Origin of the sequence: Alloyangia pacifica, assembly GCF_900116195.1 — a bacterium.
Classification (GTDB): domain Bacteria; phylum Pseudomonadota; class Alphaproteobacteria; order Rhodobacterales; family Rhodobacteraceae; genus Salipiger; species Salipiger pacificus.
Map to the genome: position 1 here is coordinate 449928 of NZ_FOZW01000002.1, position 111652 is coordinate 561579.

The following is a 111652-nucleotide window of genomic DNA, read 5'->3' on the forward strand; positions in this document are numbered from 1 at the left end:
GGGTGAAGTCCTCATCGACGATGAAGTTCGAGTAGAGGATATAGGCGACGATGGCATAGACCTCGTCCGGCTCCAGCGACTGCGCGTTGCCGAAGGGCATCGAGCGGTGCACGTAGTCCCATGCGGTCGACAGGTGCGGCCAGTAGCTTCCCACGGTCTTCACCGGGTCCTTGTTGGCCAGCGTGTCCTCGCCACCCGCCAGCTTCGGCCAGTTGCCCGACCCTTCGGCGAACTCGCCATGGCAAGAGGCGCAGTTTTCCGAGAACAGCATCTCGCCATCTTCTACCGAGCCGCTGCCGGGCGGCAGGCCGGTGCCGTCGGGGGAGACGTCGAGGTTCCAGGCGGCGACTTCCTCGGGCAGCGCCTCGCGACCGATGCCGAGCGGCCCGTCCTTGGGCGCCTCGTCGGCATGGGCCGCGGCGACAAGGCCGCCGGACGGCGCGGGCGTCGCCGCGACTTCGAGCGGGGTCAGGCTGCGCAGCCCCTCGGGCGCCTCGGCCACGAAGCGGTCGGCCATGTTGATCGCGAAGGTCAGGGTGACCGCGATCCCGCCGAAGACGCTGCCGTAGAGTTTAAGAGACTTCGACATTTTCTGCCTCCCCGTTCGGTTTCACCCACCAGGTCTGGATGCAGTTGTTGTGGTAGACCGAGTTCTCGCCGCGCACGTCGCGCAGCTGCGTCTTGGTGGGCTGCACGTAGCCGGTCTCGTCCATGGCTCGGGACTGCAGGAACATCTCCTCGCCGGTCCACTCGGTGTCGAGATAGAAGCGGGTAAGCGCCTTGTTCTCGCCCTCGCGGGCAAGCCGCGCGGTCTGCCAGGTCTTGCCACCGTCGGTGGAGACGTCGACACGGGTGATCTTGCCGTGACCGGACCATGCGAGGCCGGTGATCACCAGCGGGCCGTGGCCATGTTTGATCGGCGATTGCGGGCTGGGCGAGGTGACGACGGATTTCGCGTCCATCACCCAGGTCCACTTGCGCGATGTGCCGTCGGCCAGCGTGTCGGTGTACTTGGAGGTCTCCTCGCGGCTCTCCACGGGGCCGTCCATCACCTCGATGCGGCGCAGCCATTTCACCCACATGTTGCCTTCCCAGCCGGGCACCACGAGGCGCACCGGGTAGCCGTGCTCCTTGCGCAGCGCCTCGCCGTTGGCCTTGAAGGCGACAAGCACGTCGTCGAGCGCCTTTTCCATCGGGATCGAGCGGCCGTTGGACGACGCATCTGCGCCTTCGACGTAGACCCACTTGTCGGTGGTGGCGGGCAGGCCCGCCTCGCGCAGCAGGGTCCGCAGCGGCACGCCGGTGTATTCCATGTTGTGGATCATGCCATGGGTGAACTGCGCTCCGTTGAGCTGCGCGCCGGCCCATTCCATGCCGGTGTTCGCGGCGCATTCGCAGAAGTAGACATGGTTTTCGCGCGGGAAGCGTTCGAGATCCTCGTAGGTGAAGACCAGCGGCCTATCGACCAGCCCGTTGATCATCAGCCGGTAGTCGCTCTTGCTGAGCTCGATCGCGCCCGAGTGGTGCCGCTCGAAGGCGCAGCCCTGCGGGGTGATCGTGCCGTCGAGCGCGTGGATCGGCGTGAAGTTGATCGAGCTGATCGGATCGGCGGTCAGCCACGGCACGTTGCGGCGCACCACATCGTCTTCGAAGCGGATCGGCAGCCCATAGGGGGTGGCATCGACGCCGTCGCCGAGGCCCTGCGCCCAGGGCTGCACTTCGGTGATCAGCGGATCGGGCTCTGCGGCACGCGCAGCCCCTGCGGTCACCGCCACCGTGGCGGCCCCCTGCAGGAAGGCGCGGCGCGAAGTCTTCGGCTCGCTCATTGTGTCCTCCTTGAATTTCTTGGGGTCCTGCGTCATGCGCCGACGACCTCGACCGAGGTGTTCTCGCCCAGCTGCACGCGGCCGAGGCTGCGGATATGGCTTTCGACCACGTCCCAGATCGGCGGACCCTCGGTGCCCTCGTTGACGCTGGCCCAGCCGGCGACGGTGTAGCTCTTGGCGGGGTCAATCGCCTCGCCGGTCTTCAGCAGCACCATGTCCGAGACCCGCTGACCCGCCGGGGCGGTGACGTCGATGCGATAGCCGAGGCCGCCGACGCGGACCATGTCGCCGCCCTGCTGATAGTAGGGATCGGGGTTGAAGATGTTGTCGGCCACGTCTTCGAGCACGATCTTCAGGAACTCGCCGGTCATCTCGGACCGATAGGCCTCGGGGTAGCTCATCGAGGTGACGTTCCACAGATCCTCGCGGGTGATCGGATCCCCCTCGAGCAGCGACGGCCCCCAGCGCACGCCGGGCGACAGGGCGATCTGCGCGTCGCGCTGGGTGAGTAGCGCGTCGCAGATCAGGTCATCCCAGGTGCCGTTGAAATTGCCGCGACGGTAGAGCGTGGTGTCGGTGTGGCCGATCACCTCGGCGAGCTGGTCGGCATAGGGCGCGCGCTCGGCGTCGATCAGCGCGGTCATCTCGGGGTCTGGGGCGATCACGTCCGAGAATATGGGGATCAGCTTGTGGCGGAAGCCCATCATCCGGCCGTCACGCACATCCAGATCGACGCGGGAGACGAACTTGCCGTTGGAGCCCGAGGCGATGATGATCGTCTCGCCCACCAGCACCGGCTCGGGCAGCGCGTCATGGGTATGTCCCGAGAGCAGCACGTCGATGCCGGTGACCTTCTCGGCCATCTTCTTGTCGACATCGAAGCCGTTGTGGCTGAGCACCACCACCAGCTCGGCCCCCTCGGCGCGCACCTCGTCGACCATCTCCTGCATGCGCTCGTCGCGGATGCCGAAGGAGTATTCCGGGAACATCCACGAGGGGTTGGCGATCGGCATGTAGGGGAAGGCCTGGCCGATGACCGCGATCTTCACGCCGCCGCGCTCGAAGAACTTGTAGGGCTGGAACAGCTCGGCGGGTTCGTCCCACTCGGCGTCAAAGATATTCTGGCCGAGCGCGGCGAAGGGCAGCCCCTCGACGATTTCGCGCACCCGCTCCGAGCCCAGGGTGAACTCCCAGTGGAAGGTCATCGCGTCGGGCTTCAGCAGGTTCATCACGTTCACGCAGTCCTGCCCGGCGGTCTGGTAGCAGGTGTAGCTGCCATGCCAGGTGTCGCCGCCGTCGAGCAGCAGCGCGTCGGGGCGCTCGGAGCGGATCTGCTTCACCACGGTCGCCACCCGGTCCATGCCGCCGACACGGCCGTAGCCGCGGGCGAGGGCGGTGAAATCGCCCGAGGAGAGGGCGTAGTGGGAGGGAGAGCCGTCCTCGATGCCGTACATCTTGCGGAATTCCGCGCCGGTGAGGTGGGGAACCTCGCCGCGATTTCCGCCGACGCCGATGTTGACCGATGGCTCGCGGAAGTAGATCGGTTTCAGCTGCGCGTGGATGTCGGTGATGTGGATCAGCGAGACGTTCCCGAAGGCCGGCATGGCCAGCAGGTCGTCCTGCGTCAGGCGCTGCTGCGCCGCGAGCCGCGCCCAGTCGCCGAAGCCAGAGCCGCCATAGGCCGCCGCGGCAGCCATCGAAACCTGGAGGAAATCACGTCGGGAGATCATCGGGGTATCCTCATACGCATTCAAATGCGTGAATTCGTTTGGGAAGAGAAACCCCGCGCGAGCAGCTCGCGCGGGGCAGGGATCAGTTGCGGACGGAGGGGCCTTCGACCGACAGGCCGTTGCCGCGCGAGGCGACGTAGAGTTCCAGCGCGATGAACTCGGGGCTGCCCGGGGCGTAGGTCTCGGCGCGGGTGTCGCGCACGCAGCCCTTGAAGCGCGAGTGCACCCCGTTGAGCGCCGCGTTCTTCAGCCGGTACGCGGGGAAGGCGTTGATCTGCCCCTGGCTGAGGTGATCGGCGCGGATGTAGTTGCCGTAGTTCTGCTCGTGGCAGTTGGCACAGCTGAGCTCGAGCTGCCCCGTGCGGGTGTAGTAGAGCTCCTTGCCCTGTTCCCAGGCCGCCTGCACCGGGCCGTCGATGGCGACGTTCACCGGCATCCCGCGCGACACCGAGGCCAGCAGTGCCTCCATGTTGATCGCGTCGGCGCTGTCGTATTTCCAGGCCTCGGCGCCCATGCGCTCGGTGCGGCAGCCGTTGACCTGCATCTGCAGGGTGCGGACTTCCTCGGCCTCGTCGTTCCACTTGGGATAGCTGGCCTTCACGCCGGCCATCTCCTCGGGCGCGCCGTGGCAGGAGGCGCAGCTCTCGCCCTCGGTGCCCTCGACCATCTCCCACTGATCCCGCGCCTGGTCGACGAAGATCATGCCGGGGTTGTCGAAGTCGTCGAGCTCCAGTGCCTGGGTCTCGTCCGAGCGGAAGTGCCAGCCCGACATCACCTCGTCCATCACGTCCGAAAGGAATGCGGGTGCCGGGGCTTTGGTGGTGATCTCGATCTCGCCGTTGATGATCAGCTCGTCATCATCGGGCCCGCCGGCCTGCACCACCAGCGGTGCGGCCAGCAGGGCGAGCGCGGTGAGCGCAATCGCCTTGCGTGTCATGTGTCTCCTCCCTCAAGTTGGCCCGGCCGTGCGAGAGCTCGGGCGAGACGGTTCTGGGCGGCCCGGCTCCTCTCCGGGCTGCCCGCCGTGTGTCAGACGATCTCGATCGGCTTGGTGTCGGTGTAGGTCGAGCCGTCGTCGTCGTACCAGGTGAAGGTGAATTCTCCGGCCTCGGGCACGAGTGCCTCGAACTCGAAGTAGGGGTTGGTCGAGATCGCCGGCTCCATCTTCACGTCGATGACGTTCTGGCCGTTGAAGTCGCAAGTGAAGCGATTGATGATCGAGCGCGGGATGACGTTGCCGTCCTTGTCCTTGCGCTGGCCGCTTTCCATCGGGTGGCTGATCAGCGTCTTGAGGGTGACCACCTCGCCCGCGGACGCGGACTTGGGGACCTTGACGCGGGGTTTGACTCCGGATGCCATCTGTCTTGTCTCCTCTTAGCCGCCGCAGCCGCCGATGGTGACCTTCACGGTCTTGGCGGTGCGCGCGAATGTGCCGTCCTCAAGTTTCGCCACCGCGATCACCTCCTGCGTGCCGGCGAGCCGGATTCGGGTGGAGGCCATGCGCGAGCCCGCGAGCGGGCCGAAGGCGAAGGTGGCAACCGCCGGGGTCGGGTTTCCGGCGGCGAGCACCAGGATTTCCGACGCGCCGGGCGCGTCCACGCTGATCGGCACGGTGTTGCCGTTCTCGGCGATTTCAGGCGCGGTCAGATCGACGCCGCTGTCGCCGATGTCCGCGCCGCCGGTGAACTCGGCGATCATGTCATCGACCGAAGCGTTGGCGCGGAAGGGCAGGACCGTCAGCGCCAAGGCGCCGAGGGCAAGCCCGAAGGTATCTCGTCTGGTCAGGCTCATGCCGTCTCCTCTCTCAGCTGTCCTGAAGGGTCATCAGGAAGGCCACCACGTCCTCCACCTCCTGGGCGGAAAGGATCGGCGGCAGGTCTCCGTTCGCGGCCTTGCCGGTGTAGCCGTCGCCGGGCCGGATGAAGCCGCTGGTCTTGTAGAAGGCGGGCATCACCGTGCCGTCGAACATCTTCTTGGCGTTGGCGACGATGCCGCGCAGCTCCGCCTCGGAGCGATAGCCGCCGACGCCGTCGAGCATCGGGCCGACCTCGCCGTGGAACGGCGCATCGCTCAGGGCAGTGACCGCGTGGCAGGCCACGCAGTTGCCCTTCGACCTCGTGGTCATGATCTCGGCGCCCCGCTCAGGATCTCCCGGGGTGCCGGTCAGCGAGGCCTCGACCTCGCCGTATTCGGTGAAGCTGACGTCATCCGGGATGGTGGTGTCGGCCAGTACGGCGGACGCAACAATCCCGATGACGGACGCAAGTGCGACCGTGGTTTTCATGTCTCCTCCCCTTCCATGAATTGAATGCTACGGCACACATCAAGGTTTTTGCAACAACAAATTCATAGCCGTGAATTTAAAGATATGTCGGAAGGCTGACAGCGGCCCTGTGCGGGGCCGCCAATCCGAAACCCTAGCTTGCCGCGACTTGAGAAATTCTTCTTTCGTTCAGTTCTTTGCGCGGTCTTCTTCGAGTTTCCGCGCGTGGTATTTCTGGAACGGCTCGTCGCTCTGGTAGCCCTTCTCGAGCACCCATTGCAGCATGTGCCGGGTGGTGCCTTTCTCGAAGGCACCGGGCATCACCGCGACCGCGTCCTGTGGCGCGGGAAGGTCTCCTGCCTCTTCCGGAAGGAAGATCATCGTCGGCGTGAAAAGCATCCCCCAGCGCCGCACCATGTCCTTTTCGGGCAGGGCGGTTCCGTCAAAGTCGGTCACTTCCACATCACCGAACATGTTGATCTGGATAACGAAGTAATCCTCGGTGAGCAGCTTCTCGATCTCCGGCTGCGGGAAGACCTCCTCGTGCATCTTGGTGCAATAGATGCAGCCGCGCTGTTCGATGAGAATCAGCAGACGCTGCCCGGCGGCATTTGCCTCCGCCAGATCCTCGCGCAGGTCCTTGAAGGTGTCGTGCATCCAGGGCGCCTTGTGCAGCCCGTCGTCGCCGAGCTGAGCGGCGGGCGCGGGCAGGGCGGCGGCGCAGGCCAGCAGCGCGGCCGTCGCAAGCGCTGGGAAGAATCGTGTCATCGGTCTCCTCCTTCCGATGGGGGTGGGTCAGCCGATGCGACTGAACCAGGGGATGGTGTCGATCAGCCAGGCGGCGATCAGGTTGACGCTGTTGGTGGCGATCAGCAGGCCGAACAGGACGAGCAGCAGGCCCATGGCCTTTTCGACGCGGCCAAGGTGACGGCGGAAACGGGCCATGAAGCGCAGGAACGGGCCGATGAAGGCGGCGGCGAGCACGAAGGGCAGTGTCATGCCCATGCCGTAGGTCAGCAGCAGCAGCGCGCCGTGCTGCGCGGTGTCCTGCCCGGCGGCGGTGAACAGGATGGCCGCCAGGACCGGCCCGACGCAGGGGGTCCAGCCGAAGGCGAAGGCCAGCCCGATCACATAGGCACCAATGAGGCCGCTGGCGTTTCGAGCCTCGGAACGGACCTGCCGGTAGAGCAGGGGAATGCGCAACACGCCCAGGAAATGCAGTCCCATCAGGATGATGATCGCAGCGGCGACCCAGCGCAGCACGCCGAACCACTCCCGCACCATCTGGCCGAAGACTGTCGCCGTGGCTCCCAGCCCGATGAAGACGGTGATCACCCCGAGGGCAAAGAGCACCGCGCCGGTCACGGCGCGTCTGCGCAGCCCGGGCGGCACCACGCCGGTTTCGGCCACCACATGCACGCCCTGTCCGGCAAGGTAGGACAGGTAGAAAGGCACGATCGGCAGGATGCAGGGTGACAGGAATGACAGCAGCCCGGCAAGAAAAGCGCCCAGAAATGTGACATCGAACATGCGGTGACGCTCCTCCCGTAATACATATTCGCATATTACGTTACGTATGTGATATGCTCGTGGTCAATCCACCTTGGAAAGCCCTGTTCGGAAAGTTCCCATGCGCCTCCTGCTCTGCCTGCTCCTGCTCGTCCCCCTGCCGCTCCGGGCAGAGACCCTGCTGCTCATGGCCGAGCAGGCCGGCTGTGCCTATTGCGAGGCCTGGGACGCCCAGATCGCGCCGATTTACCCCAAGACCGCCGAAGGGCAGGCCGCGCCGCTGCGCCGCGCCGACATCCGCGATCTGCCCGAGGGCATCACCCTCGCGCGGCCAGTCGCCTTCACCCCGACCTTCGTTCTGGTGAACGACGGGATGGAAACCGGGCGAATCGAAGGCTATCCTGGGGAAGACTTTTTCTGGGCACTGCTTGCCCGGCTGATCGAGGACCTCCCATCCTCCCCGAGACTAGACGGATGACGCCGATGTCGAATGCCGCCCACCTCCCCGTCTTCGACGCGGGCATGAGCGAGCCGGAAATGGACCGGTTCATGTTGAAGGCCGAAGAGGCCTCGAACCTGCTCAAGGCGATGAGCCACGGCGGGCGAATGATGATCCTGTGCCACCTCGCTTCTGGCGAGAAGTCGGTGACCGAGCTCGAGGACCTGCTCTCCGCGCGGCAATCGGCGGTCTCGCAACAGCTCTCGCGCCTGCGGCTCGAAGGGCTGGTCACGCCCCGGCGCGATGGCAAGACGATCTACTACTCCTTGACGGATGACAGGCCGAAGAAGATCATGGAGGTCATATACGACCTGTACTGTCGGGAGGAGTGACCGCAGGCGACAGCCCGCGGTCGGAAGGGAGCGACGGTCGGCATGTTCGACTTTGGAGACGGCGCCGCGCTTGCGGCGCTCGTGGGATTGCTCGGGGGCATGGTTCTTGGCCTTGCCGCCCGGATCGGGCGTTTCTGCACGCTCGGCGCGATCGAGGACGCGCTCTATTCCTCTGACACGCGGCGGCTGCGGATGTGGGGGCTGGCGATCGGCGTTGCCGTGATCGCCACGCATGCGGCCATCTCTGCAGGCTGGCTCGATCCGTCGCAGACCTTCTATGTCGCGCGACAATGGTCGCTGCCGGGCACGGTGCTTGGCGGGCTGATCTTCGGCTACGGCATGGCGCTCTCGGGCAACTGCGGCTACGGCGCGCTGGCTCGGCTTGGCGGCGGTGACCTGCGCTCGCTGGTGATCGTCGTGGTGATGGGGCTGACCGCCTATATCACCATCTCCGGGCCGCTCGCGCTGGCGCGGGTGGCCGTGTTCCCCGACCTACCAGCCGCCGCGCCGCAGGCACTGTCTCAGATCACCGGGGCACCGCTGCTGACCGGGCTCGTCGTCGGGGGGCTGTTGATCCTCGTCGCGCTCTCGGGGGGCGGCATGATGCGCTCGCCGCGGCACGTGGTCTGGGGCGGCGTTGTCGGACTTGCGGTGACCTCGGCCTGGATCGGCACGCAGGTCGCCGCGACCCGGAGCTTCGGTGCCATCATGGTCGAGGGGCATTCCTTTGCCCGCCCGCTGGGCGAGAGCCTGCTGTGGCTGATGACCGCCTCGGCGGCGGCACCGGGCTTTGCCGTGGGCTCGGTCACCGGTGTGCTGCTCGGCGCCTTCCTCGGCTCGCTGAGCAAGGGGCACTTCCGCTGGGAGGCCTGTGAGGACCCGCGCGAGCTGAAGCGGCAGATCCTCGGCGCGGCGCTCATGGGGCCGGGCGCGGTGCTGGCCGCGGGCTGCAGCGTCGGGCAGGGGCTCAGCGCCTTTTCCCTGCTGACCTTCAGCGCGCCCGTCGCGCTGCTGTCGATCTTCGCAGGGGCCGCCATCGGCCTGCGACAGCTGATCGTCGGATTCGCGCCCGCCGAATAGCGATGCAGTCTGGTCTTCCCGTCACGCGATTTGCATCATAGAATGCGAATGTGTGAATGGGAGGAGAGACCATGCCACTGACTCGCAGGCACCTGCTGCAATCCGCGGCGGCCGCCGGCCTTGCGCCGCTGATGCCCCGCCGCCTCGTCGCCGAGACCACCATTGGCTCGGGGCGACTGATCACCGTGAGCGACGGCAACCTCGTGCTGCCGGGGGATTTCATCTTCGCCGGAATGCCCGAGGCAGATCTGTCCGACATCCTCGCCGCGCAGGGCATCGACCGTCAGCGCCTGACCCCCGAATGCAACGTGACGCTCTGGCAGGACGGCGAGCAGACGGTGCTCTTCGATGTCGGTGCGGGGAGCACCTTCATGGACAGCGCGGGGGAGCTGCTCGGCAACCTCGAGGCCGCCGGGGTCTCGCCCGAGCAGGTGACGGTGGTGGTCTTCACCCATGCCCACCCCGATCACATCTGGGGCCTGCTCGACGATTTCGACGATCTGGTCTTCCCCGAGGCGCGCTATCTCATGGGACGCGCCGAATGGGACTACTGGTGGGATCCAGAGACCGCCGAAACCATTGGCACCGAGCGGCAGGCCTTTGCGGTCGGGGCGAGACGGCGGATGGAGGTGATCGAGGACCGGATCGAGCGTTTCGAGGACGGTGCCGAGATCCTGCCCGGTCTCGCAGCGATTCTCACGCCGGGCCACACGCCGGGCCACATGGCCTTCGAATTGCGGCAGGGAAACGAGGCGACGTTGATCGTCGGGGATGCCATCGGCAATGACCACGTGGCCTTTGCCCGTCCCGGCTGGGAGGCGAACTCGGATCAGGATCCGGAGCTTGCGGCGCGCACCCGTGTTGCGCTGATGGACCGGCTGGCGCAGGAGCAAATGCCGGTGATCGGTTTCCACCTCTCGGAAGGTGGCATGGGCCATGTAGAGCGCACCGGAGACGCATACCGCTACGTGCCGCTGTGAGGCGGGGGGCGGCGGGGCCGCCCCAGCCAAATTCAATGCGCGATCATCACGTGGCGCGCCACGGTGTAATCCTCGAGCGCGAACATCGACAGGTCCTTGCCGTAGCCCGACTGCTTGAGCCCGCCGTGCGGCATCTCGTTGACCAGCATGAAGTGCGTGTTCACCCAGGTGCAGCCGTATTGCAGCCGCGCCGACATATCGAGCGCCCGGCCGATGTTCTCGGTCCAGACCGACGAGGCGAGCCCGTACTGGCTGTCGTTGGCCCAGGCCACGGCGGTGTCGGCATCGTCGAAGCGGGTGACCGAGACCACCGGGCCGAAGACCTCGCGCTGGACGATCTCGTCCTCCTGCAGGGCACCGGCGATGACGGTGGGGCGGTAGTAGAAGCCCGAGCCTTCGTGCAGGGTGCCGCCGGTGGTCACCTCGATGTGCTTCAGCTCCGAAGCGCGCTGCACGAAGCTCGCCACCCGGTCGCGCTGGCGCGTGGAAATCAGCGGCGGGATCTCGTTCTTGCTGTCGTCGGCATCGTCGAAGACGATGGAGGACACGGCAGAGGAGAGATCCGCCACCAGATTGTCGTAGATCTTCGGCCCGGCGTAGATCCGGCAGGCGGCGGTGCAGTCCTGCCCGGCGTTGTAATAGCCGAAGGCGCGCAGCCCCTCGACCACGCGGCCAAGGTCGGCATCGTCCATGACTATCACCGGGGCCTTGCCACCCAGCTCCAGATGCGTGCGCTTGACCGACTTCGAGGCCGCCTGCATCACTTTGCGCCCGGTTGCCACGTCGCCGGTGATCGACACCATGTCGACCTCCGGGTGGTTGATCATCGCGTTGCCGACCGTAGCGCCTTGACCGACGATCACATTGACCACGCCTGCGGGGAAGATGCCGGCGATGATCTCCGCCATCAGAAGCGCGGTGAGCGGTGTCTGCTCCGAAGGTTTCATCACCACCGTGTTGCCGCCCGCCAGGGCCGGGGCCAGTTTCCAGGCCATCATCATCATCGGGTAGTTCCAGGGCGCAATCGAGGCGACGACGCCGATCGGATCGCGGCGGATCATCGAGGTGTGCCCCTCCATGTACTCGCCCGCCACCGGCCCGTGCATGTTGCGCACCGCACCCGCGAAGAAACGGAAACAGTCGGCCACCGCCGGCACCTCGTCATTGCGCACACATTCGATCGGCTTGCCGCAGTTGAGCGACTCCAGCTTCACGAACTCTTCGGCCCGCGCCTCGATGGCATCGGCCAGCGCCAGCAGGAGGCTTGAGCGGTGCGCGGCGGTGGTGCGCGCCCAGCCGGGGAAGGCGGCACGCGCGGCCGCCACGGCGCGGTTCACCTGATCCATGTCCGCCTCGGGCATCTTCACGATCAGCTCGCCGGTGCGCGGGTTGAGCACCGCCTCTTCGGTCTCTCTCCCGGCTTCCTGTGCGCCGCCGATCAGCATCTTGGTCTGCATGATGTCCTCCGTTACTTTCCGTTCTTTATTTGCCCTGCCCCGCGACCGCTTCGGTCCCGCGGGTGAGATAATAGGCGCCCAGGATGGGCAGCAGGGTGACCAGCACCACAACCATGGCGACCACGTTGGTCACCGGGCGTTCGCGCGGGCGCACCAGTTCCTCGAGCATCCAGATCGGCAGCGTCTGCTGCTGTCCGGCGGTGAAGGTGGTGACGATGACCTCGTCGAAGCTGAGCGCGAAGGCGAGCATGCCGCCGACCACCAGCGCGGTGGCGATATTCGGCAGGATCACATACCGCAGCGTTTGAAAGAGGTTGGCGCCGAGATCCATCGAGGCCTCGATGAGGCTGCCGCTGGTGCGGCGGAAGCGGGCGACGGCGTTGTTGTAGACGATCACCACGCAGAAGGTCGCGTGGCCGAGCACGATGGTCCAGGTGCTGAACGGCACCTCGGCGATCGAGAAGGCCGAGCGCAGGGCGATCCCCGTCACCACGCCGGGCAGGGCGATGGGCAGGATCACCAGCAGCGAGATGCTCTCGCGGCCGAAGAACTTCGTGCGGCTCACCGCGGCGGCGCAGAGCGTGCCGAGGATCATGGCGAGCAGCGTCGATATCGCCGCGACCTTCAGGCTGAGCCCCATGGCCTCCCAGACGTCGGGCCGGTCCCAAGTGGCCGCGAACCATTTCAGCGTGTAGCCGGGCGGCGGCCACTGGAAGGATTTCTCTTCCGTGGTGAAGGCGTAGACGAAGATGAGCAGGATCGGCAGGTGCAGGAACAGCAGCCCCGCGGCGGCGGCGATCTTCAGCTTCAGCGAGGCGCGGTCAGAGTGCATCGAAGGCCCCCATGCGCTTGGCGGTCCAGAGGTAGACCCCCATGATGACGATGGGCACCACGGCGAAGGCGGCGGCCAGCGGGATGTTCCCGGCGATTCCCTGGTGCTGGTAGACGGCCTGCCCAATGAAGAGCCGCGAAGTGCCGATGATCTGCGGGATGATGTAATCGCCTAGCGTCAGCGAGAAGGTGAAGATCGAGCCCGCGATCACCCCCGGCAGCGCCAGCGGCAGCAACACGTGGCGGAAGGTCTGTGCGGGTTTCGCACCGAGATCGCCGCTGGCCTCCAGCATGGATGTGGGCACGCGCTCCAGCGCGGCCTGAATGGGCAGCACCATGTAGGGCAGCCAGACGTAGACGAAGACGAGGAAGGTGCCCGTGGGGCTGACCGAGAGCGAGTTGCCCCCGATGACCGGCAGCGCCAGATAGGCGTCGAGCAGCCACGTGAGGTGCAGCCCCTCGAAGATCCAGGTGAGAATGCCTTCTTTGGCGAGGATCAGTTTCCAGGCGTAGACCTTCACCAGGTAGCTCGACCACAGCGGCATCATGATCCCGAGGTAGAACAGCGCGCGCCACGCCCCTTTTGCGTAGCGCGCCGCGTAATAGGCGATGGGAAAGGCGATGACCGCCGAGGCCACGGTGACCAGCGCCGCCATGCCCACCGTGCGGCGGATGATGTCGAAGTTGGCCGGGGTGAAGAGCTCGGCGTAGGTCGCCAGCGTGAACTCGTGGTTGATCAGCCCGGTGAAGTGGTCGATCGAAAAGAAGCTCTGTAGCAGCAGCGCGAAGAGCGAGCCGAGGTAGATGATCCCCAGCCAGAGCGCCGGCGGCGTCAGCAGGATCAGCAAGAGCAACGTCGGACGCCGCCAGAGCGTGTCGGAGATCCGCGTCAGCACCCCTTCGGAAGGAGCTGCCTGCGCGGATGGAGTCGTTTGCACCATCGTCATGCCCCGGCTCGCTGGCCTGCCCGCATCAGGTGCAGATCCTCGGCCGCCCAGCTCAGCGCCACCTCGTCGCCCTCGCGCGGGCGCGCGACGTCCTGCGGCAGCAGCGCGGTCAGCCGTGTGCCCTCGGCCTCGAAGCTGACGCGCGTGCTGAGGCCGAGAAAGCTGAGCCCGGTCACCCGCGCCTTCAGCGGCCCTTCGGAGGCCAGCCGCAGCCGCTCGGGGCGGATCGCGGCGGGGCAGGTCTCGCCGGTCAAACGCGCCACCAGCGCCTCTGGCAGCACGTTGGACGAGCCGACGAAATCGGCGACGAAGGGCACCTCGGGGCGGAAGTAGATGTCCTCGGGGCTGCCGACCTGGATGATCTTGCCCTCGTTGAACACCGCGACGCGGTCGGCCATCGACAGCGCCTCGCCCTGGTCGTGGGTGACAAAGACGAAGGTGATGCCGAGCTGGCGCTGCAGGGTCTTCAGCTCTTCCTGCATCTGCTCGCGCAGCTTGAGGTCGAGCGCACCCAGCGGCTCGTCGAGCAGCAGCACGCGCGGCTTGTTGACCAGCGCCCGTGCCAGCGCGACGCGTTGGCGCTGACCGCCCGACAACTCGGACGGTTTGCGGCTGCCGTAGCCGCCGAGCCGCACCATCTCGAGCGCCGCCTCGGCCTCGGCGTGGCGCTCACGCTTGCCGCGTCCGGCGATCATCAGCCCGTAGGCGACGTTGTCGCGGACGTTGAGATGCGGGAAGAGCGCGTAGTCCTGGAACACCGTGTTCACCTGCCGCTTGTAGGGTGGCAGATCGGCGACGGGCTCGCCGAAGATACGGATGTCGCCGCCCGTGGGCCGCTCGAAGCCGGCGATCAGCCGCAGGCAGGTGGTCTTGCCCGAACCCGAGGGCCCCAGCATGGCGAAGAACTCGCCTTCGGCAATGTCGAGGATGACGTCATCCACCGCCTTCACCGCCCCGAAATGGCGGGAGACGTGGTCGAAGCTCACGGCTGGCATGGGAGTATTCCGGTTCTTGTGCCCGCGCCGCAAGGCGGCGGCGCGGGGAAGGTCAGGGAAAGGCGATCAGCGGCCGCCGATCACGCCGATGTAGTCGGAGACCCAACGGTAGTAGGGCACGCATTCGTCCTGGCTCTCGCAGTTGGCGACCGGGGTCTTCCAGAACTTGATCTTGTCGAACTGGGCGAGGCCGTTGGCGTCGCAGCCTTCCTGGGTCTGCATGCCGGAGCCATCCGAACAGGCGGCGGGCACCGAGGGCACCGCGCCGAACCAGACCGAGAGGTCGGACTGCAGGTTCGACGAGAGCGTGTGCTCCATCCACATGTAGGCGCAGTTCGGGTGCTCGGCCTCGGCGTGCAGCATGGTTGTGTCGGCCCAGCCGGTGGCGCCTTCCTCGGGGATCACCGAGGCGACGGGCACGCCGTCGGCCTGCAGCAGGTTGACCTGGAACGGCCAGGAGCCGGAGGCGACCATGCCCTCGTTCTTGAAGTCGTCGATCTGGATGAAGGCGTCGTGCCAGTAGCGGCTGACCAGCTCGCGCTGCCCGCGCAGCAGGTCGAGCGCGGCGGCATACTGCTCGGCGGTCAGCTCGTAGGGATCGGTGATGCCCAGCTCGGGCTGATGCGCCATCAGGTAGTTGGCGGCATCGGCGATGTGGATCGGCCCGTCATAGGCCTGCACCCGGCCCTTGTTGCTCGACCCGTCGGCGAGGGTGGTCTCCTCGAAGACCACGTTCCACGAGGTCGGCGCCTCGGGGAAGGCCTCGGTGTTGTACATCAGCACGTTCGGCCCCCACATGTAGGGCGTGCCGTAGTGTTCGCCGTTGACGTAGTGCCAGGGCGCTTCCTTGAGGCGGTCGTCGACCGTGCTCCACGACGGGATGAGGCCCACGTTTATCGGCTGCACGCGCTTGCCGGCGATCATCCGCAGCGAGGCGTCGCCGGAGGCGGTCACGAGGTCGAAACCTCCCTCGTTCATCAGCGCCACCATCTCGTCCGAAGTATTGGCGGTCTTGACGGAGACCTTGCAGGAGGTCGCTTCCTCGAACTTGGTCACCCAGTCAAAGGCGGCGTCGGTCTCGCCGCGCTCGATGTAGCCGGCCCAGGCGACGATCGACAGCGCGCCCTCGCCCTCGCCGATCTCGGTCATCTGCGCCACGGCGCTCGTCGCAAGCGAGGCGGCGGTGATCGCGCTCACTGCAGCGGTGATGAAACGGTTGGTCATTGCACTCTCCCTGCGGGCAGGCCGCAGGAGGCCGCTGGCCGTGCGGGGCACGTCCGGAGGCGCGGGCGGCAGCCCGAAAATCATTGTTGGTTGTCGTGTCCGCAGCGGCTGGCGTCGCGGCGCGGTGGGAGTCTTTCAGGCAGTTCCGGCCCCGCCCCCTTTGGTCCGCATCAGAACCATGTGACGGCTTTTCTGCATTCGCAAATTCATTAATCAGAAATGACCATTCGGAAAAACCGATAGCTCGGGCTTTCAGAAACGCGCCGGTCGTTCGGCCTGTCCCATCCGTGCGAGCGAGAGGAAGTCCTGTACCGCCTCCGACAGCGGCAGGCCCTTGCGCCAGACCATGCCCACCTGCACGATCGGAAGGCTTCCCGAGATATCACGGCTCTCGATCCGGTCTCCGTCGAGCGACCATGGCCGGTAGACGAGGTCGGGCAGCAGTGCCACGCCAGCACCGGTGGCGACAAGGCTGCGCACCGCCTCCACCGAGCGCGTGCGAAAGGCGATCTGCGGCTTGCGCCCGAAGGCCGAGAGCAGCTTCACCGCCTCTTCCTCCATCTCGTCGACGTTGAGCATGATGAGCTGTTCGCGGGCCACGTCGTCGAGCCCGATGCTCTCGCGCGCGGTGAGCTTGTGCCCGAGCGGCAGCCAGAGCCGGAAGGACGAGACGTCGAGGATCTCGGATTGCAGCGCCATGCGGTCGCGCAGGTTCGAGATCACCATGACCGCCACGTCGAGCTCGCCGCCAACCAGCAGGTGCTCGAGGTATTCGCCCTGGTCCTCCAGCGCCGAGACCTCCACCGCCGGGTTCATTCGCCGGTAGCGCGACAGCAGGTCGGACATGACGTAGCCTGCCATCAACGACGTGACCCCGATGTTGAGCCGCCCCTGCGTCGTGCCCGGTGCGCGCTGAAACGCCCGCCGCGCGCCCGAGACGTCTGAGAGGATTTTCGTCGCGTGGCGCAGGAACTGATGGCCGCTGTGGGTGATGTCGAGCCCCCGCGCGTGCCGCTCGAAGAGCGTGACGCCGAGATCCGCCTCGAGGTTCTTCAGCGCCTCGGTCACCGCTGATTGCGAGATCGACAACGTCTGAGCCGCGCCGATCACCGAGCCCTTCTCGGCGACGGCGACGAAATAGCGGAGTTGTTTCAATGTGAAGGACATGGCGCTCTCCTGCGGTCCCGCGCATTGAAGGGCGATTTCATGGTGCCGCACAAGCCTGATCGCAGGGGAAACCTCCGGGTGGGGTTCTGGTCGCCGAGAGTCGCTGTGGGCAGGAAGCTGAATGCGCATTGCGGGGTTAATGGGGTGATCTGTGCTCAATATGAGAGAAAGTGTAGCATCAGATTGCGAACTTCTGGGGTGGGGCGCGTCGAATTTGGAACCTGCTGTCCCATGGGGTTTGCTAGCCTGCGCTCAAAGCCGCAGCAGGACTGCGCAGCCAGATCAGAAAAGCAAAGAGGCCCCCATGACGTCCCCCGATCCCGCCAGCCTTCTGTCCTCCTTCCGCGCCGCGCTTCCGCCTGTCGCCGAGATGGGCGCGGACCTCGTTGGCAAGGGCACGGTGATCGACGGCCCCTTCGGGCCGAAACCGCTGGTCTACGCAGATTACGTCGCCTCGGGCCGGGCGCTGAAGACGCTCGAGATGTTCCTGCTCGAGCGGGTGCTGCCCTATTACGCCAACAGCCACACCGAAGCCTCCTTCTGCGGCGGGTTCATGACCCGGCTGCGGGGTGCCGCCCGGGCCACCATCGCCGCACATTGCGGCGCGACCGCCGAGCATGCGGTGATCTTCGCGGGCAGCGGCGCGACGGCCGGTCTCAACCGGTTGGTGCATCTGCTCGGCGCGGATCGGGGCCGGGTCAAAGTCATCATCGGTCCCTATGAGCATCACTCCAACATCCTGCCTTGGCGCGAAAGTGGTGCCGAGGTGATCGAGCTGCCCGAGGCGCCGGAGGGCGGGCCGGATCTGGCCGCGCTGGACGCGGCGCTGGCGGATGCCGCGCAGTATGACCGGGTGATCTGCGCCTTCTCGGCGGCCTCCAACGTGTCTGGCATCATCGCGGATGTCGCGGGCCTCACCCGCCGGGTGAAGGACGCCGGCGCGCTGATGGTCTGGGACTACGCCGGGGGCGGGCCCTACCTGCCCATGGCGATGGACCAGCAGGGTGCGGGCATCGATGCGTTGGTCTTCTCGCCGCACAAGTTCATCGGCGGGCCGGGGGCGTCGGGCGTCATGGTGCTGCGCCGCGACGCGGTGGTCTCGGAGCGTCCCACGTGGGTCGGCGGTGGCACAGTGCGCTTCGTCTCGTCCGAGGGGCATGACTATTCCGGCGCGCTTGAGGCACGTGAGGAGGCGGGCACACCCAACGTTGTCGGCGACATCCGCGCCGCGCTGGCGGTGATCGTGAAGGAAGAGATTGGTGCGGCCTACATGGCGCAGCGCAACGCCGAGCTTTCGGCCCGCGCCATCGCGGCCTGGCGAGACGCGCCGGGCATCGAGCTTCTCGGCAATACCGAGGCCGCGCGCATTCCCGTGCTCTCCTTCCGCCTGCGTGATCCGCGCGGCGGCTACATTCACCAGCAACTGGCGACCAAGATGCTCAGCGACCGCTTCGGCATCCAGGCGCGCGGTGGCTGCGCCTGTGCCGGTCCCTACGTGCTGCGCCTTCTGGGCTATGACGCCGAGACGGCGGCAGAGACCCGCGCGGCGATCCTCTCGGGGCAGGAACTGGAAAAGCCGGGCTTCGTGCGGCTCAACCTGTCGGTGCTGATGAGCGAGGCCGAGGTGGATTTCATCCTGCAGAGCGTCGCAACGCTGTCGCGCGACGCGGTGGCCTACGTGGATGGCTACGAGGTCGACGACGCGCGGGCGATCTTCTCTGCCAGCGCGGCTTGAATTCCGGGATGCCCGCGGGCTGGCCCGCGTCCCGCGGGCCTGACACTCAGGCGTAATCCAGCGGCAGCTCGGTGCTCGACTTGATGGTCTCCATGGCGAACATCGACGAGACGTCTTGGATCTCGACCTTCTGAATCAGCCGCTGGTAGACCCGGTCGAAGGTGGCGATGTCCGGCACCACCACCCGCAGCATGTAGTCGATCTCGCCCGCCAACCGGAAGATGTCGACGATCTCGGGGATTTCCTCGGCCGCCTTGACGAAAGCGCGGGCCCATTCGCGGCTGTGCTGGTTGGTGCGGATCGCCATGAAGACAGAGACCCCGACGTTCAGCTTCTCCTCGTCGAGCAGCGCCACGCGCCGCTTGAAGTAGCCGCGTTCCTCGAGCTTGCGGATGCGCCGCCAGCAGGGCGTGCTGGTCAATCCGATCTCGGCGGCGATCTCCGCGACCGGCATCTCGGCATTGCGCTGGAGCAGCGAGAGGATCTTGCGATCGTAGGAGTCGAGCATGATATGTTCCATTTTTCACCTCAGGTGAAATTCTATACTCACCATGGTCGCATGTGTAGTGGTGTAGACGCCTGTCCTCTCCAGCGGCTCGTTCCTCCTGACGCCGAGGTCCGTCCACGCTATAGAGCAAGGAGAAACACCGCCTCTGCAGTGCGATAGGGGCGCAAGTGCAGGGCGTGACATGCTGTTTATCACCATCTGGCCGTTGTTCGGCCTGATCTGTCTGGGCTTCGGTCTTTCCCGCAAGGGCTTCCCGGATTCCGGGTTCTGGCCCGCAGCGGAGCGGCTGAACTACTTCCTGCTCTTCCCGGCGCTGCTCGTCTCGAGCCTGCTCGACGCACCGCTGGATGATCCGCAGATCCTGCGGCTTGGCGGTGCGGCAATCTCGACAATCTGTCTGGTGTCCCTTGGGCTGGCGACCCTGCGAAGACTGCGGCCGATGCCCGCGGCGCGCTTCGGTCCGGCGCTGCAGGGGGCGGTGCGCTTCAACACCTATCTGGGGCTGGCGATCACCGCGAGCCTCGCAGGGGCCGAGGGCATGACCCGGGCGGCGGTCTACCTTGCGATCGCGGTGCCGTTGGTCAACGTTCTGTCGATCATCGCGCTGAGCGAGGCCGATGTGCTGCGGCGACCGGGGCGGCTGTTGCGAACCATGCTGCGCAATCCGCTGATCCTCGCCTGCCTTCTGGGCATCGCGCTGGCGCTGTTGGGGGTCGGTTTGCCTTATGGCGGCGAAAGGTTCCTTGAGCTCCTCGCGCGCGGCAGCCTGCCGCTCGGCCTGCTTTGCGTAGGGGCCGCATTGCGCCCCGAGACCTTGCGCGGAGACCTGCCTGCGCTGACGGGCAATTCCGTGCTGCGGTTGCTGCTGGTGCCGGGGATCGCGGCGCTGGTCGCGGCGCTTTTCGAGCTCGGGCCGGTGGAGGCGCTGGTGCTGGTGGTCTTCTCGGCCATTCCGACCGCGCCGACGGCCTATGTTCTCACCCGGCAGATGGGAGGCGACGGGACGCTCATGGCCGGGCTGGTCACGGCGCAGACCCTTGTCGCGATCGTGACGATCCCGCTGGTGCTGCTGGTTCTCGGGCTGGGATAGACACATGGCCAGCCGTGGCTGTGCGACTTTTTCGTCCGCAATGTCACGGTTGATGCGGTCAGGTAGGCCCGCGCAATCGTGGGATAGCCGGCAGAATTTGTCGCGAAAACCGTTCTCAAAATGAGTACGGTTATTTCATGTGCAAGAATCTCGGAATTTCTCCACTGCGTTCCGTAGCGGAGGGTATTTTAAGCTATTAAAAAGTCGTGATTTAATTTTATGCACGCGAAATGGGATATTCGGGGGTCAAGGTTTGTTCAAAAATTGGGCAATCATGAAACTCATAGATTGCCGTTGCCTGGATCGATTTTCGCGTTCCATAAATGAGGGCACGAGTAGAAGCGGTCTGGACCCGATCCTGGACATTGCTCGCCAGTAGTTCCGACTCTGACGAGGCCAGAAATGACCAGTAACCAACTGCTCAGTAACGATAAAACCAAGAATCCAGATCTCATGGCGCACGAGTGCCGGACCTGCCTGATGTGCGCAGATCCGGAACGGCGGCGCTGTGCCCGCGACCGGATGCTTTCGGAGGGCTTCCGCAAGGTCGAGATTGACCACCTGCAACTGTCCAACAAAACCGCACACTAGGGAGAGGCTCCACATGATGTCCAAATGCACCACGCTCACGGCGCTCGGGTTCGCGCTCACGGCGACCACTGCACTGGCCGGCGATCCGGTCACCTACCAGCTCGACTGGCTGCCCGGCGGCGACAAGGCCCCCATCTACGTCTGCGTCGATCAGGGCTTCTGCGCCGACGCGGGCCTCGACGTGACCATCGCCTCGGGGCGCGGCTCGTCGGACGCGATCTCGCGCCTCGCTGCCGGCTCGTCGGACATTGGCTCGGCCGACGTCGGCGCGCTGATGGCCGCCAAGGCACAGGAAGGCGTCGCGGTCACCGCGGTGATGTCGGTGTTCAACAAGGGACCGCACGCCTTCTACACGGTCAAGGACAGCGGTTTCGACAGCGTGGCCGACGTGAAGGGCAAGAAGGTCGCCACCTCGCCTTTCACCTCGTCGAACGTCTACCTGCCGTTGGTGCTGGAGGACGTGGGGCTGACCGAGGCCGACTTCGAGCTGACCAAGGCCGATGCCGGTGCGCTCGGGCCGATGCTGATGACGGGGCAGGTCGACGGCATCGTTGCCTGGATGACCGACCTCTCGCGCTACGTCGGGCAGGGCAAGGACGCGGGCAAGGAGATCATCGCGCTGCCATGGTCGGCGGCCGGGCTTGAACTCTACTCCGCCTCGCTGGTTGCCAATGACGCCTTCCTGGCCGAGCGCCCGGACGTGGCCAAGCGCTTCGTCGCCGCCTTCAAGAAGTCCGTCGAGTTCTGCCGGACCAACCCCGAGGAGGCGGCGCAATCGGTGGTCAACATTGTGCCCGAGCTTGAGCACGGCGACGTGCTGGGCTCGCTGGGTGACACGCTGGGTCTGATCTTCAACGAGGTGACTGAGGAAGATGGCCTCGGCGTCTTCGAGCCGGGCCGTCTTGCCGCCACCTGGACCCGCGTGTCGCAGGCGCAGGGCCTCGACGAGAGCGCGCAGAACCCCGAGGTCTTCGTCACCCGCGCCTTCCAGCCCGGCGGGGAAGGCTGATGGAGACCCCCGCCGCCATTCGCTTCGACCGGCTCGGCCAGGTCTTCGAGACCGGCTCAGGCCGGGTGGAGGCCCTGCGCAATGTCAGCTTCGAGGTCGCCCGGCACGAGTTTCTCGCCGTGCTCGGCCCTTCGGGCTGCGGCAAGTCCACCTTGCTGCGGATGATCGCCGGGCTGCTCGAGCCGACCTCGGGTGCGGTTGAAGTGTTCGGGCGGCGGGTCGACGGCCCGCGCGAGGATATTGGCATCGTCTTTCAGAAGCCGACGCTGCTGCCCTGGGCCAATATCGAGGACAACGTCATGTTCCCCGTCCGCCACAAGCGCGGACGGGTGGGCAGCCACGACCGCGACCGCGCGCAGGAGCTTTTGCGCATGGTCGGGCTCGAGGGCTTCGGCAAGCGCCTGCCCGACGAGCTTTCGGGCGGCATGCAGCAGCGCGTCGGCATCGCCCGCGCGCTGCACATGGAGCCCGACATCCTGCTGATGGACGAGCCCTTCTCGGCGCTCGACGCGCTGACCCGCGAGGAGATGGGCTTCGATCTGCTGCGCATCTTCGGTGAGCGGCCGAAAACCGTGGTCTTCATCACCCATTCCGTCAGCGAGGCGGCGCTGCTGGCCGACCGCGTGCTGGTGATGACCGGCCGACCCGGCTCGGTGCTGACCGAGCTGCCGGTGCCCGTTGCCCGCCCGCGCGGTCGCGAGACGATCAAGGATCCCGCCGTGACCGAGCTTGCCGCCCACCTGCGGGACCTCCTGCTGCAAAGGGATGCCGCCTGATGAGCCTTTCGATGCCAGATTTCACCAAGCCCGAAAGCAAACGCCCCGACCCGCGCCGCATCCTCGCTGCACCGGGTGTCGCCGCGATCCTCACGATTCTCGGCACCGTGGCCCTCTGGGAACTGGCCGCCCGCACCCTCGATATACCGAGCTACCTGCTGCCCGCGCCGAGCTCGATCTTCTCGACCTTCCCGAGCATCGGGGCCGAGCGCTGGATGGGCCACGTCTGGGCGACGCTGCGCGTGGCGCTGCTGGGCTTTGCGCTGGCGATCGCCATCGCCATCCCGCTGGCCATCGCGCTGGTGCGCTCGCCCGCGCTCAACCGCACGCTCTACCCGCTGCTGGTCATCGTGCAATCGACGCCCGTGGTCGCCATCGCGCCGATCATCATCGTGGTGCTGGGGGCCGGGGATGCGCCACGTATTGTCATCACCACGCTGATCTGCTTCTTCCCGCTGGTGGTCTCGACCGCGACCGGCCTTGCCGCCACGCCGCCGGAACTGATCGAGCTGTCGCGCAGCCTGCGCGCCCCGGCCTTCCGCGAGATCACCCAGATCCGGCTGCCCTTCGCCGTGCCCTACGTCTTCTCGGCGCTGAAGATCTCGGTGACGCTGGCGGTGATCGGCGCGGTGGTGGCCGAGTTCTGCGCCTCGGACGCGGGGGTCGGCTACTTCATCCAGTTCTCGACCTCGATGTTCAAGCTGCCGCAGGCCTGGGCCGGGCTCTTCGTCCTCGCCGCCATGTCGCTGGCGCTGTTCCAGGCGGTGAGCTGGGCTCAGAAGCTGCTCTTCCCCTGGAGCCTGCCGCGCAAGCGCTGACCCCTTCGTGCCGCGCGGTTCGCCGCCCGGTGCATCCCCCGGAGTAGAAGCAGTCAGGCCCCGGCCCGGACATTGCTCCCCAACCTGCCGGACGCTCCGGCAACCTACTTTGGAGACTGCAATGAGCACCAGTTACGACCTTGCTGAGCTGAACAAGGAAACCACCATCGGAGGCATGGGCAGCACCGTAGAGCGCGACGTGCCCGCCATCGACCTGTCGGACTTCGATACCCGCAAGCACGAGATCGCCGACGCCCTCTGGGAGGCCTCGACCGGCATCGGCTTCTTTCAGGTCTACAACCACGGCATCCCCGAGGAAGACATCGACGCCGCCTTCGATACCGCCTGGGAGTTCTTCGAGCTGCCGACCGAGGTGAAGGCGCAATACCCGATGCCCAAGGGCACCAACGCGGGTTGGGAATTCAAGGCACAGGTGCGCCCCTCGACCGGCACGCCGGACAACAAGGAAAGCTACCAGGTCACCCGCCCGCTGATGGAGGGCAAATGGCCGACCGAGGACGAACTGCCCCGCTTCAAGGAGCGCGCGCTGAAGTTCGAGCGCCAGAACTGGGAGCTGGGCATGCGGATCCTGTCGTGCTTCGCGCTGAAGATGGGCTTCCCCGAGGATTTCTTCACCCACGCGCATGACCCCGAGTCCGACCAGTACCAGTCGACCCTGCGGCTCATCCACTACATGTCGATGGAAGACGCCAAGCCCGAGGACTTCAAGGCCTGGCGCGCCGGGGCGCATTCCGACTTCGACTGCCTCACCATCCTGCACCAGAAGGAAGGCGAGGGCGGGCTGCAGGTCTGCCCGGGCAAGGACGCCGGATCGAACGCCTGGACCGACGTGCCGCCGCGCCGCGGCTACATCACCTGCAACATCGGCGACATGCTGATGCGCTGGTCGGACGACCAGCTGCAATCAACCCTGCACCGCGTGCGCATGCCGCACGAGGGTGAATACAAGGGCCGCCGCCTGTCGCTGCCGTTCTTCTGCCAGGCCAACCGCGATGCGGTGATGCAGGGCCCGCTCGGCAAGTACGAGCCGATCACCGCGGGCGACTACCTGACCATGCGGATCAACGCCAACTTCGCCGCCAGCAAAGCGGCCAAGAAGTAAGGCGTTGAGCATGGGCCTTCCGGGTGACAACATCACGACAAAGGGCAGGGCCTCGATCCCTGCGAGACCCAGCTTCGGAAGGTCCATGCTGCACGGCCGCGCTCTGCGCTACATCGACGAGGTCGCCCGTCAGGGCTCCATCCGCAAGGCGGCGCGCGAGCTGAATGTCGCGGCCTCCGCGGTCAACCGACAGGTGCTCGAGGTCGAGGCCGACTTCGGCGTGCCGATCTTCGAGCGGCTGCCGCGCGGGCTGAAGCTGACCGCGCCGGGCGAACTGCTTGTCGCCCATATCCGCGAGACGCTGAAGGGCCACGACCGGCTGCAGGCGCGCATCCATGCGCTGAAGGGCCTGAGCCATGGCGAGGTCACCGTGGCAACCATGGGCACCCTCGCCGCCGGACGGCTCGGCGACGTGGTGGCCGATTACTGCGAACGCCACCCACGGGTCGAGGTGAAGGTGACCGTCTGCAACCGCTCCGAGCTGATGGAGATGGTCGCCTCGGGCGGGGCCGAGATCGGGCTGGGCTACAACTTGCCCGAGGACAACCGGATGCAGCTTTCGGCGGTGTTCCAGCATCGGCTTGGTGCGGTGGTCGCGCCCGGCCACCCGCTTACCGCCAAGCCAAACGTGCGCGTCGCCGACTGCCTGATCTACCCGTTGGTGCTGGCCTCGCACCAGCTGTCGCTTCGGCCGCTGATCGAGAACCTCGCCCCGGCCAACGCCGACCTGCGGCCGGTGGTGGAAACCAATTCCACCGAGATGATGAAACGCCTCGTGCGCCGCTCGCCGCATGTGACCTTCCTCAACCGCGTCGATGTCGACCAGGAGCTCCGCGACGGCGATCTGGCCTTCCTGCCGCTGATGGCCGCCGCCGGACGGCAGCGGCTCAGCCTGGTGCACCGCAGCCGCGGCGCGCTCAGCTCGGCGGCGGATGGTTTCATGCAGGCGATCAAGGACCACTTCGGGCAGGGCGAAAGCTGAGCCTTCGGACCAGATACGGAAAGACTACAGATGACCAACCCCATGCACCGCCGCCTCACCGAGGCGCTCGCGGCAGGCGGAGACCTGCTGCTCACCGATCTGCGCTGTCCTGCCGCTTTGCTGACCGAGGGCGCTCCCGCCGGCGCTCCGGTGGATGGCGACGGAACCGCGGCGGTCGAGCTGCTGCTCCGTGACCGGCGTATCGCCGCGATCGCCGCGCCGGGGCGCATTGCCACGGATACGCCGAGTGTCTCGCTCGGCGGCCGCCATGTCTGGCCGATGCTGGTCGACGCGCACACCCATCTCGACAAGGGCCACGTTATGGGTCGCGCCCCCGCCTCGGGCGGCACCCATCCCGGTGCGCGCGAGGCCACCACCCGTGACCGCATCGCCCACTGGCGTCACGACGACCTGGTCCACCGGATGGATTTCGGTCTCTCCTGCGCCGAGGCGCACGGCGTCGCCGCGATCCGTACCCATCTCGACAGCCACGAGGGGCAGGGCGAAACCGTCTGGGGCGCTTTCGCCGAAATCCGCGAGGCCTGGAAGGGACGCATTGCCCTGCAGGCCTCGGCGCTGGTGCCCTTCGACGCCTGGGGGACGGATTACGCGGTCCGCCTTGCCGACATCGTGGCCGAGCATGGCGGGCTGCTTGGCGGGGTCACCCGTGCCTCGGGCGGCACCCACGGCTCGCTCGACGATATCGACGGGCTGCTCGACCGGGTGTTTACGCTGGCCAAGGAGCGCGATCTCGATCTCGACCTGCACGTGGACGAGGCCGCCGAGGCGGGAGCTCTGCCGCACGTCGCCCGCGCCGCGATCCGCCATGGCTACGAGGGGCGGGTGACCTGCGGCCATTGCTGCTCTCTGGCGCGTCTGCCCGAATCCGAAATGGACGCCACCATCGCGCTGGTGAAGGATGCGGGGCTGTCGCTCATCACCCTACCGACGGTCAACATGTACCTTCAGGACCGTGTGCCGGGCCGCACGCCGCGCTGGCGCGGGGTGATGCCGATCCACGAGCTGCGCGCTGCCGGGGTGCCGGTGGCGGTGGCCGGGGACAATTGCCGCGATCCCTTCTACGCCTACGGCGATCACGACATGCTGGACACCTGGCGGGAAGCGGTGCGGATTTGCCACCTCGACCACCCGTTTGGGGACAGCGCCGGGCTGGCGGGCGCGGCCCCGGCGGCGATCTGCGGCTTCGAGGCGGGCAGCCTCGGCCCGGGGCGGCGGGCCGATTTCATGGTGCTCGAAGCCTGGAGCCTGGATCAGCTCATCGCCCGACCGCAGTCCAACCGGGTGCTGGTGCGCGAGGGGCGGGTGCTGGACATCCGCCTGCCATCCTACGAGGCGCTGCACATCGCCCGCCCTGAGACCGTGACGGAACCGGCCTGAGCCGCGCGGGGCCGGGCAGCTCAGCGCTGCTCGGCCTTGCGCGCCCGGAGGAGGGTGAAGATGCCGGCGCAAACCACGATCGCTGCACCGAGGGCAACGTTGGGGCGCAGTGTCTCGCCAAACGCAACCATCCCGAGCGCCGCGGCAAAGACCAGCTGCAGGAAGGCGAAGGGCTGCACCGCCGAGGCCTCGGCCACCTCGTAGCACTTGATCAGCGTGTAGTGGCCGGTCGCCCCCGTCAGGCAGAGCAGCGCCATCAGCCCCCAGTCGGGCAGGCTCATCGGCACCCAGAACCACATGCCGATCAGCGTGGCAGTGACCACACCGACCACCCCTGTCCAGAAGAAGGAGGTCGCGGCGCTGTCGGTGCGGGCGACACGGCGGGTCAGCAGGCCGTAGAGGGCGAACATCAGCGCGGCCACCAGCGGGATCGCTGCGAGCGGCGAGAACACGCCGCCCGAGGGCTGCAGCACGATGAGGATGCCGAGAAAACCGATGCCGATGGCGCTCCAGCGCCGCCAGCCGACCTTTTCGCCGAGCACCGGGCCGGACAACGCGGCGATGAGCAGCGGGTAGCAGGCAAAGACCGCGTGGCTCTCGACCAGCCCGAGATGCACGAAAGCCGAGACCATGACGCAGATCTCCAGCACCAGCAGCACGCCGCGGATCGCCTGCAACACCGGCTGGCCGCTCTTTACCGCTCCACGCAGACCGCCCTTGCTGCGCGCCGCCAGCGTCAGCACGAAGACGGCGAAGAACCAGTAGCGCACCATCGTCACCATGTAGACGTTGGTGGCCTCGGACAGATGCCGCGAAAGGCCGTCCTGCAGCGCGAAGATGAAGGTGGTGAGCACCATCAGCCAGATGCCGAGGCGCGTGTCCTGCTGGGCCATTCAGGGCTTCCTTGCGACGGTCATGTGGCGCTTGCGGCCATGCCCGGGGCGGCGTTCGACCTCGAAACCGGCCTCGGCCAGCGCGCGGCGCACGTGGCCGGCGGCGGTATAGGTGGCAGCGCTGCCGCCGGGCGCTGTGTGGCGGGCGACCTCGGTCATCAGCTCCGGCCCCCAGAGCTCGGGGTTCTTGGCCGGGGAGAAGCCATCGAGGAACCACGCATCCGCCTGTCCGTCCCAGGCGGCGAGGGTCTGCCGGGCGTCCCCCTCGACCATGGTGAACCGTAGGTCCGGCAGGGTGATCTCGCGTGCGTTCGCCTGCCAGAAGGGGGCGAGCTCGGTGGCGATGTCTGACAGCTCGGGGAAGGCGGCCTGCGCGCGCAGCATGTCCCCGGCGGCGAGCGGAAACGCCTCGAAGGTGGTGAAGCGCAGCTGGCCGGGGGTACCCGACGCGCGCCACAGCGCCAGCGTCGCCAGAAGGTTCAGCCCGGTGCCGAATCCCAGCTCCGCCACGTGGAACCCGTCGCGCAGACGCGCGGGCAGATCGTTGCCGGCGTGAAACGTGTGGCGGGTCTCCGACAGGCCGTTTTCCAGCGAATAGTATGGGTCGTCGAAACGCGGCGAGACGGGCACGTCTCCGTCACGCCATTCCGGGGTGTCGGGCTGGCTCATTCTGCGGTCCTGTCCTAGAACTGTGATCCTACATGAAGCGGAGTCGACGGAATGGCAAGCGGGCAGAATGGCGTGGATGTGACGGTGCGCGGGGCGGGGATTTTCGGCCTGTCGATCGCCTGGGCCTGCGTCTCGCGCGGCACCAGGGTGCAGGTCGTCGACCCCTACGGTGCGGGCTCGGGATCGAGTGGCGGCCAGGTCGGTGCTCTGGCCCCGCATGTGCCCGAGAACTGGAATCCAAAGAAGGCGTTCCAGCTTGACAGCCTGCTGATGGCGGCGGAGTTCTGGGCCGGGGTCGAGGCCGCTGGCGGCGTCTCGGCGGGTTACGGGCGGCTGGGGCGGCTGCAGCCGCTGGCCGACGCCAAGGCAGAGGATCTGGCGCGCGGCCGCGAGGTCACGGCGCGCGCGCTCTGGGGGGACAACGCGGTCTGGGAGGTGATCCCGGCCGAGGCGGCCGGGCCCTGGGCGCCGGTCACCCCCTCGGGCCTGCTCGTGCGGGACACGCTGACCGCGCGGATGAACCCGCGCCGGGCCTGCGCGGCGCTGGTCGCGGCGCTGGCGGTGCGGGGGGTCGAGGTGGTGCCCGAGGCCGAGGACGCGGGGCAGGTGGTCTGGGCGACCGGCTGGCGCGGGCTGCAGGAGCTGTCGCAAGCGCTCGGCAAGAACGTCGGCACCGGCGTGAAGGGTCAGTCGGTGAGCCTGCGCTTCGACGCCGGTGAAGTGCCGCAGATCTACGCCGAGGGGCTGCACGTCGTGCCCCATGCCGACGGGACCGTGGCGATCGGCTCGACCTCCGAGCGCGACTTCGAAGACCCGGTCTCCACCGACGAACAATGCGACGACCTCGTCGCCCGCGCGGCGCTTGCGGTGCCCGCCCTGCACGGGGCCGAGGTGATCGAACGCTGGGCCGGCGTGCGACCGCGTGCCCGCAGCCGCGCGCCGATGCTCGGGGCTTGGCCGGGGCGGAAGGGTCACTTCATCGCCAATGGCGGCTTCAAGATCGGCTTCGGCATGGGCCCCAAGGTGGCGCAGGTCATGGCCGATCTGCTGCTCGAGGGGCGCGATGCGATCCCCGAGGGTTTCCGGGTCGAAGATTCGCTCTGAGCACCTTGGCCTCGCCGCCGCTTTCTGCAACCGTGCGCGCGTGATCCGCCCGGGCCGTCGCGACAGGGGCCCGGTGGTGCGCATCCCCATGCCAAGACGGAGCGGTCCCCGCGATCCTCCCGCCCTGCGCAGCGATGCCGCCGCCGCCCGCGCAGCGCGCTCGGTCGGATCGAGACAACAGGAGAGACCGCGTGACCCACGCAGACGAGATGACCCGCATCGCCGATGAGGCGAAAAGCTGGCGACGCAGCATCCACGAACAGCCCGAACTTCTCTACGAGCTGCACAAGACCGCCGCCTTCGTCGAGGAGAAGCTGAAGGGCTTCGGCGTCGACGAGATCGAGACCGGCATCGCCAAGACCGGCATCGTGGCGCTGATCAGGGGCAGCAAGGGTGACGGTCCGGTGATCGGCCTGCGTGCCGACATGGACGCGCTGCCGATGGACGAGAAAACCAACCTTCCCTACGCCTCGAAGGTGCCCGGCATGATGCATGCCTGCGGCCACGACGGCCACACCGCGACGCTGCTCGCCGCCGCGCAGTACCTCTGCCAGACCCGAGATTTTGCCGGCACCGTGGCGCTGATCTTCCAGCCCGCCGAAGAGGGCGGCGCGGGCGCGCGCACGATGATCGAGGAAGGGCTCCTCGAGCGTTTCGGCATCGAGAGCGTCTACGCCATGCACAACAAGCCCGGCCTGCCGGTGGGCCAGTTCGCCACACGGCCCGGCCCGCTGATGGCGGCGGGCGACCGCTTCGTGGTGACCGTGACCGGGCGCGGCGGCCATGCCTCGGCGCCGACCATGTCGATCGATCCGGTGGTCGCGGCGGCGCATCTCATCGCTTCGGCGCAGACGCTGGTCTCGCGCTTCTCCGATCCCTTCGATCAGGTCGTGGTCTCGATCACCTACCTTGAATCCGGCTCGGGCAAGGCGCTCAACGTGATCCCCGACACCGCCACTTTCGGCGGCACCATCCGCACGATGAACTCCGACACCCGCGCCGAGATCGAGGGCCACCTGCGCCGTCTTCTCAACGCCGGGGCCGAGCAGTTCGGCTGCGAGGCCGAGCTCGACTGGCGTCCGGGCTACCCGGTGACTGCCAATGACGCGGCGAAGACCGCCGTCGCGCTCGGTGCGGCCAGCGCGGTCGTCGGGGCTGGGAACGTCGATGCCAACTGCGACCGGATGATGGGCTCGGAGGATTTCTCCTACATGCTTGAGAAGCGCCCCGGTGCCATCGTCTGGTACGGCAATGGCGAGAGCGCCGAGCTGCACAACGCCGCCTACAACTTCAACGATGACGCGATCCTGCCCGGGATGCGCTACTGGGTCGAGCTGGTCAGCCGCGAGTTGGCCGCCTGACACTGGCTGCGTGTCGGGGGTGTGCCTTCCCGGGAAACCGGGCGGGCGCGCCCCTGGCGCGCTGTCCGGCTGTCAGGCTCGGACGGGGTCAGGCCCGGACGGGCTGCGCGGTGAAGAGCACCTGACCGCGCGGCAGCATCACGTTGCTGCGCGTGACCGTCCAGCCGCTGCCCTGCGCCAGGTGCAGCACATCCTCGGCGAGAATGTGGTAGGGCGCGCGGGTGTCGTGGGTCACGACCCCGTCGGGCTGGCGGTAGGGGCGCATCGCGGTGACCGGGTCGGGCGCGAGAAAGACGGTGAAGAAGAACCGCTCCAGCGCCTCGAACCGCCGCAGGTTGACCAGCGCGCGGCGCAGGAAGGCCATGGGCAGGTGCGGGAAGACCGCGAAGGCGATGGCATGGGTGATGTGGTCGGGGACGCCGGGAAAGTCGAAGCGCGCGTCCTCGATCAGCTGCGCCGGATCGAGCCGTGCGGGGTCCGCGAGTTCGGCGGCATGTCCCGCCAGTAGGATCGCGCGCGAGGCATCGGTGGCCCAATAGTGCCCGGGCTCGAGGTAGGGCACCGCCTTGCATCCCAGCCGAAGCGCCCCTGCGCCGATGTCGAGCAGGTGGTGATGCGGCAGCAGGCCGGCATCGCGCAGGATCGATATCTCGATCCGCCCGGTTTCTTCCCAGCGGCCACCGACAATGGCGCGGTGCCGTCCGTCGGCAATGGCGGACTCGTAGAACCCGGCCAGTTCATAGGGGTTGGTGGACACGATCTGCTGCTTTGCAAGGAGGGATGGCGCCAGCGCGCCCTGCGCCTCCCTTGCGCCCAGTCCCGGGCGCAAGTCAAGTCACCTGTTGCGCGGAGGCGCCAGCCGGCGTGCGATGGGCAGATGCGGGTGCCGCCGCCGCCCTCCGCGATCCGCGGAGGGTCATCCGGCTGTCATCTGCCCGTCCTACAGCAGAGGCGACGCGGCCCCGATCGGCGGGTGTCGCAGGATCTGCCGACAGGATTGCCAGAATGACCACTCTCCCTCTCCTTGGAGCGGCCATGTCGCTCGACACGCTCGAGACCCTGCGCGACTGGCTGATCGCCGACCAGCGCGATCTCGAACTGCAGGACTTCTCCGAGGCCGAGGTGCTCTGCGGCGACTGGACGCCGCTGGTGGCGCGGGCGAAGGCGCTGCTGCAGGACTACGAGGGCAGGCTCGGCATCCATGGCCCGTTCTGGGGGCTGAGCCTCGCCAATCCGGACTTCGAGATGCGCGCGCTTGTCGCCCGGCGGATGTTGCAGGGGCTTGAGGTCTGCGAGGCGCTCGGCGCGAGCCAGATGGTGATCCACAGCCCCTACACGACGTGGGACCACAACAACCTCGACAATTATCCCGGGGCGCGGGGCCGCGTCGTGGCGTTGGTGCGCGAGACGCTGGCCGAGGCCGTGCGCCGGGCCGAGGAGATCGGCGTGACGCTGGTGATCGAGAACATCGAGGACAGGGACACCGACGCGCGTTGCCTGCTCGCCGACAGTTTCGACAGCCCCGCCGTGGCCGTGTCGGTCGACACTGGCCACGCCCACTACGCCCATGACGCGACGGGCGCGCCGCCGGTGGACTACTTCATCCGCCGTGCGGGCGAGCGGCTGCGCCACGTGCACCTGCAGGACGCCGACGGCTACGCCGACCGGCACTGGGGCATCGGGCAGGGGACGATCAACTGGCCCTCGGTCTTCGATGCCGTGGCCCCGCTTGAGGGGCGTGCCCGGCTGATCCTCGAACTGCGGGACCACGGGCAGATCCTGTCCTCCGCGCGGTGGCTGGCGGAGCAGGGGCTGGCGCGCTAGGCAATGCTGAACCCGGGGAGACCAGCCCTAAGGACAGTCAGGCACGCTCCCCGGAGCAGACCCTCTCCGGTGAGATGCGGTCGGCGTGCCCGCCTGCGCGGTGCGCCCCGCACGGGCCGGAAGGAGGCATTGCAGAGCACTTGGCGAGCCTCGCGTTACGCGGGCCCGCACGCTTCCCAGTCAGGGTCAGTTTTTCTTCTTCATCGCGTCCATCAGCGCGGCGCCGAGCGCGCCCTGACCGCCGCCAGAGCCTCCCTTGGGGCCGGAGCTCATCGGGCCCCGTGACCCCTTGCCGGGCCCGCCCTTGCCGCGCGGTGCGCCGCCGCGCCCCTTGTCGGGCTGGGCGCGCCGTTCCTGCGCAGCCTCGCGGCCACTGCCGTCCTTGCGCATCGACAGGCCAATGCGCTTGCGCGGCACGTCGACCTCGGTCACCCGCACCTTCACCACGTCGCCCGCCTTCACCACCTCGTGCGGGTCCTTCACGAAGCGGTCCGCAAGCTGGCTGACGTGCACCAGACCGTCCTGGTGCACGCCGATGTCGACGAAGGCGCCGAAGGCCGCGACGTTGGTCACCGTGCCTTCGAGCATCATCCCCGGGCGCAGGTCGGTGATCTCCTCGACGCCATCGGTGAAGCTGGCGGTGACGAAGTCGGGGCGCGGGTCGCGGCCGGGCTTTTCCAGCTCCGACAGGATGTCGCGCACGGTCGGAAGACCGAAGGCACCGTCAACGAACTCCTCGGCGCGCAGCCCCTTGAGCGCCTGCGGCTGGCCCATGATCTGGCGGATGTCACGGCCGCAGGCAGCGACGATCTTGCGCGCCACACCGTAGGCCTCGGGGTGGACCGAAGAGGCGTCGAGCGGTTCGGCCCCGTCCCGGATGCGCAGGAAGCCAGCGCATTGCTCGAAGGCCTTCGGCCCGAGTCCCGCCACTTTCAGGAGCGCCTTGCGCGAGGGGAAGGCGCCGGTGCTGTCGCGGTGGCTGACGATGGACTGTGCCAGCGACGGGCCGAGGCCTGCCACATGCGCCAGCAGCGGCGCGGAGGCGGTGTTGAGATCGACGCCCACGGCGTTCACCGCATCCTCGACCACGGCCTCGAGCGTCTGCGCCAGTTTGCGCTGGTCGACATCGTGCTGGTACTGGCCCACGCCGATGCTCTGCGGGGTGATCTTCACCAGCTCGGCCAGCGGGTCCTGCAGGCGGCGGGCGATCGATACGGCGCCGCGCAGCGAGACGTCGAGGTCGGGGAACTCCTTGGCCGCGGTCTCGGAAGCGGAGTAGACCGAGGCGCCAGCCTCGGAGACCACCACCTTGGTCGGTTTCTTCACCGTGGCGGGCAGCAGCTTCAGCACGTCGCCGACGAGGCGCTCGGTCTCGCGGCTGGCGGTGCCGTTGCCGATGGCGATCAGCTCGATCTTGTGGCGGGCGATCAGCTCCATCAGCGTTGCGGTGGCGCCGCGCGTGTCGTTCTTCGGCTGGAACGGGTAGATCGTCGCCGTATCCAGCAGTTTCCCGGTGGCGTCCACCACGGCGCATTTCACCCCGGTGCGGATGCCGGGGTCGAGGCCAAGCGTCGCCTTGGAGCCGGCGGGCGCGGCCAGCAGCAGATCCTTGAGGTTGCGGGCAAAGACCGCGATGGCCTCTTCATGCGCGCGGCGGCGCAACTCGGTCATGAGGTCCACATACATCGACAGGCTCAGTTTCACCCGCCACGTCCACTCGGCGACGCCGCGCAGCCACTGGTCGCCGGGGCCATTGCCGGGAATACCGATGGCCGCGGCCACGATGTCCTCGCCGCGGCGGGTCGAGGTCTCGGGGTCCGGGGCGATGTCGACGGTGACCACTTCTTCCTTCGAGGCACGCAGGATCGCCAGAGCGCGGTGCGACGGGATATCGGCCCATTTCTCGCGATGGTCGAAATAGTCGGAGAACTTGGCACCTTCCTGCTCCTTGCCCGGCGCGACCTTGGCCGAGATGAAAGCCTCGGCGCGCATGAACTCGCGCAGGCTGCCGAGAAGGGTGGCGTTTTCGGTCAGCTCCTCGCCGAGGATGTCGCGGGCGCCCTCGAGCGCGGCCTTCACGTCGGCCACGTTCTCGCCGAGGTAGGCTTCCGCCAGTTTCGCGGGATCGGCGCGGCGGTCGCTCTCTATGGCGCGCAGCAGCGGCTCGAGCCCGTTCTCGCGGGCGATCATCGCGCGGGTGCGGCGCTTGGGCTTGTAGGGCAGGTAGATGTCTTCGAGCGTCGCCTTGGTCTCGGCCCCTGCGATAGATTTTTCGAGCGCGTCGGTGAGCTTGCCCTGCTCCCTGATGGACTCGCGGATGGCCACACGGCGGGACTCGAGCTCGCGCAGGTATGTGAGGCGCTCGGCGAGGTTGCGCAGCTGGGTGTCGTCGAGCCCGCCGGTGACCTCTTTGCGGTAGCGCGCCACGAAGGGAACCGTGGCGCCGCCGTCAAGCAGCTCGACCGCTGCCGTCACCTGTTTCGGACTGGCCTGGATTTCCCGGGCGATGGTGCTGGCGATACGGCTTTGGGTGTCCACGGCTGCGGCCTCCTCTGGGTCTTCGGGAAGGCCGGTTTAGCCCCGTGGCGCGGCTGCGCCAAGAGGTTGCGTAAGGGGCGGCTGATCCTTGCGCGGTCGGGCTGGGTGCAACCTGAGCCGGGCGGGCGCCAGCGCGCCGGGACGTGCAGGCGCTCGCCCGGCGCCTTCGGCTTGGTTCCGGGCGCTGTCGCGTGGCGCCCCTAGTGCACCGATCTTGCCCGCCCCGCCAGCCAGCGCTCGTAGTCGCGTTGCGCGCTCTCCAGCGTCTCGACGTTCAGCGTGCGCGTGGTGAAGGCGCGTGACAGCGCCTTCACCCGCTTGTTGAGCGCCGGGCCGACGTCCTCGCCGTCGACGCCGAGCTTGTCGTAGAGCGACAGCAGCCGGTTCTGCACGGTGCGCAGCGACATGCCGCGGCGCTCGGCGATCAGCTTGTCCTGCAGACCCAGCGCCAGATCCAGCAGCACCGCGTATTCGCTGTCGTCGAGCGCGTTGCGCGGGCTGGCGCTGCGGCGCTGCAGGCGGTGAATCTCGCGGTCGACCATGATCTGGCCTTCCAGCAGCACCGCGCGCAGCGCCAGCTTCAGACGCTCGCGGGTCGCGGTCTTGAGCACGTAGCCATAGGCGCTGTCCTCGGGCACGATCCGCGAGATGCCGCGCAGGTAGGCCTCGTCCGAGTAGTTCGACCAGAACAGGATGCGCGTGCCGGGCCGCTCGGCCCAGATCGCGCGGGCCGCCTCGATGCCGTTGCGACCGTCCATTTGCAGGTCCATCACCACCGCCTCGATGCGCGCGTCGCGGGCCTCGGCCTCGCCGGCGGCACCGTCGGTGGCATGCAGCATCTCGGTCACCTCGGGCAGCGCCTCGGCGAGCGCGTCCTGCAGGTAGGAGGCGTGGAACTGGTCGTCTTCGACGAGGAGGACTTTCATGCGGGGAACTCCGGGAGGGTAACGGTGACGCGGGTGCCCGCGTCGGCCACGATTTCAAGGTCGGCGCCGATGAGATGGGCGCGGGTGCGCAGGTGCGACAGGCCCGAACGGCGGCCCACCTCGGGGCCGATGCCGATACCGTCGTCGCTGATGGTGACGCGCAGGCGGTGCTGCGGCTCGGAGCTGACCGTCACGAGGATGCGGCGCGCGCCGGCGTGACGGGCGGCGTTGTTGATTGCCTCCTGCGTGATGCGGAAGAGCGCGGTGCGCTCGGTCGGGCCGAGCCGGTCGGGGGCGCCGTCTGTCTCGTCTTCGACATCAACCTCGACGGGGTCCGGTCCCACGGCGCGCTCAAGGTGCACCCGCACCGCATGGGCGTAGCCGAAGAGATCGAGCAGCGTCGGCACGGCGGTGTCGATCAGCGCGCGCAGGTCGTCGATGGTGTCGGTCACGCGTTCGGCCAGCAGGTCGCGGTCGAGCGGCGCGTCGCCCGTCAGCTCGCGCAGGATGCGGGTGAGATCGGCCAGCGTCTGGTCGTGCAGGTCCATGCCGATGCGCTGGCGCTCCTGCTCCAGCGTCTGGGTCAGCTCCAGCGCGCCCTGACGCAGCCCTTCGGCCTGTTCCTGCGCGCGGGCGCGAAGCTGCGCGGCCTGCCGGGCGCGCGCCGCGCCGTGCAGCGCGTGGAACCACGGCGCGAGCAGATCGGCCAGCGCCTGCGCCTGCGGCAGGTCCGCGGCGGTGTAGAACCCGGCTGTGCCATGCGAGAAGTTGAGCGTGCCGGTGACCTCTCCCATGACCCGCAGCGGCACGTTGATCCGCGCCCGCAGCCGGTGGTTCAGGATCGGCTCGCAGCAGGCACCGGGAAAGGTCTGCCGCGGGTCCTCCATGGCGTTGGCCGAGAGCATGGCCGGGCTGCGTCCGAGCAGCACGTCGCGCACCGGCGAGTACTGGACACGGGTGCGGCGCTGCGACCAGCGGGTCTCGATCCCGGCCTCGAAGCTGACCACCCAGCCGGGCGTGTCGTGCAGGCAGATGTCGACGTGGCTGAACGGCAGAACGGCGGCGATCTCGGGTGCGATGGCGCTCAGCGCCGCGCCGATCTCGACCTCTTCGGACAGCCGCGTCGATATCCGCTCGAAGACGTCGCGGTCCTTGCGGTCTTCGCCGGGGTCGCCGGCGGGCCGCGAAACCGCTGCGCGCACGGACTCCGCCGCTTGCGATGAACTCATGATCCCTCCCCACGCGCCTCCTCTTGCGCGTCTCCGCAAGATGGCGCGTCCGGACGAAGAAGAAAACACCCATTCCCGCAGATGCCCTGCGGGAACCCGCAAGCGTTCTGCGGGGCGCACACTTTACGCGCACCTTCCGTGGGGGCAGCATAAGCCTGCCCGTGGAGGACGGGCATCCAGTGAGCGCCCGGAATAGGGCGATGGGAGGGAAAATGACCAAGACACAGATGCTGCTCGGCGCGGCGGGGCTTGCGATGATCGCAGGCGGCGCGATGGCCGACACCTCGGGCAAGCGCATCGCGCTTTCGAACAACTACGCGGGCAACTCGTGGCGGCAGGCAATGCTGCAGACCTTCGAGGAGGTCGGCGCGCAGGCCGTCGAAGCGGGCGTCGTCGGTGCGGCGGATGCTTATACGACCTCCGAGAACCAGGCCACCGAACAGGCCGCTCAGCTCCAGAACATGATCCTTCAGGGCTACGACGCGATCATCCTCAACGCCGCCTCGCCCACCGCGCTGAACGGTGCCGTGGAAGAGGCCTGCAACGCCGGGGTTACCGTGGTCAGCTTCGACGGTATTGTCACCGCCCCCTGTGCCTGGCGCATCGCGGTGGACTTCAAGGCGATGGGCAAGGAGCAGGTCGAGTACCTTGCAACGCGCCTGCCCGAAGGCGGCAACCTGCTGGAAATCCGCGGCCTCGCCGGGGTCTTCGTCGATGACGAGATCCACGCGGGCATCGAAGAAGGCGTCGCCGAAAACAGCCAGTTCGAGATCGTTGGTTCGGTCCATGGGGACTGGGCGCAGGATGTGGCGCAGAAGGCCGTGGCGGGCGTGCTGCCCTCGCTGCCCGACGTCGTCGGCGTCGTGACCCAGGGTGGCGACGGTTACGGTGCGGCGCAGGCCTTCAAGGCCGCGGGACGTGACACGCCGCTGATCGTGCTCGGCAACCGCCAGGACGAGATGCAGTGGTGGGCCGACCAGCGCGACGCCAATGGCTACGAGACGCTCTCGCTGTCGATCGCCCCGGGCGTGGCCTCGCTGGCCTTCTGGGTGGCGCAGCAGATCCTCGACGGTGCCGAGGTGCCCAAGGACCTGACCGTGCCCTTCCTGAAGGTGACACAGGACACGCTGGACGAGGCGCTTGAGACCACCCCCGAGGGCTCGGTCGCCAACACCGTCTACTCGCTCGACGACGCCAAGGCCGTCATTTCCGGGGCCATGTAAGCACCGATGAGTACCGCAGCCCCTTCGGCTGCGCCGATCGTCGCCCTGACCGAGGCCGCCAAGCACTTCGGTCCGGTCAGGGCACTCGACGGCGTCAGCCTGTCCATCTCTCCCGGCGACTGCCTCGGTCTCGTCGGCCACAACGGAGCCGGGAAATCCACGCTCGTCAACGTGGTCAATGGCGGGCTCGCGCCGACCTCGGGTAGCGTGGCCTTTCCCGCCTCCGGCGCGGCGAGCGCGCTGGCTGCCGGGGTGCGCTCGGTGTTCCAGGAGCTGTCGCTCTGCCCGAACCTGACGGTGGCCGAGAACCTGCGCATTTCGCATTCCGCGCTGAAGGGCATGAACTGGCGCGCGCCCGCGCGCGCCGAGATCCGCGCCGCACTGGATCAGGTCTTTCCGGGGCACGGCATCGACGCCGACGCGCCGGTGGACACGCTCAGCATCGCCCAGCGGCAGATGGTCGAGATCGCCATCGGCTTCGCCCCGCGCGGAACCGAGGCGCGGCTGGTGATCCTCGACGAGCCCACCTCGTCGCTGGACGCCGGCATCGCGGAACAGCTGCTTTCCCACATCAAGCAGTTCTGCGCGCGGGGCGGCGCGGTGATCTTCATCTCGCACATGCTGGGCGAGATCTTCGAGGTCGCCACCCGCATCCTCGTGATGAAGGACGGCAAGGTGGTCGCCGAGAAACCGGCCGGGGGCTTCACCCGGCAGGGCCTCGTCGATGCCATGGGCCACGTGGCGACCGAGGCCGCCGCCGCGCAGGCGGCGCGGGCACAGGGCGAGGAAGTCCTGCACACCCCCGAGGGACTCCGCGCCCGCAAGGGCGAGATCGTTGGCCTTTCGGGTCTGGCGGGTCACGGGCAGGCAGAGGCGCTGGCCCGGCTCTACCTCGGCGCCACCTCCTCGTGGCGCAGCCCGCGCGAGGCGGGGATGGTCTTTGTCGCAGGGGACCGGGGCAGGGACGGCGTGCTGCCGCTCTGGTCGATCCTGCGCAACGCCTCGATCTCGATCCTGCCGCAGATCGCCCGGCGCGGCATGGTCGACCGCACCCGCGAGGCCGAGATCACCGCCGAGTGGAAGGCGCGCATCGGCATCCGCACCGATGACGTGACCAACCCCATCCTGTCGCTCTCGGGCGGCAACCAGCAAAAGGTGCTCTTCGCCCGCGCGCTCGCCTCGGCCGCCCCGGTGGTGGTGATGGACGATCCCATGCGCGGCGTCGACGTGGGCACCAAACAGGACGTCTACGCCATGATCCGCGCCGAGGCCGCCAGGGGCCGCACCTTCCTTTGGTATTCGACCGAGACCGAGGAGGTCTGCCAATGCGACCGCGTCTTCGTGTTCCGCAACGGCGAGATCTCGGCCGAACTGACCGGCGACGAGATCACCGAGGAGCGCATCCTCGAAGCCTCCTTCGAAATGGAAGGGGCGTGACGTGAAGCTCTTCGCGAAATACCGGATCCTTTTGCCCGTCGTGTCGCTGGCGGTGCTGCTTGCGGCGACCTTCTACATGCAGCCGCGGGCGATGAGCTATTTCGGGATCAACCTGCTGTTCAACCTCGCGGTGCCGATCGCGCTGGCGACCGTCGCGCAGATGATGATCATCATGGTCAATGATATCGACCTCTCGCTGGGTGCCTTCGTGTCGCTGGTGGCCTGCGTGACGGCAACCTTCCTCAACGACAGCCCGATGCTCGGTGTGCTGATCCTGCTGGCGCTGGTGCTGTGCTACGCCGCGCTCGGCGCGGTGATCCACGCGCTCGATCTGCCTGCCATCGTGGTGACGCTGGGCATGTCCTTTGTCTGGGGCGGGCTGGCGCTCTTCATCCTGCCGTCGCCTGGCGGCGCGAGCCCCGGCTGGCTGCGCACGCTGATGACCGTCAAGCCGCCCTACATTCCCATGGCAGTCTGCGCCTCGGTGATCATCGCGGTGGTGACCCACCTGTTGGTGATCCGCTCGGGCATCGGAACGGTGCTGCGCGGGGTCGGTGGCAACGCCCGCTCGGTGCAGCGTGCCGGCTGGCCGGTGGTGCGCCTGAAGGCGCTGGCCTATGGCCTCGCCGGGCTTTTTGGAGTCTTCGCGGGCATGGCGCTGGTGGGGCTGACCACCTCGGCCGATGCCAATATCGCGCTGCGCTACACGCTGCTCAGCATTGCGGGGGTGATCCTCGGCGGCGGCGAGTTCACCGGCGGCAAGGTGAGCCCGGTCGGCGCGGTGATCGGTGCGCTGACGCTGACGCTCGCCGCGTCCTTCCTGAGCTTCCTGCGGCTCTCGCCCGACTGGCAGATCGGCGCACAGGGGGCGATCCTGATCCTTGTCCTGACGGCGCGGCTGCTCTTCACCCGCCGCGACGCGCAGGCGTGAGGAGGCGCGCATGAAACTGATACAGAAACCCTGGCTCTGGTCCTGGGTCGCCGCCGCCGCAGCCTTTGCGCTCACCGTTGCACTGACCGAGGGGCGCGGTGCCGGAGAGCTGGCCTATGCCGCGCTCAGCTTCGGTGCCTTTGCCGCCATCGTCGGCCTCGGGCAGATGCTGGTGATCACGCTTGGGCCCGGCAACGTGGACCTGTCGATCCCGGCCACCATGACTCTCTCGGGAACTCTGGCACTGAAGGCCATGGGCTCGGACCCCGGCACGGCCTGGATGGGGCTGGGGGTGGCGATCCTCGTGGGCCTCGGCACCGGACTTGCCAACTTCGCGCTGATCTACCTGCTGCGGCTGCCGCCCATTATTGCCACGCTCGCCGCCTCGCTGCTCTACCAGTCGCTGGCGATCTGGTCGAACCGGGGGCTGCGCATCAAGCCGCCCGCCGGGCTGGCCGACTTCGCCACCGGACGCACCATGGGCATTCCGAACGTGGCTCTGGTGGGGCTGGGTCTTTCGCTGCTGATCTGGGTGCTGCTCGAACGCTCGGTCTGGGGCCGCTGGCTGCTCGCCTCGGGGCAGAACCTGCGCGCGGCGCGGCTTGCGGGGGTGCCGGTCGAGGCGGTGCGCGCCGCCACCTATGTCGCCGTCACCGTGTTTGCCGCCATAGCGGGCTACCTGCTGGCCAGCTTCTCGGGCGGCGCTGCGCTCAACATGGGGGCCGAGTACCTGCTGATGTCGATCGCCGTCGTGGTGATCGGCGGCACCTCGATCGCCGGCGGCATGTCCAACGTGCCGGGCGTCTGGGGCGCCTCGCTCTTCATGTTCCTCGTCGTCTCCATGCTCAATTCCTACGGCGCGGGCGCCGGGGTGCGCATGGTGCTGACCGGTCTCATCATCATCGGCATCGTCATTGCCGCCAGCACGAGGAGGGTCGCGCGATGATCCGCACCCCAGACCACCTGGAGATCCGTGACGAGCGCTTCCGTGCCCTCGTTCACCCGATGGGCAAGCTCGAGCAGCTCTGCACCGGGTTCACCTGGACCGAAGGGCCGGTCTGGTTCGGCGACCGGAACGCGTTGATCTTCTCCGAGATCCCTTCGCAAACGCTCTACCAATGGACTGAAGGGCAGGGCCTCAGCGTCTTCCGCGAAGAGAGCCAGTTCAACAATGGCAACACCCGCGACCCCTGGGGGCGGCTTGTGGGGTGCCGACACGGTACGCGCGACGTGGTGCGGACCGAATATGACGGGGCATTGACCGTGCTCGCGTCAGAGTACGAGGGCAAGCGGCTCAACTCGCCGAACGACGTGGTGGTCAGCTCCGACGGTGCGGTGTGGTTCACAGATCCCACCTACGGCATCATCTCGAACTTCGAGGGCAACCGCGCCGAGCCCGAACAGGCGGCCCGCCATGTCTTCCGCATTCCGCCCGGGGGCGGCGCGCCGGTGCCGGTGATCTCGGATTTTGCCCAACCCAACGGCCTGTGTTTTTCGCCGGACGAGTCCATCCTCTACGTCGCCGAGAGCGGGTCGAGCCATGACGACACCGTGCCCCCGGTCATCCGCAAGTACGCAGTCGACGGCGAAACCCTGACGTCGCTCGGGGATTTCGCGACGCTCGACTGCGGTCTACCGGATGGGATGCGCTGCGATGTGCAGGGCAACCTCTGGTCCTCGGCCGGGGACGGGGTGCATTGCTTCGCGCCCGACGGCACGCTGCTGGGCAAGATCCTCGTGCCCGAGGTCGTCGCCAACCTCTGCTTCGGTGGACCAGATGGGCAGCGCATGTACATCACCGCGACAAGCTCGGTCTACCGCGTCTTCGTCGACGTGAAAGGGGCCGAGCCCTGGACCCGCAGCGCCCGCGCCTGACCGGACTTTCATCTTTCCCCAAATACTCCCGCCGGAGGCAACCGCCGCCTCCGGTTCCCGCTCCTCTGTCAAAAACCCGTGTCCGTGTTCTTTGGAACACGGGCCGGGACCTTCCTGTTGCATATCCAGACGCGCCGAACACGGCGCCGGACTGCAAGACAGACTGCAAGACAGATGGAAGGAGACATCTCATGACTGCCATCAGCAACGCAAAGATCCTGATCATCGCCACCCACGGTTTCGAGCAATCTGAGCTGGAATTCCCGCGCGACCAGCTGCGCGTGAAGGGCGCAGACGTGCATGTCGCCACGCTCGACGGCAAGCCGATCAAGGGCTGGGAAGGCTCCGACTGGGGCCGCGAGGCCGAGGCCAAGATTGCCGACGTCAACTCGCATGACTACGACGCGCTGGTGATCCCGGGCGGCCAGATCAACCCCGACCTGCTGCGAGCAGAGCCCGCGGTGGTCAACCTCGTCAAGGACTTCCACAACGAGGGCAAGGTGATCGCCGCCGTCTGTCACGCGCCCTGGGTGCTGGTCGAGGCCGGTATCGTGAAGGGCCGCGAGGTGACCTCCTACCTCTCGATCAAGACCGACGTGGTGAACGCAGGCGGCAACTGGGTCGATGAGGCGGTGGCCTGCGACAAGGGCATCATTACCAGCCGCAAACCCGATGACCTGAAGGCCTTCGTCTCGAAGATCGTCGAGGAGATCGAAGAAGGTCAACACGATCGCAAGGCGGCCTGACCCTTCCGTGCCGTCTTGTGACCACTGGCCGCGCCGGGCAACCGGCGCGGTCTTTTGCTGTCTCAGCGCAGGTCCGGCCCGAAGAATTCCTCTGGGCTCATCAGGCCACCGAGGCGCGCCGCACCGTAAAGCTGCGTGGCGATCTCACCGTCACCGACCAACAGCACTGATGCCCCGGGGAGGCGCAGCGGGTCGAGCAGCGCGCGAGCCCCTGCGCGGGCCTCGGACCATGCAATCGGTGTCTTGGAGCAGGGGGCACAATGCGCGAACCTGCAGCCGGTCAAATCCGAAAGCTCCTGCCGAAATGACTCGGGCGGCTCGTCCGGCGGAGCGAAACCCAGCAAGTAAACATCCCGCATGGCACGCAGGCGCGCGCGCCGCGGCTCGGGCATCTGCAGCGACCGGGCAAAGCGCAGCCTCAGGGCATCGGGCATGAAGGCGACGGCCCGGATGTCGGTGCCGCAGAAGGCGCGCAGCGCGAGGTAGTCTCGAGGGGGCATGCCCAGCTCCGCCGCGCGGCGGAGCTGCATCCGCAGGGCGACGCCCGAGGGGGCCTTGCGCGCGGCCTTGGCGCGCCGCCAGCGCTCGACGGCCAGCAGCGAGGGAGGCTCGAGCGCGGGGCCGCGATTGTGGCCGGCTGGCGGTGGAGAGAGGGGGCAAAGGCTGTCGGCCATGGTTGTTCTGCACGCGGAAACACTGTTGCTGCAGATTTTACCTCTCGGTTTCGGCGTCAAGTACAGTGCACGGCAAAACCCCGATATTGTCCCCGCGCCGTCCAAGTCCTGCCCCATTCCGGGTCAATATCTTGGGCCAAGGAACGTTTACGAGGTGACGGGTATGGATCGACTGACCGAAATGGAGGCCTTTGCCACGGTGGTGGACCAGGGAGGGTTCACCGACGCGGCCAAGAAGATGGGAATCTCGAAGTCGGCCGTGTCGAAACATGTCTCCTCGCTGGAGGCGCGCCTCGGCGCGCGGCTGCTGAACCGGACGACGCGGCGCGTGTCGCCCACCGAGATTGGCCTTGCCTATTACGACCGGGCACGCCGCGTGCTGAACGATGCGGGCGAGGCCGACGCTTTGGTCACCTCGATGCAATCGGCACCCTCGGGGCTGCTGCGGATCTCGGTGGCGACGGATTTCGGGGTCAACCACCTGAGCCCGGTGCTGGGTGAGTTCCTCGCCGAGTTCCCGGACATCACCGTCAACATGGTGCTCAACAACCGCTACGTCGAGTTGATCTCGGAAGGCTTCGACATGGCGGTGCGCATCGGTGAACTGGAGGACAGCACGCTGCGCGCCCGCAAGCTGACCGACACCACCAAGCGGATGATCGCCTCGCCCAACTACTTCCAGCGCTTCGGGCGGCCGCAGCGCATCGACGATCTCAACGAGCACAAGCTGCTGCACTATTCCAACCAGTCCTCGGGCAACGTCTGGAAGGTAACCGCGCCGTCGGGCGAAAAGCGGCAGGTGCGCACCGCGGGCTGGCTGTCGGTGAACGACGGGCAGTCGCTGCTGAACGCCTGCATCGCCGGGCTCGGCATCGCCTACCTACCGTCCTACCTCTACGCAGATGCGATGAAGCAGGGGCTGGTCGAGGATGCGATCCCCGATCTGCCGGTCGAGACGCAGGGCATCTACGCCGTCTACCCGCCGGGTCGCTTCACCCAGCCGAAGGTCCGCGCCTTCATCGATTTCCTCGTGCATGCCTTCGCCGAGAAGGGGCCGCACGACTGGTAGGTCTTTATTCCTCGGGCCGTCCACGAAAGCCCACCTGCGCCCCGGTCTCAGGCCGGGGCGTTTTTTGTCGTGCGGTGTCTGGTTACTCGCGGACAGAGACCGCCGCCAGCGCGAGCCCATCGAACAGTGGTTTGCTGCGCCGCAGAATCAGCTCGATGCAACTCGGGATGCTGGCGTCGTCGTAGATCGACGGGCGCAGCCCATGGGAGTAGATCGCGTAGAAGGCGTCGAGTGCATCTTCCAGTTCCTCCTCGGTCCGATGGGTGAATTGTGGCGCATCCCGCATCGCCCGCAGGAGCGGCGCGAGTGCCTGCCTTAATTGTAGGCGGTTCTGGACCTCGGTCTCGGCGGGCCATTGCCAGTAATAGGCCTGCATCACGGCGAGAAGCCGCGGATCTGCAAGGTCACCTTTCACGTAGACGGCTACGATATGGCGCAGCTTTTCTTCGAAAGGCGCGTGCATCGGGACCGTGTCTGATAGTTTATCTATCTGAGATGCATTATTTTCTTGGATCAGAGCATAAAGAAGCCCAGCCTTGGAATGGAAATAGACATTGATCATGGCGTGGGTCACACCGGCCATCCGGGCGATTTGCGTGACCGAGACATTGTGGTAGCCGTACTCGTCAAAGAGCTGCCGGGCAGCGGCCGTCAGGCGTGCACGCGTGGCGGCACTCTTCTCCTCCCGGCTCCGGTGACGGCTCTCTGAAATGTCCATTTGCCAAAGATTACGGCACGAAACAGGAAAGTCTATGACATTGTTATTAACAATGTTGAAAAACTGTCGCTCCCGCTACATAAGCGCGGGCGGGTCACGAGTGCCCAGGGTAGCCGGAGAGTCTGAATGGACAAGTTTGCCGAACTAAGAGCCTTCACGCATGTGATGGACCATGGTGGTTTCACTGCGGCGGCAGATGCGCTCGGCATGTCCAAGGCGGCGGTTTCCAAGAACGTCGCGGCGCTGGAGCGCCGGCTCGGGCTGAAGCTCTTCGAGCGCACCACGCGACAGGTCCGTCCGACCACTGAGGGCAACCATTATTACCGCTGGACGCGCCAGCTGCTGGCCGAGGCCGATTGGGCCGACACCTGTGCCCGAGCCCTCGCCGAACCGCAGGCCGCGGCGCTGCGCATCGCCGCGCCGGCGGAGCTGGTCGAGCACATGATCGTTCCGCGGCTGGGACGGTTCCTCGCGTCACATCCCGACCACTCGGTGGTGTTCGAACCCCTTGGGTCCGAGGGATGCGATCTGACGCTGAGCACCGAGACCGGCGAGCAGATGGAAGGCCGACCGATCGCGGTGAGCGCCCATGTGGTTGTCGCATCCTCGCTCTATCTCGCCACGCAGGGACGGCCCGAAAGCGCGAGCGAGCTTGCGAGCCATCGCCTGCTGCACCTGCCTGCTGAGCAGGAAGGCGTGATCTGGACGCTGACCGACCGTCGCGGTGCGGTGACCCCGGTCACCGCTGAGCGCCGCATCGAGATGGCCGACACCCGTTCTGTGCTCGAGGCCGCTCTGGCAGGTCTCGGCGTTGCCTGCCTGCCCGATTTCGTCGTGGCCCGCGATCTCAGCGTCGGCCGTCTGACCCGTATCCTGCCGGAGTATGACTCGGCGCGCCGGGTGATCCTGTCGCGCACGGAAACCGGTGGCCCGGCGCGGGAACTGGCGATGGAGTTCGAGTCCTATCTCGATTCCTCGCTGCGCGAGCAGGGTGCGCCGCTCGCCGGACGCGCCGGCGATCTCGCCCCCTGACTCCTTGCCTGCTGACCCCTTGACTGGCGGGCCGGTCCATCGACCGGTCCCGGCCACGCGGCCCGGTGTCGGGGTCACTCTACGGCGGGAAGCAGAACGACCTCGACCCGCCGGTTCTCCCTGCGACCCTCGTCGCTGAGATTGCTGGCCAGCGGCGCAAGGTAGCCCGCGCCATCGGCCTCCATCTGGCCGGCGGGAATGCCCTTTTCCAGAAGATAGCCGCGCGCTGCCTGTGCGCGGCTGCGAGAGATCTCTACATTTGCCGCGGATGTGCCGGTGGCGTCGGTATGGCCGACGAACAGGACGCGCCGCGCCGGATCGGCATTCAGATAGTCGGCCAGCGCGTCGAGCGAGGCGATTTTTCCGGGGGCGAGCGTCTCTGCGCCGCTGGCGAAGGCGAGATCGAGCAGCACCGCGTGGCCCTGCGCTTCGAGGGTCCGTATCAGGTCCGGCGTGCTGCTGGACAGCACGGGCGGCTCGGCGTCATCGGCGATCGCATTGCTGTCCTCCTCGCCGACGTCCTCATCGTTGGTCCCGGCTGACGGCGAAGTCGAGGCGCGGATCACCTGCACGAAGCCCGTTGCGGGGCTGTGGCTGACCAGCAGTGTCAGGTAGTCGCCCTCGGGGTTGCGCGCGGAGAGGAAGCGATAGGCGCTGAGGTCCACGTACATGGCAGGCCCCTTCATCACCTCGGTGGCGAAGCGGAAGTCGAAGCCGCCGCAGGCCCGAGCCGCGCAGTCGAGCAGGATGCTCCAGCCCGCCTCTTCCAACTGCGCGCGCAGGGGCGCGATGATCTGCAGGTCGGTCAGGCCGGTCGCATCGATCCGCCAGGCCTGGCGCTGGATGCGGCCCTCGATGCTCTGCGTGACAAGGCCTTCCATCTCGGTCCAGGGCGCGACCGGCACCTCGTAGCTGCCGGGATCGGTGATGCGTTCAGCCGCCAGCCGGGCAGTGCCGGGCAGCGCAAGATCGAAGGCCCGCGCGGGCAGGGCTGCAAGCAGCGCCAGCGCGAGTGTGGGAAGGAGGCGCTCAGCGCGCCTGCGCGTGGTAGTCGTCATTCGGCCGCATATCGGTGGCGCTGGCCACCCGGTTGGTCATGTTGAAGAACGCCGCCACGTTGACGATGTCCCAGATGTCACGCTCGGAGAAGCCCGCGTCGCGCAGCGCCTCGCGGTCGTACTCGGCGATCTCGGCGCTGCTTCTGGTCAGCTTCTCGGCAAAGTGCAGCATGGCGCGGTGGCGGTGGCCCAGATCGGCGACACGCCAGTTCATCACCAGCATCTCGCCGAGCTTCGGGTCGCCCGACAGCTCGCGCACGGCGGCGCCATGCGCCGTCAGGCAATAGAAGCAGCGGTTGATCGAGGAAACCACCACGGCGATCATCTCGCGCTCGAGCTTGCTCAGCCCGGAGTCCGCCAGCATCAGCTCGTTGTAGATCGCGGTGAAGGAGTCGAGCTTGGCGATGTCGAAGGCGTGGGCCTTCAGCACGTTCGGCACCATGCCCAGCTTTTCCTCGCAGATGTCGAAGTATTTCTGCGTCCGCTCTGGCAGCGGGTCGACCATCGGCAAGTCGAGGGCAGTGGGCAGGTCCTTGGTCATAGGGTCAGTTTCCGGGCTTGATGCGGTAGTGGTACTGTCCCACAAGCTCCATCCCGAGGGAAGCGTAGAGCCCGTTTGCCGGGTCATTGTCCGTCAGGCAGGCCAGCGACATGTAGCGCGCGCCCTTGCCCTCGGCCCAGATCGCCGCGCGGCGCATCATCGCGGTGCCGACGCCCTTGCCGCGGTGCGCGTCCAGCACCTCGAGCGCGTGGACCATCGCGATCCCCTCGTGGATGGCGCAATACCCGGCACCCGCAGGCTTGTCCGAGACCCGTCCGAAAAGCCCGGTCTTCGGTCCTTTGGCGCGTTCCATCACACCGACCCGGGCCGGGCCGATGCCGCCCGCCTCCCAGATTTCGCGCATCACGGCCAGCGGCTCCCAGAGCGCAAAGGCACTCATCCGGTGCGGCAGGGTCTCGGTCAGCAGACCGATCTTGCACACCCAGAGGTTCACCGGGTCGATGATGTCATAGCCGCGCGACTCCAGCGCCACGTCGAGCGCGGTCTCGCCATCGCGGATCATGAAGAGCGGCTCCTGCCGCATCATCCGCTGCGCCTGTTCGGCAGCCTGCAGGTCGTCCGGACTCCAGCCGTCCTCGGCGGTGATGCAAGAGACCCGCTTGCCGCCGCCGCCACCCTCGCGCAGCAGCCAGGGGCCGGCGGCCACCGTCGAGGCGGCGGGCCAGGTGTTGTCGAGCGTGGCGTAGAGGCGGGGAAGGTCTGGAGTCATTCTTGCACTCTGCCGGTCCCTCGCGGCGGGCGGGACGCGCGCGCAGGTCGGAACGGGTTACGATCTGTGTTCCTATCTATGGCGGCAGCTCTGCGCGAGGGCAATCGCTGCCGCCTAACGGGAGATCAGCTCTCGGGAAAAAGCGCCGCGAGCCGTGTCATTGCCGCATCAACCCGCGCGCCTTCGGACCCGCGGATGACGATATTGGCGCCGTAGACACCGTCCTTCTGGAACGGGTAGGAGCCGATCGACAGATCGGCGAACTCGGCGGCCAGCGCCGAGAGCGGCCCGGCGATCTCGCCCTCGCCGCGCTGGATACGCAGCGATTGCGACAGCAGCGGCGCACCGCCGGTCAGCGTGGGCAGCACGCTGGCCACCATCGCTTCGAAGACCGAGGGCACACCCGCCATGACGTGGACGTTGCCGAGGGTGAAGCCGGGGGCGATAGAGACCGGGTTGTCGATCAGCGTGGCGCCTTCGGGAATGCGGGCCATGCGCTGGCGGGCCTCGTTGAACTCGGAGCCCTGCCGCTCGTAGTGCGCGGCGAGCAGGTCGTAGGCATCCTGTCGCACGCCGATGGAGGCGCCGAAGGCCGCGGCGACGGCGTCGGCGGTGATGTCATCATGGGTCGGCCCGATGCCGCCCGAGGTGAAGACGTGGTCAAAGGTTGCGCTCAGCGCCTTGACCGCGGCGACGATGGCGGCCTGATCGTCCGAGACCATGCGCGCCTCGCGCAGGTCGATGCCCTGCTTGGTCAGCTGCTGCGCAAGGTAATGCATGTTTGAATCGCGGGTCCGTCCCGAGAGGATCTCGTCCCCGATGACCAGCATGGCTGCGGTGGGGTTGGCCATGGTTCTGCTCTCCTTGCGCCGGTTGTCGCCCTTGGTATAGGCCCCGGCACCGCGCTTTCAAACCCCTCCGATCACAGGATGATTTGCGGGGCTCACGACAGGCGGTGACGGAACAGCCAGGCGGCGAGCGGCAGGGTCGTGGCAGCGACGCAGAGCAGCGGCACGAAGTCGGCCCCGACCTCGGCCAACCCCGCGCCTTCGAGATAGACGCGCCGCACCAGGTCGACCCCGAAGCGCAGCGGGTTCGCGTAGGTCACCCATTGCAGCACCTGCGGCATGTTGCGGATCGGGGTGAGCAGCCCTGACAGCAGCATCAGCGGCATGACGATGAGGAAGGTGTAGAGCATCGCCTGCTGCATGGTCAGGGCCACCGCCGAGATCGACAGGCCGATGCCGACCGAGGCCAGGGTGAAGCTCGCGAGCCCGAGATAGAGCAGCCAGACCGAGCCGACCATGGGAATGCCGAACCAGAACAGGATGATGAGAAAGATCAAAGTCGATTGCAGGATGCCCACGGTCATCGTCGGCAGCGCCTTGCCGATCAGGATCTGCAGCGGTGTCAGCGGGGTGACCAGGAGCTGGTCGAAGGTGCCCTGTTCCCGCTCGCGCGCCACCGACAGGGCCGAGAGCAGCAGCGTCTGGATCATGCTCAGCGCGGCGATCAGCGGCGGCATCAGGTTCCAGCGCGACTCGAGGTTGGGATTGAACCAGGCGCGGCGGTCGATGGTCACCAGCGGCACCGCGCCGCGCGCGACATTGAAGGCGGCGACCACCGAGGCGATCTGCGCCGAGGCCGCCCCCGCCGTCGCCGAGTTGCGCCCGTCGAGGATGACCTGAAGCGGCGCCTGCCGGTCCGTCGCCAGCCGCGCCTCGAAATCCGGCGGTATGCCCAGCACCAGCAGGGCGTCGCCGCTGTCGATCACCGCCGCGATCTGGCCCGCATTGTCCAGCGTTGCGACGCGGGTGAACACCCCGCCGCCGTCGAGGCTGGCCAGCAGCTCGGTCGAGGCGGCACCGCGGCTCTGGTCGAGCACCGCGTAGGGCACATGGGTCAGATCGTAGGTCGCGCCGTAGCCGAAGAGGAGCGATTGCAGGATCGCCGGCATCAGCAGCAGCGCGCGGCTCGACGGATCCTTGAAAAGGTCGCGGAACTCCTTGCGGATCAGCGCGACGATCTGCGCGAGATAGGCGAGGGCGGCCTGCATCGCTCAGTCCATCGTCTTGCGCAGCGCGCGGCAGGTGAAGGTGATCAGCACGGCGGCATAGAGCGACAGGATCAGGCTCGAGCGCAGGATGTCGGGCCAGTAATCGCCGGCCATGAACAGCGTCTTGATCAGCCCCATGAAATGCGTGGCGGGCAGCAGTTGCGAGATCGCCCGGATCACCGAGGGCACATTGCGCAAATCGAAGACGAAGCCCGAGAGCATCAGCGCCGGCATGAAGCTGACCAGCAGGGCGATCTGGCTGGCGGCGAACTGGTTGCGCGCCAGCGCCGAGATCAGCAGCCCGAGCGAGAGCGAGACCAGCAGGTAGAGCAGCGAGACCGCGATGATGATCGGCAGCGACCCCCGCATCGGCACCTCGAAGAGCCAGCGCGCTGCCAGCAGGCACATGACGAGGTCGATGGTGCCGATCACCATGTAGGGCGCGAGCTTGGCCAGCACGAGTTCCAGCGGTCGCACCGGGGTGACGAAGATCGCCTCGAGCGTGCCGCGCTCCCATTCCCGCGCGACCAGAAGCGAGGTCAGGAAGGCGCCGATGAGGGTGAGGATCAGCACCAAGAGCCCGGGGACTAGGAACCATGTGCTCTCGCCGGGCTCGTTGAACCAGCTGCGCTGCACGATGACCACGCTGCCGGCCGCAGCCTGCGTACCGCCCATCCGCTCGGCCCGCTTTTCCAGCGGCACGGACAGGGCGCCGGTCACATAGCCTTCGATCGCATTGGCGGTGGTCGAGTCCACCCCGTTCAGGATCAGCTGTACCCGCGCTTCCCCGAGCGCAAGCTGGCGCAGGAAATCATGCGGCACGCGCAGGATGGCGTCGATCTCGCCGCCCATCATCCCCGCCTCGGCTTCGTGCATGTCGTGCATCCAGACCGGCGACAGGTAGGTAGAGCCGGTCAGACCCATGGCCGCCTCGCGCGCCGCCTGCGAGTTGTTCTGCATCACCACCGCGATGCGTGCGTCTTTCACGTCGAAGGACAGCCCGTAGCCGAACAGCAGGATCAGCACCACCGGCAGCAGCAGGCCGACGAAGAGGTTGCTGCGGTCGCGCAGCAGCTGCCGGGTCTCCTTGCGGGTGAGCGCGCGCAGGCGCAGGAGAAAGCCGGGTGCGCTCATGCCGCGGCCTCCCGCGTGGCGCGGTGCGCGCGGGCCTGTTCGACGATGCCGATGAACGCCGTGTTCATGTCGGCACCATCTTCCGCCCCGGCCTTTTCGCGGACCTCCTGGGGCGTGCCGATGACCAGCATTTCGCCCGCGTCCTGGATCGCGATGCGGTCGCAGTACTCGGCTTCTTCCATGAAATGGGTGGTCACGATGATGGTCACGCCCGAGTTGGCAAGCCCGGTGATCGTTCGCCAAAAGGCGCGCCGGGCGAGTGGGTCGATGCCGCTGGTGGGCTCGTCGAGAAAGAGAATCTGCGGCGCGTGCAGCAGCCCCGTGGCCATGGCCAGTCGTTGCTTGTAGCCGGCGGGCAGCAGGCCGCTGCGGGCGTCCGGCTCCAGATCGAAACGGGCGAGCGCCTCGCGCACCCGCTCCTTCAGCACCTTGCCCCGCAGCCCGTAGGCACCGCCGAAGAACTCGAGGTTCTCGCGCACGCTGAGGTTGCCGTAGAGCGAGAACTTCTGCGCCACGTAGCCGATCCGGGCGCGTGCGCGGGCCCGGGCGGTACGCAAGTCGCGCCCGGCGACCTCGAGGTGCCCCTCGGTGGCAGGCAACAAGCCGCATAGCATGCGGAAGGTGGTGGTCTTGCCCGCGCCGTTGGGTCCGAGCAGGCCGAAGATTTCGCCGGGCATGACCTCGAAGGAGGTGCTGGCCACTGCCGTGAAGTTACCGAAGCGCCGCACGAGGTCGCGCACCGAGATGATCGGCTTGGTCGGGTCGGGCGTGGTAACGGGCGCTTCGTGGGCCGCGTCGGGCAGGGCGGGTTCGGCGTGGCCCTCGTGCTGGCGCAGCAGCAGCATGAAGGCGTCTTCGAGGGTCTCGGCGCGGGGCCCTGTGACGGCGCCGCCGAGCAGCGTGGCCAATGCGTCGTCATCGGCCTGCGGCTGGCGCACGTAATGCACCGCGCCGCCATGGGGTGTCGCGTCGATGACGAGTTCAGGCGCCCCGAGCAGACGGGCCTGCAGGGTGCGCGGGTGCATGTCCGGCGGCGGCGCGGCGGCAAAGGTCAGCCCGGCAGCGCGGGCGCGCAGGTCCCCGGGCGTGCCGCTGGCCAGGATGCGCCCGCGGTTCATCACATGGACCTGCGCGCAACGTGCCGCCTCGTCCATGTAGGCGGTGCTGACGATGACGCTCAGCCTGTCGGCGTCCACCAGTTGCTGCACGATGGCCCAAAGGTCGCGGCGCGACAGAGGGTCGACTCCGACGCTGGGCTCGTCGAGCAGCAGGAGGTCCGGTGCACGCACCAGCGTGCAGGCCAGCCCGAGCTTCTGTTTCATACCGCCCGACAGCTTGCCCGCAGGACGTGCGGTGAAGCGCGCCATGTCGGTCATCTCCAGAAGGCGCGCGAAGCGGGGGCGGCGTTCGGCCTGCGGCACCCGGTGCAGGTCGGCGTAGAGGTCGAGATTCTCCTGCACGCTCAGGTCTTCGTAGAGGCCGAAGCGCTGCGGCATGTAGCTGATGCGGTCCTGCACCCGCTGTGGATGGGCGGCGACGTCGGTGCCCAGCACCTCGAGCCGCCCGCCGCCGGGCGTCAGCAGCCCGGCGATCATCCGCAGCAGCGTTGTCTTGCCCGCGCCGTCCGGCCCCACAAGGGCTGTCAGCTCGCCGGGCCGGACGGTGAGCGACAGGGCGTCGATGGCCTGCACCATGCCACCGCCGGGCGCCTCGAAAGCGCGGTGCAGGCCCTCGGCGACGACCGTCGCCGCGGTCATTGGTCGATGCCGCCGGAGCTGCCGAGCGGGATCCGCACGGTGACCGGCTGGCCGAGCCGCAGCGCGTCCTCGGGGTCGTCCACGGTGATGCGGGTCTCGTAGACAAGGCTGGTGCGCAATTCTTCGGTCTGAACCGGCTTGGGGGTGAATTCCGCCACCGAGGAGATGTAGCCGATGGTGCCCGCCACCGGCTGGTCGGGCGCGCTGTCGGTGATCACCTCGGCCTGCATTCCGGGGGCGATGCGGCCAAGATCGGGCTCGCTTACGTAGACACGGACCCACTTGGGCTGGGTGATCGCGAGGGCAAAAACCGGGAGCTGCGGCGTGGCCTGATCGCCGGGCTCCAACAAGCGCGAGCGCACCACGGCGTCGATGGGCGCGGTCAGTGTCCCGAGGTCGATCTGGTGGCGCAGCAGGGCGAGATTGGCCCGTGCGGCGACCAGCTCGGCCTCTGCGGCAGCAATGTCTTCCTGCCGTGCCCCAGCCTTGGCCAGTTCCAGTGCCGCGCGGACCTCGGCGACCTTGGCATCCGCAGCCTCCGCCTCGCTCTGCGCGTGATCGACGGCCTGCACGCTGACCGCGCCGCTCGACGAGGATTGCAGACGCTGGGCCCGGCTGAGGTCCCGCGCTGCGCGCGCGGCGGTGGCTTCGGCGGAGACGAGCTGCGCCTGCACCTGCGCGATCTCTTCCGGCCGGGTGCCGTTCTGGAGGCGCAACAGGCTCTGGCGGGCGGCCTCTACCTGCGCCGACGCCTGCTCTGATTGCAGCTCGAGTGTACGGGTGTCGAGGATGCCGATCACCTGTCCCTCGGTGATCCGGTCGCCTTCCTCGGCCCGCAGTTCCGTGATCCGGCCGCTGCCGTCGAAGGCCAGCGCCACCTGCCGGATATCTACATTGCCATGCAACACGAGCAGATCCGGGCTGCCGGGCTCCTGCCCGTAGTGGTGCCACGCGGCGGCAACCACGGCGGTAAGGGCGATGACGATGAGCAGGATCTTTTTCATGTACAGCGTCCCCCATGCGGGCAGAGATTGCGAGTCTGCGGCCGTTGGATTAGATTAAAAGAGATTTAGACTAAACGCGCAACCCCGAGGATGTACGCCAGACGATGAGCGATTTTGCGAAAGGGATCACCCGGCAGAGACGAACGTGCCACGCAGGGACGGTCGGGGTCGGGGCCGGTGCGGGGCAGGGCGCGCCGATCCTGCTCTGCGAGATACTCGGCGCACCGGCGGGCTGCGGTCGATGACCCGCCGGCCGCGCCCGACCCGCACGGACGGCGAGGCAACCCGCGCGCGGCTTCTCGAGGCGGCGGGCCGCCTCTTCGCCGCCGGCGGCTTCGCCGAGACCACCAATACCGCGATCGCCGCAGAGGCGGAGGCGGATATTGCCTCGATCAACTACCACTTCCGCAGCCGTGCCGGGCTCTACCGCGAGGTGCTGCTCGAAGCCCATCGCCGGATGATCACGGTAGACGAACTGACCGCCATCGCCGAAACGGCCATACCCCCGCAGGAGAAACTGCGGGCTTTCATCGCGCGGATCGTCGAGCAGGGCGTGCAGGGCCAGGGCTGGCACGCGCGCGTGCTCAGCCGTGAAGTGCTGTCGCCCTCGTCCCACCTGGAATTCCTCCCGGTCTCGGAGATCGGTGCGAAGATGGAGATCGTCCTGCGAATCCTCTCCGAGATCACCGGGCTGGCCCCGCAGGACCCGGCCTTGCGCCGCAGCCTGTTCAGTGTGCTCGGACCCTGCGCGATGCTCCTTGTTGCTGCTCCGCGCATTTCTCCGCTGGCCGACGATGTGCTGGGGACAGATCGCGATGTGCTGGTCGAGCACCTGTGCAGCTTCGCTCTTGGGGGGCTTGCCGCAATCGCCGCAGCGCGCTGAAGTCGCGCTGACCCAAGGGCAGTTCAGGCACGCAGAGAGCCGGTAGCCGGGCTTCGCCAAGTCTCCGTCAGGGCAAGCCCAGACAAATTTCCTAGAAACCTCTGGACAGTTGTAAAAACTTCATGTGTGGTGGGCGTCGAAACGGAATTATGGTCGATCCACCGAGTGGCTATCTCGGCAGATCGACCAGCAAGATGGCGCTTTGGGAGGAGTAGCCATCTTCAGTGATCCGGTCGCTCCTTGGGAGGTTTTGGGGCGGCCGGATACCTTTCCTACTAAATATGCTGCACTTGAGGGCAACAGACCCGGAAGCGTTTTCTGCGTCCGGTCGCTTTTGTCGCAGGTGCCCGTAGGGCAATTGCTCAATCTCTGGGCATTTTCCCGTCTCCGTGAGCCTGGTGGGTGTGTGCAGCGAGTCGTTCTGCGGCGTGGCGCTGCCGAGCAGCGGACGAACTGACGCGCCAAACGAGCAGCCTGCGGCGATCAAGAGGCACCGCAGCCATGCGTCTGTGTCAGAACGGGTCTGCATTCCTGACCATTGTTCGGCTGAGCGGCCGCGGTTAACTTAGGCTCACGACGCAGCGATGCGTCACCGGGTTTCCTGGAACTCTCTCCTCCTCCCTGAGTTCCGGAAATTGGCGGCGACCCCTCTCCTCCTCCCTGGGGTCGCCGCTCCTCCCTCTTCCAAGTTTTGGCTGTGTCAGATTTTCCGGCTCTGCTGCTGGTGTTCCGCATTACGCTTTCGTCGTGCAATGCGCTCCCGAGGGCGTTTGCGAAGCGGGGCAGCCACCCCGCTCCACAGATTTATCAAGCCACGGATCTCAAGTCAGAGGCCTCGCACCAGACGCAGCGCATCGTAGATCGCCGCATGGGTGTTGCGCGCAGCGACCGCATCGCCGATGCGGAATAGTCGGAAGCCGGCGTCGGGGTTGCGGATCACGGCCTGAACCCCGCCAGTGGACAGCGCGTCGTAATTCACCTCGCCGAGATTGCGCGACTGGGGCTTGAGGTCGAAATAAAGCTCGTCCAGCGGTCGGGTGCCATGGTTTACCACCACCTGATCGACGAGCCGTTCGCGCATCACGTCCCCATAGTCCGACCCGAGCCGCGCCTTCAGCTGGTTGCCCTCGCGCACCACCGAGGCCAGCCGCCAGGTGACGGTGAAGGTGGTGTCACGCGCTTGCAGGGCGCGCATGTAGGGCACGAGGTTCATCGCCATGACCTCGGGCGCGAAGGCGCGGTCCGGCGTGACGATCTCGACCTTGGCGCCGGTCGCCGAGATCAGGTCGGCGGCCTGCAACCCAGCGTGGTCACCCGCGTCGTCGTAGACCAGCACGGTCTGACCCGGCTTCACGTCCCCCGAGAGGATGTCCCAGGCCGAAACCACCAACTCGTTGCCCTCGCTCAGCACCTCGGTGTGCGGCAGGCCGCCGGTGGCGATGATCACTTCGTCCGGAGCTGTCGCGATGACGTCCTCTGCTTCGGCAAAGGCGTTAAACTGGAAATTCACGCCCTTCTTCGTGCACTGATCGAAGCGCCAGGCAATGATCGAGGACATCTCGCGCCGCCGTTCCTGCAGCGCGGTCAGCCGGATCTGCCCGCCGGGCTGGTCCGCGGCCTCGAGCACCGTGACCTCATGTCCCCGTTCCGCCGCGACCCGCGCCGCCTCGAGCCCGGCCGGACCGGCGCCGACGACGGTGATGCGCTTTTTTGTGCCCGCCTTCTCGATCGCGTGCGGCATTTCTATCTCGCGCCCGGTCGACGGGTTGTGGAGGCAGAGCGCCATGCCGCCCTGGTAGATCCGGTCGAGGCAGTAATTCGCGCCGACGCAGGGGCGGATGTCGTCCTCGCGCCCCTCGATCACCTTGCGCACCAGATGCGGGTCGGCCATGTGCGCGCGGGTCATGCCAACCATGTCGAGCTTGCCGCTGGCGATGGCGTGGCGCGCGGTCGCCACGTCGGGGATCTTGGCGGCGTGGAAGGTGGGGAAGTTGGTGGCGGCGCGGATCTCTCCGGCAAAGTCGAGATGCGGCGCGCCCTTCATCCCCTGGATCGGGATCAGGTCGGTGAGACCGGGATCGGTGTCGATGTGCCCCTTCACCACGTTGAGGAAATCGACCAGCCCGCTGTCCTTGAGCTTGTGCGAGATTGCCAGCCCGTCTTCGGCGGTGGTGCCGCCCGGAAGGCATTCGTCGCCGGTGTAGCGCACGCCGACAATGAACTCCTCGCCGCAGCGCGCACGGATCGCCCGCAGCACGTCGAAGCCGAAGCGCAGGCGGTTGTCGAGATCGCCGCCGTAGGGTGCCTCCAGTTCATTGGTCAGCGGCGACCAGAACTGGTCCATCAGGTGGCCGTAGGCCTCGAGCTCGATGCCATCCAGCCCCGCCGCCTGCATCCGTTCAGCCGCATCGGCGTAATCCTCGATGATCCGCGAGATGTCCCAGTCTTCCATCTTCTTGGGAAAGGCGCGGTGCGCCGGCTCGCGCTCGTGTCCGGGCGAGACCACGGGCAGCCAGTCGGCCTTGTCCCAGCGGGTGCGGCGGCCGAGGTGGGTGAGCTGGATCATCACCGCGCAGCCCTCGTCGTGGCAGGCGTCGGTGAGCGCCTTCATGTGGCCAACGACCTCATCCTTCCACGCCAGGATGTTGTTGAACACCGGCGGGCTGTCGCGGGCGACCGAGGCGGAGCCCGCCGTCATGGTCAGCGCCACCCCCGCCTTCGCCCGCTCGACGTGGTAGGCGCGGTAGCGCTCCTTGGGCATGCCGTCCTCGGGGTAGGCCGGTTCGTGGCTGGTGATCATGATGCGGTTTTTCAGCGTCAGATGCTTGAGCTGATAGGGTTGCAGCAGCGGGTCGTTGGACATGGCGTTAAGCTTTCCGGGCAGGTGGACTCATGGCAGGATTCCGAAAATGTACACACCTGTCAATAATCAGGTCACATATGTCTATTTCGCGCCGCGCCAGACTCGACACCAGCGCACATTTTCTCGACAATGGCGGCTCACCGGCCGCGTGCGGCCGTTCCCGGAAAGGCCCATGACCGAAGACGACTCTCCCAACCGCGGCTGGCGCGGCTCTCCCGATCTCTGGCTCGATGCGGCTTATGTGGCGCTGACGGAAAAGGGCGTCGATGCGGTGAAGATCATGCCGCTCGCGCAGGCGTTGCAGCTGTCGCGCACCAGCTTCTACTGGTTCTTCAAGGACCGGAAGCAGCTGCTCGCCGCGCTGCTCGACCGGTGGGAGGGGGCGACGACGGTGCCGCTCGTGGCGGCGACGCGCGAGTATGCGGCGACCGAGACCGAGGCGATGCTCAACGTCATCTCGACCTTCCTCTCCGACGACAGCTTCGATGCCCGGCTCGAGCTGGCCGTGCGCTCCTGGGCGCAGCAGGACCCGGCGGTTCTAGAGCGGCTTCAGCGGGCCGACACGGAGCGGCTCGACGCGCTGCGCACAATGCTTGCCGGGTGGGGTCACGAGGGCGCCGACGCCGACGTGCGGGCGCGGACCATCTATCTGGTGCAGGTCGGCTATATCTCGATGCGCGTCGCGGAACCCGTCGAGGAGAGGCTCGAACGGTTCCCGCACTACGTGGAAATCTACACCGGAAAACGCCCGCCCGAAGCGGAGATGGCCCGCTTCCGGGCGCGCCTCGGTCTGAAGAAGGCTCCGGGCGCGCAGGGGTGAGCGTCTCGCTGATGTTTCCGATCGAACTGGCCTGACGGCATGCCCTCAATGCGGTCCGTGCTGGCGAAGTGCTGTGGCGCTGAACTATTAGAAATACGAATTTCGAGCCCCCTACATATCATAGCCAAGTATATTCTCTGCTCCGATCAAAGGCCCTAGGCTCTCTCTAAACCAACAGAGGGACTGTGATGGGCGCGCTTGACGGAATCCGAGTACTGAGCTTCAACCACTTCCTGTCCGGCCCGGCGGCCGCGCAGCACCTTGGCGACATCGGCGCCGATGTGATCACCGTCGAGCCCCTCGGCGGCGCCTTCCAGCGCAACTGGGCGGTGGCCAACCGCTTCGTCGACGAGACCTCGGTCAACCACATCACCACCGGCCGCAACAAGCGCTCGATCGCCGTGGACCTGAAGTCGCCCGAGGGCATCGCGGCGGTGAAGCGGCTGATCGCTACCGCCGACGTGGTGATGGAGAACTTCCGTCCCGGCACGCTCGACAAGCTCGGCCTCTCGGAGGCCGAGATGCGCAAGGTCAACCCGCGCATCATCTACGCCACCACCACCGGCTACGGCGCTGATGGCCCCTACGCCAAGCGTCCGGGGCAGGACGTGCTGCTGCAGGCGATGGCGGGGCTCGCGGCGCATACCGGCAGCATGGAAAGCGGCCCCGTTGCCGTGGGCTCCGTGCCGATCGACCATCACGCCGCTGCGCTGACCGTGGCGGGCATCGTCGCGGCGCTCTTCGAGCGGGAGCGCACCGGCACCGCCCGCCGCGTCGAGGTGAACATGCTGCAGGCGGCGATGGACCTGCAGGGCGAGTCGATCACCGCCTGGATGAACGGCGCCGACCGCGCCGGTCCGCGCGGCTCGGACGGTATGGCCACATGGTTCAGCCCCGCGCCCTATGGCATCTACGCCACTTGCGACGGGCACGTGATGATTTCCATGTCGACGCCGCCGCAGCTTTCGGGCGCGCTCGACCTGCCGCAGCTGGCCGAGCTCTCCGCCGCCGACGGCTTTTCCAAGCGGGGCGAGATTTCCCGCATGGTGACCGCAGGCATGGCCGCGCTCACCACCGAGCAGGCCGTCTCCAAGCTGACCGAAGCCGGCGTCTGGCACGAGGTCGTGCAGGACTACGACGGGCTCAAGGACAACCCGCAGGTCCAGCACCTCAAGGCCTTCACCGAGGTCGCCAGCGGCAAGGGCACCCCGATGGTCATGCTCTCACATCCGGTGCGCTACGACGGCGAGACCCCGCCCGTGCGCCTCGCGCCCCCTGCACTCGGAGGCCAGAGCCGCGAGGTTCTGGCCGAGGCCGGTTTCGCGCCGGAGGAAATCGAGGCGCTGATCAGCTCCGGTGCCGTGGTCGAAACCAACAAGATGCGCGCCTGACCCGCGCCGCCTCCCAAGCAAGATAGCCAACAGGACGAGACAAATGGATTTCACGATCTCCGACGAGATGAAGATGATCACCGATGCGGTGGGCCGCTTCGTGCGCGAAAAGGTCCAGCCGCTCGAGCAGGAGACCGAGGAAGCCGCGCAGATCCCACCCGAGAAGTTGGCGAAGGTGCGGGCCGAGGCACAGGAGTTGGGTCTCTTTGCCATGAACATGTCCGAGGAGGTCGGCGGTGCCGGGCTCGGCGTCATGGACATGTGCCTCGTCGAGGAGCAACTGGGGCAGACCTCGGACGCGCTGATCCGGCGCATCTTCGGGCAGGTCTACCCGATGCTGGAGGCCTTCGAAGGCGAGTTGCGCGACAAATACCTCTATCCCACCGTCAAGGGCGACAAGATCTGCGCCATGGCGATCACCGAGCCCGGCGCCGGGTCTGACGCGGCGGCGATCAAGACCAACGCCTATCTCGACGGCGACGAATGGGTGCTCAACGGCACGAAGCATTTCATCTCCGACGGCGACATCGCCGACTACATCATCGTCATGGCGGTCACCGACGCCGAGAAACGCGCCCGTGGCGGCATCAGCCTGCTGATCGTCGACAAGGACACGCCCGGCTTCACCGTGGCGCGGAACCAGAAGATGATGGGCCACCGCGGCTACGGCCATGCCGAGCTCAACTTCGACGACGTGCGCATCCCCAAGGGCAACGTGCTCGGCGAGGTCGGCAACGGCTTCAAGGTGATGATGGCCAATGTCGGCGGCATCCGCCTCGGCCATATCGGCGCGCGCGCCGTGGGTATGGCCAGCCGCGTGCTCGAGATGATGCGCGAGCATGCCGCCACCCGCCAGCAGTTCGGCCAGCCGATCGGCGATTTCCAGATGGTGCAGCAAATGATCGCCGACAGCGCCATGGAGATCTTCGCCACCCGCATGATGGTGCTCAACACCGCATGGGAAGTCGATCAGGGGCTCGATCCGCGCGACAAGGTGTCGATGGTCAAGGTGCAGGCCTCGGAAATGCTCGGCCGCGTCGCCGACCGCGGCATCCAGGTCTTCGGCGGCTACGGCTTCACCAAGGAGCTGCCGCTCGAGCGCATCTACCGCGACGCCCGCGTCACCCGCATTTACGACGGCACCTCCGAAGTGCACCGCATGCTGATCGCCCGCTCGGTGATCAAGCGCGGCCTGACGCTCTGAGCCGTCCCTTTCATCTTTCCGAAAATACTCCGGGGGCCCGGGGGCTGGCCCCCGGCCCGGTGCAACAGACGAGACAGCGATGACACAGGATCTTCCCGAAACCGGGGCCGCCATCACCTTCCGCAAGACCATGACCGTGGCCGAGCAGGGCTTTTTCACCGGCATCACCGGCAACATGACCAAACCGCACGTCGACCGCGCTCATGCCAAGAGCGCGGGCCTTGCCGACATGTCGGTCTTCGAGCTGGCCGCCTCCGGCCTGCTGACCACCGCGCTTGGCCGCCTCGCCGGTCCGGCGTGGCGCATCGGCGACTTCTCGGTCTCCTTCTCCCGCGCCTTCCCGGTGGGCAGCTCGCTTGCCGCCACCGCCACGGTCACCGAAGCCTCGTCCGAGGCCATCGCCTGCAGCCTGTCGGTGCTGGTCGAGGGCGACGAGGTGATCACCGGCAGCGCGCGCATGGTGCCGCTGGAGGCCTGAGCATGTATGACATCCGCAATATCGACGAGCTGGAGGTGGGCGATCGCGTCACCGTCTCCAAGACCGTCACAGAGGCCGATGGCGCCATGTATATCGCCGCCACCGGCGATTTCGGCCCGGTGCATGTGGACGAGGGCTATGCCTCGACCACCCGCTTCGGCGAACGGCTGGCGCCCGGCATCCTCGTCGCGGGCATCTGCACCTCGGTGCTGACCGCCGAGTTGGTGGGCACCGTGGGCGTGTCGATCCGCGACAGCTTCTGGTTCACCGGCGCGGTACGCTACGGCGACACGATCACCTTCGACATCTGGATCTCCGGCAAGGACGAAGAGAATCGCACCGTCGACTGGCAGGCCAGCGCGAAAAACGAAGAGGGCGTCGAGGTGCTGAAAGCCGACGCCACGCTGAAATTCCCGAGAAAGAGAGTAATCGCATGACCCTGACCGGCAAGGATCTTCGCGGCATCACCGTTGCCACCGTGCTGCCTTTCGACGAGGCGGGCGTGATCGACTGGGATGGCTATTCCACCGTGCTCGACCATTGCGCCAAGCCCGAGACGACCGATTGCGTCTTCGTCAACGGCCATGCGGGCGAGGCCACCGCGCTCACCGACGCCGAGAAGGTCGAGGTGATCAAGCGCACCCGCGACCAGATCCACAAGGACCAGCCGCTGCTCGCAGGCATCGTGCCTACGGGCATCCCCGACGCGCTGCGTCAGGCCGAGATGCTGCGCGAGGCGGGCGCCGATGTCGCCGTGATCTTCCCGCCCGAGGCGCTTGGCGGCGGCAATGCCAACACGTCGGCGGCGGTGAAGATGTATGAGCTTCTGGCGCGCGAGATCCAGATGCCGCTGTCGCACTTCCAGTTCCCCATCGCGTCAGGCTTCGGCCTCGCGACGCCGGTGTTGGCCGAGATCGCCCAGATCCCCGAGGTCATCGCGATCAAGGAAGGCTCGGCGACGCTGCTCGCCTATGACGAGAACCGCCGCGCGGTGAAGGCCGCAGGCCCCGACACCGCGATCCTGCCGTCGAACTTCCACTGGTTCTTTGCGCAGGTGGCTCTGGGTGGCGACGGTATCCTGTCGGGTCTCGCCAGCCTCGTGCCCGGCCTGCTGGCCGATCTGTGGCAGGCGTCGGAAGAGATGGATCTTGCCAAGATGCGCGCCGCCAACGACCGGCTCTACCCGGTGGTGCGGGCGATCTACGGCCCCGCGCCGGTGGTGGACATGCACACCCGCATGAAAGACGGGCTGCAGATGATGGGCGTGATCAAGAACGCCGCGCCGCGTCTGCCGCTGCTGCCGCAGTCCGAGGCCGTTCGCGAGGGCGTGCGCAAGGCGCTGATCGCGGCCGAGGTGCTGTGATGAGTGCGGCGCTGCACGGCGGTCTTTACGCGGCGACGATCTGCCCGATGACCGAGGAGGGCGCGCTCGACCGCGCCAGCCTCGAACGGCACTTCGAGACCGTGCTGTCCGACCCGGGGCAGGCGGGCCTGCTGCTCAACGGCCACGCGGGCGAGGGGATCTTCATGACCCGCGCCGAGCAGGCCGAGGTGGTGCGCATCGCCCGCGAGGTGGCGGGCAAGCGCCGCATCCTCGCGGCGGTGAGCGCCGAGAGCACCGCCGTGGCCGCCGCCGACGCCCAGGTGGCGATGAAGGCCGGGGCCGATGCAGTGATGGTCTTCGCGCCCTTCTCCTGGGCGCTCGGGGCCGACCCGCGTGCCATCGTCGCGCATCACCGCGGCATCGCCGAGGCGACCGGCGCGCCGGTCTACCTGTTCCAGGGCTCCGTGGGCTCGTTTCGCCTCGCCTATACCCCGGATGTGCTGCGCCGGCTGCTCGAGATCGAAGCCGTCGTCGGCATCAAGGAAGGCAGCTGGGAGACCAAGGCCTACGAGGTCACCCGCCGCATTGCGCGCGAGATGCGTCCCGACGTAGCCGTCATGGCATCGGGCGACGAGCACCTCTTCCCATGTTTCCTGCTGGGCAGCGATGGCTCGGCGGTCAGCCTCTCGGCGATCCTGCCCGAGCTGATCACCGCGCTCGACACCCATGTCCGTGCCGGCGAGATCGACGAGGCGCGGGTGATCCACGAGGCGCTCTTCGACTTCGCCAAGCTGGTCTACGCCGCGCCCGGTCATCTTGCGGCCGCGCGCCTCAAGGCCTGCCTTGCCGAACTTGGACGGATCGACAGCCCCGCCTGCCGCGCGCCGACCCCCCGTATCGAGCAGGGCGAGCTTGACGCCCTGATGACCGCCCTTCGCCCCTGCCTGGAGCTGACCCTGTGACCAACCCGCAAACCCATATCGTCTTTGTCGACATCGACCCCGAGCACGAGGCCGCCTTCGACGACTGGTACGTGAACACCCACCTTCCCGATATCCTTGCTTGCCCCGGCTGGCTGGATGCGCGCCGCGAGAAATGCCTTGAAGGCGGCCCGCGCCACGTGGCGATCTACACGATCACCGGACCGGAAGCCTATGAAACGCCCGAGTTCAATGCTATCAAGGGCTTCGGGCCGTTCAGCGACAAGGTGCGGAACTTTCACCGCATCCGCCTGACACAGAGCTGAGCGGCGGTTTGGGACAGGAAAGGGCCGGCAGGACAAGGCCGGTGCAGGGGTATCCGATCGGCGACATGCTGAATCTCCGGCAGCTCGAGATCCTGCGTGCCGTGGTGCAGTACCGCACCACCGTCGGCGCGGCGGAGCGGCTCGGCATGTCGCAACCTTCGATCTCCAACACCATCCGTCACATCGAGACGGTGCTCGGCTTTCCGCTCTTCGAGCGGATCAGCAACCGCCTGTCCCCGACCGAAGAGGCGCTGATCCTGCTCGAGGAATCCGAGCCGCTGTTCATGCTGCGTGACGCGGTGAACCAGCGCGCCGCCGATCTGCGCATGGGGCGGATCGGGCGCATCCGCGTCGCTTCCACCTCCGAACTCAGCGAGGCGGTACTGCCGCGGGTCATTGCCGACTACGCCAAGGAGCACCCGCGCATCCAGATCTCGCTCGAGACGCGGTTGCTCGACAGCGTACTGCAGGTGGTTGAGAATGGTGTCGCCGACGTGGCTTTTGCGCTGGCGCCCTACGAGCGGCAGGCGCTGAACTACGAGCGCGTCGTGGTGCTGCGCGCGGTGGTGCTCTGCGACGAGAACGATCCGCTGGCCAAGCTCGAGGAAGTCGGGCCGAAGGACCTCGCAGAGCGTCCGATGGTGGGCCCGCAAGTGGCCAACCGGATCGGGCTGATGCTGGCCGACAGTTTCCGGGCGCGCGGCATCGACTATCGCCCGAACATCGAGACCCGCTTCATGAATGCCGCCGCGCGCATCGTGCGCGAGGGCTGGGGCGTGGCGCTGGTCGACGAGCTTTCCGCCTTCACCGCGCTGCGGCCCGGGCTGGTGATCCGGCCCTATGCCGCCGATCTGAGCTTCGAGCTCTCGGCGGCCCTGCCGAAGACGAAAACCCCCTCGCGGCAGACCCAGCGCTTCATCAAGGCCTTCCGCGAAAGGGTCGAGGCCCGCCTCGCCGAGGTCAGGGCCGAGAGCCTGCGCCCGCTTCAGGGCTGATCTTTCCCGCGCAACACTCGCAGCAGGGCCGCGCCACCCTCGGCGATCAGGTTGGTCTCGTTCGTGGCGACCAGCGTGCTTGCGCCTAGGGCCAGGCCGTGGCTCTGCACCAGCGCGGGCGGCAGGCCCATGACCCCGAACCCGCAGCCATTGTCATGCGCCGCCCGGGCAATGCGCTGAAAGGCGGCGAGCACCTCGGGGTGCGCAAGATCCCCGCGCCGTCCGATCCCGTCCGCGAGATCGTTGCTACCGATCATCAGCATGTCGATGCCCGGCGTCGCGGCGATTTCTTCCACCGCCTCCAGCGCTGCGGCGCTTTCGATCATCGCGATCACCTCGATCTGCCGCTCGGCGGTTCCGGTAAGTTCTGCGGCGGGCACCACGCGGTAGTCGAGCGCGGGCAGCGGGCCGGGCAGGGCGCGCGCGCCCCGCGGGGCAAAGCGACAGGCGCGGGCGATTTGCGTGGCCTGCTCGGCGCTGTCCACATGCGGAACGATCACCCCCGTGGCACCGCAGTCGAGCACCCGCGCGATGTCGGGCGAGGAGGGGCCGGTGACCCTGCCGAAGACCGGCAGTCCCGCGGCGAGACCCGCGGCGGCGGCCTGTCCCAGCTCTCCGAGGCCGAGCGGCCCGTGTTCCATGTCGATCACCGCGAAATCGAATCCCGCCCCGCGTGCCAGCAGGATTGCCTCGGCGCGACCGAGAAGGCAGAAGGCGAGTCCGAAACGGGGGCTGCACATGTTTTCATCGTGCTCTATATTTGATCTGATACTCATATTCTGATCGCTTTTTGATCTGTTCGGTTTTGTGTCATCGGCAGGATAGATCAGATTTTTTCGGAATATTCGGAAATCCGGGGCGTTAAATACTTCCTATCACGATATTTATAGACCCATAGCTTCACCGGCTCGCTGATGCCGGTAACCTCCTCTCAGAACCGACGACGGCCACGCTGGGTCCGCATTTGGCTACCGGCGCACCGTCGAGACAAAAGGAGGTGCGTCCATGCTTGACCGGACGTCCAGCAACAGCGGAGTGACAGCCATGCGCGGCGGTGCGGCCCTCCCGAACCTGATCAGATTTCTCCGGCTGTGCCTGACCGCGCTGCGGCGGCTGGTGGACGGGGTGGCACTGCTGCTTCTGGCCTATATGGCCTGCGCCATCGCCGCGCAGATCATCGGGCGCTACTTCTTCAACTACTCCATCGCCTGGAGCGAAGAGACGGCAACCTTCGCGCAGGTCTGGCTGACGCTGCTCGGGGCCGGGATCGCCATGCGGTACAACCAGCACGTTGGGGTCGATGTGCTGATCCGCAAGGCGCCGTTGCCGGTGCAGCGCCTGTGTAGCGGCGCGAGCCTGCTGCTGGGGATTTGGTTCCTTGGCGTGGTGGTCGTCGGCTCGCTGTCGATGCTGGCGATCGGCTTCATGGTGAAATCCCCGGCGCTGCGCATTCCCATGGCGGTCCCCTACATGGCGCTGCCGGTCGGCTTCGGCTACTTCCTGATCGAATACGCCGTGACGACGCTGCCGAAGGTGATTGATCCGCGCCGGGCCGAGCCCGCGCAGGACTCCGATGTGGAGGGTGCAGCATGATCTGGGCAGGCGGCGGCTTTCTCGTTCTTCTCATCTCGGGCACGCCCATCGTTCTGGCGCTCGGCATCGCGGCTCTGCTGGCGATCGAGCTGACCACCACCGCGCCGATCTCGATCGTGGCGCAGCGGGTCTACGGCGGGATCAGTTCCTTCACGCTGATGGCGATCCCCTTCTTCGTGGCCTCGGGGCTGCTGATGGAAGCGGGCGGCATCGCGCGGCGCTTCGTCAACCTCGCCAGCGCGCTGGTCGGCTGGATCACCGGCTCGCTCTACATGGTCTCCATCGTCACCGGCACCGGCCTCGCGGCGATCTCGGGTTCGGGGTCGGCGGACACGGCGGCGATTAGCGCGGTGATGACGCCGGAGATGCGCAAGCGGCGCTACGATATCGATCTGGCCTCGGCGGTGATCGCCGCCTCGGGCTCGCTCGCCTCGATCATCCCGCCGTCGATCGTGATGATCGTCATTGCCATCACCTCGAACCAGTCGATTGGCGCCATGTTCCTTGGTGGCATCGTGCCGGGGCTGCTGGTGATGACCGGGCTGATGGTCGGCTGCTGGCTTTACGCCAAGCGCGGCGGTGACGCCTACCGCGACCAGGAGGCATTCACCCTCGAGCGTCTGCGCAAGGGGTTCATCGATGCGGCTCCCGGCCTGCTGGTGCCCATCGTGATCATCGGCGGCATCGTCGGCGGCATCTTCACCGCCACGGAGGCGGCCTGCGTGGCGCTCTTCACCACGCTGATCGTGACCATGTTCATCTACCGCGAGCTGAAGCCACGCGACCTGCCGCGCATCCTTCTCAAGGCGATCAGCCTCTCGGCCACGGTGCTGATCATCATCGCCACCGCCTCGGTCTTCACCTGGATCATCGCGACTCAGGGCTTCCCGGCGATGCTCAAGGACTGGCTCACCGGGGTGACCGACAATCCGATCGTCTTCCTGCTGATCGTCAACCTGCTGCTGCTCGTCGTCGGCATGTTCATGGAGAGCATCTCGGCGGTGCTGATCCTGCTGCCGATCCTGCTGCCGATGGCCTCGAGCTACGGGATCAACCCGGTGCAGTTCGGGGTGATCACCGCGCTGAACCTGTCGATCGGGCTGATCACGCCGCCCTACGGCATCTGCCTCTACGTCGCCTCGACCGTGGCCGGGCGGCGCATCGAGCAGGTCTCGCGCAAGGTCTGGCTGCCGCTCGGCTGCATGCTTGTGGCGCTGATGCTGGTCACATTCGTGCCCGCGATTTCCCTCTGGCTTCCCTCGGTCCTGCTGTGACCGGGGCGGCCAGTTCCTTCTCCCAAACCAAGAAAGAGAAAAGACAGATGTCCAACAGGGTTCTCACCACCATCGCCGCGCTGGCCGCTCTTGCCGCCGCCCCGGCCTTCGCCGCCGACTACACCTTCAAGGTCGCCCACACCAACGCCGCGGGCGAGGTGCAGGACATGGGCCTGCAGAAGATGAAGGAACTCCTCGAAGCCAAGACAGATGGCGCCGCCACACTGGAAATCTACGCCGGCGGCCAGCTCGGCGACGAGCAGCAGACCGTCGAAGGCGTGATGCTCGGCTCGCTCGACATGGGCATGACCTCGAACGCCATGCTCTCGAACTATGTCGAGGACTACAAGGTCTTCGACCTGCCGTTCCTCTTCCCCACGATCCCCGCGCTTGGCGAAAAGGTCGACGCGAACTGGGACATGATGGAAGCGTCGGCCAACGGTTCGGGCTTCCAACTGCTCGCGGTCTTCTCCTCGGGCATCCGCCACCTGATGACCTCGAAGCCGGTCGAGAGCATCGATGACCTCGCGGGCATGAAGATCCGCACCATGCAGAACCCGGTGCACGTCGAGGCCTTCCGCGCCTATGGCGCCAACCCCACGCCGATGTCCTACTCGGAGCTCTACGGCGCGCTGCAGTCGGGCGTGGTCGACGGTGCCGAGGGTGCCTCGACCGGCTATGACGGCATGAAGTTCTACGAGGTCGCCCCCGACTTCGCGCTGGTCGGCTGGCTCAACATGACAGCGCCGGTGACCATGAAGAAGGACACCTTCGACGCGCTGCCCGCCGAGGTCCAGACCGCGTTGATGGAAGCCGGCTCGGAAGCCGCCGCATGGCAGCGCCAGTACGTCGTCGACCAGGAGCAGCCGCTGCTCGACAGCTTCAAGGAGCACGGCGTGAACATCACCACGCCCGATACCGCGCCCTTCATCGAAGCCTCGCAGCCGCTTTACGAAAGCCAGCTTACGACTGAAGGTCAGAAAGCCCTCTTCGAGGCGCTGACCAAGTAAGCAGGCCCCGGACCCGCGGCGTCTCCCTCCCTATCCGCCGCGGGTCCGGTTTGAATTTCAGGCCGGACGTCCAGGAAAGACCAAAGAATGCTCGATACCGTCATCCGCAACGCCGAGATCGTCACCGCCGCCGACCGCATCCGTGCCGAGATCGGCATCAGGGACGGGCGCATCGTCACCATCGCCGAGGATGTCGGCCCCGCGCGCGAGGAAATCGATGCTGCGGGGCTTCTGGCGCTTCCGGGGGGCATCGACGCCCATGTGCATCTCGAGCAGCCGCAGGGCGGCGGCGTGGTCATGGCCGACGGTTTCGAGAGCGGCACGCGATCGGCCGCGGCGGGTGGCAACACTACGGTCATGCCCTTTGCGCTTCAGCAGAAGGGCCAGTCGCTGCGCGAGGCGGTGCAGGCCTATCACGAGGCGGCCGATGGCAAGTGCTTCGTCGATACCTCCTTCCACCTGATCATCACCGACCCGACGCCGCAGGTGCTGGGGCAGGAACTGCCGGCTCTGGTGAAGGCGGGCTACACCTCCTTCAAGGTCTTCATGACCTATGACGACATGGTGCTGAACGACGCGCAACTGCTCGACGTCTTCGACGTGGCACGGCGCGAGAAGGCCATGGTCATGGTCCATGCCGAGGGCTACGACGCTATCCGCTACATGGCCAAGCGGCTGGAAGAGGCGGGAAAGACCGCGCCCTACTACCACGCAGAGAGCCGGCCGCAGTCGGTCGAGCGCGAGGCCACCCACCGCGCTATCTCTCATGCCGAGCTTACCGACGTGCCGATCACCATCGTGCACGTCTCGGGGCGCGATCCGATGGAGCAGATCCAATGGGCCAAGCGCCGCGGCATGAACATCTGGGCCGAGACTTGTCCGCAGTACATCACGCTGACCTCCGATGACCTCAAGGGGCTCAACATGGATTTCGAGGGGGCCAAGTATGTCTGCTCCCCGCCGCCGCGCGATCTCGACAGCCAGAAGGCGATCTGGGAGGGGCTGCGCGACGGCACCTTCGACATCTTCTCGTCCGACCATTGCCCGTTCCGCTTCGAGGACGACAAGGGCAAGGACGCGCCCGGCGCGCGCACCTCGTTCCGCTGGGTGCCGAACGGCATCCCCGGCATCGAGACACGGCTTCCCATTCTCTTCTCCGAGGGGGTTTCCAAGGGCCGGATCCCGATCGAGCGTTTTGTCGCGCTGACCGCCACCAACCCCGCCAAGCTCTTCGGCCTCTACCCGCGCAAGGGCACCATCGCGGTGGGCGCGGATGCCGACATCACGCTTTGGGACCCGGCGCGCGAAGTAACGATCTCGCAATCTCTCATGCACCACGACTGCGACTATACCCCGTTCGAGGGGCTGGAGGTGACGGGCTGGCCGGTCCGCACCATCTTGCGCGGCAGGACGATCTTCGAGAATGGCGAGGTCACCGGCTCGCGTGACGCGGGCGTCTACCTCGAGCGCGGCACCAGTCAGGCCTTCGGCGCCTGACAGTCGCACCGTCCCTCTGCGTCCCGATCAAGGCACAGCGGGGCGCATAACGCCGCGCCTCCGTGTCCGCTCCGCGGCGAGGGAGTGTGATTGTCGAGGCGCATCAGGGTCTTGGCAGGCCGCATGGCCTGCCGTAGCGTTGCGCCATGTGGATGCCGCTGTTTCTTTTTGTTGTCTCTCTCGCCGGACTGGCCGCCGCGCTGATCGTGCCGGGGCTTTCCGATGTCCTGCTTCTGGCAGCGCCTTGTGCCCTTGCCAGCCTGTTCCTGCTGTTTCGCGCGCTGCGCGGTGGGGCGGGGCGGCAGCATATCATCCTCGATGGCTCCAACATCATGTATTGGCGCGGCGACGGTCCCGAGCTTGCGGCAGTCAAGGATACCCTGGACAGCCTGGGTGCGCGGGGCTTTCTGGCTGGTGTCATCTTCGACGCGAATGTCGGCTACAAGCTGGTCGGTCGCTACCTGGGGGACGCGGAACTGGCAAAGTTGCTGGGGCTGCCCCGCGACCGGGTGATGGTTGTGCCCAAGGGCGTGCCGGCGGATCAGATCATCTTGCAGGCCGCCCGCGACCAGGGCGCGCGGATTGTCACCAATGACCGCTACCGTGATTGGGCAGAGGCGCATCCGGAGATCAGGCGTACCGGTCACCTGGTGCGTGGCGGCTACCGCGCGGGCAAACTTTGGATGGGCATGGACCCGAAGCCGACCTCGCAGGGCTGAGCCCGCGCGCCGCCCGCAGACGTCAGCTCTCGTCAGCTTTCGGGCGTGATGCGCGACACGAGGTCTTCCATCATCGCCGCGTTCTGCATGCGCAGGATCGCCTCGGCCGAAGTCGCGTCCTGTCGCCGCAGTGCCTCGATCAGCAATTGCATCTCTTCGGCCATGACGCGCCGCCGCCCGGTTCCGTAACCGTAGCCGCGGCGGAAGGCGAAGATCGTGTCCCAGCCGCGGAGGAAAACCCGCAGAGCCTCGCGGTTTCCGCCGAATTCCACGAGCCGCGCGTTGAAGCGGCGGTTGCAGTCGATCGCCTCCAGATCCTCGCCGGCCTCGAGATGCGCGCGGTATTCTTCGGCCAACGCCTCCAGCTCGCGGATCCGTTCGAGCGTCAGTATCGCCATGCCGCGCCGTACCGCGAAGATGCGCAGTTCGGTGTTCAGCTCGAAGAGATCGGTGATATAGGCCCGGTCGAGCTGTCGCACGGTGGCCCCGCGGTTGGGCTCGATGGCCACCAGCCCCTCGCCCTCGAGTTTCCGCAGCGCCTCGCGTAGCGGCATGGTCGAGAAGCCGAGCCGCTTGGCCAGCTCGGCGGTCTTCAGCCGCTCGCCGGGGGCGATGCGCCCGGAAAGAATATCCTCGCGGATCAGGCGGGTGGCCTGGTCCACGGAGTTTTGGGCAGCATCGAGGGCGAGGGCTTCGTTGGGCATGGCGCGACCTTCTGTCAGGGCTTCTTGCGGATCAAGGAGATATGCTCGGCGTCGATCAGCAACGTGCCGTCATCGCGCATCAGCCGCACCGCTTCGGTGATAATTCCGGCAGGGCGGGAGCCGCTTTCGCGCTTGGCGGTGAAATCCATCTCCACGTAGACCGCGTCCCCGGCAACGATGGGGTGCTTGAAACGCACGTTGTTCCAGCCCAGCGAGGCGATTGAGGTCTCTTCATAGAGCTTCAGCTCTGTCTTCAGCCCCTCCATCAGCGCGAGGCCATAGAGGCCATGCGCGATGATGCCGGGGAAGCCGGCCTCCTTGGCGTAGTCCGCGTCGCTGTGCAGCGGGTGATGATCGCGGGTGAGGCTGCAGAAATCGGCAATGTCCGCCACGGTGATCTCGTGGCCGGGCGTCGTATAGCTCCGGCCGATCTCGACGTCTTCGTAGTAGAGGTTCATGCGTAGGCCTTCTGCACTTGCCGCGCGATGATCATGCGCTGGATCTGGTTGGTGCCCTCGTAGATCTGGCTGAGGCGCACGTCGCGGAACAACCGCTCCACCCGGAACTCGCGCGAGTAGCCGTTGCCGCCATGGATCTGCAGCGCGTTCGAGATGTGCACCTGCGCCATGTCGGTGGTGAAAAGCTTGGCCTGCGCCGCCTCCAGCGCGATCGGCTTGCCCGCGTCATAGAGTTTCGCCGCATTGTGGATCAGCAGCCGGGCGGCGGCGATGTCCTTGGCCATGTCGGCAATCATGAATTGCACCGCCTGATGCTCGAAGATCGGCTTGCCGAACTGCTTGCGGTCGCCCGCATAGGAGATGGCATCCTCCATCGCCGCCTGCGCCATGCCGAGCGCCATGGACGACATCATCAGCCGCGAGAAGTTGAAGTTCTCCATTGCCATCTTGAAGGCACCGTGCTCCGGCCCGATCAGGTTGCCGACCGGCACCCGCACCTCGTCGAAGCTGACCATGCATTCGGCGAGACCGTGCATGCCGAGCAGTTCCTCGGACTTGCCGCGGATCACGCCGGGGCGGTCGGTCTCCACCAGAATGCACGAGATGCCGCGGTGCCCGGCCTCGGGATCGGTCTTGGCGAAGACCATGATCACATCGGCGACCTGCCCGAAAGTGACCCAGGCCTTGGTGCCCTTGATGACATATTCATCACCTTCACGACGCGCGGTGGTCTTCATCGCCGCCACATCCGAGCCGTGGTCGGGCTCGGTGACCGCCGTGGCGGGAATCAGCTTGCCCTCGAGGATGCCGGGAATCAGCGCCTTGTGCTGCTCCGAGCCGTGATGGTCGAGAAACAGCGCCGCCTCGACGGGGATCGCGAAGGCGTTGCCGACCGCGCCCGAGCCGCGGGCGATCTCTTCCATGACGATGCAGGCGGCCATGGCATCGAGCCCGACGCCGCCCGCTTCCTCGCGCAAGGCGACTCCGAAAAGCCCTTGTTCGGCCAGCGCTTCGTAGACCGGGCGGGGAAATTCGTCGTCGCGGTCGATGGCCGCGGCGGCAGGCGCCACGACGTCGTCGGAGAGCCGCCGCGCGGTGTCGCGGACCATGCGCTGCTCTTCGGAATAGAACTGATCCAATCTGATCTCCTGTTGGGTGATGCGGATATTATCTGATCATGAGCTACACAGGCTGATACCGCCCGGTCAAGTCGAGGCGACACCCGCATGGAAGGCGTCGCTGGGCGCGCGGTCGAAAAAGTAGACGATGACATCCTTGGGGGAGGCCCCATAGGCGCGCGCCGCCGCCTCGGTGATCGCGCGGGCGGCATTTTCCTTCGCCTCCTGCGCCCTCGGGAAGGCATGTACTTTTATGAACATGCGGAAGTTTTCAGCGTTTTCGCCATATTTTCCAGCATGTCCGTAGGAATAGTTGGGGGCCGAAAAATAATAGCAGGTGACGATTTCCGGCTTGATCCCGAACGCCTGGCAGAGACCATCAGTCATGCCTTTCGTCGCAACCTCCCGTATTTCTTCGGTCGCGTCGCGGTCGATGATCTCGATGAAGGGCATGATGAGTCTCCTAGGGGGAAGTGGCGCCGACAGGCGCGATGCGGGGTCGATGAGTTGACTCATTATCTGATCAGATCAAACGTGACTGCAAGAAATTTGGATCGGCGAACGGAATGCCGGAAAGGACACGAATGACCTTCAAGGGGAGCTACACCGTCTGCGTCACGCCCTTCGACGCCGAGGGCCGCGTCGATCTCGAGGCGCTGCGCGCTTACGTCGACTGGCAGATCGAGGAAGGGGTTCACGGCCTCATCCCGCTCGGCAGCACCGGTGAGTTCCTGTCGCTGACCCGCGAAGAACGCACGGCGGTCGCCGAGGTGGTGATCCAGCAAACGGCGGGCCGGGTGCCCGTGCTGATCGGCACCGCCGCCGAATGGACCGACGAGGCTGTGTCGTTGAGCCGCGAGGCAGAGCTGCTGGGTGCCGACGGCGTGATGCTGGTGCCGCCCTACTACTCGTCGCCCACCGACGAAGAGCTGGTCGTGCATTTTACCCGCGTTGCCGAAGCGCTCACGATCCCGGTGATGCTCTACAACAACCCCTTCACCGCCAACGTCGACCTGAGCGCGGCGCTGGTGGGCCGGCTCTCGGAAGTCGACAACATCTCCTACATCAAGGACACGTCGAAGAACGTGCACCGGGTGACCGAGCTGCTGGAGGCCTGTCAGGGCCGGATGACCGTCTTTGCCGGTTACTACCCGTGGGAAAGCTATCTTGCAGGTGCCGAGGGTTACAGCTCGGTGATGTCCAACATCGCCCCGAAACTCTCGGCACAGACCTTCGAGCGGACGGTCGACGGCTCGGGAGAGGGCCGCGACCTCTACGTCAATAGCCTGCCGCTGATCAACGCATTGGCGGGCGACCTCTATGTCTCGGCCACCAAGGCCGCGATGCAGATGATCGGCCGGCCGATGGGCGATCCGCGCGCCCCGCGCCTGCCTCTGCCCGAGGCCAAGCGCGCCGAGCTGGAAACCATCATGCGAAATCTCGGGCTGCTGGCGGAGGCCTGAACCCGGCGTCCTGCCGGGGGACAACATCCGCCCCAACAGAGAGAAACCCCAACAGGGAAAACCCAGATGAAACTCACCAACCTCGCCCTCTGCGCCGCGCTCGGCGCGACCCTCGTCTCCGCTCCCGCCTTCGCGCAGGAGATCACCCTCAAGGCCAGCCACAACGCCAATGCCGACGAGCCCTATGGCGTCGGCATGCGCAAGATGGCGGAGATCCTCGAAGAGAAATCCGGCGGCAAGGCCTCCATCGAGGTCTATGACAACGCCACGCTCGGCGACGAGATGGAAAGCATCCAGGGCACCCAGATCGGCACCGTCGACATCGCCGTGACCGCCAACTCGACGCTGGCAAACTTCGTCCCGGACCTCTCGGTCTTCTCGCTGCCTTTCCTGTTCAACGACGCCGCGCAGATGGACCGCGCGCTGAGCGATCCCGAAGTGCTGGCAGAGATCGACGCCGCGCTTGATGCGCAGGGCTTCCACCTGCTGTCGGTCTTCTCGGCCGGCACCCGGCACATCATGACGAAGAAGCCGATTGAATCGCTCGACGACATGGCTGGCCTGAAGATCCGGACCATGCAGAACCCTGCGCATGTGGACACCTTCAACGCCTTCGGCGCCAACGCCACGCCGATCGCCTACACCGAGCTCTACGGCGCGATCGAGACCGGCGTGGTGGACGGTGCGGAAGCGGCCAACACCAACTTCTACTCGCAGAAGTTCTACGAGGTCGCGCCCGACTGGGCCGTGGTCGGCTGGCTGGAACTGGTCGCTCCGGTGATCATGGGCAAGGCCGCCTATGAAGCGCTTCCCGAGGACGTGCAGGCCGCGCTTGACGAGGCGGGCCTCGAGGCCGGCAAGGCCGAGCGCGCCACTTATCTCGCCTCGGACAACGCCCGTTTCGAGGACCTCGAGAAGGCCGGCGTGAACATCACCCACCCGGACGTCGAGGCCTTCCGCGCCGCCGCCGCGCCGGTGCAGCAGAAATATCTCGAGACCGACACCCAGAAGAAGATCTTCGAGATGCTGAAATCGGTCGAGTAATCTCCCTAGGCTCGACCCAACTGCCCGGCCGCGCCCACTCCGCGGCCGGGCCTCTCCTCTGACTGCCCGCAAGAAAGACCGCCCATGTTCGCCCTTCTCGAACGCCTCTGCCTTGCCCTGCGCCACGTCGTCTCGGGCGTGGTGATCCTGCTCTTCACGGTGATGATGATCTCGGTCCTGGTGCAGGTCGGCGGGCGCTACGTTTTCAACTATTCAATCGCGCAGGCCACCGAGATCGCCACCTTCAGCCAGATCTGGCTGGTGCTGATGGGCGCAGGGGTGGCCGTGGCCAAGGGCCAGCACGTCGCCATCGACATGCTGCCCGCGCAGCTGCCGCTGCCGCTGGCGCGCGTGGCGCTGATCGCCATCGCGCTGGTCATCACCGCTTTTCTGACGACGCTCGCCTGGGGCAGCCTGCCGCTGCTGAAGATGGGCTCCTTCCAGAGCTCGCCGGCGCTGCGCATCCCGATGAAATACGTCTATCTCTGCCTGCCCTTCGGCGCGGGCTACATGGTGCTTGAGGTGCTGCTCTCGGTCATCCAGCGCTGGGACAATCCCTTCCCGCCGCCCGAACCCGACGCCGAGGAGGCACTCTGATGCTCGTGATCGCTGCCGCCTTCGTCTTCCTCCTCGCTCTCGGCGTGCCGGTGGTCTTTGTGCTCGGTGCCTCGGCTGTGCTGGCGCTGGTCACCACCACCGACGTGCCCGTCGCCATCGTCAGTCAACGGGTCTTTGCGGGCCTGAATTCCTTCACCCTGATGGCCATTCCCTTCTTTGTCTTTGCCGGGGTGATCATGGATGCCGGCGGGATCTCGCGCCGCATCGTCGATTTTGCCTCGGCGCTGATCGGCTGGGTGGTCGGCAGCCTCTACCAGGTGAGCTGCGTGGCCGCCGCGGGCCTCGCGGCGATCTCGGGCTCCGGCTCGGCCGACACTGCGGCGATCTCGGCAATCATGCAGCCGCAGCTGCGCCGCCGCGGCTATGACGTGGACTTCGGCGCGGCGCTGATCGCCTGCGCCGGATCCATTGCGCAGGTGATCCCGCCGAGCCTCACCATGGTGATCCTCGCCGTGGTGTCCAACGTGTCGATCGGCGCGCTCTTCGTATCCGGCGTGCTGCCGGGGCTGATGTGCATCGTGATGCTGATGCTCATCGCCTACTTCCAGGCGAGGAAGGGCGGCGAGACCTACCGCGACGCCGAGCCCTTCACCATGGCGCGCCTTGGCCGCACCGGTTGGGCGGCGCTGCCCGCCGCGGGGATGCCGGTGCTGATCCTCGGCGGCATCTTGGGAGGCATCTTCACCCCGACCGAGGCCGCCGCGGTCTCGGGCTTCTACGGCCTGCTCGTCGGCGCCTTCGTCTACCGCGACCTCAAGCTCTCGGCGCTGCCCGGGCTGATCCTACGCACCGCCTCGCTCTCGGCGGCGGTCATGCTGATCATCGGCACCGCCAGCGTGTTCTCGTGGCTTATCGCCAACGCCAACGTGCCGCGCATCCTCGGCGACTGGATCGCCAGCGTCTCGTCGAGCCAAGTGGTCTTCCTGATCATCGCCAACCTGCTGTTCCTCTTCGTCGGCATGTTCCTCGAGACCATCGCGGCAATCCTGATCATCGTGCCGGTGCTTGCGCCCATTGCCGCGCAGATGGGCGTGGACCCGCTGCACTTCTCGCTGCTCGTCATCCTCAACTGCGCCATCGGCACGGTGACGCCGCCCTACGGCGTGTCGCTCTTCGTCTCGTCCAGCGTCGCGGGCCGCACCGTGCTGCAGGTGTCGCGCCGCCTCGGCTGGCCGCTCGCCGGGCTTTTCGCCATGCTGATCGCGGTGACCTTCATTCCCGACCTGTCGCTCTTCCTGCCGCGGCTCTTCGGGCTCATCGACTGACCTCTTTCAAGGACCTTCCAATGACCAAGCTTAAAGTCACCATCGCGGGCATAGAATTCGACGCGCGCTTCGAGGAGGCCGCCGCGCCCAAGACCGTCGCCGCCTTCCGGGCGCAGATGCCCTACAAGAGCCAGGTGGTGCACGTGCGCTGGTCGGGCGAGGGCGTCTGGATCCCGCTCGGCGAGACCGATTTCGGCGTCGACTACGAGAACCACACGAGCTACCCCGCGCCGGGACAGTTCATCCTCTACCCGGGTGGCATCTCCGAGACCGAGATCCTGCTGGCCTACGGCGGCGTGCATTTCGCCTCGAAGATGGGGCAGCTGGCGGGGAACCACTTCATGACCCTGACCTCGAACCTCGACAAGCTGGCCGAGATCGGCCCCAAGGTGCTGTGGGAAGGTGCGCAGGAGATCCTCTTCGAGGAAGTCTGAGACTCCGATACCACTCCGACCAAGGACACGGCCATGACCAAGACCCCGATCAGCTTTGGTGCGCGCCTGCGCCAACTCGCCGCCGAACGCGGTGACGCCGAGGCGGTGCGCTTCCTGCCCGCGCAGGGCGAGGCGCAGATCCTGAGCTGGGCCGGGCTGAATGCCATGGCCGACCGCTATGCCCGCGCGCTTCTGGCGCGCGGCGTGCGGCAGGGCGACGTGGTCGCCTTTGCCCTCGGCAACATACCCGCCCATCTCGCGCTGGCCATTGCGGTCTGGCGCGTGGGGGCGACGACCATGGTGCTCGATCCCGGTATCAAGACCGAGACCGCTGCCGCCATGAAGGCGCGCAGCGGCGCGGCGCTTGTCGTGGCGCAGGGCGACGGGCTGGGCGATGTCTCGCTGTCCGAGTTCGAGGCTTTGGCGAACGGTCTGCCCGAAACCTCGGTCGAGGATCGCGTCTCGACCCCTGGCAAGATCGTGCTTTCGGGGGGCTCAACCGGCCTGCCCAAGATGATGTGCGACGACCGGCCCTTCACCCGCGTGCCGGGCGCGAGCTGGGGCCGTGTCGCGCCGCGCCTCGGTTTCCGGTGCGACCAGACCCAGCTCGTCTGCGGGGCCATGTCTCACAACGCGCCCTTTACCTGGGCGCAGAACGGCCTCTTCGAAGGCAACCGGCTGGTGCTGATGGAGCGTTTCGACGCGGTGCGCGCACTGCGGGTCATCGACCAATACGAGGTCGGCTTTGCCATGCTGGTGCCGACGATGATGGTGCGGATGATCGACCGGCTCGAGGAAAGTGGCGCAACACTGTCCAGCCTGCATGCGCTCTACCACACAGGCGCGCCTTGCGCGGGATGGCTCAAGCAGGCCTGGATCGACGTGCTCGGTGCGGAGCGGGTCACCGAGATGTACGGCTCGGGCGAGAACACCGGCCAGACCACGATCACCGGCAGCGAGTGGCTGGCGCATCAGGGCTCCGTCGGGCGCGGCTTCGAGACCGAGATCCGCATCTATGGCCCGGACGGCGCGCTGCAGCCCACAGGCGCACCGGGCGAGATCTTCATGCGGCCCGACGATCTGTCGGGGCGCAGCCATTACACCGGCCCCGATGCCCCCGCACCGGAGCGAGATGCCGACGGGTTCCAGAGCATCGGCGACGTCGGCTGGCTGGATGACGAGGGCTACCTCTACCTCGGCGGGCGGCGCGATGACGTGATCAACACTGGCGGCGTGAAGGTGCATCCGGAAACCGTCGAGGCCGTGCTCCTGCGCGCGCCGGAGGTGAGCGACGCCGTGGTCTTTGGGGTGGATGACCGGGAGTGGGGGCAGCGGGTGATCGCCTGCGTGGTGCCCAAGGATGGCTGCTCGCTGGAAGAGACCGCCCTGCGGAGATTCTGCCACGCGCAGCTCGGTCCGCAGGAAGTGCCCAAGGTCTTCCGCATCTGCGACACGCTCCCGCGTGACGGCTTTGGCAAGATCCGCCGCAAGGCGCTGCGCGCCGCCTTCGTTCCGGCCGGGTAGGGGCGCTTTCGCCGCTGCGTGGCGCTTCCGGTTCCCTTGCGCCGCGCGGAAGGGTAAAGCGGTCCGGTATTTCGCCGGGGTGCTGCTCCGGCCCTTCGAGACGGACGCAGACATGAAACTCATCATCGATACCGACCCCGGGGTCGACGACGCGCTGGCCATTCTTTACGCCGCGGCGCATCCGCAGATCGAGCTGCTCGGGCTGACCACGGTTTTCGGCAATGTCACCGTGGCGCAGGCGACGCGCAATGCGCTCTACCTCGTCGAGCGCGCCGGGCTCGACATTCCCGTGGCAGAGGGCGCGGCCAAGCCTATGGCATTGCCGCCCTTCACCCCGAGCCACCATGTGCATGGACCCGAGGGGTTCGGCCACCTGCCCGAGATGACGCCGCAGGGCACGAAGATCGAGGAGAGCGCCGCCGAGTTCCTCGTGCGTATGGCGCGCGAGCACAAGGGCGAGCTGGTGCTCTGCCCGATCGGTCCGATCACCAATGTCGCCGATGCCATCGCGCTCGATCCGGAGTTTGCCGGCAACCTGCGCGAGATTGTCTTCATGGGCGGGGCGCTCGACGCGCGCGGCAACATCACCCCCTACGCCGAGGCCAACACCTACCACGACCCGCATGCGCTCGACATCGTGCTGCAGAGCGGAGCGAACATCCGCATGATCGGGCTCGACGTGACGATGGAAGTGCTGCTGACTGCCGCGGACTTCGAGGAGCTCGAACGCCGCGACCCGGAGCATGGGGCCTTCCTGCGCGAGATGAGCCACTTCTATCTCGAGTTCTACCGCACTGTCGGTGCCGAGGGCTGCGGCCTGCACGATCCGCTGGCGGTCATGGCCTGCGTGATGCCGAACCTCGTCGGGCTGGAGCACACGCCGGTCGACGTGGTTCTGGAGGGACCGGAGGTCGGACGCACGCGCCGGGCCACGGGGCGTCCCGACATCGGTGTGGCGCTGAACTGCGATGGTGCCGACATCAAGCGGCGTTTCATCGAGAGCTTCGGCGGCTGATCGCCCCGGACATCGTGGAAAATGCAAAACCTCCGGACCATTGCTGGTCCGGAGGTTTCCATTTGGCGTCACGGTCAGGCTCAGGCTTGCGGAATCCCCTTGGGTGGCCCGAGGCGCTTCTGCGCGGCGATGCGGAAGGGCGCGTTCGGCCCGCCATAGCCCTTGTAGCCGGGTCCGCGCTGGATGATCTCGAAGAACATGCCGCCTGCGAAGGCGCGGCTGTAGACCTGGAAGAACTCCGCCTCGCCTTCGCGGTCGTAGAGGATGTTGCCGGCCTGCAGCTTCTCGAGCAGCCCCTCGGGCATGTCGAAGCGTGCTGCGAGGTCGTCATAGTAGTTGCCCGGGATCGGGAGCGGCTGGAAGCCGAGCTCCTGCATCCGTGCCACCGTGGCGAAGATGTCCTCGGTCGAGAGCGCAATGTGCTGCACCGAGGCACCGAAGGTCGAGGCGAGGAAGCGGCCAGCCAGCGTGCGGTGGGTCTCGGCGCCGTTGAGGGTGATCTTCAGCCGGCCCGCCGCGCTTTCCACCACCTGGCTGCGCACCAGCCCGTCGGGGTCGATCACATCGACCATCGGCGATTTGCGCATGTCGAAGAGCGCGCTGTAGAACAGCGTCCAGCTCAGCATATCCTCGTAGGACATGGTCTGCGCGAGGTGGTCGACATGGGTGATGCCCGCGCCTTCGTCCTTGCTGCCCGGAATCGCCTCGAATTCCACGTCCCAGACCTCTCCGAGGCCGCTGGTGCCGTCGATGAAGTGCAGGACCGAGCCGCCGAGCCCGCGGATCGCCGGGATCGCCAGCTCGCCCGGCCCGGTGGGCTGCGAGAAGGTCGGCGAGCCGAGCGCGTTCGCGCGGGCCACGGTATCCTGCGCCGAGGAGACCTGCAGGCCGATGTCGCAGACCGACAGGCCGCGGGTGTTCCAGACGTGGGCGGCGTGGCCCTCGGTTTCGGAGTTCACCACGATGCGAACGTCACCCTGCTGCCAGAGGGTGATCGCCTTGTTACGGTGCTTGGCGGCGTTGCGGAAGCCGAGCGTGCGCAGCATGGCGGTCAAGGTCTCGACCTCGCCATCGCGGGCGGCGAATTCGACGAAGCTCACGTCCTCGGCGCGCACGCGCGGCGGGATGGCGGGCATGTCGATCTTCGTTTCCGGCTCGGCGCGGCGCACATCGTCCATCAGCGCAATGAGCGAACGGTAGCCGTCCTGCGCCGTGGCGCGGGCGTTGCTGCCGCGGAACTGGTCGTTGAAGATCTCGAGGCTGATCGGACCGGTGTAGCCGGCTGCCATGACTGCCTGCATGAAACGCTGCACGTCCAGATCACCCTCGCCGGGCATGTTGCGGAAGTGGCGCGACCAGTAGAGCAGGTCCATCTCGATGGCCGGGGCGTCGGCGAGCTGAACGAAGAAGATTTTCTCGCCGGGGATCGCGCGGATCGACTCCGGGTCGAGCTTGCGACCCAGCGTGTGGAAGCTGTCGAGGATGATCCCGACATTGGGGTGATCGGCTTGGCGCACGATCTCCCAGGCGTCGCGGTGATCGTTGATATGGCGGCCCCAGGCCAGCGCCTCGTAGCCGAGACGGATGCCGCGCTCCCTGGCGATCTCGCCAAGCTCGGCCAGGTCGTCCGCGGCGCGCTTGATGCCGCCGAGCGAGCGGGGATGCACCGACGAGCAGATCAGGATCAGATCGGTCCCCAGCTCCTGCATCACGTCGAACTTGCGCTTGGCGCGGTCGAAGGCCTTGGACCGCAGCGGCTCGGGAAGGCATTCGAAATCGCGGAAGGGCTGGAACAGCGGGATCTCCAGCCCGTGGTCGCGGATCATCCGTCCCACATCCCGCGCGCCACCATCATGGGCAATGAAATCCTGCTCGAAGATTTCCACGCCGTCGAAACCAGCGGCGGCGATGGCTTCGAGCTTTTCGGGCAGGGTGCCCGAGATCGAGACGGTGGCGATCGCGGTTTTCATGGGGAGTGCCTCCTCAGTAGCCGAGCACGCGCGGCAGCCAGATGACGGTCTGCGGTACGAATGTCAGGATGAACAAGACCAGCACCTCGACGAAGAAGAAGGGCATGATCGCGCGGATGAGCTTGGCCATGCCCACATTTGCCACCCCTTCGGCGACGAAGAGACACAGGCCCAGCGGCGGGGTGATCAGGCCGATCATCAGGTTGAAGATGACCAGAATGCCGAAGTGCGTGGGATCGACGCCCATCGACACGGCGATCGGGTGCAGGATCGGCACCAGCACCAGCATCGCCGCGATGCCTTCAAGGAACAGGCCGACGAAGAGGAACAGCACGATGACGGCCAGCAGGAAGGTGGTCTTGCTGTCGACGTTGGCCAGCACCCAGTCGGTCAGCATGTTGGGCACGCGGTTGTAGGTCAGCAGCCAGTTCGCCGCCGAGACCGCCGCGATGATGATCAGGATCACCGCGCTGTCGCGCATCGCGCCCGAGAAGATCCTCGGCAGGGCCGAGAGGCGGATGTTGCGGTAGACGAAGAGGCCGAGGATCAGCGCGTAGCCCACGGCGAAGCTCGCGGCCTCGGTCGGGGTGACGATGCCCAGCAGGATCGAGCCCACCACCAGCACCGGCATCAACAGCGGCAGGATGCCCTGCAGCAGCGCCTGGCCGTTCGACGGACCGCCGATGCCCGCCGCCTCGTGGCCCTTGTCGACCTTGACGGTCATCATGACGTAGGCCGAGAGGAACACCGCCAGCAGGATGCCGGGGATCACGCCCGCGAGGAACAGCGCCGGTACCGAGACGCCCGAGACGATCAGCGCGTAGATGATCACCGGGATCGACGGCGGGATGATCGGACCGATCACCGAAGAGGCGGCGGTCAGCGCCGCGGCGAAGGCGCGGTCATAGCCGTGCTTTTCCATTTCGGGGATGAACACCCGGCCGATCGCCGAAGTGTCGGCCACGGCCGAACCCGACAGGCCCGCGAAGATCACCGAGGCCCAGATGTTCACCAGCGCGAGCCCGGCGCGCATGCGGCCCACCAGCACGTTGGCGAAGGCGATGATGCGTCCCGTGATGCCGCTTTCGTTCATCAGCTCGCCGGCCAGCACAAAGAGCGGAATGGCCAGCAGCGGGAAGGAGTTGAGACCCTTGAAGATCTCGGTCGGCACGATGCGCAGCGTGTAGGGTGCCTCGCCGGTGCCCATGAAGAACAGCAGTGCCGCGAGGATCGCCACCGCGATGGGGGCACCGGCCAGCAGGCCGCCGATCAGGATGATGTAGACCATGGATCAGACCTCCTCGGCGCGGCCCGAGAGCCGCTGCATGAGTTTCAGCGCCGCCGCGATCGCAAGGAGCGCGCCGCCGAAGGCGATGGCGTATTGATAGGGGCCGACCTTGCCGAGCCAGGTGAGCGCCTCGATGCCGGTGCTCTGCGCGAGGGCGTCGGCAGTGCTTTTGAGCCCGGAGGAGGCGACGTCGCCCCGGCGCAGGGCAAAGACGTGCCCGGCGTAGGCGAGCGCGATGCCCGTTGCGACGCCGACAGCGTCTGCGGCAACGAAGAACCAGTGGCGGACGCGCTTTGGCAGCATGTCGGAGACCACGGTGAAGCGGATGTGGTTATCGCCAAGATAGGCCAGCGCAAGACCGAACATCACCCCGTAGATCGTCAGGTAGATCGGCAGTTCCTCCCCCCACGGGACGGATCGCCCGACGGCGTAGCGCCGCAGCGAATTGACGAAGATGATGATGAAGACCAGCGCCATGCTGAGACCTGCGCCGAAGGCGAAGACCCACCGTGCGCCGCGGATGAGACGATCCATCTTGGCTCCTCCAAAGAAGAGGCCGGGCCACGCAGGGCGGGCCCGGCCGGATGTCATGCGGGGTTACTGGGTGGCGTCTGCGACAGCGGACTGCAGACGGTCGATCCATTCTGCATCGTCACCCAGCTCGCCACGCAGGTATTCGACAACCGCGGGCTGTGCCTTCTCGGCGAAGGCGGCGATTTCGTCCGAAGTCGGTGCATAGACCTGCATGCCCTCGGCCTGCGCCTTGCCGACGCCCTCGGCGGTGTTCCACTGCTGGATCGCGCGGCCCATGGTGCCGGCCACGCGGGCGGCCTTGGAGATCACTTCCTGCTGCGCCGGTTCCAGCATGTCATAGAACTCGTCCGAGATCACGATGAAGTCCGCAGCGTAGACGTGGCCGTCCAGCGTCATGTACTTCTGCAGCTTGTGCAGGCCGTTGTTGTAGATCACGCCGACCGGGTTCTCCTGGCCGTCGACTACGCCGGTCGAGAGGGCGTTCGGAAGTTCGGTCCAGGCGATCGGGGTCGGCTCGCCGCCGAGACCCTTGACCATCTCCACGTAGAGCGGGATCGGCTGCACGCGGAACTTCAGACCTTCCATGTCCGCGGGCGATTTGATCTCGCGGGTGTTGTTGGTGAAGTTGCGGAAGCCGGTCTCGCCGTAAGCCAGCGTCCGCAGACCGGTCTGTTCGAGGCAGTGTTGCGCCAGCTCGTCGCCGAAGGGGCCGTCCAGCACGTCCCAGGCAACGGTCGCCGAGGAGAAGGTGTAGGGGATGTCGAGCACCGAGGCCGCCGGGCAGACCTTGGACATGGCGCCAGAGACCAGTGCAACCTGGGTCAGGTTGTCCTGCACCTGGGCCACCAGCTCGTCCTCGTTGCCGAGCGCGCCGGCGGGGAAGAGCTCGACGGTCATGTCCGACTCGCTCTCGACGATGTTCTTGAAGATCTGCGCCGCAGCGCCCTTCTTCGAGCCGGTCCAGTCGTCCGGGTCGACGTGGGCGACGCGCAGCGTCTGTGCCCCGGCGGTGGTGGCGGCAAGGCTGCCGCAGAGCGCGGTGACCGCGAGAAGGGTCTTGGTGATCGAACGCATGAGTTCCTCCCTTAGCGTTTCGTATTGGCCGCGTCTTGCGCGGGCTGGTCGAAGGCATCGAACGTCGCCTTCATACGTACCGGGTCGGCGGGCCGCCCGGTGAACAGTTCGAACGCGCGAACCGCCTGAAACACGGCCATGCCGGATCCCGGCAGGACGCGGCAGCCCTTGGCGCGCGCGGTCGCGATGAGTTGTGTCTCCAGCGGGAAATAGACGATGTCGGCAACCCAGAGGCTTTCGTCGATCAGGGTCTCGTCGATCGCCATTCCCGGCAGCTTCGCCATGCCCATGGGAGTCGCGTTGACCACGCCGTTCGGCTTGTCCTCGGCAAAGAGCTCGGCGAGGTCACTGACCGCCTGCGTCTGCGCGTCCGGGCGGTTCGAGGCGACGAGCTTTGCCAGCCCCTCGGCGCGGGCGGGATCGGTGTCGAAGATCGACAGTTTCTTCACGCCGCAATCCGCCAGCGCGTGAGCGACGGCGACGCCTGCGCCACCGGCCCCCAGCAGCACCGCGTGATCCGTTTCCGCGCCGGCAAGGCCGCGGCGGAAGCTTTCGGCAAAGCCCCACATGTCGGTGTTGTGGCCGATGCGCTTGCCGTTCTGGAAGACCACGGTGTTCACCGCGCCCACGGCGCGGGCGTTCTCGCTCAGCTCATCGAGCAGGGGGATCACGTCGATCTTGTAGGGGTAGGTGATGTTGAGGCCATCGAAGCCCGCGGCCTCGGCCGATTGCACCATCTGCGCCAGGGTCATGTCCCGGCGCTCGGGCGCGTCCATGTCGAGCTTCTTGTAGGTGGTGAAGAGGCCCTGCGCGCGGGCTTCCTGCATCTGCATGAGGGGGGTACGCGACAGCGCGATGCCCTGTCCGATCAGGCCGGCAAGCAGGCAGTCTTCCCGTGTTTGCGCGTTATACAAGGCGGTCTCCTCCCGCTTCTTTCGCCATGTGCCGCTGGTCCGCGGTCTGCCCGTTGAGGCTTTGAACCTCCGGGTTAATTTGTCGTAACATTGAACCCATGGGTTAAATTGTCAAGATAATTGAACCCGCGGGTTAAAAATGTAGGATTACGGCAAAGCTAAGGAGCAGGAGGCAATCCATGGAAACTCGCGAGAAGTCGCGGAAATGGAAACAGAATCCGGAGGCGGTGAAAGCCGACATCCTGCGCGTTGCGAGGGCCGAGTTTGCCCGGTCGGGCCTGTCAGGGACCCGAATCGAAGACATCGCCGCAGGCACGAAAACCTCGAAGCGGATGATCTTCTACTATTTCCAGGACAAGCAGTCGCTCTACGAGGCGGTGCTCGAGGACTGCTACGCCGAGGTGCGGGGCGGCGAGTCCGAGCTCGATCTGGAGGGGCTGCGCCCGGACGTTGCGCTCCGGGCGCTGCTGGAATTCACCTTCGACCACCACTCTCGCAACCCCGAGTTCATCCGGCTCGTGATGATCGAGAACATCCACGAGGCGCGGCACATGCAGAAGATGCACGCGCTGGCGGCGAAGAACGAGCGCGCCATCGGCGTGGTCGAGCGGATCTGCAAGGCGGGCTGCGAGGCAGGGCTGTTCCGCGAGGACATCTCGCCGGTGGCGCTGCATTGGCAGATCAGCGCCGTCAGCTTCTTCAACGTCGCGAACCGCGCGACCTTCTCGACAAACTTCGGGCCGGAGCTTTTTGACGAGGCGGGGCAGGCTTTGCTGCGGCGCACCGCAGTGCGCGGCATCCTGGCGTCGGTGCTGAAGGACGTGAGCCAGCTCGACGCGCTGTGCCCGGCAGACCCGTCGTTGGCCTAGGTGCCGCTGACCAGCTTCGCGGCGTCGAGGATGGAAAAGACCGGCCTGCCGGTGACGCGGCGGATTGCCTCCGCGTAGGGTGGCAGGTTGCCACATTCGAGGACGATGGCGGCAATGTCCGGGGACCGGGCGAGCAGCGCCTCGGCGGCACCACAGACCTCGGCCTGCATCTCATCGGGATCGAAGGCGGCGTGCTGCGCGTCCTTGAGCGCCAGGAAGGTCCCCGAAAAAAGCGCGCTGTCCTGCAGCCCGCCGATCCGCACGTCTTCCGGCGAGGTACCGGCGGCGCGTATTGCCCCCGCACCGAGCGCCGAGGCGGAGGCGGTGAGCACCCCCACCGGGCGGCCCCCGACCATCTGGCGCACCATCGGCAGGAGGCACAGAGCGGACAGCACCACCGGCACCGGCAATGACACCGCGATTTCGCGCTGCACGGTGATCAGGAAGCCGCAGGTCGAGGTGATCAGGCAGGCGCCCTCGGACACCAAGTTTTCGGCGGCTGACTTGAAGGCGGCTACCAGTTCGGGTGCCGGCCTGCCGTCGCGCACGATGTCCGGGCTGCCTGCACCGGGCACCACGCGGATGCGGGCGGGCAGGTGGTAGCTCTCGGGATTACCGGCGTCGCCGGAAATGCGCGGAAAGCGGGTGTCCAGGCTGAGGATGCCGATGAAGGGGGACATGTGTCACCTCGGGGAAGGGGCCGGGAGCGCGGCGGGCGCTCCCGGCAGAACTCATTGCTTGGCCTGTACCATGTCCGGCAGCCAGGTGGCGAGGCCGGGGAAGGCCACCAGCACGGCCACCATCAGCACCATGATCATGAACATCGGCAGCGCGGTGCGGGCGATGTAGCTCATGTCGTGGCGGGTCATCCCTTGCAGCACGAAGAGGTTGAAGCCCACCGGCGGTGTGATCTGCGCCATCTCGACGACCACCACGATGAAGATGCCGAACCAGATGAGATCGATGCCCGCCGCGCGGATCATCGGCTCGATGATCGCCATGGTCAGCACCACTGCCGAGATGCCATCCAGGAACATGCCGATGATGATGTAGAAGACCGTCAGCGCCGCGATCAGCGCCACCGGCGAGAGCTCCCACGCGGCGATCACCCCGGCCAGCGCGCGCGGCACGCCGGTAAAGCCCATGGCCAGCGTCAAGAAGCTTGCCCCCATCAGGATCAGCGCGATCATTGCCGATGTGCGGGTGGCTCCCATCAGGCTCTGGCGGAAGGCGTCCCAGCTCAGCGAGCCCTGCAGCGCCGCCAGCACCAGTGCGCCGATCACCCCGAAGGCCGCCGCCTCGGTCGCCGTGGCGACGCCGAGGTACATCGAGCCAATGACCACGAGGATCAGCGCGATCACCGGGATCAGCAGGGTCGAGGCGCGCAGCTTCTCGGCAAAGGTGGTGTGCGGCTCTGGCTCGGGTGCCTGGTCCTTGCGGACCACCGACCAGATCGCAATGTAGGCCATGAACATGGTGGCGAGCACGATGCCGGGGATGACGCCCGCCATGAAGAGGCCGGTGATGCTCTGCTGCACCGTGACGCCGTAGACGATCAGCGTCAGCGAGGGCGGGATCATCAAGCCCAGCGTCGCTGCGCCCGCCAGCGTGCCGACGATCATGAACTCGGGATAGCCACGCTTGCGCAGCTCGGGGATCGACATCTTGCCGACCGTGGTCAGCGTCGCCGCCGAGGAGCCCGAGACCGCCGCGAAGACCGTGCAGCCCACCACGTTGGAATGCAGCAATCCCCCCGGAAAGCGCGAGAGCCAGGGCGCTAGCCCCTTGAACATGTCTTCGGACAGCCTTGTGCGGTAGAGGATTTCTCCCATCCAGATGAACAGCGGCAGCGAGGTCAGCGTCCAGCTCGACGAGGAGGTCCAGACGGTGATGCTCATCGAGCTGCCGGGATTGCGCGGGGTGAAACCGATCATCCCCATGTAGGCGACCCCCATCAGCGCCAGCCCGACCCAGAGGCCCGAGCCCAGCAGGAAGAACATCACGAAGAGGAAGACGCCGATCTTCAGTCCCACCGCGTCGCGATCGAAGCCGGTCATCAGGTGGATCGCAGCGTAGAGCACCAGCACCGACAGCGCAAAGAGCGCCAGACGCGCCTTCACCGAGCCGAGCGCATCGCGCAGCATCGGCTGGCGCGGGGTGTCGACGCCCATCTGCTTTGTGAACAGCAGCCCGAGCAGGCTGTCGATCACCGCGATGGCCAGCAGCACCGCGCCGACGGCCATGGCGATCTGCGGGATCCACAGCGGCGTGCCGTCCTGGCCCTGGCTGATGTCGTTGATCTTGTGGCTCAGGATCGGGGTCTGCACCGCGTACCAGGCGAAGAACAGCGCCACTGCAGCCGCAGCCGTGTAACACCAGATCTCGATGCCGCGACGAAAGGCGCCGCCACGCTCGACCAGCATGCCGACGCGGATGTGCTCGTTGCGGCGGAAGGTGTCGGCCAGCGCGAGAAAGGATGCCGTGGCCATGGCGTAGCCGGCGTAATTCGCGCCGCCCGGGAACAGGATGCCGAGCCAGCGGGTGGTCATCTGGGCGACCACGAGGCAGAGGATCGAGACCAGCGCCAGCGCGGCCCCGGTACCGGAGAGGGTGTAGAGCCCGTCGGTGAGGCGGCGCAAGGTCTTGCCTGCTATCATCGCGTCGCGGCCTTCCATGTCGGTTTTTGCAGTCATAGCCGTATCGGCGGCCGGCGGGCCCGCACCCCCGGAAGGGACAGGAAGCGCACCCCGGTCAGAGCTGGGGTGCGCGCTGCACCGGCCGGGCCGGTCCTTACTGGGCTTCGTAGGCGTCGACGATGGCCTTGCCGTTCTCGCCGGCGTTTTCCAGCCACTCGGTGGTCATGGTCTTGCCGATCTCCTGCAGCTTGGCGCTGATCGCCTCGCTCGGCGGGTTCACGTCCATGCCGTTATCGGCCAGCGTCTTGACGAAGCCGCCCGCAAGCTCGGCGGCTTTCTCGGCACCGCGCGTCTGTGCGGCGGCCGCCTCGTCGAGCACGCAGGTGCGGGCCGCGTCGGATAGGCCGTCGAGCGCGTCCTTGTTGACGAAGACCGTGTTGCGCGGCAGCCAGGCATTGACGTCGTAGAAATTGGTCATGTCTTCCCAGACGCTTTCATCGACGCCGGTGGCGCCCGAGGAGATCATCGCCGACACGACACCGGTCGCCAGCGCCTGCTTCAGATCCGCGGCCTCCACCTGCGTCGGCACCATGCCGGCGAGCTCGGCGACGCGCGCGGTGATCGAGTTGTAGGCACGGAACTTGGTGCCTTCCATCGCCTCGGGGCTCTCGACCGGCTTGGAGAAATACAGACCCTGCGGCGGCCACGGCACCGAGTAGAGCGGTACGATGTTCTGTTCTTCGAGCACCTTGGCCAGCACCGGCTCTGCGGCGGCGCGCAGCTTCTCGGAGGCCTCGAAGGAGGTGGCGAGGAAGGGAATGGAATCGTAGGCGAAGACCGCGTTCTCGTTGGCGTGGGCCGAGAGCAGGCGCTCGCCGATCTGTGCCTCGCCGAGCTGCACGGCGCGCTTGATCTCGTCGCCCTTGAACAGCGAGCCACCGGCGTGGATGACGATCTCGAGTTCGCCGCCGGTGCATTCCTTGACCGCGTCCGCGAAGGTCTGCGCGTTCTCGGTGTGGTAGTTGTTGGCCGGGTACGCCATCGGCATGTCCCAGGTTTCGGCCGAGGCGGCGCCGGCAAGCGCGGTGGTCAGCGTCAAGAACGCGGCTGCGGTGAGTTTCATGATGTACCTCTCTGTGGTTGCTCGGGTTTTGTTTTCTGTGTCCCGATCCGCCATGTGTCAGTCCCGGCGGCTGTTATTGCAATCACGTTTGCAGAAGTTGCGCGGCAATGGAACGGATGAATTTGTCCCGGTGCCGCTCAGATGGGCTTTCCGGGGGCGGCGGGGACGCAAAAGCCCCGGACAGGCAGGCTGTCCGGGGCGGGGTCTGCGTGAGTGGTGGTGGCTCTTGCGCGGTCAGGCCGCGAAGGAGGTCTTGCGGCCTGCGCCGTTGCGGGTCTTCATCAGCGGCTGGATGTACTGGCCGAATTGTTCCATGCCGATGACGAAATCGTCGAAGGTCAGCATGATGCCCTTGAGCCCCGGGGTCTCGGCAATCTCGTCGAGCATGGCGGCGACCTGCTCGTAGCTGCCGATCAGCTTGAGCATGCCGGTGGGTTGCGGGTTTTTGATGGCGCGCACGAGGTTGGCTGCGGTGGAGCCGTCCTTGGCCACCTTGTCCTGACCGGCCTGCGCCGCCTGCCACTCCAGCGCTTCGATGTCGGTGCCCTGCTTGTAGAGCTCCCATTTCTGGAAGGCGAGTTCCTCGGTGCGGTCGGCGATCAGCATCAGCAGCAGGAAGGCACCGGTGTCGCGGCCGTGCTTCTCGGCGGCGGCGTTGACCTTGGCGACCATCTCCTTCGATGCGCTGGTGTTGTTCATGTCGCCGCCGGCGCCGACAAAGTTGTAATCGCCGTACTTGGCAACGAACTCCATGCCCTTTTCGGACTGGCCTGCGCCGACGATCGGAATGTGTCCATTGGTCGGACGCGGCTCGAGAATGCAGTCGTCCATCTGGAAGAAGTCGCCCTTGAAGTCCGAGCGCCCGTCGCGCCACAGCCCCTGCATGACCTGTGCGTATTCGGCAGCGTAGTCATATCGGCGGGCAAAATGCTCGGGGGTCAGCTCGATGCCCATCTGCTGGTATTCCTTGGGCTGCCAGCCGGTCACCATGTTCACCCCGACCCGGCCCGGCGCGATGGAGTCGAGCGTCACCGCCATGCGTGCCGTCAGCGCCGGTGGCAGGGTCAGCATCGCGCAGGAGGCGAAGAGCTTGATCCGGCTGGTCACCGCGGCGAGCCCCGACATCATGGTGAAGCTCTCGAGGTTCTGCACCCAGTATTGCGACGGCCCGTTGTAGCCGCGCAGCTTGATCATCGACAGCGCGAAGTCGAGCCCGAAGTGCTCGGCGCGCTGGATCACCGCCTTGTTCAGATCGAAGCTGGGCATGGTGTCCGGCGAGGTGGTCGAGATCAGCCAGCCGCGGCGGCCGATGGGAAGGAAGACGCCGATCTGGGTCATGGGTGGTCCTTTCTCTCTGTTGGGCGGTCCGATCTGGGTCGGCTCCTGGGGGCGCTTCGGGTCAGGCAGGCGTATCGCTGCGCAGACCGGCGAGCTTGGGATCAGTGTCGGCAACCGGGCGCGCCGCGCCAATCGACTTGTTCTCGGCGGGGGGCGTAGTTTTTCTCAGCGGTGCGCCCTCCTCGTTCAGCCGCAGCAGCGAAGGCAGGGCAAAGAGCGGGATCAGCGCCATCAACAGGTAGGCGGCGGCGAAATGCTGCGGCTCGAGGCCGGGGGTATCGCCTTGAAGCAGGTGCAGCAGCATTGCCGCGATCGAGATGCCGAGCCCCATGGTCAGCTGCTGGAAGACCCCGGCGGTGGCGGTGGCGCGTGAGAGCTGGCGCGCGGGCACGCCGGCATAGGTGAGCGTGTTGACCGCGTTGAAAAAGAGCGTGCGGATCGCGCCCGAGGCGATGACCAGCGCGATGATCACCCAGACCGGCCAGCCGGGGGTGATCGGCGCGAAGGCGGCGAGACTGAGGCTGCCGGTCAGGGCCAGCGCAATCAGCACCGGGCGGTAGCCGTGGCGGGTGATGAGCCGCTTCAGCAGCGGTTTCGAGACCAGCGAGCCGAGTGCACCGATGGCCGACAAGAGCCCCGCGTGCAGCGGTCGGAAGCCCATGGCGAGCTGCAAGAAGAGCGGTAGCAGGAAGACCGTGGAATTGAGCCCGATCCGGCCGATGCCACCGGCGATGACGCCCACGCGAAAGCGATGGCCAGCAAAGAGCGAGAGCACCAGCGCCGGATGCGCCACCCGGTGTGCGTGGCGGCGGTAGAGCGCGAAGACCAGCGCGGAGAGCGGCAGCAGCGCCAGCCCGACGGCGCCCCAGAGACTGATCGCCTCGAGCCCGAGCTGGAACAGCACCAGCGCCAGCCCGGCCAGCGCGAAGCCCGCAAGGTCGAAGCGCTCGATCTCGGCGCGCGGCAGCGCGAGCAGCGGCGGCACCAGCCAGAGCATCCCGAGCACGGCGGCGAGGCAGATCGGCAGGTTGACGAAGAACAGCAGCCGCCAGTGGTAGAACTCGATCAGCGCCGCGCCGATCAGCGGGCCGATCAGCGGCCCGACCAGCACCGGCACGGTCAGCCAGGTCATGCCGTCGAGCGTGCGCTCCGGCCCGAAGGCGCGCAGCACGATCATCCGCCCCACCGGCGTCATCAACGCACCGCCGAAACCCTGCAGCACGCGGCAGGGGATCATCAGCTCGAAGCTGGGCATGAAGGCCGCCAGCACCGAGCCCAGCGTGAACAGCCCCACCGCGCCGCAGAACACCCGCCGTGCGCCGAACCGGTCGGCGAACCAGCCCGAGACCGGCATGAAGACCGCCAGCGCCAGCAGGTAAGCGGTGACCAGCAGGTGCAGCGACAGCGGCGAGCGCTGCAGATCCTGCGCGATGCGCGGGATGGCGATGGTCAGCAGCGTGGTATCGACCCCCTGCATCAGGAAGGCCAGCGCCACGGTGAAGGCGATGGCGATGCGGTGCGGCTCCGACCGGGTCGGCACGGCGTGCGGCTCGTCGGCGGCGTCGGACGGGAGGTGGCTCGGAGCGTCTGTCATGGCTCCTGCATCCGCCGCCGGGGCCGCTGCGGTCAAAGGAGTTTTCCTAGAGCCCCAGCGCAGGAAATCTCAGCGCCCTGCGGGCTTGCCGGTCCCTCGGGCCTTGGCCGCTGCTGGACAGGGCAGCCGTACAGGGCTGAGAAAGCCTCAGCCTCGCGGGCAGATTTCCGCAGTAGCTCCGAAAGCGCCCGCCGCCCTAGGCTCGCGCCGACGCACATGCAGAACATGCACAATCTGGAGAGCATCATGGCCCACGCCTGGGACGACTTCCTGACCGAGAACGACCGCAAGCTCATCGCCGCCCGCAAAAACCTGCGCGAGCCGCACGGGCCGGGCAAAGTGAACGCGCTGCTGGTGATCGACATGCAGGTGACCGCCGTGGGCGAGGATCGCCCCATCCACGAGCAGGTTGACCGCTTCCCCGGTGCCTGCGGGCCGCACGCCTGGAAGGCGATCCCGCCGCAGCAGCGCCTGCTCGCCGCCGCACGCGCCGCCGGAATGCCGGTGATCTACTCCAAGCACGTCTTCCATGGCTACACCGGTCTTGCCCGAGCCGAGGGCGGCGTCTTTGCCGCCACCGATCCGCGCTCGGAAATCCCCGCCGAGGTCGCCATGGCCGAGGGGGAGATCCTCGTCGAGAAACAGACGCCTTCGTGCTTTGCCTATACCAACCTGCATCTCATCGCGAAGGAGAAGGGGATCGACGGCTTCCTCGTGGTCGGCAATTCCACGTCTGGCTGCGTGCGCGCCACCTGTGTCGACGGCGAGGCGCTCGGCTACAAGATGCAGGTGATCGAGGAGGGGGTCTTCGACCGGATCGAGATGAGCCATGCCGCCGCACTCTTCGACATGCAGTTCAAGATTTGCGACGTGATCGACGAGGCGCGCGCGCTCGAGATCATGGGCGTGCCGGACGCGCTGAAGAAATCCGCTTGAGGCAGGGTCATGAGCACATTCACCGCCGCCGCCCTGCAACTCGGGCCTGCCTCGGAGACGATGGCCGAGACCACGGATCGTATCCTCGCGTTGATGGAAGAGGCGGCCGGGCAGGGCGCGAGGCTCGCCGTGCTGCCCGAGCTGGCGCTGCAGCCCTATTTCGCCGCCGAGGTGCATGAGGATCTCTCGCGCTGGACCGACGCCGGAGAGACCGAAGCCGCGCTCGGCCGGATCGCCGCCGCGTGCGAGCGGCTGGGGCTGGCGCTCTCCGTCTCGCACGCCGAACCCTCCGAGGCGCGGCTCTACAACTCGATGACCTTCATCGCGCCGGACGGCCATACCTGCGGCATGTTTCGCAAGGTGCATATCCCCGGGCAGGTCGAGCCCGACCCCGCGAAGGAGGTGAACATTCTCGAGCGGCGCTACTTCGCGGCCGGCAACCTCGGCTTTCCCGCCTATGCGGTCGAGGGGATCACCGAAGTCCCACTGCGCACGGGCGGGCTGATCTGCTACGACCGACGCTTCCCCGAGAGCTGGCGCAGCCTGATGCTGAACGGCGCGGACCTCTTTTGCGTCTGCTACAACACGCCGGTGATGAACGGCGCGACGCTGGAGCAGGCCCGCCACGCCTCGGAACTGGCGATCTGCGGCGGGGCCTATTCCAATGCCACGTGGACCATCGCCGCGGGCAAGGGCGGGGTGGAGAACGGCATCACCTTCATCGGTGGCAGCTTCATCTGCGGACCCGACGGGGTGATCGTGGCGCGCGCCGAAACGATGGGCGACGAGATCGTGTTGGCCGAGGTGGACATGGCCCGGCAGCAGGCGCTGCGCGCGCGCTGGAACTTCGCCGAGACCCGCGCCGAGCACGCCTATGCCGGGGCGCCCGTTGTGCGGGACGTCGCCTGACCTCGCGCGGCCCGTCCGTGCATCCTCCTTGCATGGCACTTTGGGAAGTTGATGTTCGGACTTTTGAGAGCCCTCCATCCAGCGGACGACACTGCGTGACCTTGAGGAATACCGGAGTTTTCTTCAGAAATTTAACTGTTTGGTCAGAAAATTAAGCGCCTACCGCGACGCGACTCGCAGCTCATCTTCAGAAAACGCAAGGAATTCGCTCGACAGAACTCCCCAAAAAGTACGGACAAAGGTCGGTTCATTTGTCCGTATTTTCATCATTCGATCAGTTGCAGCCCTCGCCGGATGCCGGCAGCTCAGTTCTTTCTTGATCGCCGCCCCGGGCGCGCGCTCCGATCATGTCGGGGAGGTGACAGAGAGGTGAAGACCATGAGAAAACGTGTCCCGCTGAATGCCATCCGCGCTTTCGAGGCGACGGCCCGCAACCAGTCGGTGGCCAAGGCCGCCGACGAGCTCTGCGTCACGCCCACGGCCGTGAGCCACCAGATCCGGCAGCTTGAGGAATTCCTGCAGGTGCGCCTCTTCATCCGCAAGAACTCGCGGATCGAGCTGACCACCGAGGCGCGCAACAACGTGCATCAGATCGGCCGCGCGCTCGATCTGATCAACGAGGCAATCGCAGCATTGGAGGGCTCGGATTACGACGAACGACGGCGCCTCAACGTTGCGGCGTCCACCTCCGTCGCCTCGTTCTTCCTGATGCCCCGGCTCTACGACTTCACCCTGCGCGCGCCGGACATCGACCTGAACATTCGGACCTTCCTGTCGCGCAAGGAGGCAGAGGAGCAGGAGATGGATATCCGCATCCTCAACTGGCAGAGCCAGATGGAATGCCAGGTCGAGCCGCTGGTCGAGGAAGAGGTCGTGCCGGTCTGCGCCCCCGCCGTGGCCGCGCGCTTCGGCAACGATCCGCGCGAGATCCTCAAGAATGCGCCGCTGCTGCACGTGGACCGGGCCAACGACGGGCTCGACAGCACCTACCCGGACTGGGCGCGCTACCTCGCCGAATACGGCATCAGCCGCAGCGATCTCAGCCATGGCGCGCGCTTCAACCAGGCAGGTACCTCCATCGAGGCGGCCTGCGCCGGGGTCGGGGTGATCCTAGGCCGCTCGCTGCTGATCGAGGATGCGCTGCAGAAGGGGCGTCTCGTGCGGGTGAGTGAGCCCTATCCGATCCGCTCGCCCTACTTCCTGCAATCGCCCTGGAAGTCGACGAACAAGGAGAGCATCCAGCGCTTCAAGGACTGGATCCTCGAAAAGGTCCGCTCGAACGGGCTGGTGCACGCGATCTGAGGACTGGTTGCGTTTCCGGGAAAAGATCCGGGGGCGCGCAGGCCTGTCCCAAATGGACCTGCGCGCCTCCGGACACCCTGGACGTCAGACGAGCCTCACGCCAGTGGATGCTCGTCCGCCGGATCCCAAGACAGCATCACAGATTGCCCAAGCTCAAGCGCATCGTTGAAGAACGCGCTTGTCGGCATCAGCGCGGTCAGCTCCTCGTCATCCGTGCCGGTGACGCTGACCCGCACGGCAGTGCCCTGGTACTCGATCATCGACACCGTACCCGGAAGGCTCCGCAGCCCGGGGCGCGCGCCGATCACGCATTGGTCGGCCCGCACCGAGGCCTCGCCGCCGCCCGCGCGCTGCACCACATTGTGCCCGCCGAGGAAGCGCGCGACGAAGGCGTTGCTCGGTGTCTCGTAGACCTCGCGCGCCGCGCCCGCCTGCATGATCACCGCGTTGTTCATCACCACCACCAGGTCGGCCAGTGCCAGTGCCTCGTCCTGGCTGTGGGTGACGTGGATGAAGGAAATCCCCAGTTCCTTCTGGATGCGCTTCAGCTCGGCGCGCATGCGGATGCGCAGGAAGGGGTCGAGCGCCGAGAGCGGCTCGTCGAGCAGCAGCACCTTGGGCCGGGTGATCAGCGACCGCGCCAATGCCACCCGCTGCTGCTGGCCGCCGGACATCTGGCTCGGCAGGCGCTCGGCGAGGTGATCCATCTGCACGAGCTCAAGGTATTCCTTGGCCTTTGCCCGGCGCTCCGCGCGCGAGACGCCCTGCACCTTGAGCGAGAAGGCGACGTTGTCGAGGGCGCTGAGGTGCGGAAAGAGCGCGTAGTCCTGAAACATCATCGAGGTGCCGCGCGCCACCGGCGGCGCATGGGTGATTTCCTGATCGTGGATCAGGATGGCGCCGTCGCTGACTTCCTCGTGCCCGGCCAGCATCCGCAGCGTGGTGGACTTGCCGCAGCCCGAGGGGCCGAGCAGGCAGCAGTAGGATCCGCGCGGGATCCGTAGCGAGATATTGTCCACCGCGGGCGCACCCGGTCCGTAGCGCTTGGTCACGGCGACGAGCTCGGCGTCGAAGCGGTGGCTCTGGGTGACCTGGCGCGGCTTGGCGGGAGCGGGCGGCGGTGTCTCGGTCTTGAGGGCGAGGGTCATGCATTGGTCCTCATGCTGCGGCGCTTGGCGAGCTGGGAGACCACGACAAGCGAAAGGATGATCAGGGAGAAGGAGATGAGCGTGGTCAGCGTGCCGATGGCGAAAAGCACCGGCGTCGAGGCGGCGTTGAGCAGGCCCATCACCTCCATCGGCATGGTGTTGCCCATGCCCACGTTGAGCGAGGTGCGCGCGGTTTCCTCGTAGGACGAGGTGAGCCCGGCCATGGCGATGCCGATGACGCCGGGCAGGATTATCGGCAGGATCACCCAGCGGAAACGCTGGCTGGCGGAGGCACCGAGGTCGACGGCGGCCTCTTCGTAGGAGCTGCGGAAGCGGCCGAGCACGATGAACATGATCAGCAGGCCGAAGGGCAACGTCCATGTCAGCTGCGCGCCGATGCCCGAGGTGAACCAGTTCACCTGCCAGCCGAGCAGGTTGAACATCAGCGCGATGCCGAATCCGACGAAGATGCCGGGCAGCACCATCGAGGCGATGGCGGCGTAGAACACCGCGCCCGAGCCGGGGAACTTGCGGCGGTAGGCGAGCCCGGCGGTGACCGAGATCACCAGCGTCAGCACCGCGGTGCAGGCGGCCAGTCTGATCGAGCGCTGGAAGGCGCTCGGCACGTCGCCGAGGCCCTGTCCCTCGCCGGAGAACAGCGTTTGGAACCAATGGGTGGACCAGCCCACCATGGGGAAGGACATGCCGCCCTCGGGGCCCTGGAAGCTGAGGATGTAAAGGCAGGCCATGGGCGCGTAGACGTAGATCAGGAAGAGCGTCGTCAGCCCTGCGAGCAGGTAGAAGGAGAGGGGGCGCTTGCGGGAGGTCCTGGTGTAGGAAGACATGGGGGTCAGTTCCTCAGTTCCTTGCGGATGTCGGCGAAGCGCAGCAGCGAGACGACGATGCTCAGCACCACGACCAGCAGCAGGATCGATTTGGCGGCGGCGGGCGGGTACATGAAGGCGTTGAGATCGGTGATGATCGACATGCCCACGGTGTTGACCTGGCTGCCGCCCATGAACTTAACCATCACCACATCGCCCATGATCGCCGTGGTCACGATGATCGTGCCGATGGCAAGGCCGGGGCGCACCAGCGGGAAGATGATGTCGCGCACGATCTGCCATTCCGAGGCACCGGCGTCCTGGGCGGCCTGGATCACCGAGGGCGGGATCTTGGCCATGGAATTGAGCGCCGTGGCGATCATCGGCATGGTCAGCATCTGCACGTAGGCGACCAGCACGGCGAACTCGGAATACATCAGCCAGCCGAGCGGTTCGTCGATCACCCCGGCGCCAAGAAGCGCCTGGTTGACCACGCCCTCGCGGCCCAGCAGCGGCACCCAGCTGACCATGCGGATCGGCCCGGATGTCCAGAAGGGGATGGCGATGGCAGTGACCAGAAGCGTGCGCAACCAATTGCTGCGCAGGTGGAACGCGAGGAAATAGGCGATGGCAAACCCCAGCGGCGCGGTGATCGCCCAGACGATGATCAGGAACTTGAAGGTCTTGAGGTAGAGCGCCAGCGTCAGATCCGAGGTCAGTACGTCGACCCAGGTCTCGAGGTAGAGCTCGGGGAAGACCTGTGCGAAGTTGTAATCGAGGAAGCTGACCACGAAGATCAGCCCGAGCGGCACGATGACCAGCGCCAGGAAGACAAGCGCCATCGGCGTGACCTGCAGCACCGAGGCAAGTTTCGGCGGGATCGTGACGCGCGAAGGGGAGGTTTGGCTGGAAAGCATGGCATTCCGTTTCGTCGGGGAAGGTCTGGGAAGGGTGCCCCGGCCGGGTCGCGCGGCCGGGACCATGATCGCGGATCAGGCGGCGATGAAGTCCTGCCAGCGGCGCACGAGGTAGCGGTCCTCGTCCATCACCGTGTTCCAGATGCCGATGTTGCCCATGCGCTCCCAGATGGAGCCGCCGTCACGCGACACGCCGGCTTTCTCCATGACCTTGCCATAGGGGTTGAGGATGTCTTCGGTGGCGGGCTGGCCCTCGTACCAATAGCCCCACTCGTTCTCGGTCATGAACGGCTTCACGTTCTCGGGGACCGAATTGTAGAAGCCCTGGCGCGAGATGAAGGCGCCGGCCCAGCCCGAGTTCATCCAGTTCATGTATTCGATGGCGCAGTCGCGCTCGAGGCCCTCGAGGTGGTTCATCGCCGACATCATGATGTACCAGCCACGGTAGCCTTCCTTCATGCCCTTGTAGGTGCAGTCGATACCGCGGGTACGGACCTCGGTCACCGCGGGAGACCACATGGACTGCAGCAGCACCTCGCCCGAGGCCATCAGCTGCACCGACTGGTCGAAGTTGGTCCAGAAGCTGCGGAAGTGGCCCTCGCGCTTCAGTGCGGTCAGCACGTCGATGGTCTTGTCGATCTCCTCGCGGGTCATGTTGCCCTTGTCGCCATAGGTGATTTCGCCCATCGCCTCGAGCGCCATGGCGGCGTCGGCAACACCGATCGACACGCCGTCCTGCAGTGCCACGCGGCCCGAGAATTCGGGGTTCAGCAGCTCGGCCCAGCTCTCGATCGGACGGCCGATCAGGTCGGGGCGGATGCCCAGCGTGTCGGCGTTGTAGTAGAGCGGCACGCCGACGAGGTAGTCGGTCGGGGTGAGCGAGTACTCCTGCGCATTCTCATCGGCCCAGTATTGCGCCTTGATCGGCGCCATGCCCTGTTTCGAGGCCTCGGTGCCGTCGGGATAGGTGCCTTGGGTGAACAGCGTCAGCGTCTGGTCCCAGTATTTGTACTCGGACACGTTGACCGGCATCAGCACGCCGCGCCCGGTGAAATACTTGAGGTTGGTATTGGGCATGTCGGTGACATGCACCGACTTCGGCTGGGTCAGCAGCCGGTTTACATGGGTGGTGGGGTCAGGCGCGGTCTGCATGTCGACGGTGAAGCCGAGATCCTCGTTCGCCTTGGCCTCGATCTCGGGAATGGTCGAATAGGACTGCCCGAGGTGGGTGATGGTGACATCCTTGATGTTCTGCGCCCAGAGCATCGGCGCCGGGAAGGCGCTGGCGGCGGCTGCGGCGGCGCCGGATTTGAGCAGGCCGCGGCGCGAGAGGCCGCGCGGGCTCTTCGCGCGCTTGGCGGCGGGGAGGTCGGATTTGGTCATGGGTCTCTCCTGCGGACGATGGGTGCGGCCCGCTGTTTGCCGCGGGCTCCTTGGCCGGGATCGTCCCTCGCGGGCCTGTTCCGGTGCGTTCAGGATCGAGTGCAGGCGCCCGAAAAACCTAGTGAGAAAATTTGGCAGCGGGCCTGAAGAAACCTCGCCTGCCTCGGCGCAGGGTTTCTGCTTTTGTGGCACGGTCAGGGGCATGCGCCCCGGCGCGGGATATGAAAGGAGCTGCCATGACCCTTACCAACGAGCCTGATGCCACTGATCCCATGACCGCGCGGGCGATTGCCGCCGATCTGGCCACCGGACGGCGCAGCGCCGCCGAGGTGGCCGCGACCACCCTTCAGCGCGTGGCGCATTGGGAGCCGAAGGTCGCGGCCTTTTCCCACTTCGATCCGGAGCTGCTCAAAGCGCAGGCAGAGGCGCTCGACGCGGCACCCGTGCGCGGGCCGCTGGCGGGGGTGACCGTGGCGGTCAAGGACGTGATTGCGACCCGGGACATGCCGACCGAGCACAATACCGCCCGCTACCAGGGCAGCCGGCCCGGTGTGGATGCGGCCTGCGTCGACACGCTGCGCGCGGCAGGCGCGATGATCATGGGCAAGACGGTGACCACAGAATTCGCCTCGACCAATCGCGGCGGCAAGACCCGCAACCCGATCGATCCGACGCGCACCCCGGGTGGCTCGTCCTCGGGCTCGGCGGCGGCGGTGGCCTGCGGCATGGCGGCAATCGGGCTCGGCACGCAGACCGGCGGCTCGACCATCCGCCCGGCCTCGTTCAACGGCATCTGGGGGATGAAGCCGACATGGGGCGTGATCAGCCGCGAGGGGCTGAAGCAGTACTCGATGACCTGCGACACGCTCGGGCTCTACGCCCGCAGCGCCGATGACCTCGGCCTGCTCTGCGATGTCTTCGACCTCGACCCGGCGCCGCAGCCGGCGAGGCTCGAAGGCCTCCGCATCGGCCTGTGCCGCACGCCCATGTGGGATCGCACCGAGCCGCCGATGCGCCGGGCTCTTGAAGAGGCCGCAGATGCCCTGCGGCTTGCCGGGGCCGAGGTGATCGAGGTTGAACTGCCGTCGCTCTATGCTGGCATCGCCGAGGCGCATTCGGTGATCCTCGCCCGCGAGGGGCGGTCCTCCTTCCTCAACGAGGTGCGCAATACTCCGGGCATACACGACGAGTACATCGCGATTGTCGGCAACGCGCGCGGGATCACCCCGGAGGACGCACGACACGCCTACACCTTGGCCGACCGCTGCCGCGCCGCCTTCGACGAGATCATGGGCGGCTTCGATGCGATCATGACGCCCTCGGCCTGCGGCGAAGCACCGGTGGGGCTGGAACGAACCGGTGACGCGGCAATGAACTCCATGTGGACGCTGCTGCAGGTGCCGGTGGTCTCGGTGCCGGGGTTGACCGGGCCGAACGGCATGCCACTCGGCATCTCCTTCGTCGCGCGGCGCTACGCCGACCGCACGGCGCTGGCCGTTGCGAAGCTGGCAGGCGAGGTGCTGGCCCGCGACGAGGTTGAACTGGCCTGAACGCCGGGGCAGCGCGTCTTTCCCGTGCCGGGAGGAAAGGCGCGTATTGGCGTCAGCGCAGGCGGAATGCGGGGGCCCGTTCGGACGGCCCTGTCTGAGAACCTCCGAACCGTCGCGATTGCCCTGCTTGGCTCGCGGGCTGGGGCCAGAGGGGCGCGTCGCCGCCCTTCTCTGGCGGTTCGGCGGGCGGGCAGACGCTGCGCGCAGAAGCGCGGCGTCCTCGCTTGCACTTTGCCTTCAGGTTGCATTTTGCCATCAGGTTGCGGCGGGCCGACACCTTCGATTCAGCCAGAGCCGTCGCGGACAGCCCGCGGCAATGCCACGCCTGCGATGCTCGGCGTCCTCCACGGCTGTGGTCGGAGACCTCCTCAGATTGGCGACTTCTTGTTGCAGAAATACGACAATTAACTGAGTGAATTTGTCTGGATTATTGTGGAAGGCGGGCCGAAATGGTTCTCCTCCGCCTCGCCAGCTTCCGCCAGCGACTCTCCATACATCGTGAAACCCTCAATGCGCAGAGAGGATCGCTCATGGCATCCGCACGTGCACGGCTCGCCTCCGGTACAGCCGTATTTCTTTTGTCCGCAGCCCCGCTGACCCCGGCGCTGGCGCAGGACTTCACCCTTGGCGACGACGCCGGCTACGAGCTTGGTACCATCGTGCTGACCGCCGAGGAGCAGATCAAGCAAGCACTCGGCACCTCGACCATCACCGCCGAAGATCTCGAAAAGCAGCCAGTGGTCAACGACGTGGCCGAGATCATTCGCAAGATGCCCGGTGTGAACCTCAGCGGCACCTCGCCCTCGGGCCAGCGCGGCAACCAGCGCCAGGTCGACATCCGGGGCATGGGGCCGGAGAACGTTCTGATCCTGATCGACGGCAAGCCGGTGCTGTCGCGGACCTCGGTCAAGATGGGCCGTTCCGGTGAGCGCGACACCCGCGGCGACACCAACTGGGTGCCCGCCGAGATGGTCGAGCGCATCGAGGTCATCCGCGGCCCGGCGGCGGCGCGTTACGGCTCGGGCGCTGCAGGCGGCGTGGTGAACATCATCACCAAGGCCCCGGACGAAGACCTGCTACAGATCGGCACCTTCTTCGACGTCCCCGAAAGCAGCCTCGAAGGCAGGACGCAGCGCTACAACCTGCTGTGGGCCAAGCGGCTCAACGAGGACTTCTCGCTGCGCTTCTCGGGCAGCTACAACAAGACCGACGCGGACGACCCGGAGGTCAACGGCGAAGTCGAGACCTGCGAGACCGACGAGGACACCGGTGAGGTGAGCTGCAGCCGGGATGCGGGCAGCGAAGGCGTGGTCAACAAGGACGCGACCCTTGCGCTGCGGTGGGAACCCAGCGACCGGAACCGGTTCGATTTCGAGCTCGGCTGGTCGCGGCAGGGCAACCTTTACGCCGGCGACACCCAGCTCGGCAGCCGGCTGACCGACGATCCCGACTCGCTGGTCACTCAGCTTTCGGACGATGGCGAAGAAACCAATGTCATCAAGCGGGGCACCTTCGCGATCACCCACAATGGCAGCTACGGTTGGGGTGAGACGATGAGCTACCTCCAGTACGAGCGCAGCGACAACACGCGTCTCTCCGAGGGCCCAGCAGGCGGCAGCGAGGGGACGATCAACTCGACCGACGAATGGGACACCGCGCTTCTGCAGGCGATCTCCGGTAAGTCGGAGGCCTATCTCGACCGCAGCTTCCTCGGTCGTCCCTCGGCGCTCACGCTGGGTACAGAGCTGCGCTATGAAAAGCTCGACCTCAGCGACTACAGCTCCTTCTCCTCGATCACCAGCAACGATGGCTCGATCGACACGACCGACGGAGATGACATCACCGAGCAGCTCACGCTCGGTCTCTATCTCGAAGACAACATCGAGTGGACCGACCGGCTGACACTCACCCCCTCGGTGCGCGTCGATTGGGCGGACACCTTCGGCATGACCATGTCTGGCGGGCTCAACGCCTCCTATGATCTGACCTCGGAGTGGACGGTGAAGGGCGGCATCGCCAAGGCCTTCAAGGCACCGACGCTCTACCAGCAGTCCGGCCGCTACGTCTATGTCACCCGCGGCAACGGCTGCCCGTATCCCTATGTCGGCGACGGTCCCTGCTATGTACTCGGCAACGATGACCTCGACCCGGAAACCTCGATCAACACCGAGATCGGCGTGGCCTACTCCGGCCTGAACGGCATCAACGCGACCCTGACCTATTTCCACAACGACTACCGCGACAAGATTCAGGCCGGCACCGAGCAGGTCGGAACCACGTCCGTCGGGAGCAACACCGCACGACTCTACCAGTGGCAGAATGTCCCGGAATCGACGGTCGAGGGACTCGAGGGCAGTTTTGCCATGCCGCTTGGCGAGCGTCTGTCACTGACGGTGAACGGCACCTACATGATCGAGTCCTCGCAGAAGCTGAAAATCAAGGGCGGCACCAACTCCGACGGCGAAACCTATGACGACCTCGACATCGAAGTGCCGCTTTCGCTTGTGCCCGACTACACGATCAACGCTTCGGTGACCTGGGACGTGAACGACAAGTTCAGCCTCATTCCATCGCTCACCCATTACGGGCCGACCGAGGCCACCGAGTACAGCGCCCATTCCGGCTACTCGGTCGATGACACCGAGGACCGCGATCCCTACACGCTGGTCAATCTCGCGATGACCTACCAGTTCGACAACGGCTTTGACCTGAAGGCAGGGGTGACCAACCTCTTCAACAAGGAAATCCTGCGGTCGGGCGACGGGGCCAACACCTACAACGAACCCGGGCGGGCCTACTACTTCGGCCTGACCAAGACCTTCTGAAAGCTGTTCTAGCAAAAAGAGAAAATCAAGCGCCGCCCGCAACCTGCTGGCGGCGCTTCATGCTTTGCATGACCTCAAGGGGCGTGCGCTGGACACGAAAAAACCGCGGGCGGTGACACCGTCCGCGGTTTCGCAGTTTCGGGACGGGATCAGAAATCCCAGTCTTCGTCCTCGGTCGCGACGGCCTTGCCGATCACGTAGCTCGAGCCGGAGCCCGAGAAGAAGTCGTGGTTCTCGCTGTCGGGGCTCAGAGCGGCCATGATCGCCGGGTTCACCTCGGCCGCTTCCGGCGGGAAAAGCGCCTCGAAACCAAGGTTCTGCAGAGCCTTGTTCGCGTTATAGTGGAGGAATGCCTTCACCTCTTCGCTCAATCCGATACCGTCGTAGAGCTCTTCGGTGTAGCGCGCCTCGATGTCATAGAGCTCGAACAGCAGCGAGAAGGCGTAATCCTTCAGCTCGGCCTTGCGTTCCTCGCTCTCGCGCTCGAGCGCGCGCTGGAACTTGTAGCCGATGTAATAGCCGTGCACCGCCTCGTCGCGGATGATCAGGCGGATCAGGTCGGCGGTGTTGGTCAGCTTGGCGCGGCTCGACCAGTACATCGGCAGGTAGAAGCCCGAGTAGAACAGGAAGCTCTCGAGGAACACCGAGGCGATCTTGCGCTTCAGCGGGTCGGCGCCGGCGGCATAGGTCTCCAGCACGGCGCGGGCCTTGGCCTGCAGGTGCGGGTTCTCGTCCGACCAGCGGAAGGCCTCGTCGACCTCGCGCGTCGAGCAGAGCGTCGAGAAGATCGAGCTGTAGCTGCGCGCATGCACCGCTTCCATGAAGGCGATGTTGGTCAGCACCGACTCCTCGTGCGGGGTCTGCGCATCGGGCATCATCGCCGGCGCGCCCACAGAGTTCTGGATCGTGTCGAGCAGCGTGAGGCCGGTGAAGACACGGATGGTGAGCTGCTTCTCGGCGTCTGTCAGCGTCGCCCAGCTCTGCACGTCGTTCGACAGCGGCACCTTCTCGGGCAGCCAGAAGTTGACGGTCAGCCGGTTCCAGACCTCGAGGTCTTTCTCGTCCTGCAGCCGGTTCCAGTTGATCGCCCGCGGAACGGCGGGGGAGGTGACGGTGTCCTTCATCGGATCATCCCTTTTTCGGGCCCACGGCCCTCATCCCTTGCGAAGCGCGCGGCCGCGCCCCTTTCATCTTTCGAAAAATACTCCGGGGGTGCGGGGGCGGAGCCCCCGCGTCATCCCCTCAGAGCGTGCAGGACACGCAGCCCTGCACCTCGGTGCCTTCCAGCGCGGTCTGGCGCAGGCGCACGTAGTAGATCGTCTTGATCCCCTTCTTCCACGCGTAGATCTGCGCGCGGTTGATGTCCCGCGTGGTGGCTTCGGCGGGGAAGAACAGCGTCAGCGACAGGCCCTGGTCGACGTGCTCGGTGGCCGCGGCATAGGTGTCGATGAGCTTTTCCGGACCGATCTCGTAGGCATCGCGGTAGTACTCGAGGTTCTCGTTGTTCATGAAGGCCGCCGGGTAGTAGACGCGGCCGATCTTGCCTTCCTTGCGGATCTCGATCTTCGACACGATCGGGTGGATCGAGGAGGTCGAGTTGTTGATGTAGCTGATCGAACCGGTCGGCGGCACTGCCTGCAGGTTCCGGTTGTAGAGCCCGTGCGCCATCACGTCGGCCTTCAGCTGCTCCCAGTCGGCGCGGGTGGGCAGGCTGATGCCGTCAAAGAGCTTGGTGACGGTTTCGCTCTGCGGCAGCCAGTCACGGGTGACGTATTTCTCGAAGAAGCTGCCGTCGGCGTATTTCGACTTCTCGAAGCCCTTGAAGGTCATGCCTTTTTCCCGCGCCATGGCGCAGGAGGCGCGCAGCGCGTGATAGGCCACGGCGGCGAAGTAGACCGAGGTGAACTCGACGCCCTCGTCCGAGCCGTAGTGCACGTGCTCGCGGGCGAGGTAGCCATGCAGGTTCATCTGGCCAAGGCCGATGGCGCGGCTCTCGTCGTTGCCGCGGCGGATCGAGGGCACGCTGTCGATCGCCGACATTTCCGACACGGCGGTCAGCGCGCGGATCGCGGTCTCGATCGAGGCGCCGAAGTCCGGGCCGTCCATCGTCTTGGCGATGTTGAGCGAGCCGAGGTTGCAGGAAATGTCGGTGCCCAGCTTGGAGTAGCTCAGGTCGTCGTTGAACTCCGACGCCTCGGCCACCTGCAGGATCTCCGAGCAGAGGTTCGACATGGTGATGCGCCCGTCCACCGGGTTCATCTGGTTCACCGTGTCCTCGAACATGATGTAGGGATAGCCGCTCTCGAACTGGATCTCGGCCAGCGTCTGGAAGAAGGCGCGGGCGTTGATCTTGGTCTTGCGGATGCGCTTGTCCTCGACCATCTCCTCGTATTTCTCGGTGACCGAGATCTCGGAGAAGGGCACGCCGTAGACCTTCTGCACGTCATGCGGCGAGAAGAGGTACATCGGCTCGTTGCGCTTGGCGAGTTCGAAGGTCACGTCGGGGATCACCACGCCAAGGCTGAGGGTCTTGATGCGGATCTTCTCGTCGGCGTTCTCGCGCTTGGTGTCGAGGAATTTCAGGATGTCGGGGTGGTGGGCGTTCAGATAGACAGCGCCCGCGCCCTGACGGGCCCCCAGCTGGTTGGCGTAGCTGAAGCTGTCTTCGAGCAGCTTCATCACCGGGATGACGCCCGAGGACTGGTTCTCGATGCCCTTGATCGGCGCGCCGGCCTCGCGGATGTTGGTCAGCATCAGGGCGACGCCGCCGCCACGCTTGGAGAGCTGCAGCGACGAGTTGATCGCCCGTCCGATGCTTTCCATGTTGTCTTCGATGCGCAGCAGGAAGCAGGAGATCAGCTCGCCCCGGCTCTTCTTGCCCGCGTTGAGGAAGGTCGGCGTAGCAGGCTGGAAGCGGCCCGAGAGGATCTCTTCCATGAAGGACATCGCCAGCCCCTCGTCGCCGCGCGCCAGCGCTAGGGCGACCATGACCACGCGGTCCTCGTAGCGTTCGAGGAAGCGTTTCCCGTCGCGGGTCTTCAGGGTGTAGGAGGTGTAATACTTGAACGCGCCGAGGAAGGTCGGGAAGCGGAACTTCTTGGCAAATGCCGCGTCCCAGATCTTCTGCAGGAAGCTCTGCTCATACTGGGCGAGCACCTCGGCCTCGTAGTAGCCCTCATCGACGAGGTAGCCAAGCTTTTCCGTCAGCGAGTGGAAGAACACGGTGTTCTGGTTCACGTGCTGCAGGAAGTACTGCCGCGCCGCCATCCGGTCGGCCTCGAAGCGGATGTTGCCGTCCGCATCGTAGAGGTTCAGCATGGCGTTGAGCGCGTGGTAGTCCAGCGTCTCGTTCAGGCGGTCAAGCATGGGGTCCCCCAGAAAGCGTCGAGCCCGTCGTTGACGCGGGCGAAATCCTTGGTCGTTCCCGCCAGCTCAAACGAGTAGAGCAGGGGGACGTTGCATTTTTGCGCGATGACGCGGCCCGCAAGGGCGAAGGTCTCGCCGAAGTTGCGGTTGCCGCCGGCGATCACGCCGCGCAGCAGCGCGCGGCGGGACGGGTCGTTGAGAAAGCGGATCACCTGTTTCGGCACCGCGCCGCGCCCCTCGCCGTCGGCGTAGGTCGGGCAGACCAGCACGAAGGGGTTGCCGGGCTCGGGCGTCAGCTCCTTGGGCGAAACCGGGATGCGCAGCGCCGCCCGGCCGAGGCTGGCGACGAAGCGCGCGGTATTGCCGCTGGCAGAGGAGAAATAGACGAGCCCCGACATGGCCGATCCCTTTTTGCCGATCCTGCAGACCTCAGTTGGCGAGGCGGGCGATCAGGTCCGGGCGGAAGCCCGACCAGTGGTCCTCGCCGAAGGTGACCACGGGGGCCTGGCGGTAGCCGAGCTCGGTGACCAGCGACATGGCCGCGTCGTCCTCGGTGAGGTCGATCACGTTGTAGTCCAGACCCTTGGCGTCGAGCGCACGGGTGGTGGCGGTGCACTGCACGCAGGCGGGTTTCGAGTAGACGGTGATCATGCTCTTGCGTCCTCAGCTGTCAGGGAAGGGACGCGTCGCCGGGCAGGCCGCTCGCCTGCCGCAGTCCAGATACGCCCCGAACCCTCCGTTCGTGGTTATTCAGTCAGGCTTCCGGCAGGTCTCCTGGCTTGGCGGGTCGTGGTTCCGGCCGCGCCTTCCCGG

At 66.6% G+C, this 111652-nt stretch carries 108 protein-coding genes, 1 pseudogene and 1 riboswitch (2 of these 110 only partly in view); of the genes and pseudogenes, 52 read left to right on the forward strand and 57 right to left on the reverse strand.

The window, feature by feature from the left end; translation table 11 throughout:
- The 9 genes from BM397_RS06595 to BM397_RS06635 form a co-directional block, all read right to left on the reverse strand.
- A protein-coding gene (locus tag BM397_RS06595; RefSeq protein ID WP_092420096.1) for a c-type cytochrome crosses the window boundary here: on the reverse strand, positions 1 to 589 show its 5' portion. Its footprint begins 656 nt before the window's first position; 589 of the gene's 1245 nt are visible here — the first part of the coding sequence; its start codon is at positions 587 to 589; the stop codon falls past the left edge of the window.
- Complete coding sequence (gene soxC, locus BM397_RS06600; protein ID WP_092420599.1) at positions 573 to 1826, reverse strand: sulfite dehydrogenase; 1254 nt, start codon at positions 1824 to 1826, stop codon at positions 573 to 575. Before soxC ends, BM397_RS06595 begins: the two co-directional genes overlap by 17 nt.
- A gap of 32 nt (positions 1827 to 1858) precedes the next feature.
- The gene (soxB, locus tag BM397_RS06605; RefSeq protein WP_092420099.1) at positions 1859 to 3556 is read right to left on the reverse strand and encodes a thiosulfohydrolase SoxB; all 1698 of its coding nucleotides are present in this window, start codon (positions 3554 to 3556) and stop codon (positions 1859 to 1861) included.
- 82 nt (positions 3557 to 3638) lie between these two features.
- Entirely contained in the window at positions 3639 to 4493 is an 855-nt protein-coding gene (soxA, locus tag BM397_RS06610; RefSeq protein WP_092420102.1) for a sulfur oxidation c-type cytochrome SoxA, read from the reverse strand.
- Positions 4494 to 4585: 92 nt separating this feature from the next.
- The gene (gene soxZ / locus BM397_RS06615; RefSeq protein WP_092420105.1) at positions 4586 to 4915 is read right to left on the reverse strand and encodes a thiosulfate oxidation carrier complex protein SoxZ; all 330 of its coding nucleotides are present in this window, start codon (positions 4913 to 4915) and stop codon (positions 4586 to 4588) included.
- 15 nt (positions 4916 to 4930) lie between these two features.
- Positions 4931 to 5347 carry a thiosulfate oxidation carrier protein SoxY gene (gene soxY / locus BM397_RS06620; RefSeq protein WP_092420107.1) on the reverse strand — a complete coding sequence of 139 codons (417 nt, stop codon included), beginning with the start codon at positions 5345 to 5347 and terminating at the stop codon, positions 4931 to 4933.
- A 13-nt stretch (positions 5348 to 5360) separates the two neighbouring features.
- A complete protein-coding gene (soxX, locus tag BM397_RS06625; protein WP_092420110.1) occupies positions 5361 to 5840 on the reverse strand; it encodes a sulfur oxidation c-type cytochrome SoxX in 480 nt (159 codons plus the stop codon).
- Positions 5841 to 6008: 168 nt separating this feature from the next.
- Entirely contained in the window at positions 6009 to 6587 is a 579-nt protein-coding gene (locus BM397_RS06630) for a thioredoxin family protein (protein ID WP_092420113.1), read from the reverse strand.
- A gap of 27 nt (positions 6588 to 6614) precedes the next feature.
- The gene (locus BM397_RS06635; RefSeq protein WP_092420116.1) at positions 6615 to 7349 is read right to left on the reverse strand and encodes a cytochrome c biogenesis CcdA family protein; all 735 of its coding nucleotides are present in this window, start codon (positions 7347 to 7349) and stop codon (positions 6615 to 6617) included.
- Between the two features lie 100 nt (positions 7350 to 7449).
- On the opposite strand from BM397_RS06635, the gene BM397_RS06640 reads away from it, so the two are divergent.
- From BM397_RS06640 to BM397_RS06655, 4 genes are all read left to right on the forward strand, one after another.
- A complete protein-coding gene (locus tag BM397_RS06640) occupies positions 7450 to 7806 on the forward strand; it encodes a thioredoxin domain-containing protein (RefSeq protein WP_092420119.1) in 357 nt (118 codons plus the stop codon).
- A 5-nt stretch (positions 7807 to 7811) separates the two neighbouring features.
- Positions 7812 to 8159, forward strand: coding sequence for an ArsR/SmtB family transcription factor (locus BM397_RS06645; protein ID WP_245695953.1), 348 nt, complete (start codon positions 7812 to 7814; stop codon positions 8157 to 8159).
- Between the two features lie 42 nt (positions 8160 to 8201).
- The gene (locus BM397_RS06650; RefSeq protein ID WP_092420125.1) at positions 8202 to 9239 is read left to right on the forward strand and encodes a YeeE/YedE family protein; all 1038 of its coding nucleotides are present in this window, start codon (positions 8202 to 8204) and stop codon (positions 9237 to 9239) included.
- Between the two features lie 71 nt (positions 9240 to 9310).
- Positions 9311 to 10219, forward strand: coding sequence for an MBL fold metallo-hydrolase (locus BM397_RS06655; RefSeq protein WP_092420128.1), 909 nt, complete (start codon positions 9311 to 9313; stop codon positions 10217 to 10219).
- Between the two features lie 32 nt (positions 10220 to 10251).
- On the opposite strand, the gene BM397_RS06660 is transcribed toward BM397_RS06655, so the two are convergent.
- The 6 genes from BM397_RS06660 to BM397_RS06685 form a co-directional block, all read right to left on the reverse strand.
- Positions 10252 to 11676: a gamma-aminobutyraldehyde dehydrogenase gene (locus tag BM397_RS06660; RefSeq protein ID WP_092420132.1), complete on the reverse strand. Its 1425-nt coding sequence runs from the start codon at positions 11674 to 11676 to the stop codon at positions 10252 to 10254.
- Positions 11677 to 11701: 25 nt separating this feature from the next.
- A complete protein-coding gene (locus tag BM397_RS06665; RefSeq protein WP_092420135.1) occupies positions 11702 to 12508 on the reverse strand; it encodes an ABC transporter permease in 807 nt (268 codons plus the stop codon).
- A complete protein-coding gene (locus tag BM397_RS06670; protein ID WP_218124841.1) occupies positions 12498 to 13454 on the reverse strand; it encodes an ABC transporter permease in 957 nt (318 codons plus the stop codon). Before BM397_RS06670 ends, BM397_RS06665 begins: the two co-directional genes overlap by 11 nt.
- Positions 13451 to 14449 carry an ABC transporter ATP-binding protein gene (locus BM397_RS06675; RefSeq protein ID WP_092420138.1) on the reverse strand — a complete coding sequence of 333 codons (999 nt, stop codon included), beginning with the start codon at positions 14447 to 14449 and terminating at the stop codon, positions 13451 to 13453. Before BM397_RS06675 ends, BM397_RS06670 begins: the two co-directional genes overlap by 4 nt.
- 66 nt (positions 14450 to 14515) lie before the next feature.
- The gene (locus BM397_RS06680) at positions 14516 to 15673 is read right to left on the reverse strand and encodes an ABC transporter substrate-binding protein (RefSeq protein ID WP_092420141.1); all 1158 of its coding nucleotides are present in this window, start codon (positions 15671 to 15673) and stop codon (positions 14516 to 14518) included.
- A gap of 252 nt (positions 15674 to 15925) precedes the next feature.
- Entirely contained in the window at positions 15926 to 16840 is a 915-nt protein-coding gene (locus tag BM397_RS06685) for a LysR family transcriptional regulator (protein ID WP_092420144.1), read from the reverse strand.
- A 304-nt stretch (positions 16841 to 17144) separates the two neighbouring features.
- On the opposite strand from BM397_RS06685, the gene BM397_RS06690 reads away from it, so the two are divergent.
- Positions 17145 to 18575: an aminotransferase class V-fold PLP-dependent enzyme gene (locus BM397_RS06690; RefSeq protein ID WP_092420147.1), complete on the forward strand. Its 1431-nt coding sequence runs from the start codon at positions 17145 to 17147 to the stop codon at positions 18573 to 18575.
- A 46-nt stretch (positions 18576 to 18621) separates the two neighbouring features.
- Here the strand turns inward: BM397_RS06690 and BM397_RS06695 are convergent, their stop codons facing one another.
- Positions 18622 to 19095, reverse strand: a complete 474-nt coding sequence (locus BM397_RS06695; RefSeq protein WP_245695954.1) for an Lrp/AsnC family transcriptional regulator — start codon at positions 19093 to 19095, stop codon at positions 18622 to 18624.
- Between the two features lie 169 nt (positions 19096 to 19264).
- On the opposite strand from BM397_RS06695, the gene BM397_RS06700 reads away from it, so the two are divergent.
- The 8 genes from BM397_RS06700 to BM397_RS06730 all read left to right on the forward strand — a co-directional run bounded on the left by BM397_RS06700 (position 19265) and on the right by BM397_RS06730 (position 26870).
- The gene (locus BM397_RS06700; RefSeq protein ID WP_092420150.1) at positions 19265 to 20173 is read left to right on the forward strand and encodes an AEC family transporter; all 909 of its coding nucleotides are present in this window, start codon (positions 19265 to 19267) and stop codon (positions 20171 to 20173) included.
- A gap of 402 nt (positions 20174 to 20575) precedes the next feature.
- Positions 20576 to 20764, forward strand: a complete 189-nt coding sequence (locus BM397_RS28930; protein ID WP_143015329.1) for a hypothetical protein — start codon at positions 20576 to 20578, stop codon at positions 20762 to 20764.
- Positions 20765 to 20777: 13 nt separating this feature from the next.
- Positions 20778 to 21773 carry an ABC transporter substrate-binding protein gene (locus BM397_RS06705; RefSeq protein WP_092420153.1) on the forward strand — a complete coding sequence of 332 codons (996 nt, stop codon included), beginning with the start codon at positions 20778 to 20780 and terminating at the stop codon, positions 21771 to 21773.
- A complete protein-coding gene (locus BM397_RS06710; protein ID WP_092420156.1) occupies positions 21773 to 22549 on the forward strand; it encodes an ABC transporter ATP-binding protein in 777 nt (258 codons plus the stop codon). Before BM397_RS06705 ends, BM397_RS06710 begins: the two co-directional genes overlap by 1 nt.
- Positions 22549 to 23367: an ABC transporter permease gene (locus BM397_RS06715; RefSeq protein WP_218124842.1), complete on the forward strand. Its 819-nt coding sequence runs from the start codon at positions 22549 to 22551 to the stop codon at positions 23365 to 23367. The genes BM397_RS06710 and BM397_RS06715 overlap by 1 nt, the downstream gene beginning before the upstream one ends.
- A gap of 121 nt (positions 23368 to 23488) precedes the next feature.
- The gene (locus BM397_RS06720) at positions 23489 to 24490 is read left to right on the forward strand and encodes an isopenicillin N synthase family dioxygenase (RefSeq protein ID WP_092420159.1); all 1002 of its coding nucleotides are present in this window, start codon (positions 23489 to 23491) and stop codon (positions 24488 to 24490) included.
- 85 nt (positions 24491 to 24575) lie between these two features.
- Positions 24576 to 25472: a LysR family transcriptional regulator gene (locus BM397_RS06725; protein WP_092420162.1), complete on the forward strand. Its 897-nt coding sequence runs from the start codon at positions 24576 to 24578 to the stop codon at positions 25470 to 25472.
- A 30-nt stretch (positions 25473 to 25502) separates the two neighbouring features.
- Entirely contained in the window at positions 25503 to 26870 is a 1368-nt protein-coding gene (locus BM397_RS06730) for a cytosine deaminase (RefSeq protein WP_092420165.1), read from the forward strand.
- 20 nt (positions 26871 to 26890) lie between these two features.
- On the opposite strand, the gene BM397_RS06735 is transcribed toward BM397_RS06730, so the two are convergent.
- Both BM397_RS06735 and mnmC2 read right to left on the reverse strand, forming a co-directional pair.
- The gene (locus BM397_RS06735) at positions 26891 to 27763 is read right to left on the reverse strand and encodes a DMT family transporter (protein ID WP_092420168.1); all 873 of its coding nucleotides are present in this window, start codon (positions 27761 to 27763) and stop codon (positions 26891 to 26893) included.
- Positions 27764 to 28432, reverse strand: a complete 669-nt coding sequence (gene mnmC2 / locus BM397_RS06740; RefSeq protein WP_092420170.1) for a tRNA (5-methylaminomethyl-2-thiouridine)(34)-methyltransferase MnmC2 — start codon at positions 28430 to 28432, stop codon at positions 27764 to 27766.
- A gap of 51 nt (positions 28433 to 28483) precedes the next feature.
- Between mnmC2 and BM397_RS06745 the strand changes: the two genes are divergently transcribed.
- Together BM397_RS06745 and BM397_RS06750 are read left to right on the forward strand one after the other, a co-directional pair.
- The gene (locus BM397_RS06745) at positions 28484 to 29536 is read left to right on the forward strand and encodes an NAD(P)/FAD-dependent oxidoreductase (RefSeq protein WP_092420173.1); all 1053 of its coding nucleotides are present in this window, start codon (positions 28484 to 28486) and stop codon (positions 29534 to 29536) included.
- Positions 29537 to 29727: 191 nt separating this feature from the next.
- Positions 29728 to 30897: a M20 aminoacylase family protein gene (locus tag BM397_RS06750; RefSeq protein WP_342707597.1), complete on the forward strand. Its 1170-nt coding sequence runs from the start codon at positions 29728 to 29730 to the stop codon at positions 30895 to 30897.
- An 88-nt stretch (positions 30898 to 30985) separates the two neighbouring features.
- Here the strand turns inward: BM397_RS06750 and BM397_RS06755 are convergent, their stop codons facing one another.
- Positions 30986 to 31726 (reverse strand): class I SAM-dependent methyltransferase, encoded by a 741-nt coding sequence (locus tag BM397_RS06755; RefSeq protein ID WP_245695956.1) that lies wholly within the window; start codon positions 31724 to 31726, stop codon positions 30986 to 30988.
- Between the two features lie 176 nt (positions 31727 to 31902).
- On the opposite strand from BM397_RS06755, the gene BM397_RS06760 reads away from it, so the two are divergent.
- Complete coding sequence (locus BM397_RS06760) at positions 31903 to 32721, forward strand: sugar phosphate isomerase/epimerase family protein (protein ID WP_092420179.1); 819 nt, start codon at positions 31903 to 31905, stop codon at positions 32719 to 32721.
- A gap of 186 nt (positions 32722 to 32907) precedes the next feature.
- Here the strand turns inward: BM397_RS06760 and BM397_RS06765 are convergent, their stop codons facing one another.
- The 3 genes from BM397_RS06765 to BM397_RS06775 all read right to left on the reverse strand — a co-directional run bounded on the left by BM397_RS06765 (position 32908) and on the right by BM397_RS06775 (position 37414).
- On the reverse strand, positions 32908 to 35259 hold the full coding sequence (locus BM397_RS06765) for a Tex family protein (protein ID WP_092420182.1): 2352 nt from the start codon (positions 35257 to 35259) through the stop codon (positions 32908 to 32910).
- 200 nt (positions 35260 to 35459) lie between these two features.
- Entirely contained in the window at positions 35460 to 36185 is a 726-nt protein-coding gene (locus BM397_RS06770; RefSeq protein ID WP_092420185.1) for a response regulator transcription factor, read from the reverse strand.
- On the reverse strand, positions 36182 to 37414 hold the full coding sequence (locus BM397_RS06775; protein ID WP_092420188.1) for a GAF domain-containing sensor histidine kinase: 1233 nt from the start codon (positions 37412 to 37414) through the stop codon (positions 36182 to 36184). The genes BM397_RS06770 and BM397_RS06775 overlap by 4 nt, the downstream gene beginning before the upstream one ends.
- A 212-nt stretch (positions 37415 to 37626) precedes the next feature.
- Between BM397_RS06775 and BM397_RS06780 the strand changes: the two genes are divergently transcribed.
- The 6 genes from BM397_RS06780 (at position 37627) to BM397_RS06805 (ending at position 43626) form a co-directional block, all read left to right on the forward strand.
- A complete protein-coding gene (locus BM397_RS06780) occupies positions 37627 to 38637 on the forward strand; it encodes an ABC transporter substrate-binding protein (RefSeq protein ID WP_092420191.1) in 1011 nt (336 codons plus the stop codon).
- A gap of 6 nt (positions 38638 to 38643) precedes the next feature.
- Positions 38644 to 40074, forward strand: coding sequence for a sugar ABC transporter ATP-binding protein (locus BM397_RS06785; protein WP_092420194.1), 1431 nt, complete (start codon positions 38644 to 38646; stop codon positions 40072 to 40074).
- A 1-nt stretch (position 40075) separates the two neighbouring features.
- Entirely contained in the window at positions 40076 to 41005 is a 930-nt protein-coding gene (locus tag BM397_RS06790; RefSeq protein ID WP_092420197.1) for an ABC transporter permease, read from the forward strand.
- Positions 41006 to 41015: 10 nt separating this feature from the next.
- Positions 41016 to 41951, forward strand: a complete 936-nt coding sequence (locus BM397_RS06795) for an ABC transporter permease (RefSeq protein ID WP_092420201.1) — start codon at positions 41016 to 41018, stop codon at positions 41949 to 41951.
- Complete coding sequence (locus BM397_RS06800; RefSeq protein ID WP_092420204.1) at positions 41948 to 42880, forward strand: SMP-30/gluconolactonase/LRE family protein; 933 nt, start codon at positions 41948 to 41950, stop codon at positions 42878 to 42880. Before BM397_RS06795 ends, BM397_RS06800 begins: the two co-directional genes overlap by 4 nt.
- Before the next feature lie 191 nt (positions 42881 to 43071).
- Positions 43072 to 43626 (forward strand): type 1 glutamine amidotransferase domain-containing protein, encoded by a 555-nt coding sequence (locus BM397_RS06805; RefSeq protein WP_092420207.1) that lies wholly within the window; start codon positions 43072 to 43074, stop codon positions 43624 to 43626.
- A 62-nt stretch (positions 43627 to 43688) separates the two neighbouring features.
- On the opposite strand, the gene BM397_RS06810 is transcribed toward BM397_RS06805, so the two are convergent.
- Positions 43689 to 44300 (reverse strand): hypothetical protein, encoded by a 612-nt coding sequence (locus tag BM397_RS06810; RefSeq protein ID WP_092420210.1) that lies wholly within the window; start codon positions 44298 to 44300, stop codon positions 43689 to 43691.
- Positions 44301 to 44463: 163 nt separating this feature from the next.
- Here BM397_RS06810 and BM397_RS06815 point away from each other — a divergent pair, with 163 nt between their 5' ends.
- Positions 44464 to 45369: a LysR family transcriptional regulator gene (locus tag BM397_RS06815; RefSeq protein ID WP_092420218.1), complete on the forward strand. Its 906-nt coding sequence runs from the start codon at positions 44464 to 44466 to the stop codon at positions 45367 to 45369.
- 82 nt (positions 45370 to 45451) lie between these two features.
- Here BM397_RS06815 and BM397_RS06820 read toward each other — a convergent pair whose 3' ends face one another.
- On the reverse strand, positions 45452 to 46087 hold the full coding sequence (locus BM397_RS06820) for a TetR/AcrR family transcriptional regulator (RefSeq protein WP_092420221.1): 636 nt from the start codon (positions 46085 to 46087) through the stop codon (positions 45452 to 45454).
- 126 nt (positions 46088 to 46213) lie between these two features.
- Here BM397_RS06820 and BM397_RS06825 point away from each other — a divergent pair, with 126 nt between their 5' ends.
- Positions 46214 to 47119: a LysR family transcriptional regulator gene (locus BM397_RS06825; protein ID WP_092420224.1), complete on the forward strand. Its 906-nt coding sequence runs from the start codon at positions 46214 to 46216 to the stop codon at positions 47117 to 47119.
- Between the two features lie 74 nt (positions 47120 to 47193).
- On the opposite strand, the gene BM397_RS06830 is transcribed toward BM397_RS06825, so the two are convergent.
- From BM397_RS06830 to BM397_RS06865, 8 genes are all read right to left on the reverse strand, one after another.
- Entirely contained in the window at positions 47194 to 48177 is a 984-nt protein-coding gene (locus tag BM397_RS06830) for an OmpA family protein (RefSeq protein WP_092420227.1), read from the reverse strand.
- Entirely contained in the window at positions 48149 to 48718 is a 570-nt protein-coding gene (locus BM397_RS06835) for a peroxidase-related enzyme (RefSeq protein WP_092420230.1), read from the reverse strand. The genes BM397_RS06830 and BM397_RS06835 overlap by 29 nt, the downstream gene beginning before the upstream one ends.
- 4 nt (positions 48719 to 48722) lie before the next feature.
- Positions 48723 to 49448: a GNAT family N-acetyltransferase gene (locus BM397_RS06840; RefSeq protein ID WP_092420233.1), complete on the reverse strand. Its 726-nt coding sequence runs from the start codon at positions 49446 to 49448 to the stop codon at positions 48723 to 48725.
- Positions 49449 to 49573: 125 nt separating this feature from the next.
- A complete protein-coding gene (locus tag BM397_RS06845; RefSeq protein WP_092420236.1) occupies positions 49574 to 50299 on the reverse strand; it encodes a competence/damage-inducible protein A in 726 nt (241 codons plus the stop codon).
- Positions 50300 to 50391: 92 nt separating this feature from the next.
- Positions 50392 to 51504 (reverse strand): ABC transporter permease, encoded by a 1113-nt coding sequence (locus BM397_RS06850; protein WP_092420239.1) that lies wholly within the window; start codon positions 51502 to 51504, stop codon positions 50392 to 50394.
- A 3-nt stretch (positions 51505 to 51507) separates the two neighbouring features.
- On the reverse strand, positions 51508 to 52638 hold the full coding sequence (locus BM397_RS06855; protein WP_092420242.1) for an ABC transporter permease: 1131 nt from the start codon (positions 52636 to 52638) through the stop codon (positions 51508 to 51510).
- On the reverse strand, positions 52635 to 54395 hold the full coding sequence (locus BM397_RS06860; RefSeq protein ID WP_092420245.1) for an ATP-binding cassette domain-containing protein: 1761 nt from the start codon (positions 54393 to 54395) through the stop codon (positions 52635 to 52637). Before BM397_RS06860 ends, BM397_RS06855 begins: the two co-directional genes overlap by 4 nt.
- Positions 54392 to 55399, reverse strand: coding sequence for an HlyD family secretion protein (locus BM397_RS06865; RefSeq protein WP_092420247.1), 1008 nt, complete (start codon positions 55397 to 55399; stop codon positions 54392 to 54394). Before BM397_RS06865 ends, BM397_RS06860 begins: the two co-directional genes overlap by 4 nt.
- A 241-nt stretch (positions 55400 to 55640) precedes the next feature.
- Between BM397_RS06865 and BM397_RS06870 the strand changes: the two genes are divergently transcribed.
- The gene (locus BM397_RS06870) at positions 55641 to 56282 is read left to right on the forward strand and encodes a TetR/AcrR family transcriptional regulator (protein ID WP_092420250.1); all 642 of its coding nucleotides are present in this window, start codon (positions 55641 to 55643) and stop codon (positions 56280 to 56282) included.
- A gap of 826 nt (positions 56283 to 57108) precedes the next feature.
- On the opposite strand, the gene hpbA is transcribed toward BM397_RS06870, so the two are convergent.
- Positions 57109 to 59145 carry an N-methyl-L-proline N-demethylase HpbA gene (hpbA, locus tag BM397_RS06875; RefSeq protein ID WP_092420253.1) on the reverse strand — a complete coding sequence of 679 codons (2037 nt, stop codon included), beginning with the start codon at positions 59143 to 59145 and terminating at the stop codon, positions 57109 to 57111.
- A gap of 172 nt (positions 59146 to 59317) precedes the next feature.
- Here hpbA and BM397_RS06880 point away from each other — a divergent pair, with 172 nt between their 5' ends.
- The 9 genes from BM397_RS06880 to BM397_RS06920 all read left to right on the forward strand — a co-directional run bounded on the left by BM397_RS06880 (position 59318) and on the right by BM397_RS06920 (position 66603).
- A complete protein-coding gene (locus BM397_RS06880; protein WP_092420257.1) occupies positions 59318 to 59965 on the forward strand; it encodes a TetR/AcrR family transcriptional regulator in 648 nt (215 codons plus the stop codon).
- Positions 59966 to 60153: 188 nt separating this feature from the next.
- A complete protein-coding gene (locus tag BM397_RS06885) occupies positions 60154 to 61356 on the forward strand; it encodes a CaiB/BaiF CoA transferase family protein (RefSeq protein ID WP_092420261.1) in 1203 nt (400 codons plus the stop codon).
- A 43-nt stretch (positions 61357 to 61399) separates the two neighbouring features.
- Entirely contained in the window at positions 61400 to 62560 is a 1161-nt protein-coding gene (locus tag BM397_RS06890; RefSeq protein ID WP_092420264.1) for an acyl-CoA dehydrogenase family protein, read from the forward strand.
- A 79-nt stretch (positions 62561 to 62639) separates the two neighbouring features.
- Positions 62640 to 63038 carry a hotdog family protein gene (locus tag BM397_RS06895; RefSeq protein WP_092420267.1) on the forward strand — a complete coding sequence of 133 codons (399 nt, stop codon included), beginning with the start codon at positions 62640 to 62642 and terminating at the stop codon, positions 63036 to 63038.
- 2 nt (positions 63039 to 63040) lie between these two features.
- On the forward strand, positions 63041 to 63475 hold the full coding sequence (locus BM397_RS06900) for a MaoC family dehydratase (RefSeq protein WP_092420270.1): 435 nt from the start codon (positions 63041 to 63043) through the stop codon (positions 63473 to 63475).
- Complete coding sequence (locus BM397_RS06905; RefSeq protein WP_092420272.1) at positions 63472 to 64401, forward strand: dihydrodipicolinate synthase family protein; 930 nt, start codon at positions 63472 to 63474, stop codon at positions 64399 to 64401. Before BM397_RS06900 ends, BM397_RS06905 begins: the two co-directional genes overlap by 4 nt.
- Positions 64401 to 65324: a dihydrodipicolinate synthase family protein gene (locus tag BM397_RS06910; protein ID WP_092420275.1), complete on the forward strand. Its 924-nt coding sequence runs from the start codon at positions 64401 to 64403 to the stop codon at positions 65322 to 65324. The genes BM397_RS06905 and BM397_RS06910 overlap by 1 nt, the downstream gene beginning before the upstream one ends.
- Entirely contained in the window at positions 65321 to 65608 is a 288-nt protein-coding gene (locus tag BM397_RS06915; RefSeq protein ID WP_092420278.1) for a DUF4286 family protein, read from the forward strand. Before BM397_RS06910 ends, BM397_RS06915 begins: the two co-directional genes overlap by 4 nt.
- A 41-nt stretch (positions 65609 to 65649) precedes the next feature.
- Entirely contained in the window at positions 65650 to 66603 is a 954-nt protein-coding gene (locus tag BM397_RS06920) for a LysR family transcriptional regulator (protein ID WP_245695959.1), read from the forward strand.
- Here BM397_RS06920 and BM397_RS06925 read toward each other — a convergent pair.
- The gene (locus tag BM397_RS06925; RefSeq protein ID WP_092420281.1) at positions 66594 to 67343 is read right to left on the reverse strand and encodes an HpcH/HpaI aldolase family protein; all 750 of its coding nucleotides are present in this window, start codon (positions 67341 to 67343) and stop codon (positions 66594 to 66596) included. The genes BM397_RS06920 and BM397_RS06925 overlap by 10 nt on opposite strands.
- Positions 67344 to 67608: 265 nt before the next feature.
- Between BM397_RS06925 and BM397_RS06930 the strand changes: the two genes are divergently transcribed.
- From BM397_RS06930 to BM397_RS06950, 5 genes are all read left to right on the forward strand, one after another.
- Positions 67609 to 68196, forward strand: coding sequence for a TRAP transporter small permease (locus BM397_RS06930; protein ID WP_092420284.1), 588 nt, complete (start codon positions 67609 to 67611; stop codon positions 68194 to 68196).
- Positions 68193 to 69470 (forward strand): TRAP transporter large permease, encoded by a 1278-nt coding sequence (locus tag BM397_RS06935; protein ID WP_092420287.1) that lies wholly within the window; start codon positions 68193 to 68195, stop codon positions 69468 to 69470. The genes BM397_RS06930 and BM397_RS06935 overlap by 4 nt, the downstream gene beginning before the upstream one ends.
- Positions 69471 to 69517: 47 nt before the next feature.
- Complete coding sequence (locus BM397_RS06940; RefSeq protein ID WP_092420290.1) at positions 69518 to 70480, forward strand: TRAP transporter substrate-binding protein; 963 nt, start codon at positions 69518 to 69520, stop codon at positions 70478 to 70480.
- Between the two features lie 54 nt (positions 70481 to 70534).
- Positions 70535 to 71977, forward strand: coding sequence for a dihydropyrimidinase (gene hydA / locus BM397_RS06945; protein ID WP_256218743.1), 1443 nt, complete (start codon positions 70535 to 70537; stop codon positions 71975 to 71977).
- Positions 71978 to 72123: 146 nt separating this feature from the next.
- Positions 72124 to 72696, forward strand: coding sequence for an NYN domain-containing protein (locus BM397_RS06950; protein WP_092420296.1), 573 nt, complete (start codon positions 72124 to 72126; stop codon positions 72694 to 72696).
- A gap of 32 nt (positions 72697 to 72728) precedes the next feature.
- On the opposite strand, the gene BM397_RS06955 is transcribed toward BM397_RS06950, so the two are convergent.
- From BM397_RS06955 to BM397_RS06970, 4 genes are all read right to left on the reverse strand, one after another.
- Positions 72729 to 73400: a GntR family transcriptional regulator gene (locus BM397_RS06955; protein WP_092420299.1), complete on the reverse strand. Its 672-nt coding sequence runs from the start codon at positions 73398 to 73400 to the stop codon at positions 72729 to 72731.
- 14 nt (positions 73401 to 73414) lie between these two features.
- Positions 73415 to 73858 carry a MaoC family dehydratase gene (locus BM397_RS06960; RefSeq protein ID WP_092420302.1) on the reverse strand — a complete coding sequence of 148 codons (444 nt, stop codon included), beginning with the start codon at positions 73856 to 73858 and terminating at the stop codon, positions 73415 to 73417.
- Positions 73855 to 74997, reverse strand: a complete 1143-nt coding sequence (locus tag BM397_RS06965; RefSeq protein WP_092420306.1) for an acyl-CoA dehydrogenase family protein — start codon at positions 74995 to 74997, stop codon at positions 73855 to 73857. The genes BM397_RS06960 and BM397_RS06965 overlap by 4 nt, the downstream gene beginning before the upstream one ends.
- A 66-nt stretch (positions 74998 to 75063) precedes the next feature.
- Positions 75064 to 75429 carry a tautomerase family protein gene (locus BM397_RS06970; protein WP_092420309.1) on the reverse strand — a complete coding sequence of 122 codons (366 nt, stop codon included), beginning with the start codon at positions 75427 to 75429 and terminating at the stop codon, positions 75064 to 75066.
- Positions 75430 to 75560: 131 nt separating this feature from the next.
- Between BM397_RS06970 and BM397_RS06975 the strand changes: the two genes are divergently transcribed.
- The 7 genes from BM397_RS06975 (at position 75561) to BM397_RS07005 (ending at position 82339) form a co-directional block, all read left to right on the forward strand.
- A complete protein-coding gene (locus BM397_RS06975; RefSeq protein ID WP_092420312.1) occupies positions 75561 to 76439 on the forward strand; it encodes a dihydrodipicolinate synthase family protein in 879 nt (292 codons plus the stop codon).
- A gap of 66 nt (positions 76440 to 76505) precedes the next feature.
- Positions 76506 to 77483 carry a TRAP transporter substrate-binding protein gene (locus BM397_RS06980; RefSeq protein WP_092420315.1) on the forward strand — a complete coding sequence of 326 codons (978 nt, stop codon included), beginning with the start codon at positions 76506 to 76508 and terminating at the stop codon, positions 77481 to 77483.
- Positions 77484 to 77567: 84 nt separating this feature from the next.
- Positions 77568 to 78080, forward strand: coding sequence for a TRAP transporter small permease (locus tag BM397_RS06985; protein WP_092420318.1), 513 nt, complete (start codon positions 77568 to 77570; stop codon positions 78078 to 78080).
- The gene (locus BM397_RS06990; RefSeq protein WP_092420321.1) at positions 78080 to 79366 is read left to right on the forward strand and encodes a TRAP transporter large permease; all 1287 of its coding nucleotides are present in this window, start codon (positions 78080 to 78082) and stop codon (positions 79364 to 79366) included. Before BM397_RS06985 ends, BM397_RS06990 begins: the two co-directional genes overlap by 1 nt.
- A gap of 20 nt (positions 79367 to 79386) precedes the next feature.
- A complete protein-coding gene (locus tag BM397_RS06995; RefSeq protein ID WP_092420324.1) occupies positions 79387 to 79800 on the forward strand; it encodes a DUF3830 family protein in 414 nt (137 codons plus the stop codon).
- A gap of 33 nt (positions 79801 to 79833) precedes the next feature.
- Positions 79834 to 81324 (forward strand): AMP-binding protein, encoded by a 1491-nt coding sequence (locus BM397_RS07000; protein WP_092420327.1) that lies wholly within the window; start codon positions 79834 to 79836, stop codon positions 81322 to 81324.
- A gap of 112 nt (positions 81325 to 81436) precedes the next feature.
- Complete coding sequence (locus tag BM397_RS07005; protein WP_092420619.1) at positions 81437 to 82339, forward strand: nucleoside hydrolase; 903 nt, start codon at positions 81437 to 81439, stop codon at positions 82337 to 82339.
- Between the two features lie 80 nt (positions 82340 to 82419).
- Here BM397_RS07005 and BM397_RS07010 read toward each other — a convergent pair whose 3' ends face one another.
- From BM397_RS07010 to BM397_RS07030, 5 genes are all read right to left on the reverse strand, one after another.
- The gene (locus tag BM397_RS07010; RefSeq protein WP_092420330.1) at positions 82420 to 84309 is read right to left on the reverse strand and encodes a bifunctional sugar phosphate isomerase/epimerase/4-hydroxyphenylpyruvate dioxygenase family protein; all 1890 of its coding nucleotides are present in this window, start codon (positions 84307 to 84309) and stop codon (positions 82420 to 82422) included.
- Positions 84310 to 84322: 13 nt separating this feature from the next.
- Positions 84323 to 85597, reverse strand: coding sequence for a TRAP transporter large permease (locus tag BM397_RS07015; protein ID WP_092420333.1), 1275 nt, complete (start codon positions 85595 to 85597; stop codon positions 84323 to 84325).
- A 3-nt stretch (positions 85598 to 85600) separates the two neighbouring features.
- Positions 85601 to 86131, reverse strand: coding sequence for a TRAP transporter small permease (locus tag BM397_RS07020; RefSeq protein ID WP_092420336.1), 531 nt, complete (start codon positions 86129 to 86131; stop codon positions 85601 to 85603).
- Between the two features lie 63 nt (positions 86132 to 86194).
- On the reverse strand, positions 86195 to 87205 hold the full coding sequence (locus BM397_RS07025; protein WP_092420339.1) for a DctP family TRAP transporter solute-binding subunit: 1011 nt from the start codon (positions 87203 to 87205) through the stop codon (positions 86195 to 86197).
- An 11-nt stretch (positions 87206 to 87216) separates the two neighbouring features.
- Positions 87217 to 88119 (reverse strand): shikimate dehydrogenase, encoded by a 903-nt coding sequence (locus BM397_RS07030; protein WP_092420342.1) that lies wholly within the window; start codon positions 88117 to 88119, stop codon positions 87217 to 87219.
- A 179-nt stretch (positions 88120 to 88298) separates the two neighbouring features.
- Here BM397_RS07030 and BM397_RS07035 point away from each other — a divergent pair, with 179 nt between their 5' ends.
- Positions 88299 to 88988, forward strand: a complete 690-nt coding sequence (locus BM397_RS07035) for a TetR/AcrR family transcriptional regulator (RefSeq protein WP_092420345.1) — start codon at positions 88299 to 88301, stop codon at positions 88986 to 88988.
- On the opposite strand, the gene BM397_RS07040 is transcribed toward BM397_RS07035, so the two are convergent.
- The 6 genes and pseudogenes from BM397_RS07040 to BM397_RS07060 all read right to left on the reverse strand — a co-directional run bounded on the left by BM397_RS07040 (position 88985) and on the right by BM397_RS07060 (position 95679).
- The gene (locus BM397_RS07040; RefSeq protein WP_092420348.1) at positions 88985 to 89668 is read right to left on the reverse strand and encodes an aspartate/glutamate racemase family protein; all 684 of its coding nucleotides are present in this window, start codon (positions 89666 to 89668) and stop codon (positions 88985 to 88987) included. The genes BM397_RS07035 and BM397_RS07040 overlap by 4 nt on opposite strands.
- Before the next feature lie 51 nt (positions 89669 to 89719).
- Positions 89720 to 91045, reverse strand: coding sequence for a TRAP transporter large permease (locus BM397_RS07045; RefSeq protein ID WP_245695972.1), 1326 nt, complete (start codon positions 91043 to 91045; stop codon positions 89720 to 89722).
- A gap of 138 nt (positions 91046 to 91183) precedes the next feature.
- Positions 91184 to 91681 (reverse strand): annotated as a pseudogene (locus BM397_RS29635) (TRAP transporter small permease); the annotation flags it as partial.
- Between the two features lie 97 nt (positions 91682 to 91778).
- Entirely contained in the window at positions 91779 to 92747 is a 969-nt protein-coding gene (locus BM397_RS07050; protein WP_092420354.1) for a TRAP transporter substrate-binding protein, read from the reverse strand.
- 234 nt (positions 92748 to 92981) lie between these two features.
- Positions 92982 to 94085 (reverse strand): LLM class flavin-dependent oxidoreductase, encoded by a 1104-nt coding sequence (locus BM397_RS07055; protein ID WP_092420357.1) that lies wholly within the window; start codon positions 94083 to 94085, stop codon positions 92982 to 92984.
- Positions 94086 to 94146: 61 nt separating this feature from the next.
- Positions 94147 to 95679 carry an MFS transporter gene (locus tag BM397_RS07060; protein WP_092567370.1) on the reverse strand — a complete coding sequence of 511 codons (1533 nt, stop codon included), beginning with the start codon at positions 95677 to 95679 and terminating at the stop codon, positions 94147 to 94149.
- A gap of 246 nt (positions 95680 to 95925) precedes the next feature.
- On the opposite strand from BM397_RS07060, the gene BM397_RS07065 reads away from it, so the two are divergent.
- From BM397_RS07065 to BM397_RS07075, 3 genes are all read left to right on the forward strand, one after another.
- Positions 95926 to 96615: a cysteine hydrolase family protein gene (locus tag BM397_RS07065; protein ID WP_092420622.1), complete on the forward strand. Its 690-nt coding sequence runs from the start codon at positions 95926 to 95928 to the stop codon at positions 96613 to 96615.
- 9 nt (positions 96616 to 96624) lie between these two features.
- Positions 96625 to 97524, forward strand: a complete 900-nt coding sequence (locus BM397_RS07070; protein ID WP_092420364.1) for a nitrilase-related carbon-nitrogen hydrolase — start codon at positions 96625 to 96627, stop codon at positions 97522 to 97524.
- A 378-nt stretch (positions 97525 to 97902) separates the two neighbouring features.
- On the forward strand, positions 97903 to 98826 hold the full coding sequence (locus BM397_RS07075; protein ID WP_176806486.1) for a LysR substrate-binding domain-containing protein: 924 nt from the start codon (positions 97903 to 97905) through the stop codon (positions 98824 to 98826).
- A 95-nt stretch (positions 98827 to 98921) separates the two neighbouring features.
- Here BM397_RS07075 and BM397_RS07080 read toward each other — a convergent pair whose 3' ends face one another.
- From BM397_RS07080 to BM397_RS07095, 4 genes are all read right to left on the reverse strand, one after another.
- Positions 98922 to 99974 (reverse strand): ABC transporter ATP-binding protein, encoded by a 1053-nt coding sequence (locus BM397_RS07080; RefSeq protein ID WP_092420370.1) that lies wholly within the window; start codon positions 99972 to 99974, stop codon positions 98922 to 98924.
- Entirely contained in the window at positions 99971 to 100819 is an 849-nt protein-coding gene (locus tag BM397_RS07085) for an ABC transporter permease (protein WP_092420373.1), read from the reverse strand. Before BM397_RS07085 ends, BM397_RS07080 begins: the two co-directional genes overlap by 4 nt.
- Before the next feature lie 5 nt (positions 100820 to 100824).
- Complete coding sequence (locus tag BM397_RS07090) at positions 100825 to 101715, reverse strand: ABC transporter permease (RefSeq protein ID WP_092420376.1); 891 nt, start codon at positions 101713 to 101715, stop codon at positions 100825 to 100827.
- Between the two features lie 75 nt (positions 101716 to 101790).
- Entirely contained in the window at positions 101791 to 103098 is a 1308-nt protein-coding gene (locus tag BM397_RS07095) for an ABC transporter substrate-binding protein (RefSeq protein WP_092420379.1), read from the reverse strand.
- Between the two features lie 236 nt (positions 103099 to 103334).
- Here BM397_RS07095 and BM397_RS07100 point away from each other — a divergent pair, with 236 nt between their 5' ends.
- Both BM397_RS07100 and BM397_RS07105 read left to right on the forward strand, forming a co-directional pair.
- Positions 103335 to 104648: an amidase gene (locus BM397_RS07100; RefSeq protein WP_218124843.1), complete on the forward strand. Its 1314-nt coding sequence runs from the start codon at positions 103335 to 103337 to the stop codon at positions 104646 to 104648.
- Between the two features lie 530 nt (positions 104649 to 105178).
- The gene (locus tag BM397_RS07105; protein ID WP_092420382.1) at positions 105179 to 107473 is read left to right on the forward strand and encodes a FepA family TonB-dependent siderophore receptor; all 2295 of its coding nucleotides are present in this window, start codon (positions 105179 to 105181) and stop codon (positions 107471 to 107473) included.
- Positions 107474 to 107622: 149 nt separating this feature from the next.
- Here the strand turns inward: BM397_RS07105 and nrdF are convergent, their stop codons facing one another.
- From nrdF to nrdH, 4 genes are all read right to left on the reverse strand, one after another.
- Positions 107623 to 108597, reverse strand: a complete 975-nt coding sequence (gene nrdF / locus BM397_RS07110) for a class 1b ribonucleoside-diphosphate reductase subunit beta (protein WP_092420385.1) — start codon at positions 108595 to 108597, stop codon at positions 107623 to 107625.
- Between the two features lie 118 nt (positions 108598 to 108715).
- Positions 108716 to 110839, reverse strand: a complete 2124-nt coding sequence (gene nrdE, locus BM397_RS07115; RefSeq protein ID WP_092420388.1) for a class 1b ribonucleoside-diphosphate reductase subunit alpha — start codon at positions 110837 to 110839, stop codon at positions 108716 to 108718.
- A complete protein-coding gene (gene nrdI / locus BM397_RS07120; RefSeq protein WP_092420392.1) occupies positions 110824 to 111237 on the reverse strand; it encodes a class Ib ribonucleoside-diphosphate reductase assembly flavoprotein NrdI in 414 nt (137 codons plus the stop codon). Before nrdI ends, nrdE begins: the two co-directional genes overlap by 16 nt.
- Positions 111238 to 111268: 31 nt before the next feature.
- Positions 111269 to 111490, reverse strand: coding sequence for a glutaredoxin-like protein NrdH (gene nrdH, locus BM397_RS07125; RefSeq protein WP_092420396.1), 222 nt, complete (start codon positions 111488 to 111490; stop codon positions 111269 to 111271).
- A 96-nt stretch (positions 111491 to 111586) separates the two neighbouring features.
- Positions 111587 to 111652: riboswitch (cobalamin riboswitch) on the reverse strand (it continues 135 nt past the right edge of the window).

Bases quoted from the DNA above. Each gene is read 5' to 3' on its own strand.
- soxC (WP_092420599.1), bottom strand. From the start codon at position 1,826: ATGAGCGAGCCGAAGACTTCGCGCCGCGCCTTCCTGCAGGGGGCCGCC.
- soxB (WP_092420099.1), bottom strand. From the start codon at position 3,556: ATGATCTCCCGACGTGATTTCCTCCAGGTTTCGATGGCTGCCGCGGCG.
- soxA (WP_092420102.1), bottom strand. From the start codon at position 4,493: ATGACACGCAAGGCGATTGCGCTCACCGCGCTCGCCCTGCTGGCCGCA.
- soxZ (WP_092420105.1), bottom strand. From the start codon at position 4,915: ATGGCATCCGGAGTCAAACCCCGCGTCAAGGTCCCCAAGTCCGCGTCC.
- soxY (WP_092420107.1), bottom strand. From the start codon at position 5,347: ATGAGCCTGACCAGACGAGATACCTTCGGGCTTGCCCTCGGCGCCTTG.
- soxX (WP_092420110.1), bottom strand. From the start codon at position 5,840: ATGAAAACCACGGTCGCACTTGCGTCCGTCATCGGGATTGTTGCGTCC.
- BM397_RS06630 (WP_092420113.1), bottom strand. From the start codon at position 6,587: ATGACACGATTCTTCCCAGCGCTTGCGACGGCCGCGCTGCTGGCCTGC.
- BM397_RS06635 (WP_092420116.1), bottom strand. From the start codon at position 7,349: ATGTTCGATGTCACATTTCTGGGCGCTTTTCTTGCCGGGCTGCTGTCA.
- BM397_RS06640 (WP_092420119.1), top strand. From the start codon at position 7,450: ATGCGCCTCCTGCTCTGCCTGCTCCTGCTCGTCCCCCTGCCGCTCCGG.
- BM397_RS06645 (WP_245695953.1), top strand. From the start codon at position 7,812: ATGTCGAATGCCGCCCACCTCCCCGTCTTCGACGCGGGCATGAGCGAG.
- BM397_RS06650 (WP_092420125.1), top strand. From the start codon at position 8,202: ATGTTCGACTTTGGAGACGGCGCCGCGCTTGCGGCGCTCGTGGGATTG.
- BM397_RS06655 (WP_092420128.1), top strand. From the start codon at position 9,311: ATGCCACTGACTCGCAGGCACCTGCTGCAATCCGCGGCGGCCGCCGGC.
- BM397_RS06660 (WP_092420132.1), bottom strand. From the start codon at position 11,676: ATGCAGACCAAGATGCTGATCGGCGGCGCACAGGAAGCCGGGAGAGAG.
- BM397_RS06665 (WP_092420135.1), bottom strand. From the start codon at position 12,508: ATGCACTCTGACCGCGCCTCGCTGAAGCTGAAGATCGCCGCCGCCGCG.
- BM397_RS06670 (WP_218124841.1), bottom strand. From the start codon at position 13,454: ATGACGATGGTGCAAACGACTCCATCCGCGCAGGCAGCTCCTTCCGAA.
- BM397_RS06675 (WP_092420138.1), bottom strand. From the start codon at position 14,449: ATGCCAGCCGTGAGCTTCGACCACGTCTCCCGCCATTTCGGGGCGGTG.
- BM397_RS06680 (WP_092420141.1), bottom strand. From the start codon at position 15,673: ATGACCAACCGTTTCATCACCGCTGCAGTGAGCGCGATCACCGCCGCC.
- BM397_RS06685 (WP_092420144.1), bottom strand. From the start codon at position 16,840: ATGTCCTTCACATTGAAACAACTCCGCTATTTCGTCGCCGTCGCCGAG.
- BM397_RS06690 (WP_092420147.1), top strand. From the start codon at position 17,145: ATGACGTCCCCCGATCCCGCCAGCCTTCTGTCCTCCTTCCGCGCCGCG.
- BM397_RS06695 (WP_245695954.1), bottom strand. From the start codon at position 19,095: ATGGAACATATCATGCTCGACTCCTACGATCGCAAGATCCTCTCGCTG.
- BM397_RS06700 (WP_092420150.1), top strand. From the start codon at position 19,265: ATGCTGTTTATCACCATCTGGCCGTTGTTCGGCCTGATCTGTCTGGGC.
- BM397_RS28930 (WP_143015329.1), top strand. From the start codon at position 20,576: ATGACCAGTAACCAACTGCTCAGTAACGATAAAACCAAGAATCCAGAT.
- BM397_RS06705 (WP_092420153.1), top strand. From the start codon at position 20,778: ATGATGTCCAAATGCACCACGCTCACGGCGCTCGGGTTCGCGCTCACG.
- BM397_RS06710 (WP_092420156.1), top strand. From the start codon at position 21,773: ATGGAGACCCCCGCCGCCATTCGCTTCGACCGGCTCGGCCAGGTCTTC.
- BM397_RS06715 (WP_218124842.1), top strand. From the start codon at position 22,549: ATGAGCCTTTCGATGCCAGATTTCACCAAGCCCGAAAGCAAACGCCCC.
- BM397_RS06720 (WP_092420159.1), top strand. From the start codon at position 23,489: ATGAGCACCAGTTACGACCTTGCTGAGCTGAACAAGGAAACCACCATC.
- BM397_RS06725 (WP_092420162.1), top strand. From the start codon at position 24,576: ATGCTGCACGGCCGCGCTCTGCGCTACATCGACGAGGTCGCCCGTCAG.
- BM397_RS06730 (WP_092420165.1), top strand. From the start codon at position 25,503: ATGACCAACCCCATGCACCGCCGCCTCACCGAGGCGCTCGCGGCAGGC.
- BM397_RS06735 (WP_092420168.1), bottom strand. From the start codon at position 27,763: ATGGCCCAGCAGGACACGCGCCTCGGCATCTGGCTGATGGTGCTCACC.
- mnmC2 (WP_092420170.1), bottom strand. From the start codon at position 28,432: ATGAGCCAGCCCGACACCCCGGAATGGCGTGACGGAGACGTGCCCGTC.
- BM397_RS06745 (WP_092420173.1), top strand. From the start codon at position 28,484: ATGGCAAGCGGGCAGAATGGCGTGGATGTGACGGTGCGCGGGGCGGGG.
- BM397_RS06760 (WP_092420179.1), top strand. From the start codon at position 31,903: ATGACCACTCTCCCTCTCCTTGGAGCGGCCATGTCGCTCGACACGCTC.
- BM397_RS06770 (WP_092420185.1), bottom strand. From the start codon at position 36,185: ATGAAAGTCCTCCTCGTCGAAGACGACCAGTTCCACGCCTCCTACCTG.
- BM397_RS06775 (WP_092420188.1), bottom strand. From the start codon at position 37,414: ATGAGTTCATCGCAAGCGGCGGAGTCCGTGCGCGCAGCGGTTTCGCGG.
- BM397_RS06780 (WP_092420191.1), top strand. From the start codon at position 37,627: ATGACCAAGACACAGATGCTGCTCGGCGCGGCGGGGCTTGCGATGATC.
- BM397_RS06785 (WP_092420194.1), top strand. From the start codon at position 38,644: ATGAGTACCGCAGCCCCTTCGGCTGCGCCGATCGTCGCCCTGACCGAG.
- BM397_RS06795 (WP_092420201.1), top strand. From the start codon at position 41,016: ATGAAACTGATACAGAAACCCTGGCTCTGGTCCTGGGTCGCCGCCGCC.
- BM397_RS06800 (WP_092420204.1), top strand. From the start codon at position 41,948: ATGATCCGCACCCCAGACCACCTGGAGATCCGTGACGAGCGCTTCCGT.
- BM397_RS06805 (WP_092420207.1), top strand. From the start codon at position 43,072: ATGACTGCCATCAGCAACGCAAAGATCCTGATCATCGCCACCCACGGT.
- BM397_RS06810 (WP_092420210.1), bottom strand. From the start codon at position 44,300: ATGGCCGACAGCCTTTGCCCCCTCTCTCCACCGCCAGCCGGCCACAAT.
- BM397_RS06815 (WP_092420218.1), top strand. From the start codon at position 44,464: ATGGATCGACTGACCGAAATGGAGGCCTTTGCCACGGTGGTGGACCAG.
- BM397_RS06820 (WP_092420221.1), bottom strand. From the start codon at position 46,087: ATGGACATTTCAGAGAGCCGTCACCGGAGCCGGGAGGAGAAGAGTGCC.
- BM397_RS06825 (WP_092420224.1), top strand. From the start codon at position 46,214: ATGGACAAGTTTGCCGAACTAAGAGCCTTCACGCATGTGATGGACCAT.
- BM397_RS06830 (WP_092420227.1), bottom strand. From the start codon at position 48,177: ATGACGACTACCACGCGCAGGCGCGCTGAGCGCCTCCTTCCCACACTC.
- BM397_RS06835 (WP_092420230.1), bottom strand. From the start codon at position 48,718: ATGACCAAGGACCTGCCCACTGCCCTCGACTTGCCGATGGTCGACCCG.
- BM397_RS06840 (WP_092420233.1), bottom strand. From the start codon at position 49,448: ATGACTCCAGACCTTCCCCGCCTCTACGCCACGCTCGACAACACCTGG.
- BM397_RS06845 (WP_092420236.1), bottom strand. From the start codon at position 50,299: ATGGCCAACCCCACCGCAGCCATGCTGGTCATCGGGGACGAGATCCTC.
- BM397_RS06850 (WP_092420239.1), bottom strand. From the start codon at position 51,504: ATGCAGGCCGCCCTCGCCTATCTCGCGCAGATCGTCGCGCTGATCCGC.
- BM397_RS06855 (WP_092420242.1), bottom strand. From the start codon at position 52,638: ATGAGCGCACCCGGCTTTCTCCTGCGCCTGCGCGCGCTCACCCGCAAG.
- BM397_RS06860 (WP_092420245.1), bottom strand. From the start codon at position 54,395: ATGACCGCGGCGACGGTCGTCGCCGAGGGCCTGCACCGCGCTTTCGAG.
- BM397_RS06865 (WP_092420247.1), bottom strand. From the start codon at position 55,399: ATGAAAAAGATCCTGCTCATCGTCATCGCCCTTACCGCCGTGGTTGCC.
- BM397_RS06870 (WP_092420250.1), top strand. From the start codon at position 55,641: ATGACCCGCCGGCCGCGCCCGACCCGCACGGACGGCGAGGCAACCCGC.
- hpbA (WP_092420253.1), bottom strand. From the start codon at position 59,145: ATGTCCAACGACCCGCTGCTGCAACCCTATCAGCTCAAGCATCTGACG.
- BM397_RS06880 (WP_092420257.1), top strand. From the start codon at position 59,318: ATGACCGAAGACGACTCTCCCAACCGCGGCTGGCGCGGCTCTCCCGAT.
- BM397_RS06885 (WP_092420261.1), top strand. From the start codon at position 60,154: ATGGGCGCGCTTGACGGAATCCGAGTACTGAGCTTCAACCACTTCCTG.
- BM397_RS06890 (WP_092420264.1), top strand. From the start codon at position 61,400: ATGGATTTCACGATCTCCGACGAGATGAAGATGATCACCGATGCGGTG.
- BM397_RS06895 (WP_092420267.1), top strand. From the start codon at position 62,640: ATGACACAGGATCTTCCCGAAACCGGGGCCGCCATCACCTTCCGCAAG.
- BM397_RS06900 (WP_092420270.1), top strand. From the start codon at position 63,041: ATGTATGACATCCGCAATATCGACGAGCTGGAGGTGGGCGATCGCGTC.
- BM397_RS06905 (WP_092420272.1), top strand. From the start codon at position 63,472: ATGACCCTGACCGGCAAGGATCTTCGCGGCATCACCGTTGCCACCGTG.
- BM397_RS06910 (WP_092420275.1), top strand. From the start codon at position 64,401: ATGAGTGCGGCGCTGCACGGCGGTCTTTACGCGGCGACGATCTGCCCG.
- BM397_RS06925 (WP_092420281.1), bottom strand. From the start codon at position 67,343: ATGTGCAGCCCCCGTTTCGGACTCGCCTTCTGCCTTCTCGGTCGCGCC.
- BM397_RS06930 (WP_092420284.1), top strand. From the start codon at position 67,609: ATGCTTGACCGGACGTCCAGCAACAGCGGAGTGACAGCCATGCGCGGC.
- BM397_RS06935 (WP_092420287.1), top strand. From the start codon at position 68,193: ATGATCTGGGCAGGCGGCGGCTTTCTCGTTCTTCTCATCTCGGGCACG.
- BM397_RS06940 (WP_092420290.1), top strand. From the start codon at position 69,518: ATGTCCAACAGGGTTCTCACCACCATCGCCGCGCTGGCCGCTCTTGCC.
- BM397_RS06950 (WP_092420296.1), top strand. From the start codon at position 72,124: ATGTGGATGCCGCTGTTTCTTTTTGTTGTCTCTCTCGCCGGACTGGCC.
- BM397_RS06955 (WP_092420299.1), bottom strand. From the start codon at position 73,400: ATGCCCAACGAAGCCCTCGCCCTCGATGCTGCCCAAAACTCCGTGGAC.
- BM397_RS06960 (WP_092420302.1), bottom strand. From the start codon at position 73,858: ATGAACCTCTACTACGAAGACGTCGAGATCGGCCGGAGCTATACGACG.
- BM397_RS06970 (WP_092420309.1), bottom strand. From the start codon at position 75,429: ATGCCCTTCATCGAGATCATCGACCGCGACGCGACCGAAGAAATACGG.
- BM397_RS06975 (WP_092420312.1), top strand. From the start codon at position 75,561: ATGACCTTCAAGGGGAGCTACACCGTCTGCGTCACGCCCTTCGACGCC.
- BM397_RS06980 (WP_092420315.1), top strand. From the start codon at position 76,506: ATGAAACTCACCAACCTCGCCCTCTGCGCCGCGCTCGGCGCGACCCTC.
- BM397_RS06985 (WP_092420318.1), top strand. From the start codon at position 77,568: ATGTTCGCCCTTCTCGAACGCCTCTGCCTTGCCCTGCGCCACGTCGTC.
- BM397_RS06990 (WP_092420321.1), top strand. From the start codon at position 78,080: ATGCTCGTGATCGCTGCCGCCTTCGTCTTCCTCCTCGCTCTCGGCGTG.
- BM397_RS06995 (WP_092420324.1), top strand. From the start codon at position 79,387: ATGACCAAGCTTAAAGTCACCATCGCGGGCATAGAATTCGACGCGCGC.
- BM397_RS07000 (WP_092420327.1), top strand. From the start codon at position 79,834: ATGACCAAGACCCCGATCAGCTTTGGTGCGCGCCTGCGCCAACTCGCC.
- BM397_RS07005 (WP_092420619.1), top strand. From the start codon at position 81,437: ATGAAACTCATCATCGATACCGACCCCGGGGTCGACGACGCGCTGGCC.
- BM397_RS07010 (WP_092420330.1), bottom strand. From the start codon at position 84,309: ATGAAAACCGCGATCGCCACCGTCTCGATCTCGGGCACCCTGCCCGAA.
- BM397_RS07015 (WP_092420333.1), bottom strand. From the start codon at position 85,597: ATGGTCTACATCATCCTGATCGGCGGCCTGCTGGCCGGTGCCCCCATC.
- BM397_RS07020 (WP_092420336.1), bottom strand. From the start codon at position 86,131: ATGGATCGTCTCATCCGCGGCGCACGGTGGGTCTTCGCCTTCGGCGCA.
- BM397_RS07025 (WP_092420339.1), bottom strand. From the start codon at position 87,205: ATGCGTTCGATCACCAAGACCCTTCTCGCGGTCACCGCGCTCTGCGGC.
- BM397_RS07035 (WP_092420345.1), top strand. From the start codon at position 88,299: ATGGAAACTCGCGAGAAGTCGCGGAAATGGAAACAGAATCCGGAGGCG.
- BM397_RS07040 (WP_092420348.1), bottom strand. From the start codon at position 89,668: ATGTCCCCCTTCATCGGCATCCTCAGCCTGGACACCCGCTTTCCGCGC.
- BM397_RS07045 (WP_245695972.1), bottom strand. From the start codon at position 91,045: ATGACCGGCTTCGATCGCGACGCGGTGGGACTGAAGATCGGCGTCTTC.
- BM397_RS07050 (WP_092420354.1), bottom strand. From the start codon at position 92,747: ATGAAACTCACCGCAGCCGCGTTCTTGACGCTGACCACCGCGCTTGCC.
- BM397_RS07055 (WP_092420357.1), bottom strand. From the start codon at position 94,085: ATGACCCAGATCGGCGTCTTCCTTCCCATCGGCCGCCGCGGCTGGCTG.
- BM397_RS07060 (WP_092567370.1), bottom strand. From the start codon at position 95,679: ATGACAGACGCTCCGAGCCACCTCCCGTCCGACGCCGCCGACGAGCCG.
- BM397_RS07065 (WP_092420622.1), top strand. From the start codon at position 95,926: ATGGCCCACGCCTGGGACGACTTCCTGACCGAGAACGACCGCAAGCTC.
- BM397_RS07070 (WP_092420364.1), top strand. From the start codon at position 96,625: ATGAGCACATTCACCGCCGCCGCCCTGCAACTCGGGCCTGCCTCGGAG.
- BM397_RS07075 (WP_176806486.1), top strand. From the start codon at position 97,903: ATGAGAAAACGTGTCCCGCTGAATGCCATCCGCGCTTTCGAGGCGACG.
- BM397_RS07080 (WP_092420370.1), bottom strand. From the start codon at position 99,974: ATGACCCTCGCCCTCAAGACCGAGACACCGCCGCCCGCTCCCGCCAAG.
- BM397_RS07085 (WP_092420373.1), bottom strand. From the start codon at position 100,819: ATGTCTTCCTACACCAGGACCTCCCGCAAGCGCCCCCTCTCCTTCTAC.
- BM397_RS07090 (WP_092420376.1), bottom strand. From the start codon at position 101,715: ATGCTTTCCAGCCAAACCTCCCCTTCGCGCGTCACGATCCCGCCGAAA.
- BM397_RS07095 (WP_092420379.1), bottom strand. From the start codon at position 103,098: ATGACCAAATCCGACCTCCCCGCCGCCAAGCGCGCGAAGAGCCCGCGC.
- BM397_RS07100 (WP_218124843.1), top strand. From the start codon at position 103,335: ATGACCCTTACCAACGAGCCTGATGCCACTGATCCCATGACCGCGCGG.
- BM397_RS07105 (WP_092420382.1), top strand. From the start codon at position 105,179: ATGGCATCCGCACGTGCACGGCTCGCCTCCGGTACAGCCGTATTTCTT.
- nrdF (WP_092420385.1), bottom strand. From the start codon at position 108,597: ATGAAGGACACCGTCACCTCCCCCGCCGTTCCGCGGGCGATCAACTGG.
- nrdE (WP_092420388.1), bottom strand. From the start codon at position 110,839: ATGCTTGACCGCCTGAACGAGACGCTGGACTACCACGCGCTCAACGCC.
- nrdI (WP_092420392.1), bottom strand. From the start codon at position 111,237: ATGTCGGGGCTCGTCTATTTCTCCTCTGCCAGCGGCAATACCGCGCGC.
- nrdH (WP_092420396.1), bottom strand. From the start codon at position 111,490: ATGATCACCGTCTACTCGAAACCCGCCTGCGTGCAGTGCACCGCCACC.